Below are 115,343 nucleotides of genomic sequence, written 5' to 3'. Positions count from 1 at the left end.
TTGGCGGAGCTGGAGCGCGGGGACCCCCGGGAGATCGGCGGGTACCGCGTGCTGAAACGGCTCGGGGCCGGCGGCATGGGCGTCGTCAATCTCGGCCGCTCGCCCGCCGGGACGCTCGTCGCGGTCAAGGTCGTACGCCCCGGACTGGTCGGCGACGGCCGCTACCGCGCCCGCTTCCGCCGCGAGGTGGCCGCCGCCCGCTCGGTGACCGGCGCGTACACCGCGCCGCTGGTCGACGCCGACCCGGACGCGGAGCCGCCGTGGCTGGCGACCGCGTACCTGCCGGGACTCTCGCTCGACGAGGCCGTCGGTACGTTCGGCGCGCTGCCCGCCGCCGTGGTGCGGCTGCTGGCCGTGGCGCTGGCGGAGGCGCTGGCCGGGATCCACGGCGCCGAGGTGGTGCACCGCGACCTCAAGCCCGGCAACATCATGCTCACCCCCGGCGGCCCGCGCGTGATCGACTTCGGCATCGCCCGCCCCGAGGACTCCGCGACGCTCACCCAGGACGGCGCGCTGCTCGGCACGCCCGGGTTCATGTCGCCGGAACAGGCCGCCGGCGGGCGCGCCGGGCCGGCGGCCGACGTCTTCGCGCTCGGCTCGGTGCTCGCGTTCGCGACGGCGGGGCGGGGGCCGTTCGACGCGGGCAACCGGGTCGACACGCTCCAGCGCATCCAGCGCGGCCAGGCCGACCTCGCCGGGGTGACGGACCGCCGGCTGCGGACCGTCGTCGCGGCCTGCCTGCGCCCCGACCCGCGCCGCCGGCCCCCCGCCGTGGCGCTGCTGGATCTGCTGGGGGAGCCCACGGAGACGGGGCACGGCACGCGCTGGCTGCCCGCCGCGGTCGCGGAGGCGATCGACGCCCGCACCGCCCGGGTGCCGTGGCCGCTCGCCGGCGCCGCCGCGGCGGTACGGCCCGGGGAGCCCACCGCGGACCCGTTCGCCGAGACGGGCGCGACGGCCGAGACGGGGCCGGCCGGAGCGGCGGGCGCGGCCCACGGCGCGACGCATGGCGCGGTGCGGCCGTGGGAGCGGGCCCGGCCGGGCGAACGCCGTGGCGGCCCAGGCCCGGCGGCAACTCGCGGCGACCACGCGCCCCGTACCCGCCGCCGCGCGCTCCTCGCCGCCCTCACCGCCGCGACCGCCGCCGGCGCCGCGGCCCTCGCGCAGCCCCTGCTGGCCGCGTTCGACCGCGACGCGCCCCCCGGCGACCGCCGCCCGCACCCGGACCACGGGGCCGCGGACCCGCCGCCCCCCGAGGCCGAACGTGCCTGGCGGGTACGGGTCCGCGACCCGGATGCGGACCCGCCCGGCCTCTACGTCGCCGGCGGCACGGTGTTCGTCCACGGCGGCGGCACGGGCGGCGTGCGGGCCGTCGACCCGCGTACGGGCGACGAGGTGTGGCGCCGCCGCTGGGGCTCGGGCGCGGCCGGCGAGTTCGCCGCCGGCGACGGCACCGCGTTCCTGGTCGGCCCGGACGGGGCCGAGGCGCAGCGCGTACGGGCCCTCGACGCCGCCTCGGGCGGCGAACGCTGGACGTACGAGCGGGAGTTCGCCTTCATCGACGCGGTGGCCGCCGCCGACGGGCTCACCTGCATCGGGGACGGCGGCGTCGTCGCGTTGGACACCCGCGGCGGCGGCCGGCGCTGGTCCGCGGAGACGACGGCCTTCTCCCTCACCATCGGCTCCGGCATCGTCCTCGCCGACAACGGCGCGGAGGTCACCGCGCTCGACGCCGCCGGCGGCAAGCCGCGCTGGCGGCACCCGGCCGAGGACACCACCGCCATCCTCGTCTCCGACGGCCTCGCCTTCGTCTGCGACGCCTACCTGCGCCTCGTCGCGCGCCCTGTGGACGACCGCGTCATCGCCTGGGAGAAGCGGCTGACGTACCCCAGCACCGTCCACGCCGCCGGCGGCGGCATGCTCTACGTCAGCGAGCCGAACGGCCACCTCCGCGCCCTGCGCGCGAGCACCGGTGACGAAGAATGGTCGAGCCCGGGGACGGAGTTCCTCGGCCTCGCCGACGGCGCGGTCCACGTCTGGGGCAGCGCCCCGGGGGGCGGCACCGGCAACGGCACCACGGGCACCGGCCCGCGGCTGTACGCTCTGGATCCGGCCGACGGCGAGGTCCTGTGGGCGTACGACGACGCCGAGCCCGTCGGCGGCATCATCACAGATGCCGCCGGGCTGGTGTTCGCCGTCCTGGCGAACGGGTACGTAGAAGCCCTCAGCCCCCCACCGCACGCCGGCCGAACGGAGGCACGAGTGGAGCCGCTTGAGCCCGACGACCCCCGCTCCCTGGGCGGCCACCGCATCCTGGCGCGCCTCGGCAGCGGCGCCACGGCCGTCGTCTACCTCGGCCGCTCCCGCGGCGGACGGCTGCTGGCCGTGAAGGTCGTGCACGCCGAACGGGCGCGCCGGCCCCAGGCCCGGGACCACTTCGTACGCGAGGTCGCCGCCACCGCCGCCGCGGGCGGCGTGTACAGCCCGTCGGTCGTCGGCGCGGACCCCGGCGGCCGGGTGCCGTGGATGGCGACGGAGTTCGTGCCGTCCGTCTCGCTGCACGAGGCGGTGGAGCGGTTCGGGCCGCTGCCCGGCCACTCGGTACGCCGGCTGGCCGCCGGGCTCGCGGAGGCGCTCGTCGCGGTGCACCGCGCCGGGGTCGTACACCGCGACGTCAAGCCGGCCAACGTGCTGCTCACCGCCGACGGGCCCAAGCTCGTCGACTTCGGCATCGCCGCCGCTGCCCGGCCCGCCGAACTCGCGGGCACCCCCGGCTTCATGTCGCCGGAGCAGGTCGCCGGCGCCGAGGTCGGGCCGGCCACCGACGTGTACTCGCTCGGCTCCACGCTCGCGTACGCCTACGCCCGCGGCGAGAACGACGAAGCCGGGTCTCCCCGCCCCGACGACGACGCCCTGCGCTCGCTCATCGCCGACTGCCGCCGCCTCGACCCCGCCGAACGCCCCACGCCCGCCGCACTCGGCGACCGCCTCGCCCGCGACCCCGGCCCGGACGGTCCCGCCGGGACACAGCCTGCCGCCGCCTGGCTGCCCGCGCCGGTCCTCGCGGCGATCGACGCCCACGCCGGCGAGGCCGCCAACCCGCCGCTGGCGCCGGCCGGTTCACCCCGCCGCCGCCTGCTCCTCGGCGGCGCGGCGGCCGTCGCGGCCGGCGCCGGCGCCGTCGTTCTGCTCGCCCTGCGCGAGGACGAGCCGCGGCCCCGGACGGGGGACGACGCCCGCCCCGCGGCCCGGGACTCCGCCCCGCCGGCCACACAATCCGAGGCGGAGCCGGAGCCCGCGCCCGAGCCGATCGCGGTCGAGTTCGCCCTCACCGGCGACGGGCCCGTCGAGAAACTGACGTACGCCGTCAACCGCAGGCCGGAGACGCTCAAGGACGTCTCGCTGCCCTGGCGCAGACCGTCGAGGTCCCCAGGGAGAAGCGCTCCGCCGCCTGGAGCCTCGACCTCTCCCATCACGGCGAGATCACCTACGAGATCCACGTCGACGGCCGCCGGGTCATGTCCCAGCGCTCGCCCGCCCCCGGCATCCCCGCCGCCGTGCGCGGGCCGGGACCGTACACCGCGGAGGCCGGCGGCGAGATCGCGTTCGGCGCCCCGGCCGGGGACACCAGCGCGTAGTCTCCCGCGCCCGGGACCCCTCCTGGCCGGGGGTGGTTACCGTGAGGCGCAGTCACCCACGAGAAGAGGGGGTACCCGCCATGGCGAGCAAGATCACCCTGCTGTCCAAGGAAGTCGGCAGCCTCAGTCGCGGACTGCCTCCCGTCGAGATGCCGCCGCAGCCGGAGACGTTGTTCGTGCTGGGCGCGAACGGCGGGATGAGCGTGGCCCCGGACGCCGGTTTCACCCTGGTGTTCGGGCGCAACGAGCCGGAGGTGCACGTCTGCGTCGGCGGCGGCGACCGGCACGTCAGCCGCCGGCAGGGGCTGCTCACCCGGCAGTACGCGCGCTGGGTGCTGACCAACACCGGGAAGCGGCCGATCCGCTTCCCCGACTCCCGGCTGGTGCACGGCGGCGATCACGCGTTCCTGCCGGCCGGGTACACCCCGCTGTTCGTCGTCTCGCCCCGCCAGGACCACCTGCTGGAGGTACGGATCTCCGCGGCCAGACCCGGCGGAGCGGCCGGGGGCCCGACCGTGCAGGAGGAGTCGACCCTCGGCGAGGAGCGCGACCTTGAGGACGAGGAGCTGCTGGTGCTCGTCTGCCTCGCCCAGCGCTATCTGCAGGGCGACCCGCAGCCGCAGCCGCTGACCTGGGCCCAGGTCGCGTACGAGCTGAGGCAGCTGCAACCGGGGCGTAACTGGACCGAGAAGCGCGCCGCGCACATCGTCGCCGGCGTGCGGCAGAAGCTCAGTCGCGACGGGGTGCCGGGGCTGCTGGCGAAGGACGTGCCGCCGCCCGTCGGCAACGCGCTCAACCACAACCTCATCACCGACCTGCTGAACACCGTGACGATCGAGAAGAAGCACCTGCGGCTGCTGGGGGAGTGAGCGCCCCGGGCGCCGGGGTGCGTTACGGGGCGCCGGGGTCGAAGGGAACACCCGCGGGCAGGGCCTTCTCCAGGTGGGAGACGAAGGTCGCGTCCTTCAGGCCGAAGTTGGCGCTCCCGAAGTCCGCCGTGGCGAGCCGGTCGCGCACCCCCGCGGGATAGCCGTTCCACCCCACCAGGTCGGGGAACTGCCACCCGCCCTGGTGGTTCTCCGGCGGCTCGTCGCCGCCGGTGGCGGGGCGGAAGGCGTGGGTGCCGATGCCGTCCTTGTGGTAGACGACCTTGGGGTGGGTGCCGTCCCACTGGATCTGGTCGCGCGGGTAGGTGTCGAAGTCGCCGTGGGCGGAGGTCGAGACGTACTGCGCCTGCTGTGCCGCGTCGTCCTGCACCCACACCACGACGTGCTCCCAGTCGTGCCGGTGCCCGCCGAGGCTCGTGCCGGGCAGGGCCTGGTCCTTCTCGAAGTACAGGCCGTAGACCACGGCGCACCAGCCGTTGTTGCACTTCGCACGGGAGTAGCCGTTGGTGTTGTCGAGGTCGGCGGCGTCGCGGCAGTCGCCGTCGAGCGCGCCGCCCGGTTCGAGGCCGGGGTTGAGAGTGCCGTCGGGGCCGATGGCCGGGGTGGCGTAGCAGCCGTCGGTGTCGTAGTCGTAGGCGGGTTGGAACGTCTGCTCCAGGCCGTCCGCGTTCGCCGGCAGTGCCAGCGGCGGCGCGGCGGCCGCCGAGGCGGCGTGCGGTACGGCGACGACGAGCGCGAAGGCGCCGCCGAGGACGGCGGTCGCGCGACGGATCCGGCTGTTCGACCTCATGTGGCCTCCCCGGGCGGCTTCGTGGAGCCCCGACGACCGACCATCCTCCGGGCCCGACCGCCGGCTGGGCAACGGTGCAAAGCCACCCATGGGCGACATGCGAGGCGGCGGTCGGACGAAGAGCGGGTTGCCGCGTGGTGGAGTGGCGCCGTCGCCGGGGTGCGCGCAGGTCAGCCGGTCAGCGCGACGAGCCCGGCGGGCGTCGGCCGGAATCCGCAACCGTCGACGTAGAACGGGCCCAACTCCTCCTCGAAGTCGACGTGGAGCCACTCGCACCCGGCCGCCCGCGCCCGGGCCACCGCCTCCGCGACGAGCCCGGCGCCGACTCCCTCGCGCCGCCGTGCCGACGGCACCACCGTGTCCAGGAGGAACGCGTGCACGCCGCCGTCCCAGGCGACGTTCACGAAGCCGACGAGCGCGCCGCCGTCGCGGGCGCACACCCAGCCGAGGCTGTGCCGGTGCAGTTGCGCGTGCCAGTCGATGTCGCGGACCGGGTGGCTGAACCCCTCCGCGTGCAGGGCGTTGACGTCCGCGTTGTCGAACCCGCCCCGCCACTCGTACGTGATCGCCATGCGGCGAGCGTACGGTCACCGGCCGGCGCGGGGTGCCGCCCGGTGACCGTACGCCTGCGTGACGCGCCGCCCGTCAGCGCGCGCCGGTGTCGATCGCCTCGGCCATCGCCCGGCAGCCCGTGTCGCTCGGGTGCGGATGGTCGCCGCTGTCGTACCCGGGCAGCGGCCGGTCCGGGTCCGCGGGGTCGGCCAGCACCCGGTCGAGGTCGGCGACCTCGTCGTACGCCCCGGAGGTGAGCTGAGACGGCCGCCCGGGCGGGCCGCCGTGGCGCGGCCTGCGTGACGCCGGCGGGGGCCGGGCGGGGGCCGGGCGAGGGGGCCGGCGGGGCACGGTCGTAGGCTGCACGGGTGACTGGGAACCTGTGGCAGATCGAGCCGTCCGGACCGCTGCGCGGTGACGTCACCGTGCGCGGGGCGAAGAACGCGGTCAGCAAGCACATGGTGGCCGCGATGCTCGGCACCGAGCCGAGCACCATACGCAACGCGCCGGACGTCGGCGAGGTCGGCATCACCGCCCGGATGCTGGAGCACGTGGGCATGAAGGTCGAGCGCACCGACGGCGAGGTCACCGTCGTGCCGGGGCCGGTGGCGGACCCGAGCGTGGACAAGGCGTTCACCGGGCTCAACCGCATCCCGATCCTGCTGCTGGGCCCGCTGCTGCACCTGGCCGGCGAGGCGTTCGTGCCGATGGTCGGCGGCGACCCGATCGGCCGCCGGCCGGTGGACTTCCACCTGGAAGCGCTGCGCCGGTTCGGCGCCGAGGTGGAGCTGGCCGAGGACGGCATCCACGCCCGTGCCACCCGGCTGCGCGGCACCCGTGTCGACCTGCCGTACCCCAGCGTCGGCGCGACCGAGACGGTGCTGCTGACCGCCGTACGGGCCGAGGGCCGCACCGTCATCCGCAACGCCGCGACCGAGCCGGAGATCGTCGAGCTGGCGCTGTTCCTGCAGCGGATGGGCGCGCGGATCTCCCTCTACCCGGACCGCCGCATCGTCGTCGAGGGCGTCGACGCACTCGGCGGTGCCACCACCCGGCTCGGCGGCGACCGTATCGAGGCGTTCTCGTACCTGGTGGCGGGGCTGGTCACCGGGGGCGCGGTGCGGGTGCACGGCTGCCCGCAGGACCGGCTGGTCACGCCGATCACCACGCTGGCCCGGATGGGCGCCCGGTTCGAGATCACCGACGAGTGGATCACGGCGTCCGCGCCGCGGCCCCTGCGCGCCGCGGCCGTGCAGACCGACACCCACCCGGGGTTCGCCACCGACTGGCAGACGCCGCTCATGGTGCTGTTCACGCAGGCCGCGGGGATGTCGGTGCTGCATGAGACGGTGTACGAGAACCGGTTGGCGTACGTCTCCGCGCTGCAGGGCATGGGCGCCGAGATCGAGGTGTACGACACCTGCCTGGGCGGCCCCGCCTGCCGCTACTACGACACCGGCGCCCTGCACTCCGCCGTCGTGCGCGGCGTCAGCGACCTGCGCGGTGGGGACGTCACCATGCCCGACATCCGCGCCGGGTTCTCCGCCGTGCTGGCCGCGGCGGTCGCCACCGGCGGCTCGACGCTGCGCGGGGTGCACCACATCGAGCGTGGCTACCACCGGCCCGTCGAGCAGTTCCGCGCGCTCGGCCTGGAGCTGTACAGCCGCGAGGAGTAGCGCGCTTGAGGGTGCGCGGGGACGGCGTTCGGCACCGGGACCGGAGGGGACCGACATGGAGTGGTGGTGGGTGGTGGCAGCCGTGCTGCTGGGCGGCGCGGGGGTGGTGGCCGCGGGCTTCCGGCAGGCCGACGACTCGCCGCGGAGGCTGTCGGGGCGCTCGCGGCGCACGGCACGCGGGCTGTCGGTGGTGCTGATCGGCGTCGCGGTGTTCTTCGGGCTGCTGGTGGCGGTGGCCAAGTTCCTGCTCACGACGGGGAACGGCGGGCTCTGAAGCTCTCCAGCATCCGGCGCTGGTGCCGGTGGCCGACGGTCTCGTAGCCGACGACGGTCACGAACGGCGCGAGCATCACGACCAGCAGGCACACCGCGACCGGCGTCCCGGCCGCGGCCAGCAGCACCGCCGCGCCCAGCACCGCCAGCGTCAGGGAGATCAGCAGCAGGTGGAAGCGGTCGCCGGACAGCAGCAGGGTGTGCAGCAGGTAGACGACGAGCAGGTAGAGGCCGACGGGCAGCGCCAGGGACAGCACCACGGCGACCTTGCCCACCTCGGCGTGGTGCTCCAGGTACAGCCCTGCCACGTGCAGCCCGGCGCCGGCGCCCGCGATGCCGGCGAACACGAGGATGTGGCCGTAGCCGAAGAGGTACCCGCGGGCCCGCCGGTGCACCAGGATGTCGCCGAAGGGCGTCGAGAAGTACACCCACCACATGCCGAAGGTCAGCCCGACGCCTGCGACGACGACGGCCACGGCGTTCGCCGTCCAGGCCGTGCCGTGCGGGCCGCCGAGGAGGTCGCCCGAGGAGGCGACGGTGCCGACCACGCCCTCGCCGAGGGTGATGATCGCGAAGAGGCCGTACCGCTCGGCGACATGGTGCGGGTGCCACGGCGTCCCGCCCGCGCCGCCCTGGGTGAGCACCGGCAGCAGCAGCTCCAGCGCCGCGAACACCGCGAAGGCGATGATCACCGGCCCGAACGACAGCTTCGTGAACGCCACCACGAGCCAGCCCACCTGCGCGATCACGGTCCAGCGGATGTTCGCCATGCTCACGGCGTGGAACGCGGGGGACTCCCGGGCGGCGCGCCACCACTGCGCCACCATGGCGATCCGCATGATCACGTACCCGATCGCGATCGCGCGGATCTCCAGGTGGTCGCCCTCCTCGACCGAGTGGAACATCGCCGGCAGGCCGAGGGCGAACACGACGACGCCGATCATCTGCAGCATCGTCAGCGACCGGTAGAGCCAGTCGTCGGTGCCGAACGCGGACGCGAACCAGCTGTAGTTGATCCACGCGTTGGTGATCGCGAACATCGCCAGCGCGAACGCCACCACCGCCCGCCCGGCGTGGTCCGCGGCGACCATCTCGGCGAAGAACGACGCGGCGATGCCGACGGCGACCACGAACGTCAGGTCGAACAGCAGCTCCAGCGGCGTGGCGGACCGGCCGCGCTCCTTGGGGTCGCGGCCCGTCATCGGCACCCGGCTGTGCGCGATCCGCCCGGGGCCGGCGTCGGCGGCGCGTTCGGAGTCGGTCATAGCGAGAGATGATGCCGCATCGGACGGGGTGGGTCAGCGGGCTCGCGCGGGGTTTCCGCACGGCCCGTACGCCCGCCGCCGTACGGACCGCGCGGCGAACCGGGTGGGTGCGGCGGAGCCGACTGCCGCGGGAGACGGCCCGGTCACCCGGGGTCCGCGGCGGCCGAGCCGCTCGCCGGCCCGGCCGGCCGGCACCACCCCGCGCCGCGACTCCTCGACGACGGGTGGCCGAACGCCCCGAAGGCCCCGACGGTTCCATGGCACCCCGCGAGCACCGTTGACACCGCCCGGAGCGCGGCTAGCCTCATGTCACGACCGTAGCCGACAACGATGTCAGGCGCGTCGGGGGGCGCGCCACACCGCGAAGGGGCACCATCGATGGGCACCGCCGCACACCACCGCACCCCGCTCTCCCGGCGCCGGCTGCTGGCCGCCGCAGCCGCGACGTCCGCCGCCGGAGCCGGCGCCCTGGCGCAGGCCGCGCCCGCGCGGGCCCTGTCCGGCCCGGCCGTCCACCCCGCGTCCGCCGCGCGCATGCCCGCCGGGCGGGAGGCGGCACGCGAGATCCGCGCCGAGTTCCTGCACGCCTGGAACGGCTACCGCGCCGCCGCGTGGGGCCACGACGAGGTACGGCCCGCCTCCGGCACCTCGCAGGAGTTCTTCGCCGAGGGCCACCCCGTGGGCCTGTCCATCATCGAGGCCCTCGACACGCTGTACGTCATGGAGCTGGACGACGACCTGACGGAGTCCGCCGACTGGCTGGAGCAGAACCTCGACTTCGACATCGACGCCGACTTCCACGTCTTCGAGGCGATCATCCGCGTCGTCGGCGGACTGCTCGCCGGCCACCTCGTCACCGGCCGGCAGTCGCTGCTCGACCTGTGCGTCGACTTCACCGACCGGCTGCTGCCCGCGTTCACCAAGTCGCCCACCGGCATCCCGTACACCCGCGCCAACCTGCGCACCGGCGAGGTGCACGGCACCACCCCGCCGCTCGCCGAGATCGGCTCGAACATCCTGGAGTTCGGGATGCTGTCGAAGCTCACCGGCGACGGCAAGTACTACGAGGCGGCCAAGCGGGCCTACCGCGCGGTGATCGACCGGCGTTCCGCGCTCGACCTCCTCGGCACCCGGCTCGACGTCGAGACCGGCCGCTGGACCGACCCGACGGACCAGGGCCCCAACCCGCCCGTCGACTCCTTCTACGAGTATCTGTGGGGCGCCTGGGAGCTCTTCGGCGACCGGGACTGCCTGCGCTGGTGGCGGCTCCTCAACAGGGCGATGACCGAGCACCTGGTGGAGGAGTGGGACGGCCATGTCTGGTACCGCCAGGTCGACTTCGCCACCGGCGAGACCACCGGCCGCCGTCAGTCCGAGCTGGCGTCGTTCTGGGGCGGCCTGGTCGCCAAGGGCGGCGACCGCCGGCTCGGTGAGGCGTACCACCGCTCGTGGGAATCGGTCCTGCAGCGCTGGCCCGTGCTGCCCGAGGAGATCGACTACGGCACGATGACCCCGACCTCGGTCGGCAACCAGTTCCGGCCCGAGTACGTCAACGGCGCCTTCGACCTGTACTGGCTGACGAAGGACGACTTCTACCGCCGCACCGCGTGGCAGTACTTCGAGGGCATGAGGGCCCACGCCCGCGTCCCCGGCGGGTACACGATCCTGGAGGACGTGACGACCTCGCCGATGCGTCAGGGCGACCTTTTCCCCGCGTACGCCTTCGCGGAGAACTTCAAGTACCTGTACCTGATGTTCGCGCGCACACCCCGCTTCGACGGCGGTGACTACGTCCTGTCGACCGAGGGCAAGATCCTGCGCGGCTTCCCCCGCCGCGGGTGAGCTGAGCCGGGCCCGCCCGTGTCGGGCGGGCCTCGGCGCGCTCGGCGGGCCGTCAGGCCCGTGCCCGGCTGAGGTCCGGGTGCTCAACCGGAGGCGGGCCGGTCGTCGACGAAGTGGAAGCCGGGGCGCGGGTGCATCAGGAAGTCGTGGTGCGAGATGTTCCAGGCGTAGGCGCCCGCCAGTGAGAACACCACCAGGTCCCCGGCTCGCAGCCCCGCCGCCGCGACTCCGCGCGCGAGCACGTCCTTCGGCGTGCACAGCTGTCCGGCGACCGTGACCTCGGCCCCGCGGGCCGCCGGCCGCGGCCAGGGGTGCGGCCACGGGCGGGGCGCGGAGTGAACCGTGCAGGGCTGGTCGTGGCCCTTCGTCGCGGGGGTACGCAGATGGTGGGTGCCGCCGCGGACCACGGCGAACTCCTCGCCGTGGCTGCGCTTGACGTCCAGCACCTCCGTGGCGTACCAGCCGCAGTACGCGGTCAGCGCCCGGCCCGGCTCGACGCGCAGCGTCAGCCCGGGGTGCTCCGCGGTCAGCCGGCCCAGCCCCGCGCCGTAGCCGCGCCAGTCGAACCGGCTCTCGGGGGCGGCGTAGTCCACGGCCATGCCGCCGCCGACGTCGACCTCCAGGCCGCGGGTGTCGAGCCCCGCCCGCCCGGCGAGCCGCAGCGCCCCGGCCACCACCGAGCGCGCCACGCCGAGCAGCCGTGGTGCGTCGAGCCCGCTGGCGAGGTGCGCGTGCACGCCGCGCAGCCGCAGCCGCGGGTACGTGCCCCCGGCGAGCAGCCGCGCGGCCTCCTCGGCGTCGGCGGGGTCGAGGCCGAAGGGGGAGGGGCGGCCGCCCATGGCCAGGGCGCTGCCGGCCAGCGAGCCGTCGGCGACGGGCAGGTTGACGCGCAGCAGCACGTCCACCCCCGGATCCGCGCCCGCGCCCCGGGCGTCGCCCGCGGTCAGCCCGCCGAGCATGCGCAGCTCGTGCAGGCTCTCGACGTGGACGCGGTGCACCCCCGCCGCGCGGGCCGCGGCCAGCTCCGCGGGCGTCTTCCCGGGCGCGCCGAAGGCGAGGCGGCTGCCGGGCACGGCCGCGGCGACGTGGGCGAGTTCGCCGCCGGAGGAGACCTCGTAGCCGTCGGTGTACGGCGCGAGGGCGGCCAGGACGGCCGGTTCGGGGTTGGCCTTGGCGGCGTAGTACAGCTCGACGGGCGCGGGCAGGGCGGCCCGTACCGCCGCCGCGTGGGTGCGCAGGGCGGCCAGGTCGTAGACGTACGCGGGCAGCTGACCGGGCGCGAGGGAGCGGAGGCGGTCCAGCACGGCGGGCGTCGGGGCGGTCAACGGGCGCTCCGGCGGGGTGAGTCGGGTGAGACGGATGAGTGGGCCGCCGGGTCGGTGCCGGGGGCGGCGAGCGGGTTCGGCAGGTGGACGTAGCCCGCCTCGCGGTCGGCGCGGCGGCCCCAGCGGGTCAGCAGGTTGGCCTTGGCGGGCAGCGGCGCCCCGCCGAGCAGGGCGCGCAGCCGGGGCGGGTCGCCGAGGTCGCGGGCGCAGTCGAGCAGCACGGCGCGTACCCGCGCCCACAGCGCCGCCTCGGCCCGCGGGTGCAGGTCGGCGAGCGCGGCGAGCATGTCGGCGACGTGGTTGACCAGCAGGCAGTACACCACCCGGCGCCAGCCGCGGGTCGCGTCGTACGTCATCGGCCCCGCCACCTCCGCCGGCAGCGCGGCGAGGGCGTCGGCGTGCCGCTCGGGCAGCAGCTTGGTGCCCTCCAGGTCGCGGAGGACCACCTGTGCCGGCATCCCGTCGGCGTCGACGCACAGCAGCACGTTCTGCAGGTGCGGTTCCAGCACCACGCCGTGGTCGAAGTAGGCGGCGAGCACGGGCGGGACGAGCAGTTCCAGATACGCCGACCACCAGTCGAGGGCCGTCTGCGGGCGGGCCGCGGCGGGCAGCCGGGAGACGTGCGCCGGGCCCGTCGGGTACTCGTCCGCGACCGCGCCGGCGAGCAGCGGGGTGGCGCCGGGGCGCAGCACGCCGGACAGCCCCTCGCGGACGATGACCCCGAAGCCCTCGAACAGCGCCGGGTCCGGCGCGCCGGCCGGGCCGGGCAGCGCCAGGGTGCGGTACGCCGGTTCGCGCAGCAGGGCGGCGGCGGGGTGGCGGGCGGCGAGGCCGGCGAGCACGGGGCCGAGCAGCCGGGTCAGGGCGACGGCGCCCGCCAGCTCGTAGCGGGAGTTCTTCCGCACGCAGTTGGTGATGCGCACGTTGAGGCTGAACTTCAGGAAACCGGCGCCGGTGTGCAGGGTGCGCACGGAGGCCGTCGGGGTGCACGGCGGCCCGCCGGCGCCGAGGTCGAGCACGTCGCCGCGGTCGAGGGCGGCGCGCAGCGCCGGGTGGCCGGCGAGGAGTTCGTGCTGCCAGGGGTGGACGGGCAGCAGCCGGTAGCCGTCGGGGACCGGGCGGAGCCGGTCGAGCGGGGCGGCGGCGCCGGGTTCGGCGGTCTCCTCGGCGGTCAGGTGGGCGCGTACGGCGAGCTGGCGCAGCGGGAACGCGACCCCGGCCTCGGGGGCGTAGGCGGACCAGGCGGCCGCGCCGCCGCCGCGCGCCTTGGGCGTGGGGTGGAAGCGGTGGCCGAGGGGCAGGGACTGCTCGGAGTCGAGGTACGCGGCGAGCGGCCCGGAGCCGTCCGGGGGAGCGGACCGCTCGCGTACGGCGGCCAGCGCGGCCCGGGTACCCCGGTGGCTGGAGACGACCTGCTCCAGGAACTCGTCGTTGCGCACCCCGGTACGCGCCGCCAGCTCGTCCTGCACATGCTCGGCGAGCCGCCGCCAGCCCACGTGCACCCAGTCGCCGTCGCGCCACTCGGCGACCGGCCCGCGGAAGCGGTGCGCGCCCAGCAGCGAGGTGCGGCGCAGCGCCACGCGCAGCAGCACGCCCCGGCGGGACAGCCGCAGCAGCAGCCGGCCGCCGTCGACGGTGGCCTGGTCCTCGGGTCCGCAGACCTCGCGCAGCAGGCAGTTGAGCAGGGTGTGCGCGACGGCTTCGTCGGCGGTGGGCGGCCGGGCGGGGGCCGCGGAGGTCGCGGGCAGGGCGGCGGGTGAGGCGGTGAGGGGCATCAATGGTTCCAGCCGGGGCGGGGGGAGGGGATGGACGGGCGGGGGGAGGCGTCGGGCGGAGGTGCGGGGGCGGCGCGGAGGTAGTTCGGGCCGGTGGTGTAGTGCTTGTTGACGTCGGCGGCGCCCGAGCGTTCCTTGGTCAGCAGCGTCCCGGCGGTGACCATCGCCTTCACCGGCAGCCGGCCGGCGTGCAGGACGTGCGCGCGCAGCACGGCGCCGGGCTCGCCGGGCGCGGTGCCGAGCCGTTCGACGGCCTCGGCGAGCCGGTCGCGTACGAGGGCGAGCCCGGCCGCGAGCGGCGCGCGGCCGTGCCGGGCGAGGCCGAACGCGTAGGCGCCGGCGCACAGATGGACGGTGATCGTGGCGAAGACGTCGGCCACGGGTCCGTCGTCGGCGCAGAGCGTACGGGCGTCGGCGAAGTCGCCGGGGCCGGGCGCGTCGGGGCCGAGGGCCGCGCGCAGCCGGGCGTGGTGGATGCGCGGCCCGTCGTCGTCCTTCAGCAGCAGCCGGACGCGCGGGCGGCTGGGCGCACCGCGGACGGCCGTGCCGTCGGGCGGGTCGAGGACGAGTGAGACGTTCTGCTGGTGCGACTCCAGCGCGATGCCGTAGCCGAAGAGGGTGGTCTGGAAGTCGAAGAGGAGGGTGAGGACGTCGTCGAGGAGGGCGAGGGGGTCGCCGCCGTGGCAGCGGTCGGCGAGGTGGTCGACGACCAGCCGGCCGTCGGGGGCGGGGGCCAGCAGTGCCGCCAGGGGGACGACGAGGGCGCCGTCGAGCCCGGCGGGCTGGCGGCGGCACAGCACCGCGAGCATGTCGTGGCCGGCGTGCGCGTAGGCGGTCTCGTCGGCGTGCAGCACGGTGTCACGGAACCGCGGCTCGCGTCCGGTGACGGTGTCCAGCAGCCGCTGGACCGTCGCGCCGTCGGCGAGGGTGGCGGGCTTGACGGTGCGCCGGTTGCGCAGCCCGAGGGTGGCGGTGGCCAGCGGCAGCTTCAGGTGCAGTCGCGGGTCGGCGACCGCGGCCACGGTACGCATCGACAGCGTCGGCACCGCGTCGAGGTACGGCAGCGGGGCGAGCGCCGCCCGGTCGGCGAGGCCGGTGGCGTGCAGCGCGCCGGCCAGCGGGGCGCCGAGGGTCAGCGGGTGGACGGGCAGGGCGAGATGGGTGCGGTCCAGCGCGGCCGGCAGGCCGAGGGCGGAGGGGGCGGGCCAGGCGGTCGGCAGAGTGGGCGCGGCGGCCGGGTCGAGCGCGCCGCTCAGGGTGAGGGCGCCGAGCGGCAGGGCGAGCCAGCGCAGGGCGAAGCGGGGGTGGAACTCCGGGGCGTAGGAGCGCAGTCCGGCGGCCGTGAGCCCGGCGCGTCCGCGGGAGGTCGGGTAGACCGGGTGGTCGAGGCGGGCGGCGAGCGTGTCGTACGCGAGCGTGCCGGCGTGACCGGTCCAGCGGGCCGGGTCCGGACCGTACCGCTCCGTCAGGGCCGCCGCCGTCCCGGCCCAGGTGGCGGTGTGCAGCCGCGTCGTGGCCAGCGTCTGGCGGCACTCCGCGGCGAAGTCGGCGAAGCCGCCGCGGTCTTCGGGCCCCGCGTGCCCGGCGAGGGCGGCGAGGACCGCGTCGAGCCCGGTGACCTCCGCGGTCCGGCCGCCGGTCTCCCGGAGCAGCAGCGGCAGGCGGGCGCCGTACGTGCCCTGGAAGCCGTCCGGCGCGACCGGCAGCAGCAGCGCCCCGGCCCCGGCGGGGTCCGCGAGCCGCAGCCACCGGCCGTCCGACCGGTCGTGCGTCGTCGTACGGCTGCGCAGCCCGACCGCGTCCTCGCGCAGCAGCGCGCTCAGCACGCGCAGCGTCAGCTCCGCCTCCTCGGCGCCCTCGGACTGCGCGGTGGCCCCGCTCACGGCGTGATCTCCCAGCGCTGCGCGGCCAGGAACTCCGCCACCACCCGGTCCACCCGCCGCTGGTCCGTGCCGACGGCGCGGGCGACGCCGAGGAAGTCGCGGTTGGTCCGGTGCAGTTCGTGCCGCTCGCCCACCTCGCGCAGCGGGCGGTACGTCAGCTCCACCCCGTCCACCACCAGGTCGGCCGGGCCCGGCGCGGCGGTGAGCGTCCCGGCGGCGCCGGCGCACGGGTAGGACAGCCGCGCCCGCCCGTCCGTACGCGCCCCCAGGTCCGCGGGCAGCGGCTCGCCGAGGTGCGTGCGCAGGATGTGCTCGAAGAGCGGGATGCCCAGCAGCCGGGCGAGCAGCAGATCGCACTGGTCCCCGATGGCCCGGTAGTTGACCTCGACGAGCCGCGCCCGGCCGGGCTGGACCACGAACTCGGTGTGGCAGGCGCCGAACCCGACGCCGAGGGCGTCGAGCTGCGCGAGCACCTGCGCCGTGACGGGCCCGGGGTGGGCGGGCACGTAGGCCATGCGCTCCTCGACGAAGTACGGCGGCGGTGACAGCTCGGTGTGGAAGCCGCCGAGCAGGTGTCGCACCCGCCCGTCGCCCAGCGTCTCCAGCGTGTACAACTCGCCGTCCAGGAACTCCTCGACCACCAGCGCCTCGCCCGGGCGCCGCGCCCGGATCTCGGCGCAGCGCCGCACCAGCTCCGCCGCGTCGGCGGCCAGCACCACGTCCTCGCTGGCGACGCCCTCGCGCGGCTTGACCACGCAGGGGAACGGCACGTCCGTCGCGGCGAGCTCCGCGGGATCCGCGTCGGCGGGCAGCTCCGCCGCCCGGACCGGGTCCACCCCGGCGGCTGCGAGCCGGCGGCGCATCTCCGCCTTGTCCTTGGTGGCGAGGGCGGCCCGCCAGCTCTTGGCGGGCAGGCCGAAGTAGGCGGCGGCGAGCGCGGCCTGGGTCTGCAGGTGGTCGCTGTTGGTGAAGACGGCGTCCGGCCGGTGGTGGGCCGAGATGCGGCCGATCACGGCGCGGAAGTCGTGAACGTCGCAGCCGAGGGTCTCCGGGTCCGGGGCGCGCCGCCGGTGGGCGTCGGGCTGGTCGGTGAGCACGGTGACGTCGAGGCCGAGGCGGCGCGCGGCGGGGAGGAAGCCGTCCGTGACCGAGTCGGTGGGGTTGCGCGCCAGCAGATAGAACCGCACGGAATCCTGACCTGACACCTTCCCGGAAGCACCCGACAGCCGCGGCAGAAGTAAGGCTTACCTTACTCTGTCGATCACCCGCCGGTGCCCGGGGTGCCGAAACGGGCCGGGCCGGCCCGTCCGCGTACCGCCCGGTCCGCGACGTCCGCCGGAGTCCACGTACCGAAACGGGTTTGAGCCCGCGGCGGGGTCGGAACGACACTGCGGGGGGAGCCTGCCGCGACGCGGTTCCACTGTGATGCCCGCACGGCCGTCGCCCAGGCGCTGACGAGTCACCGTTCCGAAAGAGAGCCTGTCGATGGCCACCGTCTTGCGCCGCCGGCGCCTGTCGCTGTCTCTGATGTTCCTCATACCCGGCCTGTCGCTCTCCTCCTGGGTGACCCGCACCCCGGACGTCCGCGACGAGCTGGGCGCGTCCACGGCCGAGATGGGCCTGATCCTCTTCGGCCTGTCCGTCGGCTCCACGATCGGCATCACCAGCTCGGGGCCGCTGGTGGCCCGGATGGGCACCCGGCCGGTGATCGGCGGCGGCACGGTGCTGATCGCGCTCGGGGTCGCGGGGGTCGGAACCGGGGCGCTCACCTCGACGGCGGCCCTCGTCACCGCCGGGCTGTTCGTCTTCGGGCTGGGCGGCGGGTCGGGCGAGGTCGCGCTGAACGTGGAGGGGGCGGAGGTCGAGCGCCTCCTCGGCCGGTCCGTGATGACGACGCTGCACGGGTTCTTCAGCCTCGGCACGGTGGTCGGCGCGAGCCTCGGCATGCTGGCCACGGCCGCCGGGTTCCCCGTGCAGTGGCATCTGCTCATCATGGCGGGCGTCGCACTGGCCGTCTTCCTCGCGTCCTTCGGCGACATCCCGGCCGGCGCCGGCAGACAGGCGTACGGGAACGGGGGCCGCGACGGAGACGGGGACCCGGACGCCGTGGCCGAGAACGCGGGCACCGGGCGTCCGCTGTGGAAGGACACCCGGCTGCTGCTGATCGGCGCGGTCGTCCTCGCCATGGCGCTCGCCGAGGGCGCGGCGACCGACTGGCTGCCGCTGCTGATGGTCGACGGCCACGGCCTGGACGCGGCGCTGGGGTCGCTGGTGTACGTGGGATTCGCCGCCGCCATGACCGCCGGCCGCTTCTGCGGCGCCTACTTCATCGACCGCTTCGGGCGCTTCCTCGTGATCCGGACCAGCGCGGTCTCCGCGGCGCTCGGGCTGGTCGTGGTGATCTTCGTCGACCACCCGGTGGCCGCCGGCGCCGCGGTCCTCTTCTGGGGCCTGGGCGCCTCGCTGGGGTTCCCGGTCGCGATCTCGGCCGCCGGCGACTCCGGCCCGAACGCCACGGCCCGGGTGAGCCTGGTGGCGATGATTGCGTACGGCGCCTTCCTGGTCGGCCCGCCGAGCCTCGGCTTCCTGGGCGACCACTACGGACTGCGCTCCGCGATGATCGCCGTCCTGGCGCTGGTCGCCTCGGCGATCTTCCTCGCCCCCGCGGTCGGCGAGCGCCGCCCCGCGGTGGCGGACGTCAAACACGACCCCACCGCGGCACGCGAGCCCGCGGGAGAGGAGGCACGCGCCGACCGCGACCGCTGAGACGCCCGCGGCCCGCCGGGGCGTTCGGCGCGGACCGAGCAGCGCCGCCAGCCGGCCGGCCGGTACGGCCCGGGCGTGCCCCGGCCGACGACGATGCCCGGGTAGCGGGCGCGGCGTCCGGGCGCGGGGGAGAGTGCGTCCACGGAGCCGCAGGCTACGCCCCCGCCGGCGGCGGCAGGTTCCAGATCTGCAGTACCCCGGTGTTGCGGGACGCGGTGACGAAGCGCCGGCCGTCCGGGGAGACCGTCACCGCGGACAGGAAGCGCGACTCCGTCCTGATCGTGCGGGCCGCGGCCGGCGGCGTGGCCGGGTCCCAGATGTGGGCGACGCCGCCGCTGCCGACGCTGACCACCCGGGAGTCGGGGGTGACGGCGACGTCCGCCACCGCCTCGCCGTGCGCGGTGACCTCCGCGCCGGTGGTCGTGCCGCTGCCGTCGAGTGCGGTGAGCTGCATCCGTCCGTCGACGCCGCCGCTGACCGCGCGGGTGCTGTCCGGGGTGACCGCCAGCCCGGTGACGAAGGACCGGTGCGCGACCACCGGGCCGCCGACCGCGGTGCCGTCGACCAGGTCCCAGATCCGGAGGACGCCGTCCTTGCCGCTCTCGTGCCCGGTGCTGACGATCTTCCGGCCGTCCGGGGTGACCGCCACCCCGGCGACCAGATCGTGCGCCCGGACCGACGGCCCGGTCGGCTCGCCGGACTCCAGGTCGAAGACGCGCACGGTGCCCTCGCCCCCGCCGGTGACGATCCTTTTGCCGTCGGGCGTGAGCGCGGCGTGCACGGACACCGGCACGCCCCACTCGCCGGTGTACCGGTGCGCGCCGAGCGGCCCGGTGACCGGCTCGCCGGTGCGCAGGCGCCACGCGCCGGCCATGCTGTGGCCGGCGGCGACCACGTGCTCGCCGTCGGGCGTCACCGCGACCGACCCGAGCGCGTCCCCGTACGTGTCGATCTCCCCGAGCAGCTTCCACGGCGCCAGGCGCCAGATCCGCAGCAGCCCGTCGTCGCCCCCGGAGATCACGTGGCGCCCGTCCGGCGTCATCGCCAGCGACTGGATCCCGCCGCGCTGCTGCGCGCGGGCTCCCGGCCTCGACAACAGCCGTTCCCGCCACCCTGTCACGCCGTACTCCCCTCCTCGGGCACCGCCGGATCACCGGAGGCGGCGCACGGGCCGCCGCGGTCCGGACACCGGCGCCACAGGCTGCCACGCGGTGCCGGGGACCCCTCCCGTGACCAAACGTGGACACGTGGCGAGCCCGGCGGCGCGTCAGCGTGCCAGCAGGGCGCAGTGGCGGCAGGCGCGGGCGGAGGCGGCCAGCCGGGTGTGCGCGACCAGGGTCAGCGCGCCGGCCAGCGCGCCGACCGGCCAGTCCTGCGCCAGCACCGCGCCGGCGCTCAGCGTGAGCGCGCTGACCGCGAGCGCCACGGCCGCGGTGGTGCCCGTCCAGGCCACCACGAGCGGCAGCCGCCGCGGGGTCGCCAGCCGGCGGGAGACGGCACCGGTGGCGGCCAGCGAACCGGCGGCGAGGAGGGCGGTCAGCGCGGCCAGGCCGCCGAGGTTGGCCGCGAGTACGAGCACGGCCGCGGGCAGCTGCCCGCCGGCGTCCTCGGCGGTGGCCCCGACCAGGTACCAGCAGGCCATCAGGAACGGGACGATGAGCGCGACGATCAGGGCGGTCTGCCGGGCCTGGGCGATGGTCAGCTCGCGCTGGAACGCGGGGCCGACCTCCTCGACGGTGCCGAAGTCGCGCACCGCGCGGGCCGCGGCGGCGGCGCGGGACGGGGCGCCGGCGTCGGCGTGCGCGGCGGCGGCGTCGGCGAGCCCGTCGCGTACCTCCGCGAGCATCCGGGACTTGGCGCGTACCGGGCCGGACAGCGCGGTGTCCAGGGCGGCGAGGTGGTCCTCGATCGCCGTACGTCCCGGGGTGCCGGACCCGCCCGGGGTGCTGCCGGCCGTACCACGTGGGGCCCGGGGGTCGCGGGCCGTCATGTCGCCGGCCTCGGCGCCCGGGCCGGGTCCAGGACCGAGCCGATCGCGCTGGTGAACTCCTGCCACGCGGTGCGCTCGTCGGCCAGCGCGCGCCGGCCCGCGTCGGTCAGCTCGTAGCAGCGCCGCCGCCGCTCGCCCACCGCCTCCCAGCTGCTGCGCAGCAGTCCCGTGCGCTCCAGCCGGTTGAGGGCCGGATAGACCGTGCCCGTACGCAGCTCCAGCGCACCCGCGCTGCGCCGCTGGACGGCGGTGATGATCGCGTAGCCGTGCAGCGGGCCGTCTTCGAGCGCGGCGAGCAGCAGTCCGTCCAGATGCCCGCGTACCGGATCGCCTCTCATGAGCACCCACCCTACCTCCCGTTGTTGGTGTGCTATGTATTGGTAGCCAATATATAGATGGCCTACTCTCGGGAGGGTGCGGTGACGAAGTTCCTGCTGTCCGTACACGTGCTGGCGGCGATCCTGGCCGTCGGACCGATCGCCGTGGCGGCGTCGGTGTTCCCCCGGATCGCGCGGGAGTCGGCCGCCGCCGACCCCGCGCACCGCGGCGGGACCGCCGCGTTCCTGCACCGCGTCTGCCGCGCGTACGCGGTCGTGGGCCTCGCCGTCCCCGCCTTCGGCCTGGCCACCGGCGCGCAGCTCGGGGTGCTGACCGACGCCTGGCTGCTCGCCTCGATCGTGCTGACGACCGGCGCCGCGGCGCTGCTCGCGCTCGCGATCCTGCCCGGTCAGCAGCGCCTCCTCGCCCGGGCGAGCGGCGACGCCCCCGCGGCGGAGGGCGACGGCCTGCGCCCGTCGGCGAGCCGGCTGGCCATGCTCACCGGGGTCTTCAACCTGCTGTGGGCGGTCGTCGTCGTGCTGATGATCGTCCGCCCCGGCTCCACCACGGGGGCGTGAACCGTGCGCGTGCTGCGGATCGCCGCCGCCGTCGAGCTGGTCACGCTCGCGGCCCTGCTGGTCAACCTGCTCACCGTGCACACCGGGGTCGTCACCTCCCTCGGCGGCCCCGTGCACGGCACCGCCTACCTCGCGGTCATCGCCCTCACCTGGGCGACGACCCCGGTGAACACCACCGGCGGCACCCGGACGCGGTCGGTCGTCCCCGGCGTCGGCGGCCTGCTGGTGCTGCGCCGGCTGCGCCGCCGGCGTCCGCCCGAGCCGCCGGTCACGTGACGGATCCGCCGCGGCGGGTGAGCCGGCGGCGCCGGTAGAGTGCCCGGAAGATCCGAAAGGCGTCCGGGAGCGGAGCGTCACCATGGCCGAGGTCGTGCTCTTCCACCACGCGCTGGGGCTCACCCCCGGCGTCGTCGCCTTCGCCGACAAACTGCGCCGCGCGGGGCACGCCGTGCACACCCCCGATCTCTTCGAGGGCCGCACCTTCGGCTCGTCGGCGCAGGGGATGGCATACGTCGCCGGGATGGGCTTCGGCGAGGTCGTCGCCCGCGGCGTGCGCGCGGCCGAAGCGCTGCCCGCCGAGGTCGTGTACGCGGGGTTCTCCCTCGGCGTGCTGCCCGCGCAGTGCCTCGCCCAGACCCGCGCCGGCGCGCGCGGCGCCCTGCTGTTGTACTCCTGCGTCCCGGTGGCCGAGTTCGGCCCCGCATGGCCGGAGGGGGTGCCGGTCCAGGTGCACGGCAAGGCCGACGACCCGGTGTTCGCCGGCGAGGGCGATCTCGACGCGGCGCGCGAACTGGTCGCCGGCTCCCCCACAGCGCTTCGCGCGTGGGCGGTACCCCCAGCGGACCGGGAGCTGTTCCTCTATCCCGGCGACGAGCACTACTTCGCCGACCCCACCCTCCCGTCGTACGACCCGGCCGCCGCCGCACTGCTCACCGAGAGGGTGCTCGCGTTCCTCGCCGGGGCGCGGCCGTGAACGCCGCGCTTCCGAGCGCGGCGTCCGGGGTCGTCCGGGGGCTGCAGGAGCGGGCCGCGCGGGCGCTGCCCGCGGAACTGGTCGAGTACGCGGACGGCTGGTGGCTGCGGCACGACTCCGGCAGCTCGTGGTGGGTGGGCTCGGTGCTTCCGCACGGGCCGGCCGGGTCTCCGGAGCCGGCCGGGCAGACCGGGACGGACGGGAGGGCCGGGAGGGCCGGGCCGGGGGAGCTGGCGCGCCGGGTGGCGCGCGCGGAGGAGTTCTACGCCGGGCACGGCACGGCGGCGCGGTTCCAGATCACCCCGCCCGCGTGCCCCGCCGGCCTCGACGACCTGCTCGCCGGGCGCGGCTACCGCCGCTCGGGCCCGGTGTCCCTGCAGACGGCGGCGGTGGCCGACGTGCCGGGCCGGCGGGAAGGAGACCGGCTGCGGGTACGGACCGAAGACCGTCCGGGCGCCCCGTGGTTCGGCGTCTGGCACGCCGTCCACGGCCGGGGCGCCGGCACCGCCGCCGAGTGGGGCCTGCTCGACCGGGTCGCGGGCCCGTCCGCGTACGCCCGCGTCCTGGACGGCGACGCGACGGTGGCGGTGGGCCGCGCGGTCGCCGACACCGGCTGGGCCGGTGTCTTCGCCATGGCCACGCTGCCCGCGGCGCGGGGGAGGGGTGCCGGCGGGCGGGTGCTCGGCGCGCTGGCCGGCTGGGCCGGCGCACACGGGGCGGCGCGCCTGTACCTCCAGGTCGAGCGCGACAACCCGGCGGCGCTGCGGCTGTACGCCCGCGCCGGCTTCCGCGAGCTGTGCACCTACCACTACCGCACCGCCGTGGCAAAGCCCTGATCCGGTCTCGTGGCGACTCGCCCGGCCGGCACCGCCTCACCTGACACCGGGCGCGGCGGCACTGGACAATGGGGCCGGTGGTCGGGCATGTCGACGAAGGAGCCGGCGATGAGCAGCGAGCGTGACGGAGCGGGGCAGGGCAACACGGAGTACGGCAGGAAGCGCTTCAAGCGCTCCCGCAGCCACTTCGCCGACCGGATCACCGCGGCCGGCGAGGACGGCTGGCCCGTCGAGGCCGGCCGCTACCGGCTCGTGGTCAGCCGCGCCTGCCCCTGGGCCAACCGCACGCTGATCTCCCGGCGGCTGCTCGGCCTCGAACCAGCGGTCTCCGTCGGCGTCACCGACCCGATCCAGGACGACCGCAGCTGGCGCTTCACACTCGACCCCGGCGACCGCGACCCCGTGCTGGACATCGGCTTCCTCAGCGAGGCGTACGACGCGCGCGAGACCGGCTACCCGGGCGGCGTCAGCGTGCCCGCAATCGTCGACGTGCCCAGCGGCAAGCTCGTCACCAACGACTTCCAGCAGATCACGCTCGACTTCGCCACCGAGTGGACCGCCCTGCACCGCGACGGCGCGCCGGACCTGTACCCCGAGGCGCTGCGCGACGAGATCGACGAGGTGATGGAGGGCGTGTACCGGGACGTCAACAACGGCGTCTACCGGGCCGGCTTCGCCACCGGCCAGGACGAGTACGAGGGCGCGTACCACGACGTGTTCCGGCGGCTGGACGAGCTGTCCGCGCGGCTGGCCGACCGCCGCTACCTGGTCGGCGACACCCTCACCGAGGCCGACATCCGCCTGTTCACCACCCTGGTCCGCTTCGACCCCGTCTACCAGGGCCACTTCAAGTGCAACCGCAACAAGATCGCGGAAGACCCCGTGCTGTGGGCGTACGCCCGCGACCTGTACCAGACGCCGGGCTTCGGCGACACGGTCGACTTCGACCACATCAAGCGCCATTACTACGAGGTCCACACGGGCATCAACCCGACCGGCATCGTCCCCGCCGGGCCCGACCTCTCCGGCTGGCTCACCCCGCACCACCGCGAGCAGCTGGGCGGCCGCCCGTTCGGCGACGGCACCCCGCCGGGCCCGCCGCCCGAGGCGGAGCGCATCCCCGCCACCGGCCGCCCCTGAGACGGCGCGCGGGCGCCCGCCCGGTGACGGGCAGCGCGTCATCTGCCCGCACGGGAAATGATGTTGGCGGTCCCGGGCCGCCTCCGCCATCCTGGTGCGGATGAGATTCCAGCTGGCAGAAGGCGTGGTGACCACGGGACACACGGCGTGGGTCGCCCGCTCCGGCGTGCCCGTGCGCCTCGCGGCCCAGGACGACGTCCCCGCGGGCGCACCCGTCGCGCTGGGCCCACCGGAGGCGGGGGAGGAGCGGGCCGGGGCCGCGCTCGCCGAGCTGGACCGGCTGGTCGCGGCCGGCGGCGCCGTTGCGGCCGGCGCGGACGTCGACCTCGGCGGCGGCTTCCGCTCCGCGCGGCTGGCCGGCGCCCGCGGCGAGAAGCGCGACGCGGTCCTCGCCGCGCTGCGCGCGCTGGGCCCCGCGGACGCCGGGCGGCTCGGGGACCGGGCCGCGGTCATGGTGGCGCTGTTCGGGCCCGCCGCCACCAAGCGCGTCGGCGCCGCCGCCGGGCGCGCCGTCACCGAGGAGCGCTGGGCCGCCGTACGGCTCGCGTCCGCCGCCAGCGACGTGCTGGGACCGGAGCAGATCGAGCAGATCCTCGACCTCAGTGCGCCCGACGGCGTCGACCCCGTCGACGGCGGCGCGCCCTCCGTGCTCGCCGGGCACCTCGGCCGCGTACTCGCGCCGCTGCCCCGGCCGCGCCGCCCGGCGCTGCTGACCGACCTGTGGGACCGGGTGCTTGAGAGCCACGCCCGGCGGGCGCGCCGCGAGCGGCTGCTCGCCACCCAGGCCCGCGACGACCGGGTGGCCCAGCTGCAGGCCCGGCGCGACCGGCTCGAAGAGGAACTGGTGCTGCAGCGGATGGCGCACGACGTGAAGGTCGGCGAGATGCCGCTGCTGGCGGCGGCCCGGTGGACGCCGCCCGACGGCTACTGGCACGGTGTGCTGACCCGGATCGTGCAGGACGCCCAGGCCGCCACCGTGCTGCTGCGCACCGCCGTCGCCGTCAGCGACCACGGCCCGGCCGTCGGACTCGCGTACATGGAGCCGCAGTTGGCCGCGGTCATCGCGGTCACCGGGGACGCCGCCGCGGCCCGCGCCGCCCGCCGCGTCCCGGGCCTGACCGGCCTGCCCGCCCGGCCCGCGAGTCACGCCCGGGAGCTGCACCGGCAGCTGCGCAAGCACGGCCCGGCGAAGGTCCCGTACGACACGCAGGTGCGCCCGCGCCTGGCGCGCGCCCGCGACTACGCGCTGGTGGTCGTCGGCGAGTTCGACCGGCTGCTGGACTGGGAGCTGCCCGTCCCCGGGGACGTGCTGCACGCGTGGGCGGCGGGCGGCCTGGCGGGATGGCGGCGCCGCACCGGCTACACCTCCGTCCGCCCGCCCGAGGAGTGGTCCGAGAACCCGCCGTGGGCACGCAGCCGCTTCGGCGTCGTCGACACCCTCGCCGACCGGCTGCGCGGCCTGCGCGAGAAGGGCGAGCCGGCGGTGCCCCGCGACGCCGAGGTGCTGGGCGACCTGCTCTGGTACGCCGACCTGATCGACGCGCTCGCGCAGCTGCACGGGCACGAGGCCGCGGCCCTCACCCCGCACGCCCCTCCGCTCGGCCACGACCACGACCCGCCGCCGGCCGCCGAGCCACTGACGCCGCGGCTGGACTCGGTGAGCCTCGCGGTCTCCGGCGCCGCGCAGCTCGTCGCCCTCGGCGGCACGCCGGGCAAGGGCGTGCGGACCTGGGCGGGGCTCGTCGACAGCCTGCGCGCGGACGTCGATGTGGCCGAGGCGCTGAGCGGCGAATTCCCCGTACCGCCGCCGCTGGCCGCGGTGGACGCCACCGTCGTCCCCGGCACCCGGGTCCGCTTCCGGCTCGCCCGCAGCGCCCGCACGCTCGCCGAGTGGGCGGACTACATGGGCAACTGCATCGCCACCCCGTACTACGTCGACGCCGCGCTGAAGGGCCGCAGTGCGCTGGCCGCGCTCCACGACGACAAGGGCCACATCCTCGTCAACGCCGAGCTGCGCCCGGCCCGCCCCGCCGAACGCGGCTGGCTGGTCGGCGAGATCGCCGGTCGTTTCAACGGCACCCCCGACCAGCGGCTGGAGGAGACCTTCCGCCGCTGGGTCGCCACCCTCCCCGGCACCGAGCGGCCGGCCACGGCGGCGGCCGACGAGGCGCCGGCCAGTCCCGTGCGCCGGCGGCGGGCGGCGCCGCGGCTCGTGCAGGCCGCCGGGCCGGAGCTGGCCCGGCTCGCGGAGCGCGCGTGGGCGGAGCAGGTGGACGACCGTACGGCCGCGGTCTACGCCGCACTGGCCGCCACGGTCCCGGACGCCCCGGCCGGCGCCGGTGCGGCCGGCGCCGCACGCGACACCGGACCCGCGTCATCCGCCGGCCCCGGCCCCGCCGGCGCCGCGCCCGCCCTGACCCGGCTGCGCCGCCTCGGCGCCGCGTCGCTGGCCCACGCCTGCCGCCGCGTCCTCACCGACGGCACCGCCGACCCGGCCGCCCTCTGGGCCGCCACCGGTGTCCGCCCGCTGGCCGCCGCGGTGGCGGAGCTGGACCCGGTGCTGCGCGACCGCTTCGAGCAGCTCGAACTCCTCGACGGCGCCGGGCCGCTGCCCAAGGCGCTGCGCGCACTGGCCCGGCGGCCCGCGGTGGCGCCCGCGTACGCGATGGGGCTCATGGGCCTGCGGCTGCGCGCGGCGCTCGGGCGGCTGGTGTACGAGGACGACGCCGCCGTCGCCCGCGCGGTCTCCCGCCGCCCGCCGGCCCCGCTGCTGTGCGCGGCGGCCGTCGCCGTCACCTGCCGCGCTCCGGAGATACCGCTGACCGCCGTGGCGGAGCCCCGTGCCGTGACCGTGCCGGGCTTCCCGGCGACCGGCCTCGACGACCCCGAGGGCCCCTGGCAGCGTGCCTTCCCCGCGGCCCGCGAACTGGGCGCGGACACCGCCGCGTTCTGGGACCGGGTCGCGGCCGAGGGCCTGCGGGTCCCCGCCTCCTGGCTCGGCTCCGCCGGCTGGCCCGCCCTGTGGGCCCGCGCCCACCGCTGACCGCCCGCCGACGCCCGGCGGACGGCTGACGCGGCGGCGTCCCGGACCGCTCGGGAGGCCCGGACCGCTCGGGAAGCCCGGGGCGCTCAGGAAGAGACGTACCCCACCTGCGCGAGCGCCTGCTTGAGCAAGTGCCCCTGGCCGCCGGGCATCTCCTGCTGCACGACCGGCGACGCCGCCTCCTGCGGCGTGAACCACATGAAGTCCAGCGCGTCCTGCCGCGGCCGGCAGTCGCCCGCCACCGGCACGACGTACGCCAGCGACACCGCGTGCTGCCGCGGGTCGTGGTACGGCGTGATGCCCTGCGTCGGGAAGTACTCGGCGATCGTGAACGGCTGCGGCGACGCCGGCACCCGCGGCAGCGCCACCGGCCCGAGGTCCTTCTCCAGATGCCGCAGCAGCGCGTCCCTGACCCGCTCGTGGTGCAGCACCCGGCCGGAGACGAGCGCCCGGCTCACCGCCCCGTCCGGGCCGATCCGCAGCAGCAGGCCGACGTGCGTGACCTCGCCCCGGTCGTCGACGCGGACGGGCACCGCGTCGACGTAGAGGACCGGCATCCGTGCGCGCGCCGACTCCAGCTCCTCGGGAGCCAGCCAGCCGGGTGTGGTTTCGGTCAAGTCAGCCATTGGCCGATCTTACGTCGAACCTCATCGGGCGTGGACGCTCACCTCGTAGAGCGAATAGCCGTGCTCCGTACCGCGCTGAACCCCGACGATGCGGACATATCTCGCATCGGTGGCGTCGAACGTCGCCGTGTCGAGCCCGCCGTCGCCGTCCTCCGCGGTCCACACCGTGCGCCAGTCGCCGCCGCCGGCGGAGACCTCGATGCGGTACGCCCTCGCGTACGCGCGCTCCCAGTCCAGCGTGACCCGGCCGATCCGGCGGCTCTCGCCGAGGTCGAGCCGCAGCCACTGGTCGTCGCTCCAGTCGCTGGCCCAGCGGGTGCCGCGGTCGCCGTCCACGGCGCGGCCGGGGGCGTAGCCGGTCAGCAGGCTGAACTCGGTGGAGCTGGCCGTCGCCGCGGCGCCGGCGGCGAGGTTCGCCGGCTTCTCGTGGCCCTCGGTGGCACCCCAGGTGGTCAGGTACGACTCGGCGCCCGCCATCAGGTCCTCGACCACGTCGGCGCCGCCGTGCAGCCGCATCTGCTCGATCCAGTCGGGTACGAGGCCCGCGTGCGCCCCGCCGTCGGTGTTGAAGTCCCAGGTGCGCTCGCCGGTGACCTGCCGGTCCAGGACCGAGCCGCCGTCGGCGCTGGTGAACGGGTACTCGACCTTGTCCGGGGCGTCCGCGCCGCGGGGCGCGGGCCAGCCGCCGACGCCGTTCATGTCGGTGCCGTAGCCGTATCCGGCCCCGTACTTGTCGCGCAGGCCGGCGCCCTGCCGCGCCTGCTCGACGAAGTCCTCGGCGGGGTTCATGTACTGGGCGGAGAAGCCGCCGAGGCGGTACAGCCGCTCAGTCCAGTCCGGGTCCATCCAGCTGTGGCTGGAGAGGACGCCCGGGTACGACTCCGACTCCAGGATGTCCAGCGCCCGGCCGGCGGCCTTGACGCTCATGTGGTCCAGCTCCAGCATCATGTTGCGTTCCATCATCCCGCGCACCGCGTACTCGCCGAGTCCGCTCAGCCCGCGGGTGTTGCACCGGGCGTCCTGGTTGTACGACGGGACGGACACCCCCGCGGGCAGCAGGTCGGTCGCCTCGGCGGGCGGGTCGGCCAGGCCGATGGGGTTGTCCTGCTGCCGGCCGGTGCACTTCTCAGTGGTCCAGAACGTGCCGGTGGACAGGAACTGGCCGATGTTCACCGCCGCGCCGATCGTGCCCGAGTCGAAGCGCACGCCGCACAGCGCGTTGTCGAACTTGTGGCACAGGAACATGCTGCGCACGCCCATGCCGTACAGCTCGTCCAGGCCGCGGTCGATGTCACCCTTGTCGCACTGCGCGATGCCGAGCACCTGCTTGCAGCCGAACGGCTCGGAGGTCTCCACGCCCAGCACCACGGCGAGCTTGCCCTCGGCGACCACCGCGCGCGCCTGCTCGGCGTCGGTGACGATGCGGAACCAGCCGCGGCCGGGGCCGCCGTACATGGCGTCGACGTAGTCCTGCATCTCGTAGGTCTTCGCGGCTTGCAGCCGGATGGAGTCCATCTCGTCGCAGCCGCGGTCCTTGGCCGGGTAGACGGAGCAGAGCAGCCCGTTGGTGACCAGGTCCTGCACCAGGATCCGCTGCCCGCCGCGCCAGGCGCGCTCCAGCCAGGCGTAGTAGTTCTGCTGGTGGCTGAGCGAGTCGTGGGCCGGCCAGTGCCCGAACGTCGGCCAGCCGACCGGGTCGTGGTGGCCGTCGGCGCCGCCGGTGAGGTTCTCGAACAGGGCGAGCGCGCCGTCCGGGTAGTGCTCGGGGCAGTCCTTGAGCGCCTCGGCGACGCCCTGCTGGGAGAACGGCTGCCCGCAGATGATCCGGCCGCCGAAGCCCTCGTTGGACATCACGTGGTTGTGCGCGTCGACGAAGCCGCGCACGTCGCCGTCGGCGTCGGTGCCGCGGAACGGCTCGCCGGTGACGTTCACCCCGGAGTCCGGGGCGGGCCGGGCGACGGGGTCCCACCAGTCGTTCGCCGCGGCGGCGGTGCCCGGCCCGGTGCCGAGCGCCGTCAGGGCGGCGAAGAGGACCGTGACGAGGGTGATCAGACCGGCCTTGCGCAGGTACGGCTGTCGGGTCATGGGGGTCCCGCCTCCGGTGGCGCGAAAAGGTGAGGCACTTTTCTACGTCTGAGTAACAAGAGGATCGCCGCGGATTGACACCTCGTCAAGACACGGGGGCAACGCTTTCCTGCCCCGTACGGAGAACGCGCGGAGCCGCGCCGCCAGGCTGTGCCGGGCTGGGAGCCGCCGAACGTGCCGGCGCTGTGGCAGGCCGTCTGACCTGAGGGCGGAACGGCACCACCGCGGCACCGCACGGACCGGCCGACGAGGCCATGACGACGCCGCGGCGGTATGCGGCCGGAGGTTCCCTGGGGTGTGTCCTCCGGCCGGGCCGGCGGCTGGGCCCGCGTGAACTCCGTTGCCCGGCCGGTGCGTTGAGCCTGGCCCGGGCAACGGGGGCCGCCGGTTGCGCCGCCGGGCGAGGCTCTACGATGGGGCCGCCGATCGGCGGGTTGCTGGCGACCGAGGATCCGGGGGGACACCGCGTGGCTGAGGAGTACGGGCAGAACGGGCAAGCGGGCGGCGGCTTCGGACCGCCGCCGCCGAACGGGCCCGGCGTGCCGCCCGGCGCGCCCGCCCCGCCGCCGGGCCCCGCGCCCGCGGGTCCACCGCCCGCCGCGCCGCCGCCCGGGATGGCGCAGCCGCAGGCCGGCGGACCGTACGTACCGCCGCAGCAGCCGATGGGCATGCCCGTGTACCCCGGCCAGGCGGGCCGTCCGCACCCGTACCCTCCGCCGCCCCCGCCCAGGTCCGGCGGCGGCGCCAAGGCCGTCGGCATCGTGCTCTCCGTGCTGCTCGTCCTCGCCGTGCTCGGCGGTGGCGCCGCGGTCGTCCTCCTCTCCGACGACGACGGCGGGAGCGGCGGCACGGCGCAGGACGAACCGCCATCGAACGCGCTGGAGCAGCTGTGGGCGACGCCGCTGGAAGGCACCCACGTCGGCGGCGGCGACGTGAGCAGCCTGCCCGGCCTGTGGCCGGCCGGTGACCACGTCGTCTACGGCGACGAGCGCGGCGGCATGCGCGCGTACGACGTGCGGTCGGGCAAGGAGACATGGCAGGTGAAGAAGCCGAAGCACGCCGGCGAGCTGTGCGCCATGTCCCGCACCATCAGCCCCGGCGGCATCGGCGCGGTGGCCTTCGACGCCGGCGGCGACGACTGCGCGTACCTCGCGGCGGTCGAGGTCGACACCGGCACGCTGCTGTGGGACGAGAACCTCGCCGAGGACATCGGCACCTCCAACCCCGTGCTCACCGTCAACGACGACACGATCAGCACCACCATCGGCACCTACGTCAACAACTGGACCGCGAAGGGCGGCGCCCCGGGGCTGGACTTCACCTCCCGCGGCCGGGACTGCGACTCCACCCTCGTCCTCGGTGACGACCATGCCGTCGGCAGCAGCGAGTGCACGGACGTCTCCCCGCGCCACCAGCTCACCGTCCTCGACACCCGCGACGGCGGCGAGCCGTGGCGCTTCCCCGGCGTCGACCTGCAGGTCCAGCGCATCCTGGGCGAGGACCCGCTGACCGTGCTGCTCCAGGACGACGAAGAGAACCGGTTCGTGCAGTCCTTCACCGACGAGGGCGAGCAGGGCAAGCTCATCCCGCTCACCGGCAAGCTCGGCGAGCTGCAGTTCGAGGTGGACCACACCTTCGTCACCGAGGACCGGGTGCTCGTCACCGAGTACCGGGACAACGTCCACTTCGCCGCCGTGGACCTGAAGTCGGGCGAGCCGCTGTGGACCACGCCGAAGAGCGCCTATCTCCAGATGATCGGCTACGACGCCACCGAAGACCGGCTGATCGCCGCCGCGAAGCCCGAGGAGGGCTTCCACCTGGAACTGACGGAGTACGACGTGCGCAGCGGGAAGAGCACGGTCATCGGCGCGCTGGCGGCCAAGGGCCAGTCGATGGGCTCGCCGTCCACGGCCACGTACGCCTGGGACGGCAGCACGGTCTACATGGTCGCCGACAATGCCGAGGGCCGGGCGGTGCTGCGCGCGTTCCGCGGCACCGCCTAATGGGACTTGCCGGGGCGCCCGGCCCGCCGCGGCTGCGGCGCCCCGCCGTCACCCCGGCCGCGGAGGGCGTCCCGGTTGGGCCGGGCGGGACGCCCTCCGGGGCGGGGGAGGGATGGTTCCTGCGGTCAGTGCTATCGGTCCCCGGCGGTGTTCTCCGGGGGGTTCGCCCCCGCGTACCACTCCGGTGCGGCCCTGCCGTTGAGGTCCCAGACGACCTCGCCGGCGCGCACGGTCGTCTCGGCGACCAGCTTCTGATCGCCGTCGATCCGCCAGCCGAAGCTGTCGACGAAGCCGAACGTGCCGCGCTCCAGGGCGAACACCGCGATGTCCGCGGGCGCGCCGACCGACAGGTTGCCCAGATCGGGGCGCTGGATGGTCTGGGCCGGCTGCCAGGTGGACGCCTCGACGACGTCTTCCAGCGGCATGCCGAGCGTCAGGAACTTCGACATGACGTTGGACAGGTCCTTCATGCCGCCGTTCATGCTGGAGATGTGCAGGTCGGTGGAGATGACGTCGGGCCTGAAGCCCTCCTTCATCGCCGGTACCGCCACGTCCCAGGAGAAGCTGCCGCCGCCGTGGCCGACCTCGAAGACGATGCCGCGGTCGCGGCCCTGCTGCATGGCCGGGTTGAGCTTGCCGTCCGCGCCCAGCTCACCGCGGAGCCCGGAGTACATGTGCGAGTAGATGTCGCCCGGGCGCAGCTTCTCGGTGAGCAGCTGCGACAGCGGGCGCTCCTCGCTGTTCGCGCCGAAGTCGATCAGGGCGGGGATGCCGGCTTCCTCGCCGGCCTGGACGGAGCGCTCGACCGGGTCCCACTCGGGGCCGTTGTAGTGCGCCGTCTTGATGCCGACGATGGTGTCCGGGTACTCCTTCGCCACCTTGGCCGCGACGTCGGCCTTCATGTCCTCCAGGTCCTGCTCGTACGGGTGGCCGGCCATGCCCTTGCCGACGATGTTCAGGAACGCCAGCACCCGGGTCTTGGACTTGTCGATGACCTCTTCCTTAAACTGCGCGAAGTTGCTCGCGCCCGACGAACCGGTGTCCACGGCCGTGGTCACGCCGGAGCGGAGCGTGAAGCCGTCGGGGGCCACGCCGTTCCAGCCGTTGGCGTAGTCCTGCTTCGGCCCCGGGAACATGTGCGCGTGCATGTCGACCAGGCCGGGCGTGACGTAGTCGCCGCGCGCGTCGACGGTCTTCTCCGCACCCGAGGCGTCGATGTTCTGCGCCACCTCGGCGATCTTGCCGTCCTTGACGGCGACGTCGCGGACGCCGTCGATGCCGTTCTTCGGGTCGATGACGTGGCCATGCCGGATGACGAGGTCGTACGCGGCACCCCCGTCGTCCTTCCCCTCGGCCCGGGCGTCCGCGGGCGCCGTGGCGCCGACGGTGGAGGCGGCCAGTACGAGGGTCAGCGCCGCGGGAAGTACCGTCCAGGAAACTCGCGATCTCGCGTGCATACCGACTCAATTCCCCATCTCTGTGTTAGGTGGTGGTGGCGCGTTCGATGCGGATCGCCACGGACCGTCAGATGACGGCGATGCAGTCGATCTCGACCAGGGAGTCGCCGGGGATGCCCGCGGCGGCGGCGATGGTGGTGCGCACGCCCGGCTCCTTGCCCCAGCGGCCGCGGAAGACCTCGTTCATCCCGTCGTAGTCGTCCAGGGTGTTGAGGTAGACGTTGACCTTGAGGACCTTCTCCATGGACGAGCCGACCGACTCCAGGTAGCGCTCGATCTCGTTGAGCACGTGGTCGGTGTGGGAGCGGATGTCGCCCTCGAAGTGCGCGCCGATGCCCGAGATGAAGACCATGTTCCCGTAGGTCACGATCGGGCTGAACAGCGGGTTCTCCGGCGGCTCGCCGCCGTCGGGGTAGTGGACCTCCTTGCGCGGCGGGCGGAGGTGGCCCTGGCTGCTCTCGTCGCTGGCGACCGCCTGGCCGCCGGCGACGACCGGCACGGCGGCGACGGCGGCCACCGGGGCGGCCTTGCGGATGAAGTCCCTGCGGTTGGAGGACATGCGTTTACTCCTTGGTGAATGTTCGGTGCATGACACGTGGGATACGGGGCGGCGCGCGCCGGCCGGGGCTGTCCGGCGCCGGCGCGCGCGCCTGCCGTTAGGACCGGGTCGCGGTCCAGGAGCCCTTCAGGTACTCGCCCATGTCGAGTTCGCCGCTGATCTCGTCCCCGTCGACGGTGCCGGTGAAGGTGTAGCTCAGCGAGTCGCCGTGCTCCTCGCCGTAGCTGCTGCGCACCCTCACCTGCGTGCCGCTCACGCTGCCGGAGGCCGGTCGGCTGACGAACTCGCCGGCGTGCGTGCCGGTGACCTCCGCGCCGTCCTGGGCCAGTTCCAGCGTGTGCGCGCTCGACGTGCCCGCCGCGTACTCGATCTCCACGGACCAGGTGCCGGCGACGTCCACGGCCGGCGGCTTCGGCGACTCCGGCGCGGGCGGCGGGTCGCGCAGCAGCCGGACGAGTTCGTCCGCGATGGTCCGCCAGTCGCTGGGCTCCATCATGTACGGCGTGATGGAGACGCCGGTCTGGTCCGGGTCGGAGCCGGAGGCGGCGTTGAGCGCGATGCGCGGCTCGCCGTCCCACATCGCGTCCATGATGGTGGTGCCGGTGACCTCCATGCGCTCGGCGCTCCACAGGATGCGCAGCGACGGCGTCCGGTTCGACAGCCCCTCGGGCTGGGTGATCTCGGTGGTCACCCCGCTCAGCGACGTCACAGAGCGGGAGATCTGCTTGAGCCAGTGCGTCCACTCGGCGTACTCGGCGTCGTGGTCGCGCTGAACCCACATCTCGACGGCCGCGAGCATGCCCATGGCCTCTTCCTTGCCGACCTTGAAGCCGCGCGCGTAGCCGTGGTGCGGGGCGCTGTGCACCCACGCGGCCCGTACGAGGTCCTCGCGGCCCAGGATCAGACCGGCCGACTGCGGACCCCGCATGCACTTGCCGCCGCTGTAGCCGACGAGGTCGGCGCCGCGCTCGATGTGCACGTTGGGGATGGTGAGGATCTCCGCGGCGGCGTCGACCAGGAACGGGACCCCGGCGGGCCTGGTCACCGACGCGATCGTCTCGGTGTCCAGCTCGCTCTCGTCCACGCGCGGCCCGGCCATGATGTAGACCAGCGCGGTCTGCGGGCCGATGGCCGCCTCCAGCTCCTCCTTCGTCTCGACCTGGACGACCTTGAGGCCCACCGCGCTGATCGCGGCCTCGTACACGTTCCGCGAGTGCCGCGGGATGATCGCCTCGGTCTTCTGAAACCCGGTCAGATCCGGGATGTTGACGTGCAGGTCGGGGTTGCCGCCGGCGGTACACGCCGCCGCCGCGTGCGTCAGGCCCGCCGCACAGCCGGCGCTGACCAGCCCGAACTCGGTCTCGGTGAGCTCGCCGAGACGGCGGCCGACGGCGTCGGCCAACTCGTCGAGCTGGACGTACTGCCGCGCCGCCGCATCGATCGCGTCGCGGACCTCGGGCAGCAACAGCGAGCCGCTGAGCACGGTGTACGTTCCCCGCGCGTTGATGAGCGGACGTACTCCGATGCGGCCGTAGCCGTCCTCGGGGCGGCCCTCGCCCTGGCTCGCGGCGGACGGCGCCCCGGACGTGGCCGCGAACGCTTCACCCGCCAGCAACGGACCCAGCGCGAGTGCTCCCCCGGCCGCCGCGCCTCTTCCGAGCATGGTGCGACGAGAAAGTGCCTCATCAGGCATACCGGCCCCCTGTCACCTCGTGTGTTGTGGTGCCGTAGACGTTAGAAAGATCGTGAGGCGGCGTTAAGGGCCTCTTTCCGATGCCGCTATTCGGAACCCGGATCCTGCCCCGTCAGCCCGCGGGCCTCGCCGCGCGCTACGGCGCGGGCTGAGCGCCCGGCCGCGGCGGAACGCGGATCACAGGTGTCCGCCCTCTTGACGGCCGCGTAACACGGGAGCAACATACGTAAACGTTTCCAGCGCCTGTAAACCTTTACAAGAACGCCCTGCCGGGGCGGCCTTGTACACGACGCGAAGGGGCGAGTGCGATGTCCTCCGGGGGCCCACCCACGATCGTGTCGATCGCCGAGCGCGCCGGGGTGTCCATCGCCTCCGTCTCCCGCGTCCTCAACGGCCTCGGCGCCCGGCCCGAGACCGAGGACCGGGTCCGCCGCGCCGCCACCGAACTCGGGTACGTGCCCAACGCCGTGGCCCGTTCGCTGAAGGGCGGCCACACCCGCCAGCTGACCTTCGCCGTCCCGGACATCGGCAACCCCGTCTACGTCGCCATGGTCCGCGAGATCCAGGCCGTCGCGAAGGCCGCCGGCTACCGCCTGCTGCTGCACTCCACCGACGCCGACGTCGCCGAGGAACTCGGCGTCGTGCGCAGCCTCGCCGACCGCACCAGCGACGGCCTCGTCCTCGTGCCCATCCGCATCACCCCGGCGCACGTCGAGGCGCTGACCGCCGCCCCCGGCCCCGTCGTCGTGATCGGCTCGCTGCCCGACGGCGTGCCGGTCGACGCCGTCCAGGCCGACTCCGTCACCGGTGCCGCGCTGGCCGTACGCCACCTCGTCGGCACCGGCCGCCGCCGCATCGCCTTCGTCAACGGCCCCGTCGACACCGTCCCCGGCCGCAACCGCGCCCGCGGCTACCGCGGGGCGCTCGCCGCGTGCGGCATCCCGTACGACCCGGACCTGGTCGCCGCCACCGACTTCGGCGTCCGCGCCGGTGCCCGCGCCGTCGCCCGGCTGCTCGACGCCCGCCCCGGCCTGGACGCCGTGTTCTGCGCCAACGACCAACTCGCCATCGGCGCCGCCCAGGCGCTGCACGCCCGCGGCTGGCGCATACCCGAGGACGCCGCCGTCGCCGGCATGGACGACAGCGACCTGGCCGTCGCCGCCTGGCCGCCGCTGACCAGCGTCGACCTCGGTGCCGGCGAACGCGGCCGGCGCGCCGCCCGGATGCTCCTCGAACGGCTCGGGCCCCGGGACGGCGAGCCCGTCCCCGCCCGCCGCACCACCGCCACGCCGCGGCTCGTCGTGCGCGGCTCCACCTCCCCGGGCGCCGCGCCCGCGGGCTCCGACGAGCAGGAAGGCGCGAGGTCCGCATGAGCGTTGCCGCCCCACCACCGAAGGCCGCCGACCGCGGCACACCACCACCCCGCACGCCCCGCGCCCGCAAGGCCGCCCTCGGCCTCGACGGCGGCACGTGGTTCCTGCTGCTGCCCGCGCTCATACCCATCCTGATTCTGAGTGTCGGCCCGCTGCTGTACGGCGCGTCGCTGGCGTTCACCGACGCGCAGGCCGGCCGCACCGAACCCACCGAGTTCATAGGCCTGCAGAACCTCGCCGACCTGCGGCACGACACCCTCTTCTGGGACTCGTTCCGCATCGGCCTCATCTGGGCCGTCTGCGTCACCGCGCTGCAGTTCGTACTCGCCCTGGGCCTGGCCCTGCTGCTCAACCAGAACCTCCGCTTCCGCTGGTTCGCGCGCACCCTCGCGCTCGTCCCGTGGGCGATGCCCGAGGTCGTGGTCGGCATCATGTGGCGGCTGGTCTACCACCAGGACGCCGGCATCCTCAACGAGACGCTGACCCAGCTCCACCTCATCGACGACAACGTCGACTGGCTCACCAGCCTCTCCCTGGCCCTGCCCGCCGTCATCGCCGTCGGCGTCTGGGCGGGCCTGCCGCAGACCACGGTGGTGCTGCTCGCCGGGCTGCAGAACGTCCCGTACGAGCTGAAGGAGGCCGCGGCCCTCGACGGCGCCGGCGTCTGGCGCCGCTTCACCACCGTCACCTGGCCCGCCATCAAGCCGGTGGTCATCGCCATCACCGCGCTGAACTTCATCTGGAACTTCAACTCCTTCAGCCTGGTCTTCGTGCTCACCGGGGGCGGCCCGGGCGGCGAGACCCGGCTGCCGATGCTCTTCGCGTACGAAGAGGCCTTCGCCTACGGGCAGTACGGCTACGCCGCCGCCATGGGGCTGGCGATGATCGCGGTCATCGCGGTGTTCCTGACCCTGTTCCTGCGCAAGCGACTGAAGGAGGAGAGCCGGTGAGCGACGCACGCGCGGCCGCTCGGCCGCACCCGACAGCGCGCCGTGACGCTCTCCCCCAGAGCTTCGCCTGGGCGCTGCCCTCCGCGGGCGGCGAAGTGAACGAAAGGAAGCACGGCTGATGAGCAGCGTGACGGGCCCGCGCACCAAGCGCGCCGCCGGCCGCACCGGACAGTACCTCGCCCTGCTGGCCTACCTGGTCTTCCTCGCCTTCCCGCTGGTGTGGCTGGTCTCCACGGCCTTCAAGTCACCGCAGGAACTGGGGAAGATCGACCCCACCTGGATCCCCCAGGACCCCACCCTGGAGAACTTCCGCGCCGCCTTCGACGCCCAGCCGGTGCTGCGGTCCGGCGTCAACAGCCTTCTCGTGGCCGGCAGCGCCGCGCTCATCGCCGTCGCCATTGCGGTGCCCGCCGCGTACGCCATGGTGCGGAAGCGCTCGAAGGTCACCACGGCGGCCACCGGCTGGATCCTGGTCAGCCAGATGTTCCCGTTCGTGCTCATCATCATCCCGCTCTTCATGCTGCTGAAGGAAGCGCGGATGATCGACTCGCTGCCCGGCCTCATCCTCGTCTACGTCGTGTGGAACCTGCCCTTCTCGCTCTGGATGCTCCAGGGCTACGTCAAGGCGGTGCCCGTCTCGCTGGAGGAGGCCGCGGCCGTGGACGGCGCCGGCCGGCTGCGCACCCTCGTCAGCGTGGTGCTTCCGCTGCTCACCCCCGGCCTGGTGGCGACGCTGATGTTCTCCTTCGTCACCGCCTGGAACGAGTTCTTCTTCGCCCTCGTGCTGCTCAAGTCCCCGGAGAATCAGACGATGTCGGTCATCCTCACCCAGTTCCTCGGGGCGGAGGGCGTCGTGGACCTCGGCCCGCTCGCCGCGGCCGCCACCCTCGCCACCATCCCCAGCCTGCTGTTCTTCGCGCTGCTCCAGCGCCGGCTGGTCAGCGGGATGCTCGCCGGGGCGGTGAAGGGATGAGGCCCGTACCGCGCTTCCGCCGCGCCGCCGCTCGGGCCGGCGCCGCCGCCCTGAGCCTCGCCCTGCTCGCCGGCTGCAGCGGCGACGGCGGCTCCGAAGACGGCACGGTGACCCTCGAGTACCTGAGCCTCGCCTGGCAGAAGGAGTCCATCGAGGCCAACAAGCGGCTCGTCGAGCAGTGGAACGAGGAGCACCCGAAGGTCCAGGTCCGCTACGTCCAGGGCATCTGGGACACCGTGCACGACCAGCTGCTCACCTCCTTCGAGGGCGGCGAGGCGCCCGACATCATCCACGATGCCGCCGACGACCTCACCGACTTCGCCTACGGCGGCTACCTCGCCGACCTCACCGGCCTGCTGCCCGAGTCGCTGCGCGCCGACATCCCGCGGCAGTCCTGGCAGACCACCACCATGAACGGCGGTGTCTACGGCGTCCCCTTCCTCCAGGAGCCGCGGATGATGTTCGCCAACACCGCCCTGCTGAAGGAGTCGGGGGTACGGGTGCCGACCCCGGAAGACCCGTGGAGCTGGGAGGAGTTCGAGGACGCGGCGAAGGAGCTGACCGCCGACACCGACGGCGACGGCGAGACCGACCAATACGGCGTCGCCTGGGGCATGAAGGAGCCCGTCAGCCTGTCGGTGAACCTCTCGCTCTCCACCGGCGGCGGCCTGTTCTCCCGGGAGCAGACCGACGACGGCCCGAAGAACCGCGTCAGCTACGGCCGCCGCGACTCGGCCGTCGCCGAGACCATCGACCGCCAGGTCAACGAGGACCACACCGCCCCGCGCAGCAGCCTCGGCATGTCCGGCTCCGACACGCTGCCCGGCTTCTTCGCCGGGCGGTACGCGATGGTGCCGCTGAACTTCTCGTACCGCCAGCTCGTCACCCAGCAGGCACCGGACGACTTCGGCTGGTCTGTGCTGCCGATGCCCGCGGGCGACGGCCTGGCCGACGGGCTCGCGCAGGGTGTCAGCCCGCAGACGCTGTCGGTGGCCGAGGACAGCGACCACCAGCAGGCGGCGGCCGACTTCATCTCCTTCATGACCCGGCCGGAGCACATGGCCGAGCTGGCCGCGGGCGACTGGATGCTGCCCACCGGCGCCGAGGCGCTCAAGGATCCGGCGCTGAACACCGAGAAGTACGGGTGGCGGACGGGCGTGGAGGTGGCCCGCTCGCTCCGGCCCGCGCCGGTGCTCGGGGTGCGGGGGTACCGCGAGTGGTCGGACAAGATCGCCACCCCGGCGTTCCAGCGGTACTTCAACGGCGACACGGACCTGGACGAGCTGCGCGAGTCACTGGTCGAGGACGGCAACCTCGTACTCGACCGGTACCAGCGGTGAGGGCGGCGGCCGGGGAGAACGCACGAGCAGGAACCACACGGACACGAGCAGGCGCACGAGGAGAGAGCACGAACAGCACGATGAGCACCGCACGATGAGCGCCGGAGCCGGCATCGAACCGCCCGTCCACACCGCCCCCGTCCACCCAGCCCCCGTCCGTCCCGCCCCCGTCAGGTTGCGCCCCGTCAGCCGTACCGCCGGGCGGGCCGCCCCGACGGCTCGCGACCGGGCCCGCGGCGCCATGCTCGGTCTCGCCGTCGGCGACGCACTCGGCGCGCCCGTCGAGAACATGAAGCCCTCGCAGATCCGCGAGCGCTGGGGGCGTATCGAGGACTTCGTGTCCGCCGCCCCGGCGGGCACCGACGACACCGAGTACGCGATCTTCTCCGGGCTGCTGCTCGCCGAGCACGGCGCCCGGCTGAGCCTCGCGCACGTGGAGTCCGCGTGGCACGAGCGGATCGCCGACCTCGACGAAGGCCCGTTCCGCGGCGCCGGGTTCAGCGAGCGCGGCACCCTGGAGAACCTGCGCCGCGGCCTCGCCGCGCCGATCACCGCGCAGCACCGGCACGCCTGGAGCGACGGACTCGCCATGCGCGCCGCGCCGTTCGGCGTCTTCGCCGCCGGCCGGCCGGCGGAGGCGGCGCGGCTCGTCGCCATCGACGGCACCGTCAGCCACGAGGGCGAGGGCATCTACGGCGGCCAGGCCGTCGCCGCCGGGGTGGCCGCCGCGATGGCCGGCGACTCCCCGGACGTCGTCGTCCAGGCCGCCCTGTCCGTCATTCCCGAGGACTCCTGGACCTCGCGCTCCCTGCAGCGCGCGGTCTCCGCGGGCCGCCGGGCGCGCCGCGCCCACGGCGCCACGCCGCTGAGCGTCGAACGTGCGGTCCGCTCCTCGGTCGTCATCGGCGGCTACCCGTGGTCCGACCTGGCGCCGGAGGCCGTCGGCCTCGCGCTCGGCGCGTTCGCCGCCGCCCGCGGCGACTTCGCCGACTCCGTCCTGACCGCCGTCAACATGGGCCGCGACGCCGACACCACCGCCGCGGTAGCCGGCGCGCTGGCGGGCGCGCTGCGCGGCGAGTCCGCGATCCCCGCCGGCTGGGCCGCGGCCATCCAGCCCGTACGCGGCACCTGCCTGCCGTCCATGGCCGGTCACCACGTGCTGGACATCGCGGACCGGCTCGCGCCGGCAGACGAGGAGGTCGCCTCATGAGCGCACCGACGCCGGGGACGCCCGGAAGCCGCAGCGTCCCGGAGCCCGGGGCGGCGCACGACGCGTCGCGGGCGCCGGACGTCGAAGCCCGTGGCGCGGCTCGTACGGCGGCACACGCCGGCGCGGCCACAGGTCCCGCCGGTGGCGCTGCACCGGAGCGCCCCGTCGTGGCCGCGCCGCGCGCGGAACAGCCCGTACCGGCCCCCGAGCCGCCGGGCGCCGGCCGCGCCGTCGGCGCCGCCAGCCTCGCCGAGGCGGGCGGCGACCTGCGGCGCGTGGAGGGGCTGCTCCTCGGCATCGCCGCCGGCGACGCCGCCGGGTGGCCCGCCGGCCGGCACCGCGCCGCCCGGATGCCCGAGTGGACCCGCCGGCTCACCCGCGAGCTGGACACCTTCGCCGAGCAGAACGCCACCACCACCCTGCCGGTGCCCATCGCGCTCAACCAGCCACCCGAGCCGCTGCGCCTGGGCCCGTCCGACGACGCGGAGTGGGCCGCCTTCACCGCGTACGCCGTGCTCTCCGCCGGCAGCGGGCTGCACACCGACCTCACCTCCGGCCGGCGCGTCCGCTCCGCGCTCACGCTCGCCTGGAGCGCGCTCGCCGACGAGGTCGCCGTCGCCGCTGAGCGCGCGGACGAGATCGAGTCGGCGGACATCCCGCTGCGCGCCCGTATCTCCGTACGGGCCGGGCTCGGCAACCTCGCCGCCGGCCTGCGCCCGCCCGCCACCGGCCACGACAACCCGCACTACTTCGACGACGCCGCCTGCGTCCGCGCCGCCGTGCTCGCCGCCGTCCACCCCGGCGACCCGGAACGGGCCGCCGACCTCGCCGAGTTCGACGCCCGCTACACCCAGGACGGCGACGGCGTGCACGGCGCCCGCGCCACGGCCGCCGCCGTCGCCGCGGCGCTCGGCGGCCGGCCCGTCGACGCCTGCGTGGACGCCGCGCTCGCCAAGCTCCCGCAGGGCACCGAGATCCTGCGCAACGCCGAGCGCGCCGTGCAGCTCGGCCGCACCGCCGTCGCCACCCGCCCGGGGCTGCCCGGCAACGCCTTCGCCCTCGTGCCCGTCCTGGAGCACGAGATCGTCGACCACGTCTACAGCTACGGCATCGCCGCCGCCGAGACGGTGCCCGTCGCGCTCGCCGTCGCCACCGCCGCGGCCGGCGCGATCTCCGAGGCCGTACCCGCCGCCGCCTGCCTGGCGCGCGTCGCCGACTCCGCGCCAGCGCTGGCCGGTGCGCTCACCGGGGCGCTCGGCGGCGCCGCCGGACTCCCCGCCACGTGGCGGGACGCCTGCCGGTTCCTCTCCGGCTGCGCCCTGCCCCAGCTCGCCGGCGCCGACCTCGTCGACCTCGCCCGGCAGCTGGCCGACAAGCAGTTCAGCACCCCCGCGGAAGGACCCCTCGTCTCATGACCCCCACGACCGCTTCCGCCACGCCCAGCGACCCCAGTGACTCGGCCGACCTCGTCAGCCCGGCCAGCTCCAGCCTCGCCGACCGCACCGCCGGCTGCCTCGTCGGCGCCGCCGTCGGCGACGCGCTGGGCGGGCCCGTCGAGGGCTGGACGCCCGAGGCCATCGCCGAGCGCTACGGCGGCCGGGTGCGCGGCATCGTCGAGCCGTTCCACCGCGACGAGTGGCGCACCGCCCGGCCCATCGCCCCGTACCACAAGGGCGACGGGCACGTCACCGACGACACCCTCATGACCCACGCCCTGGTGCGGGTCTACGACAAGGTCCGCGACCACCTCGACGCCTACGCCGTAGCCGCCCACCTCGTGCCCGACCTCATGGGCACGCCGCGCTGGATCCCCGAGCTGGAGGCCGAGGCGCTGCCGCTGCAGCGGATCTTCCTCGCCGAGAAGTGGATCGTCGCCCGGCTGCACTACGGCCACGTCGACCCGCGCGAAGCGGGCGTCGGCAACATCGTCAACTGCGGCGCCGCGATGTACATGGCGCCCGTCGGCGCCGTCAACGCCGGCAACCCCGCGGCGGCGTACGCCGAGGCGCTGGACGTCGCCGGCGCGCACCAGTCGTCGTACGGGCGCGAGGCCGCCGGCGTCTTCGCCGCCTGCGTCGCGGCGGCCTTCGCTCCCGGCGCCACGCCGGAGTCGGTGGTCGAGACGGCGCTGTCGCTGGCGAAGGACGGCACCCGCGCGGCCATCGAGGCCGTCTGCGAAACCGCCGCCGGCCGCGACGGCTTCGAGGAGGCGCTGGCGCCGCTGCGCGCGGCGGTCGAGCCATACGACACGGTCGGACCCGAATACCGCAACCCCTCGCTCGGCGCCCGGCGGCCGTCCCGGCTGCACGCCATCGAGGAGCTGCCGGTGGCGCTGGGCATGCTGCTCGTCGGCCGCGGCGACTACCGGCACACGGTCCTCGGCGCCGTCAACTACGGCCGTGACTGCGACTCGATCGCCACCATGGGCGGCGCGATCGCCGGCGCCCTGGGCGGCGCCGCGGCGGTGCCGGGGGAGTGGGCCGAAGAGGTCGCCCGCGCCAGCCGCCTGGACCTGCTCGCCCCCGCCGCCACGCTCACGGAGGTCGCGCGCGAGGTGTTCGTACGGGACGTGGCGCGCCGCCGCGCCCACGAGGCCGCGTTCGGCGCGCTCGCGGAGGCGTCGTGACGGCGCCGCCGGCCGACGGGCACGGGGCGCCGCTCCGGCTGACCTGGGTGCAGCCGGAGGACCTCGTCGGCCACGAGCTCCGCCAGGCGGCCGAGGACGGCCGCGCCGCCGGACCGCTGCGCCGTCGCTGGCTCGGCGCCGGCGGCCATCCGGCGCCGGACCGCGCGGGGGCCTCGCCGGGCCCGCCGAAGCCGCGGCTGCGGGCGCTGGCGCTGGAGCTGCTGGACGAGCTGGCCACGTTGGAGACGCCGCTGGCGGCGATCGAGCCGACGGACCTGGACGAGATCAAAGCCGCCTGTCCGCGCTGGCCCGCGGCGCCAGCCGCCCCTTCCCCGGCCCCGCCGTCCGCGGCGGGCGGGGACGGCGAAGCCGGCGGCGCTGACCTGCGCACCCGGCTGCACGCCGGGTGGCTGGGGCGGGCCGCCGGGTGCGTACTCGGCAAGCCCGTCGAGAAGGTGACCCTGGCGGGCATCCGGGCCATCGCCCGCTCCACCGGCAACTGGCCGGTGCACACCTGGTTCACCGCCGCCGGTCTCGACCCCGCGATCGCCGCCGCACACCCCTGGAACAGCCGCAGCGCCGCCACCTCCCTGGCCGAGACCCTCGACGGCGCACCGGAGGACGACGACCTCAACTACCCCCTGATCGGCCTGCTCCTCCTCGACCGCCACGGCCACGACTTCACCACCGCCGACGTCGGCCGGCTCTGGCTCGACGAACTGCCCGCGGGCCGTACGTTCACCGCCGAGCGGGTCGCGTACCGCAACCTGCTCGATGGCGTCGAACCGCCGCACACCGGCGCGTACCGCAACCCGTTCCGGGAGTGGATCGGCGCCCAGATCCGCGCCGACGTGCACGGCTGGACGCACCCCGGCGACCCGGCCGGCGCCGCCGTCGCCGCACACCGCGACGCCGTGCTCACCCACACCGCGAACGGCGTCTACGGCGCGATGTTCGCCGCCGCCGTCATCTCCGCGGCGGCAGGTGGAACCGGGGCGGGCGGAACCGCGGCCGGCGGCACCCCCGACGTGGACGAGGCGCTGCGCGCCGGGCTCGCCGTCGTGCCGCCGCGTTCCCGGCTGGCCCGCGCCGTGCGGCACGGCATCGAGCTGGCCCACAGCGAACCGACCGGGACGCCGGAGGGCTTCGCGGCCGTCGTCGACGAGCTGCACGCCGTCCACGAGGAGCGCCACTGGGTGCACGTCGTCCCCAACGCCGCGCTGCTCGCCGCCGCGCTCACGCACGCGGCCGGCGACTTCACCGGAGCGATCTGCCGCGTCGTCTCCGGCGGTTGGGATACCGACTCCAACGGCGCCACCGCCGGATCCGTCGCCGGGCTGCTCGCCGGGGCGCCGGAGGCGCTGCCGGAGCGGTGGACGGCGCCGCTGCGCAACCGGCTGGCGACCACCGTCGCCGGCATGGACGGCATCGGCTTCGACGAACTCGCCGCCCGCACCGCCGCCCACGCGCTCCCCGCCCCCGCCCGCCCGCACGCCGGCGCCGCACCCCCGCACGAACCACGGAGGCCCTCCCCATGACCACCCCCCGGGCGCCGATCGCCGTGTTCGGCAGCGTCAACATGGACCTCGTGGCGTACGTGGCCACCGCCCCGCGCCGCGGCGAGACCGTCTCCGGCCGCGAGTTCCGCACCGTGCCCGGCGGCAAGGGCGCCAACCAGGCCGTGGCCGCGGCCCGCGCGGGCGGCGCGGTGACGATGATCGGTGCGGTCGGCGCCGACGGATTCGGCGGCGAACTGCGCGCCGCGCTCGGCGACGCCGGCGTGGACACCGCCGGGCTGCGCACGGCCGCCGGCGCCAGCGGCACCGCGCACATCGTCGTCGACGACGACGGCGGCAACTCCATCGTCGTCGTCCCCGGCGCCAACGCCACCGTCACCGCCCTCGCCGCCGGCGACGAGGACCGCATCGCCGCCGCCGGCACGCTCCTGCTGCAGCTGGAGCTGCCGATGGACGGCGTCGTGGCCGCCGCCGAGTCGGCCCGCGGGCACGGCGTACGCACCGTGCTCACCCCCGCGCCCGCCCGCCCGCTGCCCGACCGGCTGCTCGCCGCCACCGACCTGCTCGTCCCCAACGAGCACGAGGCCGCCGCGCTCACCGGCAGGTCCGACCCGTACGAAGCCGCGGCGGCGCTGCTGGAGCGGGTGCCGGAGGTCGTGGTCACCCTCGGCGGCGCGGGCAGCCTGTACGCGGCGCGCGACCGGGAGCCGGTCGCCGTGCCGGCGTACGCGGTCCGGGCCGTCGACACCACGGCCGCCGGCGACACCTTCGTCGGCGCGCTGTGCGTGGCGTACGCCGAGGGCCGGCCGATGCCGGCGGCGATGGCGTGGGCGGCGGCCGCCGCCGCGCTCGCCGTGCAGCGACCGGGCGCGTCGTCCTCCATGCCGGCGCGCGCGGAGACCGACCGGCTCGCGGCCGAGGGCCCATGACCCGCGTACCGCCACAGACCCCAGCAAGGCCCCGGGCGCACGGCCCGCGCACGGCACCGCAACGCACCACCGAGGAAGGCGCGACACCATGACCGACACCCCCGCCTCCGCTTCCGCCGCCGCACGCGACGACGCCGTATCCGACGCCGCCGCCGTACCCGCCGCGTCCGCCGCCGCCTCCGCCGCCGCCTCCGCCGACGCCTCCGCCGACGCCTCCGCCGACGCCTCCGCCCCGCCCGGGGCCCCGCTCGCCGGACTGCGCGTCCTGGACCTCGCGACCCTCTTCGCCGGCCCGCTGGCCGCGACCATGCTCGGCGACTTCGGCGCCGAGGTCGTCAAGGTCGAGCACCCCGCGAAGCCCGACCCCTCCCGCGGCCACGGGCCCGCCAAGAACGGCGTCGGCCTGTGGTGGAAGCTGCTCGGCCGCAACAAGAAGACCGTCACCCTCGACCTGTCCACCGCCGGCGGGCGGGACGTGCTGCTGCGGCTGGCCGCCGGGGCCGACGTGGTCATAGAGAACTTCCGCCCCGGCACGCTGGAGAAGTGGGGCCTCGGCTGGGCTGAGCTGTCGGCCGCCAACCCCCGGCTTGTGCTCGCCCGGGTCACCGGCTTCGGCCAGTTCGGCCCGTACTCCCGCCGCCCCGGATTCGGCACCCTCGCCGAGGCGATGAGCGGCTTCGCCGCGGTCACCGGCGAGCCCGACGGACCGCCGACGCTGCCGCCGTTCGGCCTCGCGGACTCCGTCGCCGCGCTCTCCACCGCGTACGCGGTGATGACCGCGCTCGCCGGGCGGGAGCGCACCGGCCGCGGACAGGTGGTCGACATGGCGATCATCGAGCCGATGCTGACCGTGCTCGGCCCGCAGCCCGTCTGGTACGACCAGCTCGGCTACGTCCAGCCGCGCACCGGCAACCGCTCCACCAACAACGCGCCGCGCAACACCTACCGCACCGCCGACGGCCGCTGGCTGGCCGTCTCCACCTCCGCGCAGTCCGTCGCGGAGCGGGTGATGCGGCTGGTGGGGCGGCCCGAGCTGATCGACGAGCCGTGGTTCGGCACCGGCGCGGGCCGGGCGCGGCACGTTGACGAGCTGGACGAGGCGGTGGGCGGCTGGATCGCGCGGCACGACGCCGCGACGGTCGTCGCCGCGTTCGACAAGGCGCAGGCGGCGGTGGCGCCGGTGTACGACGTACGGGACGTGATGGCCGACGAGCAGTACCGGGCGCTGGGCTCGATTACCGAGGTCGAGGACGCGGAGCTGGGCACCGTGAAGATGCAGAACGTGCTCTTCCGGCTCTCCGAGACCCCGGGCGCGATCCGCTGGGCGGGCCGGCCGCACGGCGCGGACACCGACGCGGTGCTGGCCGAACTGGGGCTGACCGGCGCAGAGATAGCCGGGCTGCGGGACGAGGGGGCGGTGTGAGCGCCCCGCGCCCGTCCGCGGTCGCGGCGCACCCGGCGGCCGGGGGCGCCGCGGCCGGACCCGGGGCCGGGCAGGACACGTATCTGACCTGGCTGTACGTGCCCGGGGACCGGCCCGCGGTGGTGGCGAAGGCGCTGCGCAGTGGCGCGGACGTGGTGCTGGTCGACCTGGAGGACGCGGTGGCGCCGGAGCGCAAGGCGTACGCGCTGGCCGCCACCGCGGAGCTGCTGAGCGAGCCGCACCCCGGCCCGGTGCCGGTGCACGTGCGCGTCAACGCGCTCGCCGGGCCGCTGGCGGACGGCGAACTGCGCACGCTGGCCCCGCTGCCCGGCCTGGCCGGGCTCCGGCTGCCGAAGGCCGGCGGCCGGGAGGAGGTGCTTCGGGTGGCGGCCACCGCCCTCGAAGCCTGCGCCGCGGCCCCCGCGCCCGCGCCCGTACCCGCACCCGCGCCCGTCCCGGCTCCCGGCGGCCGTACGGAGCGCGATGCCGCGGACGGCGCGCCCGGGCCGGGCGCCGCGGCACCCCTCGGGCACGACACGACCGGCGGCGTCCCGCCGCTCTACCCGCTCCTCGAATCCGCCCTCGGCATCGAGCGCGCCTACGAGATCGCCACCGCGCACCCCGCCGTGCGCGGTATCGCGCTCGGCGAGGCCGACCTCCGCGCCGAGCTGGGCGTCGCCGACGACGCCGGGCTGGCCTGGCCGCGCAGCCGGGCCGTCGTCGCCGCCCGCGCCGCGGGGCTGCCTCCGCCCGCACAGTCGGTGTACCCGGACGTCGCCGACCTCGACGGGCTCGCCCGCTCCTGCGCCGCGGGCCGGGCGCTGGGCTTCCTGGGTCGTACGGCGATCCACCCCCGGCAACTGCCCGTGATCGAGCGGGCGTTCCTGCCCGCGCCCGCCGAGGTCGAGCGGGCCGAGGAGGTCGTCGCCGCGGCGGCGGCGGACGCGGGCGCGCTCGCGCTGCCCGACGGCCGCTTCGTCGACGCCGCCGTGGTCGCCGACGCCCGCCGTACGCTCCGGCTGGCCGGCCGGCTCGGCCGCTGAGCCCGCCGGTGGGGCGGCGGCCCCGCTCGTACGGCGGTGTCCCCGGCTCGTACGGCCGCGGGGGCGGCACCCGCACCCGGCGGTCCGGCGCCCGGCCGGACCCCGCGGGGACCGGGCGGGCGCCGCGCCGCTCAGCCCAGCGTCTGCAGCGCCCGGTTGAGGGTCTGCGACGGCCGCATGACCGCGGCGGCCTTCTCCGGGTCGGGCTGGTAGTAGCCGCCGATGTCGGCGGGGTTGCCCTGCACCGCCAGCAGCTCCTCGACGATCGTCGGCTCCTGCTCGGCCAGCGTCTGCGCCAGCGTCGCGAACGCCTCCGCGAGCCGCGCGTCGGCCGTCTGCGCGGCCAGCTCCTGCGCCCAGTAGAGCGCCAGGTAGAAGTGGCTGCCGCGGTTGTCGATGCCGCCGACGCGGCGGGTGGGCGACTTGTTCTCACCCAGGAACGTCGCCGTCGCCCGGTCCAGGGTGTCGGCGAGCACCTGGGCGCGGGCGTTGCCCGTCTTCTGCGCCAGGTGCTCGAAGGAGACGGCCAGCGCCAGGAACTCGCCGAGGCTGTCCCAGCGCAGGTAGTCCTCCTTGACCAGCTGCTGCACGTGCTTGGGCGCGGAGCCGCCGGCGCCGGTCTCGAACAGGCCGCCCCCGTTCATCAGCGGGACGACGGAGAGCATCTTGGCGCTGGTGCCCAGCTCCAGGATGGGGAAGAGGTCGGTGAGGTAGTCGCGCAGCACGTTGCCGGTGACCGAGATGGTGTTCTCGCCGCGGCGGATCCGCACCAGCGACAGGGCCATCGCGTCGGCCGGGGCGAGGATGCGGATGTCCAGGCTCTCGGTGTCGTGCTCCGGCAGGTACCGCCGCACCTTCGCGATCAGGTTGGCGTCGTGCGCCCGGCCCTCGTCCAGCCAGAAGACCGCCGGGTCGCCGGTGGCGCGGGCGCGGGTGACGGCGAGCTTCACCCAGTCCCGGATCGGTGCGTCCTTGGTCTGGCACATGCGGAAGATGTCACCAGCGGCGACCGGCTGCTCCAGCAGGACCTCGCCCGCGTCGTCGACGACGCGCACGGTGCCGGGAGCGCCGATCTCGAAGGTCTTGTCGTGGCTGCCGTACTCCTCCGCCTTCTGCGCCATGAGGCCGACGTTGGGGACCGAGCCCATCGTCGCCGGGTCGAAGGCGCCGTGGGCGCGGCAGTCGTCGATGACGACCTGGTAGATGCCGGCGTAGCTGCTGTCCGGGATGACGGCGAGGGTGTCGGCCTCCGCACCGTCCGGGCCCCACATGTGGCCGGAGGTACGGATCATCGCCGGCATGGAGGCGTCGACGATGACGTCGCTGGGGACGTGCAGGTTGGTGATGCCGCGGTCGGAGTCGACCATCGCCAGCTCCGGCCCCTCGGCCAGCTCGGCCTCGAACGACGCCTTGATCTCGGCCCCTTCGGGGAGCGCGTCGAGGCCGGCGAGGATGCCGCCGAGCCCGTCGTTCGGGGTCAGGCCAGCGGCGGCGAGCGTCTCGCCGTGGCGCGCGAACGTGCGGGGGAAGAAGGCCCGTACCGCGTGGCCGAAGACGATCGGGTCGGAGACCTTCATCATCGTGGCCTTCAGGTGCAGCGAGAACAGCACGTCCTCGGTCTTCGCCCGGGCGACCTGCTCGCCGAGGAACGCGCGCAGCGCCTCGACGTGCATCACGGCGGCGTCGACCACCTCGCCGGCGAGCACCGGCACCGACTCGCGCAGCACGGTGGTGGAGCCGTCCGCGCCGGCCAGCTCGATGCGCAGGCTGCCGTCCCGCTCGACGACCGCGGACTTCTCGGTGGAGCGGAAGTCGTCGGCGATCATGTGGGCGACGTTGGTCTTCGCATCGGCGGACCAGGTGCCCATGCGGTGCGGGTGGTTGCGGGCGTAGTTCTTCACCGAGGCGGGGGCGCGGCGGTCGGAGTTGCCCTCGCGCAGCACGGGGTTGACCGCGCTGCCCTTGACCTTGTCGTAGCGGGCGCGGATGTCACGCTCTTCGTCGGTCTTGGGCTCGTCCGGGTAGTCCGGCAGGTCGTAGCCGTGCGCGCGCAGCTCGGCGATGGCGGCCTTGAGCTGCGGGATGGACGCCGAGATGTTCGGCAGCTTGATGATGTTCGCCTGCCGGGTACGCGCCAGCTCGCCCAGCTCGGCGAGCGCGTCGGCCACCTGCCGGCCGGCCGGCAGCCGCTCGGGGAAGCCGGCGAGGATCCGCCCGGACAGGGAGATGTCCCGGGTCTCCACGTCGACCCCGGCGGTCGCGGCGTACGCCTGGACGACCGGCAGGAACGAATACGTCGCCAGGGCCGGGGCCTCGTCGGTGTGGGTGTAGATGATCGTCGAAGCTGATTCAGTCACCGGGTGCTCCAGTCCGCGTCGCTGCTCTGCCGGATTGCTTGATATCAAGATATCCAATGGGCCGCCCGCGCCGGACAGTACCCTTCGCCACCGCGACGGGGACTGTGTCACACCTGCTCGACGGCGCCGGAAGGGCCGTACCGGACGGGATAAGCTCCCGGCACCGAAGCTCCCGGGGGGACCTGTCTCATGCGTGGACTGCGGATCGTGTTCGTGGTGTGTGTCGTGCTCGGTGTGCTCTTCGTCGCCGCCGACCGGCTGACCGTGTACGTGGCGGAGGGGAAGGTGGCGGAGAAGATCCAGGCCAGGCAGGGGCTGGAGGGCAGCACGGAGGTGTCGATCAACGGCTTCCCGTTCCTCACCCAGATCGCCGGCAAGCACCTCGACGACGTCGACGTCACGATGACCGACATCCGCGCGGACGCCGCCTCCGGCACCGGTGAGCGGCTGATGATCTCCGAGTTCAGCGTGGAGCTGAGCGGCGTCGAGCTGGACGAGGACTACGGTGGTGCGACCGCGGAGAGCGCCGAGGGCTCCGCCCTCATCGCGTACGAGGCGCTGACGGCCGTGGCCGGGCATGAGGGCGTCGCCTTCGGTTACGGCGGCGACGGCAAGGTGAAGGTCACCGCCAGCGCCGCGGCGCTGGACGCACCGGAGCCGGTCGAGGTGCTCTCCACGGTCGAGTCCGAGGGCGGCGACACCATCCGGCTGCACGCCGAGGAGATCCCGGCCTCGGGTGTTCCCGGGGCCGAGGAGTCGGTGCGCGGCGCCGTCGACGTCGACCGGCAGGTCGGTGGGCTGCCCGACGGGGTACGGATCGACATGGTCACGGCGACCGGGGACGGCATCGTGGTCGACGTGGCCGGTCAGGGGATCCGGGTCGCCGGCTGAGCCCGCCCGCCGACGGAGCGGCCCCGGGGTCAGGCGAGGTTCACGAGGAAGTCGCGGCACGCCCGCTCGCAGCGGCGGCACGCCTCGGCCCGCTCCGCCGCCCCCGGCGCGGTGGCCGCCAGCCGCTCGTAGTCCTCCGCGCAGGCCGCGCAGGTCGCGGCGCACAGCTCGACCTGGGCCCGCAGGCCCGGCCCGTCGTACCGGCCGTGCTGCGTGAGCATCCGGGAGGTGTGCTCGCAGACGTCCGCGCACCGCAGGTCCAGCCGCTGGGCCGCGCTCGGCTCCGCCGGCCCGGCGGGCTGCAGGCACGCCGTCGCGCACTCCGCGCACGCCTGCGCGCAGACGAACCCGTCCTCGATGTACCGGACCAGGGCTTCACGGTCGAGTTCGTCGGCCGAAACGGCCACCTGAGATCGCCTCCTTCACCAGCGCCGTCATCTGCTCGCCCGCTCCGTGCTCCCGGGACACCGGTCGCCCCGGGACGCCGGAGGTCAGCTCACCGGACCCGGCTGCGGATCGGGGTCCGGCACCGGGTCGGGCCCGGGCGGCCTGGGGATCGGATCCGGCGCGGGCGGCGGCTCCGGTACGGGCCCGGGGCGCGGCCCCGGTCCGGGGCCCGGGTCGGGGCCGGGCCGCGGCGGCGTGGGCGGGGCCGGGGGCATCGGCGGCACCGGGTCGGGCTCCCGGTCCGCCGCCGAGGGCGGGCGGGTTCCGGTGTCAGCTGTCGGCACCTGAGTCGGCTGCGTCGACATGGCGTCCTCCCGTGGGACGGGGTTTCACGTCGTGCGTGACGGTCATGGGGGCGCGTGCCCGCCCGCGCCCGACTTCACGCCCCCGGGTCGCGAGATCCGCCCGATTGCCCCCGCCCCGGCCCGCGGCGGGCCCCGGCCGGCGGGCCGGCCGGGTGCCGGAGCTGCCGTGGTCCCTCAGCTCGTGCGGGGATTCCGCGGCCGCATGGGACACTGAAGCACGTGCGTTTCCTGAATGACTCCTCCGCGCCGTACGACCTGACGTACGACGACGTGTTCATGGTCCCCCGCCGCTCCGCCGTGGGCTCCCGCCAGGCCGTGGACCTGTCCTCCGCCGACGGCACCGGGACCACCATCCCGATCGTCGTCGCCAACATGACGGCCATCGCGGGCCGCCGGATGGCGGAGACCGTGGCCCGCCGCGGCGGGCTCGTCGTCATCCCGCAGGACATCCCCATCGACGTCGTCGCCGATGTCGTCTCCTGGGTCAAGCAGCGCGACCTGGTGCTCGACACCCCCATCGTGCTGGGGCCGCACTCCACCGTCGCCGACGCGCTGGCGCTGCTGCCCAAGCGGGCGCACGGCGCCGCCGTCGTGGTCGAGGACGGCCGCCCCGTGGGCGTCGTCACCGAGTCGGACCTGAGCGGGGTGGACCGATTCACCCAGCTGTCCGAGGTCATGTCCCGCGAGCTGCTGCTGCTCGACGCGGACATCGACCCGCGCGAGTCGTTCAACCGCCTGGACGCCGCCCACCGCCGGCTCGCCCCCGCCGTCGGCGCCGACGGGCGGCTCGTCGGCCTGCTCACCCGCAAGGGCGCCCTGCGGGCCACGCTCTACACCCCCGCCACCGACGCCCGCGGCCGGCTGCGCGTCGCCGCCGCGGTGGGCATCAACGGCGACGTGGCCGGGCGCGCCAAGGAGCTCCTCGACGCCGGCGTCGACACCCTCGTGGTGGACACCGCGCACGGCCACCAGGAGCAGATGCTCCACGCGCTGCGCGCCGTCCGCGCCCTCGACCCCGGGGTGCCGGTGGTCGCCGGCAACATCGTCGCCGCCGACGGCGTACGCGACCTCGTCGAGGCGGGCGCCGACATCGTCAAGGTCGGCGTCGGCCCCGGCGCAATGTGCACCACCCGCATGATGACCGGCGTCGGCCGGCCGCAGTTCTCCGCCGTGCTGGAGTGCGCCGCCGAGGCGCGCCGGCTCGGCAGGCACGTGTGGGCCGACGGCGGCGTGCGGCACCCCCGCGACGTCGCGATGGCGCTGGCCGCCGGTGCCTCCAACGTCATGATCGGCTCCTGGTTCGCCGGCACCTACGAGTCCCCGGGCGACCTGCAGCAGGACGCGGACGGACGGCTGTACAAGGAGAGCTTCGGCATGGCCTCGGCGCGCGCCGTCCGCGGCCGGACCGCCGAGGAGTCCGCGTACGACCGGGCCCGTAAGGGGCTCTTCGAGGAGGGCATCTCCACCTCGCGGATGTTCCTGGACCCGCAGCGGCCGGGCGTCGAGGACGTCATCGACGCCGTCGTCGCGGGCGTGCGCAGCGCGTGTACGTACGCCGGGGCGGCGACCCTGGAGGAGTTCCACGAGCGGGCCGTGGTCGGCGTGCAGAGCGCCGCGGGCTACGCCGAGGGTCAGCCGCTGCACGCCAGCTGGCAGTAGCGGCCCGTCCCCGCGCGGCCGGCCGGCCCGCCGGGAGCGGGCCTGCCGGGCGTGGTGTACTGCGGACATGCGCCTCGACGAGCTGGACGAGCGGATCGTGCGCGCCCTCGCCGAGGACGCCCGCCGCACCTACGCCGATGTCGGCGCCGAGGTCGGGCTCTCCGCCCCCGCGGTCAAGCGGCGCGTGGACCGGCTGCGCGCGGCCGGCGCCATCACCGGCTTCACCGTACGCGTCGACCCCGCCGCGCTCGGCTGGGCCACCGAGGGCTACGTCGAGCTGTACTGCCGCTCCCACACCGGCCCCGCCGACATCCGCCGCGCCCTGTCGCGCTATGCGGAAGTGGCCGCCGCCTCCACGGTCACCGGCGACGCCGACGCCCTCGTGCAGATCTTCGCCACCGACATCCGCCACTTCGAAGAAGTGCTGGAACGGATCGCCGGAGAACCCTTCGTCGAGCGCACCAGATCGGTCCTCGTCCTCTCCCCGCTCGTGCGCCGCTACGCCCCCGACCCACCCCTCTGAGGGGGCCCGGAGCGCGCGCAACGGATCGCCGCCGAGGCCCGGACCCGCGCAACGAATCGCCTGGATGGACGCAATCGACCGGCCTTGTTCCGGGCCCCGCGCGGGACGTACCGTCGGGTGGAACGGACCGCACCACCCGCCTGCGAGGTTGCACATGGCGCCGCTGCGCATCGCCCTGCTCCAGGGGCCGGCCGGGGTGCCCCCGAGCAGACAGGAGGGGCTCGCCGCGCTGGAGACCGCGGCCCGGAGCGCCGCCGCCGGCGGTGCCCGGCTGCTGGTCGCCTCCGAGCTGTTCCTCAGCGGGTACGCCACCGACCCCGCCGGCCGCGCCGAGCCGGCCGACGGTCCGGGCGCCCGTGCCGTCGCCGGCATCGCCGCCGACCACGGCCTGTCCATCGCCTACGGCTACCCGGAGCGGGACGGCACCGACGTGTACAACGCCGTCCAGCTCATCACCCCGTACGGCTACCCGTCGGCCAACTACCGCAAGACCCACCTCTTCGGCGACTTCGAGCGGAAGTTCTTCACCGCCGGCGACGCCCCGGTGGTCCAGGCCGACGTCGACGGCGTCCGCGTCGGGCTGCTGATCTGCTACGACGTGGAGTTCCCCGAGCCGGTGCGGGCGCACGCCCTGGCCGGCACCGAGCTGCTGCTCGTGCCCACCGCGCTGACGCGCCCGTACGAGTTCGTGGCCCGCACGCTCGTCCCCGCGCGCGCCTACGAGAGCCAGCTGTACGTGGCGTACGCCAACCGCGTCGGCCCCGAGGGCGAGCACCACTTCGCCGGGCTGAGCTGCCTGGCCGCCCCCGACGGCACCGTGCGCGCCCGCGCCGGGCACACCGGCGAGGACCTCGTCCTCGCCGACGCCGACCCGGTCCGGATCGCCTCCGCCCGCCGCGACAACACCTACCTCGCGGACCTGAGGCCCGAGCTGTACGCCTGACACCGCCCGGCACCGCCCGGGCGGCGCACCGCCCGTCGCGAACCGCCCCGGGGCCGTGCCGTGCGGAGGTGAGCCAGCCCACAGCGTTCGGCGGGTTGACCGGTCTCCGGGCGTGGCAGACTGAAGGCGTACCAGTGACGTACGCGCACTCCGGGGTCGGTGAAAGTCCGAACCGGCGGTTAAAGTCCGCGACCCGGCCGCTGCCAGCGGCCGGTTGACCAGGTGAAATTCCTGGACCGACGGTGAAAGTCCGGATGGGAGGCAGTGCGCGGCGGGATGCCACAGGTGCGCCGCCGGCGGCGGCCCGCCCCTTTCCGGGTGGTCCACCCGTCTTCCGGCCGGCGCCCCGGTGATCGCGTTCCGTGACTGTCGTGAAGACAGGCCCCGGAGTCCGTGCCCGACGAGGCAGGAGGACCCGGGTGGCCACCGCAGCCGAAGCCCAGGCGATGCGCCGCGCCATCGCGCTCGCCGCCCGCGCGCTCGGCGACACCAGCCCCAACCCCGTCGTCGGCTGCGTGATCCTCGACGCCGCCGGGCGCCCCGCCGGCGAGGGCCACCACGCCCGCGCCGGCGGCCCGCACGCCGAGATCGCCGCCCTCGCCGACGCGGGGGAGCGGGCCCGCGGCGGCACCGCCGTCGTCACCCTCGAACCGTGCAGCCACACCGGCCGCACCGGGCCCTGCGTGCGCGCCCTCGCCGAGGCCGGCGTCGCCCGCGTCGTCTACGCCGTCGCCGACCCCACCCCGGCGGCCGGCGGCGGGGCCGCCGCGCTCGCCGCCGCCGGCATCGAGGCCGAGGGCGGCCTGCTCGCCGACGAGGCCGCCGCCGGGAACGAGCCGTGGCTGACCGCCGTGCTCCGCCGCCGGCCCTACGTGCTGTGGAAGTACGCCGCCACCCTCGACGGGCGGGGCGCCGCCGCCGACGGCTCCAGCCGCTGGATCACCTCGCCCGCCGCCCGCGCCGACGTCCACCGGCTGCGCGCCGAGGCCGACGCCGTCGTCGTCGGCTCCGGCACCGTACGCGCCGACGACCCGCAGCTCGCCGTCCGCGGGCCCCGCGCCGAGGCCGGCGTCACCCAGCCGCTGCGCGTCGTCGCCGACACCGAGGGCACCTCCCTCGCCCCCGGCGTCCGCCTCCTCGACGGCAGCGCCCCCACCCTCGTCGCCGTGGCCGCCGACGCCTCCGGCGACGCCACGGACCGCCTGGCCGCCGCCCTCGACGCCGTCGCGGCCGGCGGCGGGCACCCGGCCGGCCTGGTGCGCCTGCCGCGCGCCGCCGCCGGCCGCGGCCTCGACATCGCCGCGCTGCTCGCCGCGCTGTACGGGCGGGACGTCCGCTCCGTGCTGCTGGAGGGCGGCCCGACGCTGGCCGGCGCGTTCCTCGCCGCCGGCGTCGTCGACAAGGTCGTCTGCTACCTCGCCCCCGTCCTGCTGGGCGCCGGTCCCGCCGCGCTCACCGACGCCGGAATCGGAACGATCGGCGAAGCGTTGCGCCTCGATGTGACCGCCGTCGATCACCTCGGCCCCGACCTGCGGCTGACCGCCGTGCCCGGCCCCGCCCCCGAGCCGCCCGCCACCAAGGAGAGCTGACGTTGTTCACCGGAATCGTTGAAGAACTCGGCGAGGTCGTCGCCGTCGAAGAGCTGCCCGACGCCGCCCGCTTCCGGCTGCGCGGCCCCGTCGTCACCGAGGGCGCGCGGCACGGCGACTCCGTCGCCGTCAACGGCGTCTGCCTGACGGTCGTCGACCTCGACGGGCCGGAGTTCACCGCCGACGTGATGGCCGAGACGCTGAACCGCTCCAGCCTCGGCGGCCTCGGCCCCGGCGACCGGGTCAACCTGGAGCGCCCCACCGCGGTCGGCGGGCGCCTCGGCGGGCACCTGGTGCAGGGTCACGTCGACGGCACCGGCGAGATCATGGAACGCAAGACCTCCGAGAACTGGGAGGTCGTCACCGTCTCGCTGCCCGTCGACCTCACCCGCTACGTCGTGGAGAAGGGCTCCGTCACCGTCGACGGCATCAGCCTCACCGTCGTGGACGCCGGCCCCGACTTCTTCACCGTCAGCCTCATCCCCACGACCCTCGCGCTGACCACTCTCGGCCGCAAACAGCCGGGTGACCCGGTCAACCTGGAGGTCGACGTCGTCGCCAAGTACGTCGAGCGGATGCTCGCCCCGCACCTCAACAGGGCCGCGGGAGCGCGGGAGTGAGCGCCCTGGACTCCCTCAACGGGGTGGCCTTCTCGGTGTTCGGCGAGGACATCAAGTGGGCCGACATGACCGGCAACCTCCTGGGGCTGGCGGCCCTCGCGCTCGGCTGGCGCCGCTCGGTGGCCGTCTGGCCGGCCCAGCTGCTCTCCGGCGTGGTGCTCGTCGCCGCGTACGCCTCCGCCGGCCTCACCGGCGGCGTCGGCAAGCAGCTGCTGGTCGTCGGCGTCTCGGTGTGGGGCTGGACGCAGTGGACGCGCGGCCGGCGCGAGAGCGGGGCGATACGGGTGCGCTTCGCCACCTGGGCCGAGCGCGCCCGGCTCGCCGCCGCCACCGCGGCCGGCACCACCGCCGTGGCCCTGCTCTTCCTCGCCTTCCCCTCGCTGTCCTGGAACCCCTGGCCGGACGCCTATCTGTTCACCGGCTCCGTCGCCGCCATGGTCGCCATGGCCCGCGGCTGGGTCGAGTTCTGGTTCGCCTGGCTCGCCGTCGACGCCGTCGGCGTCCCCCTCGCGTACTCCAGCGACCTGAAGTTCTCCGCCCTCGTGTACGTCGTCTACGGCGTCGTCGTCCTCCTCGGCCTGCGCGCCTGGTGGACCGCGAGCCGCCGCACCGCCCCGCCCGCCGCCGGGCGGGCCGAGGCACTGGAAGGAGCCACCGCATGACCGCCCTGACGACCTGGCAGGCCGCCGGGGACGTGGAGGACCTCGCCCTCGACCCCGTCGAGCGCGCGATAGAGGAGATCGCCGCCGGCCGGCCCGTGGTCGTCGTGGACGACGAGGACCGCGAGAACGAGGGCGACCTCGTCGTCGCCGCCGAGCTGATCACGCCCGCCACCGTGGCGTTCATGATGCGCGAGTGCAGCGGCCTGATCTGCATGCCGATGGAGGGCACGGAACTGGACCGGCTCGGCATTCCGCAGATGGCCGAGCGGAACACCGAGTCCATGCGCACCGCCTTCACCGTGACCGTGGACGCCTCCCCGGCACACGGCGTCGGCACCGGCGTCTCCGCCTCGGACCGGGCCAGGACGATCCGGCTGCTCGCCGACCCCGCCGCCGCCCCCGCGGACTTCGTCCGCCCCGGGCACATCTTCCCGCTGCGCGCCCGCGAGGGCGGCGTGCTCGCACGCGACGGGCACACCGAGGCCGGCGTGGACCTGGCCCGGCTCGCCGGGCTGCGGCCCGCCGCCGCGATCGTGGAGATCGCCGGCGAGGACGGCGAGATGCTGCGGCTGCCGCAGCTCGTGCCGTTCGCCCGCAGACACGGCTTCGCGATCATCTCCATCGCCGACCTCATCGCCTACCGCCGCGCCACCGAGCCCGCCCCGCCGGCGCCGGCGCCCGCGTCCGCGGACTCCGCCGCCCCCGCCGTACGCCGCGAGGCCGAGACCCGGCTGCCCACCGCGTACGGCGACTTCACCGCCTACGGCTACCGCTCCGCCGCCGACGGCGCCGAACACATCGCCCTGGTCTTGGGCGACGTCACCGGCGACGACCTCGACGAGGGCGTGCTCGTACGCATCCACTCCGAATGCCTCACCGGCGACGTCTTCGGCTCCCAGCGATGCGACTGCGGCCCCCAGCTGCAGGCATCCCTGCGCCGCGTGGCCGCCGAGGGCCGCGGCGTCGTGATCTACCTGCGCGGCCACGAGGGCCGCGGCATCGGCCTGCTGTCGAAGCTGCGCGCGTACGAGCTGCAGGAGCGGGGGCGCGATACCCTCGACGCCAACCTGGAGCTGGGCCTGCCCGCCGACGCCCGCGACTACGCCGCCGGCGCCCGCATGCTGGCCGACCTCGGCGTCGCCTCGGTGCGGCTGATGACCAACAACCCGGAGAAGGTCGACGCCCTGCTGCGGCACGGCCTGACCGTCACCGGCCGCGAGCCCACCCCCGTCGAGGCCGGCGAGCACAACCTGCGCTACCTGCGCACCAAGCGCGACCGCATGGGCCACCACCTGCCGTGGCTGGACGGCGCGCCCGTCGCGGTGTGCAGCAACCAGTGACCCGTAGCGACACATCCCTGCACACCCCGCACACCCCGCACATCCGCACAGCGAACGAGGAGAGCCGTGAGCGGCAAGGGCGCACCCGAACTGACCGTGAAGAACAGCGCGGACCTGCGGGTCGCCGTCGTCGCCGCGCTCTGGCACGAGCAGGTGATGGACGGGCTCGTCGACGGCGCCCTGCGCGCCCTCGGCGAACTGGGCATCGCCGAGCCCGCCCTGCTGCGCGTGCCCGGCAGCTTCGAGCTGCCGGTGGCGGCCAAGGCGATGGCCGACCGCGGCTACGACGCCGTCGTCGCCCTCGGCGTCGTCATCCGCGGCGGCACGCCGCACTTCGACTACGTGTGCCAGGGCGTCACCGAGGGCCTGACCCGGATCGGCGTGGAGACCGGTGTACCCGTCGGCTTCGGCGTGCTCACCTGTGACACCGAGGAGCAGGCGCTCGCCCGCGCCGGGCTGCCGGACTCGGTCGAGGACAAGGGCCACGAGGCGGTCACCGCCGCCGTGGCCACCGCCGCGGCGCTGCGCACCGTGGCCGAGCCCCGGCGCTGCGCGCCCCCGCGGACCCCGTAGACTTGGGCCCACCATGGCCAGCAAGACATTCGAGGAGCTCTTCGCCGAGCTCCGGCAGAAGGCCGCCACCGGCGACCCCGCCACCTCCCGCACCGCCCAGCTCGTGGAGCAGGGGGTGCACGCCATCGGCAAGAAGGTCGTCGAGGAGGCCGCGGAGGTCTGGATGGCCGCCGAGCACGAGGGCGAGGGGCGCACCGCGGAGGAGATCTCCCAACTCCTCTACCACCTGCAGGTGATGATGGTCGCCCGGGGGATCTCCCTCGACGACGTCTACGCCCACCTCTGACGCCCGTACGCCACCGCTACCGCCGGCCGACCGGCACGACAGGAAGACACGCCACCATGCTGCGCATCGCCGTCCCCAACAAGGGTTCTCTCGCCGAGCCTGCGTCGGCGATGCTCCATGAGGCCGGCTACCGACAGCGTACGCAGCGCCACGAACTGGTGCTCACCGACGCCGACAACGACGTCGAGTTCTTCTTCCTGCGCCCCCGCGACATCGCCGTCTACGTCGGCTCGGGGCGCCTCGACATCGGCATCACCGGTCGCGACCTGCTGCTCGACTCCGGCGCCTCCGCCGAGGAGATCATGCAGCTCGGCTTCGGCGCCTCCACCTTCCGCTACGCCACCCGCCCCGGCACCGCCGCCGGCGTCGCCGACTTCGGTGGCATGACCGTGGCCACGTCCTTCTCCGGGCTGGTCGCCAAGCACCTCGCGGACAACGGCGTCGACGCCGACGTCGTGCACCTCGACGGCGCCGTCGAGACCGCGATCCAGCTCGGCGTCGCCGAGATCATCGCCGACGTCGTCGAGACCGGCACCACGCTGCGGCAGGCCGGGCTGGAGATCATCGACGAGCCGATCCTCACCTCCGAGGCGATCGTCGTCCGCGGCGCCGGCTCGCCGCGCGAGGAGCCGGACGTACGAAAGTTCCTCCGCCGGATGCAGGGCGTCCTCGTCGCCCGGCGCTACGTGATGATGGACTACGACGTCCGCGCCGAGCACCTGGAGCAGGCCGTCGCCCTCACCCCGGGCCTGGAGTCGCCCACCGTCTCCCCGCTGCACCACGAGGGCTGGGTCGCCGTCCGCTCGATGGTCCCCACCGCCGACGCCCAGCGGATCATGGACGAGCTGTACGAGCTGGGGGCCCGCGCCATCCTCACCACCACGATCCACGCCTGCCGCCTGTGACCGCCGCCGGGCCGCCGGTCACCTTCCGGCCACACCGCACCCGAGTGGTGCTCGTCACCGCCGGCGTCGTCCTCTTCGCCGTGCTCACCGCGATCGGCTTGACGCTGAGCATGGGCGTGGGGGAGCGGATCAGCTTCGTCGTCGTCGGGCTGTTCTTCCTCGGCGGACTGCTGCTGCTCAGCCGGCCCAAGGTGGTCGCGGACGACGACGGCGTCACCGTCACCAACCTGACCCACCGCCGGCGCCTCGCCTGGGCCGAGATCCTCCGCGTCAACCTGCGGCCCGGCGACCCCTGGGTCTCCCTGGACCTCGCCGACGGCACCAGCCTGCCGGCGATGGGCATCCAGCCGGGCATCGCCCGGGAGCAGGCCGAGCGGGACGCGCGGGCGCTGGCCGGGATGGCGGCGGAGCGCGGCACGGGCGCGTCCGGCGCCTGAGGCTGCCGTACGCCCCGGGGCGTGTCTACTCTGGTGCGCAAGGCTCCCGAGGGGCCTTCCCGGAGCGTCCGGCACCGGGGCACCCGGCGACCCGAGGAGTGAGCCCCCCAGGGCGATGGACGGATCCTCCGGTAGTACCCGCGCCGCCGTCCCCGGCAAGGCGGCGACATGATCACCTCACTGGCCCTGCTCGGCACGGCGTTCCTGCTGATCCTGGCCAACGGCTTCTTCGTCGCGGCCGAGTTCGGGCTGGTCGCCGTGGAGCGCCCGCAGGCGGAGCGGGCCGCGGCGGCCGGTGACCGGCGCGCCGCCCGCGTCGTGGCCGCGCTGCGGCAGCTGTCGTTCCAGCTCTCCGGCACCCAGCTGGGCATCACCCTCACCTCGCTCGTCGTCGGCATGCTCGCCGAGCCCGCGCTCGGCCGGCTGCTGCGCGGCCCGCTGACCGCGGCCGGGCTGCCCGCCGGCGCGGTGCCGGGCACGGCGCTGGCCGCGGGGGTGCTGCTCGCCTCCGCGGCGCAGCTGGTCCTCGGCGAGCTGGTGCCGAAGAACTGGGCGGTCTCCCGCCCGCTGGCCGTCGCCCGCTTCGTCGCCGGGCCGCAGACCGCGTTCTCGCGCTTCTTCCGCCCGCTCATCGCGCTGCTCAACGCCGCCGCCAACCGGCTGGTGCGGCTGCTGGGCGTCGAGCCGGCCGACGAGCTGGCCTCGGCCCGTACGCCGACGGAGCTGGGGTCGCTGGCGCGCAGCTCGGCGCGCGCCGGGATGATCGAGCCGGACGCCGCGGACCTGTTCGTGCGTACCCTCTCGCTCGGCGAGCTGACCGCGCAGCACGTGATGACTCCGCGGGTGCGGGTGGTCGCGCTGCAGTCCTCCGCCACGGCCGCGGACGTCCTCAACCTCACCCGCGCCACCGGCCTGTCCCGCTTCCCCGTCTACGCCGACCGGCTGGACGAGGTGACGGGCATGGTCCACCTCAAGGACGCCCTCGCCGTGCCCGCCAGCCGCCGGCTGCGCACCCCCGTCGCACGGATCGCGGTGCCGCCGCTGCTGGTGCCGGGGACGCTGCCGGCGCAGCCGCTGCTGGAGCGGCTGCGCGGCGGGCAGCCGATAGCGGTGGTCGTCGACGAGTACGGCGGCACCGCGGGCGTCGTGACGCTGGAGGACATCGTCGAGGAGCTGGTCGGCGAGGTCCGCGACGAGCACGACCGGGACGTCGACGGTGTCCCCGAGCTGCGCTGCGCCCCGGCCGCCGGCGACGGGCGCCCGGGGTGGGACGCCGACGGCGGCTGCCGCGTCGACGCGCTGCGCCGGATCGGGCTGGCGGCGCCGGACGGTCCGTACGAGACGGTGGCGGGGCTCGTCGCGGCGCTGCTCGGCCGGATCCCGGCGGCGGGCGACACCGCCGCGCTGCCGGGCTGGCGGCTGGCCGTACGGCACGTCGACCATCACCGGGCGGCGCTGGTGCGGCTGGTGCGTACCGCGGACGGCGCACCCCCGGCGCCGACCGTGCCCGCCGCGGCGTCCGGGGACGGGGCGCGGGGGAGGGGGGCGTGAGCGCGCTCCACCTGGTCTTCGCCGCACTGCTGGTGCTGGCCAACGGGTTCTTCGTCGGCGCCGAGTTCGCGCTCGTCTCCGTACGGCGCAGCCAGGTCGAGCCGTACGCCGCCGCCGGCGCCGCCCGCGCCCGCCGGGTGCTGCACGGGCTGGAGCACCTGCCGCAGATGATGGCCGCCGCGCAGTTCGGCATCACGGTCTGCTCGCTGACCCTCGGTGCGCTCGCCGAGCCCGCCATCGCCTCGCTGCTGGAGCCCGCCTTCCACGCCGCGCACGTGCCCCACGGCCTCATCCACCCGCTGGGCTACGCCGTCTCGCTGGCCGTCGTCGTCTGCCTCCACCTGGTCGTCGGCGAGATGGTGCCCAAGAATCTGGCGCTGGCCGCCCCGACCGCCGCGGCGCTGTGGCTCGCGCCCGCGCTGGTCGCCTTCGCCCGGCTGTGCCGGCCCGCCACCGCGCTGCTCGGCGCCCTGGCCCGGCTCCTCCTGCGGCTCGTCGGAGTGGCGCCGCGCTCCGCGCTCACCAGCGTCTACACCACCGAGCAGCTGACCGACCTGGTCGCCGACTCCCGCGAGGCCGGGCTGCTCGGCGACGGCGAGCAGCGGCGGCTGAACGACGCGCTCGGCCTCGGCTCGCGGCCCGTCACCGACGTGCTGCTGGCCCCGGAGTCGATGGTCGCGGTCGCCGCCTCCGCCACCCCGCGGCAGGTCGAGGAGCTGACCGTCGCCACCGGCTACTCGCGCTTCCCGGTGCGCGGCGCCGGTGCCGCCGGCCCTACGTACCTCGGCTATCTGCACGTGAAGGACGTTCTCGACCTCGACGAGCGCGAACGGGCCGTGCCCGCACACCTGTTCCGGCCGATGACCGTGCTGCGCCCGGAGCTGCCGCTGGACGACGCGCTGGCCGCGATGCGACGCGGCGCCTCGCATCTGGCGGCGGTGGCGGACCCGGCCGCCCCGGGGCGGGTGCTGGGGCTGGTGGCGCTGGAGGACGTGCTGGAGCTTCTGGTCGGCGAAGTACGCGATCCGGCACACCGGCTGGCGGTACGTCAGCGCACGGCGGACGGGACCGCCGCGGAGTCCGTGCCCACCTCGGTCGCGTGAGCGGGGCCCGTGGGGATGCACGGCCTCAGCCGGGCTCCGGCTCCTCGCCCGGTTCGCGGCCGGAGAGGATCTCGCCGTACGCCTGCATCAGGTCGGGCAGCCGCAGCGTCGCCAGGTCCTCGCGGCCCGGCGGTCCCGGGTAGGCCGACAGCCGCAGATCGCGGTAGGCGCAGCTCTTCTCGTACAGCGTGCGCAGGAAGCGGCCGTTGCCCAGCTCGTCGATCCAGCCCTGGTCGACGACGTGCCCGCAGATCGAGCGCAGCTCCTCGACCGCCTCCTCGTCCCACCTGTCGCCGTTCTGCGCGGCCAGCACCTCGCCGATGGCGGTCAGCTCCAGCGGGCGGTAGCTGGGGAAGTCGACGCGCGTCGTGAAGCGGGACGTCAGGCCCGGGTTGCTGGAGAGCAGCCGGTCCATGCCCTTGGGATAGCCGGCGAGGATGACGACGAGCCGGTCGCGGTTGTCCTCGGCGCGCTTCAGCAGCACCTGCAGGGCCTCGTCGCCGTACGCGTCGCCGCGGGAGTAGCCGACGCCGGCGAGGCTGTACGCCTCGTCGATGAAGAGCACGCCGCCGAGGGCGGAGTCGATGAGGTCGTTGGCCTTGACGGCGGTCTGGCCCAGGAACTCGCCGACGAGGTCGGCCCGTCCGGCCTCCACCAGCCTGTCGCTGGCCAGCAGCCCCAGCGCGTAGAAGACGCGACCCAGGATGCGGGCCACGGTGGTCTTGCCCGTACCGGAGGGGCCGGAGAAGACGAAGTGCCGCTTGGGCGGCTGCACCGGCAGGCCCTCGCCGGCCCGCAGCCGCGCCATGTTCAGCTGCGCCGACAGCGCCCGCACCTGCCGCTTGACGGGGTCGAGGCCCACCATCCGGTCGAGGTCGGCCAGCGCTTCGGCGAGCATCGCGGGGTCGGCGGCCACCGGCGGGGGCGCGGCGTCCGCGTGCAGCGAGGCGCGCTCGCGCAGCACGCCGGCGCCTCCGGCGGGGGCGGGCGGGCGCAGCACCTCGTCGGCGGGCACCAGCTCCCGGCCGTCCGGCGCCGGGGGCGCGGGGTCGCCCGGCGCGGTCTCCTGCTCGGCGCCGCCCAGGGACACCGACGCCAGCCCCGGCACCGGGTCGAGGCCGTCGAAGTCGTCGAGGCCGTCGATGGCGGCGATCCGGGCGGCGGTGTCCATGAAGGACGGGTCGATACGGTGCACCGCCCGGTAGAGCGGCAGCGCGGCGGCGCTGCGGCCGGAGCCCTCCTGCGCGCGGGCCAGCCAGTAGCGCAGCTCCTTGCGCTGCGGCTGTTCGCTGCGGCAGCGCAACAGCGCGGCGGAGAGGATCGGCACCGCCTGCCCGTACATCTCCAGCCGCACCCGCGCCATGCCGGCGAACAGCCCCGCCTCGATGCCCAGCAGCGGGTCCTCCGTCAGCGGCACGGTCAGCCGGACGAGCTGCTCCCAGTCCTTGACCAGATACGCACGGCAGGCGTGCAGGAAGCGCACCTGCGGGTCGGCCTCGGCCGGGGGACAGGCGGCGAGCGCCTGCTCCAGCTCGGCGACGTGCCGGCCGTCCAGCCAGTGCGAGGCGTGCGCCAGCAGCAGGTCGCGGCCGGAGTCGAGGACGGGCTGCACCCACCAGCCCAGCCAGTACCACGAGTTGAGGGGGCGGCGGTGCCGGGCGCGCTGCTCGCCGAAGCGGTCGCGGTGCCGGTACATCTCCAGCAGCGCCGTGGCCGTGTCCGCGCGCAGCGCGTGCAGCCCCAGCCAGCCGTCGGCCATCTGCGGATCCAGCCGCACGGCGGACCTGAACTCCTCCTCGGCCCGGGTGTAGGCGCCCATGGTGTAGGCGTCGACGCCCCGCAGCCAGGCGAGCTCCGCCGGGGCCTCGGGCCCGCGCGCGCCGTTGTCCGTCACGTAGCCACCAACCGTTCCCCCGTGGATATCCTCGGGTCGCTGGTCGGCCGTCTCTCGCGAACTGCCCTGCGGAACAGGGGCGTTGCGGCAGGGACGGCCTGTTCGCATGGTACCCGCGGCGGCGATGCGGGCCGACGGCACGTATCGGACGCGCACGCGGGGGGCCCGGCCGCCCGACGTGGTGACCGTGGGTGAGGGGCGCCCGGTCCGTAAGTCATCCCATTGTTCCCTCTTTGGACAGAACGAAGCCCCCGATCACGGGGGAACAATCGGGGGCTTCGCGCGTGAAGCGGTGCCGGTGGGGCCCGCTCACTGAGAACGTAAGTGCTGTACTGCCCCTGGGTCAAGCGGAGTTGGGGCTGGGAGGGGCATATTCCAGCCGGTCCGGAGGGCGGCTACGCACGGTGTGCGCCCGGCCTGGTCACCGGGCGTGCGCAGGTCCCGGGACCAGCGTGTACGCGTCCCCGTCGGGCAGCACCAGAAGGCCGGCGTACGGCCGGGAAGGGTCGGCCGAGAAGTGCGCCCGCTCCGCCCGCTCCCAGCCGTCCCAGAACCCCGCGAGCGCCGGCCCGTCGCGCCGCCGTCCGCGTGCCCACGCCGCCGCGGCCGGTACCTCCATCCACAGCAGCCGGGCGAGGTGCGGGCGCAGCAGCCGGCAGCCCGCGCCGACGCCCTCGACGAGCACCACGGGCGCCGGCGGCAGCGTGCGCCGCCCGGTGAAGGCGCGGGCCTCCCAGTCGTACGTGTCGTAGACCGCCGGGCGCCCCGCGGCCAGGGGGTCGAGCACCTGGGCCCGCAGCCGCCCGGTCCAGCCGAACATCTCCCGGTGCGTCGCGATGTCGTCCAGGGGGAGTACGGGCGCACCGGCCAGCGCCCCGGCGAGCCGCCCCGCGAACGTCGTCTTGCCGGACCCGGCGTGCCCGTCGACGGCCACCAGCCGCACGGGGCCGCAGGACGGCGCGAGCCCGCGCAACTCGCGGGCCAGGGCGGCCAGCGCCGGGTCGGCGGCGGGGGAGTGGGTGGCGCTCATCGCCGCAAGGCTACGGCGAGCGCCCCGCGGCGCCGTCCTCCACCCCAGGTCACACCAGTGGTATGAACCAATATTCACCCATCCCGTAGCACGGATTGACTTCCTAACGGCAGAGCGAGGGTGAATAGTTGAGGCCTGCCCCCAAGCACGTGTCGCAATCATCTGGAGAGCTGGAGAGTTCGCCATGTCCCGAAGTGCGTCACGGCGCACCGTGCTGGCTGCCGCACTGGCAGCCGCAGCGGCCGGTGCCGCGCCGACCACGTCCGCCTCCGCGCTCACGGCCCCCACCACCGCCGGCGGCGCGGCCGGCCGTCCGCCGCTCGGCAGCTCCCTCGTCGACTACCAGGGCTGGTCCTCCGCCGCCGCGTGGAGCCGCGGCAGCGCCCGCGGGACGAAGGTCGTCTCCGGCCCCCGGCCCGGGATCGTGATCGGCCGCCCCGTGGGCCGCACCGAGTACGCCGACCCGCACACCGGGACCACCGCCGCCTGGGAGTACGCCACGTGGACCTCGCCGGTCCACCGGCTCGGCCCGCCCGCCACCGAGGTCATCGCCTCCTGGAACGCCGCCACCCCGGCCGGCACCTGGCTGATGGTCGAGCTGCGCGGCACGTACAACGACGGCGGCCGCACGCCCTGGTACGTCGTGGGCCGCTGGGCCGCGGGCGACGCGGACATCCGCCGCACCTCGGTCGACGACCAGTCGGACGGCAAGAGCAGCGTCTGGACCGACACCTTCTCGGTCGACGACGCGGCGAGCGGGCTGCGGCTGGTCGACTACCAGCTGCGCGTGACTCTCTATCGCAAGCCCGGCAGCGACGCGACGCCGCAGGTGTGGCGGCTCGGCGCGATGGGCTCCGACGTGCCGGACCGCTTCGAGGTGCCGGCGAGCGAGCCCCGGCTGTCCCGCGAGCTGGTCGTCCCGCGCTATTCGCAGAACATCCACGCCGGCCGGTATCCGGAGTACGACAACGGCGGCGAGGCGTGGTGCAGCCCCACCTCCGCACAGATGATCATCGAGTACTGGGGCCGCAAGCCCACCGCGGGGGACCTGGAGTGGGTCAACCCCGACTTCGACGACCCGCAGGTCTGCCACGCCGCCCGCTTCACGTACGACTACCAGTACGAGGGCTGCGGCAACTGGCCGTTCAACACCGCCTACGCGAGCACGTACCGCGACATGCACGGCGTCGTCACCCGGCTCGGCTCCCTCGCCGACGCCGAGCTGCTGATCGGCGCGGGCATCCCGCTGGTAACGTCCCAGTCCTTCATCGAGTCGGAGCTGGACGGCGCCGGCTACGGCACGTCGGGCCACCTGATGACCGTCGTCGGCTTCACCAAGGACGGCGACATCGTCGCCAACGACCCCGCCTCGCCCGACAACCCGGCGGTGCGGCACGTCTACAAGCGCCGCCAGTGGGAGAACATCTGGCTGCGGACCAAGCGCTACGACGCCTCCGGCGCCGTCCGCTCCGGCACCGGCGGCGTCTGCTACGTGCTGTGGGGCAGCGAGATTTCCCCAGCTCAGAAGGATGCGCTGGCTGCTGTGGGGATCCGGTAGAGATAAGTCCGCGCCCCTCTCTGACGATGGGGGAGGAGCGCGGAGGCGGTCTCAAAACAGGGCCCAGGGAGAATCTGGGGAGATCCACTGGATTGATCTTCGATCCAGACCCGCATCGCGACCCTGCCGCGGGCGTCAGCCGCGGAACAGCGCGGCGCCGGCCGGCCAGACGTAGCGCAGGCACGCCGGGGAGCCGGCGAGCCGGGCCGGGTCGCCGCCCGGCGGCGGGACCGGGGCACGCTCCGTACGGGAGCCGCCGAGAGCGGCGTAGAAGCTCTGCGCCCGATCGTTCTGCTCCAGCACCCACAGGTGCAGCCCCGACTCCGGCGTGTGCTCCGCGACGCCCCGGGCGGCCAGCCGCATCAGCCGGGTGCCGACGCCGCGCCGCTGACTGCCGTACGCGACGTGCAGGTTGTCCACCAGCGCGCCCCAGCGGGGGTGCTCGCCCAGGACCGCGTGGACGAAGCCCACGACGGCGCCGCCGGCCTCGCAGACGTACGTCAGCCGCCCGCCCGCGCCGCTCTCCCCGCCCGCGCCGTGCGCGTCCGCGAGGCGCGCGGTCCAGACGGTCTCGCGGTCGGCGACGACGTCGCCGTCGAGGAAGGCGTCGGCGTACGCGCCCCGGTAGTGGCGGCGCCAACTGGCCGCGTGCAGGGCGGCGACGGCGGGTGCGTCGGCGGCTCCGGCGGTGCGGAAGCGCGGCTCGCCGCCCGCGGTGCGGGCGGCGGCGGGTTCGGGCGCGGACGGGGTCACGGTCAGAACGTAGACGACCGCGCCCGCCGGACGCACGCCGGTTTCCCGCGCCCGGTGCCCGCCCCGCGGCGGCCCGGGCAGCTCACGGGCCGGGCCGGCGCCGGAAGCGGAACCGCCGGCGCACCGCGCCCCGCCTCCGCCGCTGCCCTGGCGGGGCGGCCCCCGCCCGCCGCGGCCCGCCGGCACCGGCGCCGGGCAGCAATGGATCACCGGGGCCGCCGACGTCCGCGCGCCGGTCCGCCGCCACCCGGACCTCGTGATGCGAGTCGTACGAGGTGACGCGCATCGCCTCCTCGTACGCGGCCAGCGCGCCCCGCATCGCCGAGCCGGCCGCCCCGCGGCGGCGCACGACGCCCTTGAGCCAGGTGAAGAAGCCCATCACCGCGACGAGGCAGCCGAACACGGCCAGATACGGCACGACGTCACCCATGCCCGGCCAACTCCCCGCGCGTCCGCGGGGTTCCGCCGTCTCCCGGCCGGCCGCGGTGCGGCGTTCAGCCCTCGACGAACTTCAGGCCGATGACGCCCGCGAGGATCAGCCCCAGGCACGCCAGCCGGGCCGGCGACGCGCTCTCGCCCATCGCGAGGATGCCCACGGCCGCGACGCCCAGCGAGCCGAGCCCGACCCAGACGGCGTATGCGGTGCCCACGGGCAGGTTGCGCAGCGCCATCGTCAGTACGACCACGCTCACCATGGCCGTCACCAGCCCGGCGGTCGTGGGCCAGGGCCGGGTGAGGCCGTCGGAGTGCTTCAGCGCGGTGGCCCAGACGAGTTCGAGGCCGGCGGCGATCAGCAGGAAAATCCAGGGCACGGTGCCTCCCGGGGGCTGTGGTTCGGGTGCTGCGGGGTGCGCGCGGGTGCCTTCGGCCCGCTACGCGGCGAAGCCGCCGTCGACGGCGATCGCCGTACCGGTGATCTGCGCGCCGCCGGGACCGGCGAGATGGGCCACGGTGGCGGCGACGTCCTCGGGGCGGCCGTAGCGGCCCAGCGCGCTGATGGCGCGGGCGGCGTCGGAGTCGGGGGAGTCGGCGGGGTTCATCTCGGTGTCGGTGTCGCCGGGGTGCACGACGGTGACGGAGATACCCTGCGGGCCCAGGTCGCGGGCCAGCCCGCGGGTGAGCCCCACCAGCGCGGACTTGCTGGCGGCGTAGAGCGTCCAGCCCGGAATCGGCACCCGCTCGACGAAGCTGCTGCCGATGCTGATGATCCGGCCGCCGGGACCGAGGTGCCGGGCGGCGGCCTGGGCGGCGAGGAAGACCGCGCGCACGTGGATGGCGAGCACCGCGTCCACGTCCTCCCGGCGCACCTCGGCCAGCGGCCCGTACAGCGCGATGCCCGCGTTGTTCACCAGGATGTCCAGCCGGCCCAGCTCGGCGGCGACGCGGTCCACCGCGCCGACGACGGCGTCCGGGTCCGCCGCGTCGGCGGGGATGGCCAGCGCGCGCCGGCCGGCCTTCTCCACCGCCCGGACGACCTCTGCCGCCCGTTCGGGCGAGCGGTGGTACGTCAGCGCGACGTCCGCGCCCTCCTCGGCGAGCCGCCGCGCGATCGCGGCACCGATGCCGCGGCTGCCGCCGGTGACCAGGGCCGTTCGGCCCGCAAGCTGCGTCATGAGCGTTCCCTTCGCTATTCGGAGAGTTCTCCGCTTACCTGACTGAAGCGTAACCGGAGAGTTCTCCGGATGTCAGCGAGAACCGGAGAACTCTCCCCTTCGGTATCCTCCGGACGGGAAGGAGCCCAGGTGACCTACGACGACGCGACCGCGGCCCGGCGCCCGCCCGGCACCGAGCTGCCCGTGGTCGGCGGCCCTCCGGCGGAGCGCGCGGACGCCGCGCAGAACCGCCGCAAGATCCTCACCGCCGCCGCCGCGATCGTCGCCGAGCGCGGCCCCGACGCGCTGTCCATGGACGAGGTGGCCAGGGCCGCGGGCGTCGGCGTCGGCACCGTCTACCGCCGCTTCGGCGACCGCGCGGGACTCGCGTACGCGGTCATCGACGACCGCGAGGTGCAGTTCCAGGCCGCGTTCCTCAAGGGCCCGCCGCCGCTCGGCCCCGGCGCCGGCGCGCTGGAGCGCGTCCGCGCCTTCCTGTACGCCCTCGTCGACCGCACCGAGGACCAGCTCGGGCTGCTGCTCGTGGCCGAGATGGACTCCGCCGACGCTCGCTTCACCGAGGGTTCGTACGAGCTGTACCAGCAGCACCTCGCCCTGCTCATCGGCCGGATCCGGCCCGAGGCCGACGTGCGCTGGCTCGCCGACGCGCTGCTCGCGCCGCTCGCCGCCAACCTCTACGGCTACCAGCGCCGGACCGGCGGCATGAGCGTCGCCCGCGTCAAGGCGGGCTACGACGACCTGCTCGCCGGCCTGACGGCCCACGGCGGCACCGACGCCCCCTGACACCCCGCGGAACCCGCCCCGCGCCCGGGCCGGTTCGGCGCTCCGGGCGTGGCGGGATGGCTCGTACCCTGCCTGTCTCGGCGTACCGCCGATCGGGCATACTCCCCTTCACCGCAGCCGCACGTGCCGGCTCGCCGTAATCCGGCGGGGCAGCATCGGGCTGCAGCAACACAACGGGCGGAGCCGTCACATCCCGGCCGGCGCCGCCGTCGACAGCGCCGTACGCGCGCCCGGCAAAGAGGAGTGCACCGCATGGCCGTACGTGGTCCGCTGCCCGTGGAACGCGAGCTGCCCACCGAGGAGTCGCGCGACCTGCTGGCCCTCGTCCGCGAACTGGTCCGGCGCGAGATCGCCCCCCGGGCGGCCGAAGAAGAGGAATCGGGCCGCTTCCCCCGCGAGTTGTTCACCACTCTGTCCGAGTCGGGACTGCTCGCGCTGCCCTATGCGGCGGAGTACGGCGGCGGGGGGCAGCCGTACGGGGTCTATCTGCAGATGCTGGAGGAGTTCGCCGGCGCCCGGCTGACCGTCGGCCTCGGCACCTCCGTGCACACCCTCGCCGCCCACGCGGTCGCCGCCTACGGCACCGAGGAGCAGCGCAAGGAGTTCCTTCCGGCCATCCTCGGCGGCGGCCTGCTCGGCGCGTACTGCCTCTCCGAGCCCGCCTCCGGCTCCGACGCCGCCGCCCTGACCACCCGCGCCGTACGCGACGGCGACGGGTGGATCCTGAACGGCACCAAGGCGTGGATCACCCACGCCGGCCTCGCCGACTTCTACACCGTCTTCGCCCGCACCGGCGGCCCCGGCGCCCGCGGCATCACCGCCTTCCTCGTGCCCGGCGACGCCCCGGGCGTGAGCGCCGCGCCGCCGGAGAAGAAGATGGGCATGAAGGGCTCGCCCACCGGACTGGTGCACTTCGACGGGGTGCGGATCCCCGACGCGCGCCGCATCGGTGAGGCGGGGCAGGGCTTCGCGATCGCGCTCGACGCCCTCGACTCCGGCCGGCTCGGCATCGCGGCGTGCGCGGTCGGGGTGGCGCAGGCGGCGCTGGACACGGCGCACGGATACGCGCTGGAGCGGCAGCAGTTCGGCCGGCCGGTCGCCGACTTCCAGGGGCTGCGCTTCATGCTGGCCGACATGGCGACGCAGATCGCGGCCGGGCGCGCGCTGTACCTCGCCGCCGCGCGGCGGCGCGACGCGGGCCTGCCCTTCGCCCAGGACGCCGCGATGGCGAAGCTGTTCTGTACGGACACGGCGATGCGGGTGACGACCGACGCGGTGCAGGTCCTCGGCGGCTACGGCTACACGGCGGACTTCCCCGCGGAGCGCTACATGCGCGAGGCGAAGGTGCTGCAGATCGTGGAGGGCGCCAACCAGATCCAGCGCGTGGTGATCGCGCGGCACCTGCTGGGCGCCGAGACGGACCCGGGGTAGGGGCCGTCGCGTACGGCGCCGGTGGCCCAGCCCGGCACAGCACCGCACAGCCCGGCACAACACGGGATCGGGGCGCGGCGGGCGCCGTGGGGCCGGACGCGGGCGCTACTTCCGCCGGCGCATCCCCGGCAGCCGGCGCCGGACCGGCTCGGTGCCGGGGCCGCTTACGTGCGAGAAGGGCTGACGGCGCCAGTCGAGGCCCTCGGGCAGCGTGAGCAGCGCCGCCGGGTCCTCCGCACGCGCGTCGAGGTGCGCGTCCTCGGGCGCGGCGGCCGACAGCGGGCTGCCGGAGCCGGTGCACACGGTCAGCCCGAACGGGTTCGCCGGAGTGACGCGGGCGTGCTCGGGCAGGACGTCCTCGCCCTCCAGCAGGGCGATGGGCTGGACGCAGTCCGGGCAGAGCACCCGGAAGATCAGCGAGGTCTCGGCGTAGCCGCCGCCTTCGTCGTCGTCGATGACGGCATCGGGATCGACGAGCTCGACATGCTCGGAACGGCGCATGCTGCTCCCCCTCAGGTTGGGCCACCTGGACGGTCACGTGGTGGTCTCGACCACAGCAAGGATTTCCCTCGCTGTCATCCGAATAATCGTCCGCAGGGTCCCCCTGGCTCCCGGTTGGGCTGTGGCCTTCATCACACGCCGCCCCCGCGCGCCCCGTGCGCCCCCGCGACGCCCCCTCCCGGCCGCCCCAGCGGCCCCGGATGTACCTGACCGCCGCAAACGCAGTAGGTTGATGCGTTGTGGAGGAGTTGGACAGGCACATCGTGGAGCTGCTCGTCAGAGACGGGCGCATGAGCTATACGGACCTGGGCAAGGCCACCGGCCTGTCCACCTCGGCCGTGCACCAGCGGGTGCGGCGGTTGGAGCAGCGCGGCGTGATCCGCGGCTACGGCGCCATCGTCGACCCGGAGGCGATCGGCCTGCCGATGACCGCGTTCATCTCGGTCAAGCCGTTCGATCCCAGTGCCCCCGACGACATCGCGGACCGGCTCGCCGAAGTCCCCGAGATCGAGGCGTGCCACAGCGTGGCGGGGGAGGAGAACTACATCCTCAAGGTGCGCGTCGCCGCCCCGGCGGAGCTGGAGGACCTGCTGGCCCGTATCCGCTCCCTCGCCGGCGTCTCCACCCGCACCACGGTCGTGCTCTCCACGCCGTACGAAGCCAGGCCGCCGCGCATCTGACGGCGCGGCGCACCCGATCCGAATCCGAGGCACCGCTGCCGTGACCGCCGAGAGCCCCGCCGCCCGCACCTCCGACCGCCCCGCCGACGCCGCGGCCAGGCCCGCGAACTCCGCCCGCGACGGCGCGGGTTCCGCCCGCCGCACCGTGCTGCTGCGCGGCGGCAGCGTCCACAGCCCGGCCGACCCGTTCGCCACCGCCATGGTCGTCGAGGGCGACCGTGTCGCCTGGGTCGGCTCCGAGGGTGCGGCCGACGGCTTCGCCGACGCCGGCGCCGTCGACGAGATCGTGCACCTCGAAGGCGCCCTCGTCACGCCCGCGTTCACCGACGCGCACGTACACCTGACCGCCACCGGACTGGCGCTGACCGGCCTGGACCTGTCCGGTGCCACCGGGCTGGCCGACGCCCTCGCCCGCATCCGCGCACACGCCGCCGCCCGCCCCGCGGACCGGGTGCTGATCGGCCAGGGGTACGACGAGACCGGCTGGCCCGAGGGGCGCCCGCTGGCCCGCGCCGAGCTGGACGAGGCCGCCGGCGGCCGGCCGCTCTACCTCACCCGCGTGGACGGGCACTCCGCAGCCGTCAGCACCGCCCTGCTCGACCTGGTGCCCGGCATCGCCGGCCGCGACGGCTTCGCCGCCGACGAGCCGCTGACCCGCGACGCCCACCACGCCGCACGCCGCGCGGCGTACGCCGCCATGTCGCCCGCGCAGCGCGCCGCCGCGCAGGGCGCCGCCCTCGACCGGGCGGCGGCGGTCGGCATCGGCTCCGTACACGAGTGCGCGGGGCCCGACGTCAGCGGCGCGGACGACTTCGCGGCGCTGCTCGCGCTGGCCGCCGAGCGGCCGGGGCCGCGGGTGACCGGCTACTGGGGCGAGGCCGTCACGGGCCCCGAGGACGCCCGGCGCGTCCGCGCCCTCGGCGCCTTCGGCGCGGCCGGCGACCTCTGCGCCGACGGCTCCCTCGGCTCGCGCACCGCCCACCTGACGCGGCCGTACGCCGACCGCCCCGGGCACCGCGGCAACGGCTACCTCGACGCCGACGCGGTCGCCGCCCACGTCGCCGCGTGCACCGAGGCAGGGCTGCAGGCGGGCTTCCACGCCATCGGGGACGCCGCCGTCGCCGCCGTGGTCGCCGGTGTGCGGGCGGCGGCCGAGCGGGTCGGCCGGGACCGCGTACGGGCGCTGAGGCACCGCGTGGAGCACGCGGAGATGCTCACCCCCGAGACCGTCGCCGCCTTCGCGGAGCTGGCGCTGACCGCGTCCGTACAGCCAGCGTTCGACGCGGCCTGGGGCGGCGCGGACGGCATGTATGCGCGCCGGCTGGGGACGGAGCGGGCGCGGACCCTCAACCCGTACGCGGCCCTCCTGCGCGCCGGCGTGCCGCTGGCCCTCGGCTCCGACGCCCCGGTGACCCCGCTCGACCCCTGGCGCACGGTCCAGGCCGCCGCCTTCCACCGCACGCCGGAGCACCGCGTCTCCGCCCGCGCCGCGTTCACCGCCCACACCCGCGGCGGCTGGCGGGCAGTCGGCCGCGACGACGCCGGCGTGCTCGTGCCCGGCGCGCCCGCGGACTACGCCGTCTGGGCGGCCGGGGACCTCGTCGTACAGGTGCCCGACGAGCGGGTCGCGAACTGGTCGACCGACCCGCGCTCCGGCACCCCGGGCCTGCCCGACCTCACGCCCGGCGCCGACCTGCCCGTGTGCCTGCGCACGGTCGTGGCCGGAAACACCGTCCACGCGGGGCCGATCGGGTGAGTTAACGATCTTCGATAGGCCGAACGAAGGCCGTCCGGGGCGCGGGACCGCGGCCTGATTTCGGGATTGACCAGCCGCTTCGGCAAAACGCCACAGGTGACACGGCTGTTGACACGACGCGGGCAACGGCGGGTAGTTTCGGCCGAGTCCACCACAGGACGTCCGGCCGGATCACCTCCGCGCAGTCGTGGAACGCTCTGGGCCACGGATGGTGTGCCGCACCGGCGCACCATCGCAGGCAGCCAGGTCCAGGACTCCGGCACGGGGGCGAGGGAGGATGGCATCCGTCGGGCTGGTGTGACCCCGGGTGGGGCCCGGACGCTCAGTAGACAACGGCCCTCGGTCGATCCGCAGCCAGCGGGTCCCAGGTCGGACCGAAGGGCGCCGGGCCCGACCCGCAGCGACCACGGCCGCGGGCGGGCACGGGATCGCGTCCCGCGGCGTGGTGTAGGGGGTTGGGCGCCACGACTCCGCAGGTCACGGCCCCGGCATGCGGCCACCGCCCGCTCGTAGCCGGCACCTCCTCCGCAGGCAGCGGCTTCTTCGCCGCGCTGACCACGAAGGCGGCGCCCTGACCTGAGACAGCCACACCGCGGGGTGCGCGCCGCCTCCACCACGCCGTGGGACATGACCGGGCACGGCCGCACGGCCGCCCTCATCCCGTCGGCACCCCTTTCCCTTCTTCCTCCTCTTCCTCCTCCACTTCCTCTCCCTCCCGCGGCACCTCTGCCCGCGTCCGGGGTACCGTTGCGGACCGCCTCGGTGCCGGACCGCGAAGGACTCTGGCTATCGTGGGCGTCCTGTCCCGCGCGGGCGTGAGCGCGCGGGGACGGGCCAAGCGGGAATTGCGGAAGGGACGGCAGTGACAGACGGGGTTCAGGGGCGCTACGGCCCGCTGGGCGGGATCCTGGTGATCATCCCGACGTACAACGAGGCCCTGAACCTCGAGTCGATCGTCTCCAGGGTGCGGACCGCGGTGCCGGCCGCCGACATCCTGGTCGTGGACGACAACAGCCCGGACGGCACCGGGAAGCTCGCCGACGAGCTGAGCACCGAGGACGAGCACGTGCACGTGCTGCACCGGGCGGGCAAGGAGGGCCTGGGCGCCGCCTACCTCGCCGGCTTCGGCTGGGGCCTGGAGCGGGGCTACGGCGTGCTGGTCGAGATGGACGCCGACGGCTCGCACCGGCCGGAGGAACTGCCCCGGCTGCTCACCGCGCTCAAGGGCGCCGACCTGGTGCTCGGCTCCCGGTGGGTGCCCGGCGGCCGGGTGGTCAACTGGCCCAGGTCGCGCGAGTTCATCTCCCGCGGCGGCAGCGCGTACTCGCGGATCTGGCTCGGGCTGCACATCCGGGACGTCACCGGCGGCTACCGCGCGTTCCGTCGGGAGACGCTGGAGGGCATCGGGCTGGGGAACATCGCCTCGCAGGGGTACTGCTTCCAGGTGGATCTGGCCCGGCGGGTGGTGGACGCCGGCTATCACGTCGTCGAGGTACCGATCACCTTCGTCGAGCGGGAGCGCGGCGACTCGAAGATGAGCAAGGACATCTTCGCCGAGGCGGCATGGCGGGTGCCGGCGTGGGGCGTACGGTCCCGGATGGGACGGATTCTCGGCCGCAGGCACACTTGAGTCATGAGCGATCGCATTCCGCAGCCGTACGAGGACCCGTCAGGCTCCGACGACCGGGGCGCAGGCCCCGGCGGCCCGGGCGGCTCCGGCCGCCCCGCCGGCGGCGGTGACGGCCGCGGGCGCCCCGCACGCCGGCGCCGCTCGCTCGCGCGCACCCTGGCGCCCCTGGGGGTCGCCGCCTGGGCGCTGCTGGAGCTGTGGCTGCTGATCATGCTCGGTTCCGAGATCGGCGTCCTGGGCGTCTTCGCGGTCCTTCTCGGCGGTCTGGTCCTCGGCACGGTCGTCATCAAGCGGGCCGGCCGGCGGGCCTGGCGGTCGCTCGCCGAGCAGCTCCAGCGGCAGCAGAGCGGTGCCGCGCCGCCCCCGGAGGACGGCCGCGGGCAGGGCAACGGGCTGACGATGCTCGCCGGGCTGCTGCTGATGGTGCCCGGTCTGGTCACGGACGCCGCGGGGCTCCTCCTGCTGCTCCCGCCGGTACGGGCCCTGGTGCGCCGCCGCGCCACCCGGATGATCGAGCGGTCGGCCGCCGGCCGGGACCTGGGGCACGTGTACACGCAGGCGCGCATCCGCCGTCCGGACGGCAAGGTCGTCCAGGGCGAGGTGATACGCGAGGAGGACGACCCCGGGGACCGGCCGTCGGGGCGCTGAGCCCGCAGCCCTCGGTCACTCACCCCGGGCCGGCGCCGTCCCGCCGACGGGCGCGGGCCGGGAGGTGCACGCCGGGGGCCGGCTCACCTACCGCCGTCCCGTTTCCGGGCATCCGTAAGGGCCCGTTCCACACCACGGGCGGGTGCGGTACGGGCCCTTACGGATGTCGCTCGTCCCCGAAGCGGTGCCGCGTCTCAGGCCGACTTGCGGCTGTCGCGTGGATGCACGGCGATGTTCATCGCGCCGGAGCGCAGCACCGCGAGCCGCTCGGCCAGGACCTCTTCAAGCTCGTCGCGGGTACGCCGCTCCATGAGCATGTCCCAGTGCGTGCGGGCGGGCTTGACCTTCTTCTCCTCCGGTCCCTCGCCGTCGACGAGCAACGCCTGGGCGCCGCACGTCTTGCACTCCCACTCCGGCGGGATCTCCGCCTCGACCGAGAACGGCATCTCGAACCGATGGCCGTTCTGGCATGCGTACTCCACCGCCTGGCGCGGGGCCAGGTCGATGCCGCGGTCCGTCTCGTAGCTGGTCACCACGAGTCGCGTGCCGCGTAGAGCTCGCTCACTCATGAATCGTTGCCTCCCGGGCTTGTCGCCCACAGGACAGGTGTCGCTGTCGTCGTCATCCGGTCAACGTCCGGTCGGCGATGAAGATTCCCGTTCCGGGACATGCGTCGCCTGTCGTGCCGCCCCATTGCTTCTACCCACAGGCGTCCGCTTTGTCACGTGTGACGGGGATGTCACCGGCTGATTTCATCTCACTGCATGCTGTAACGGTCCGCCTGCCGAGCCGGAGGCGTACACTACCGCTCCGCACCAGGCCACACATAATTCACCTCGTGGGTGTCGCGTCACACTCCGCTCCGGAAACGGGCTCGCGGACGGCCGGCGCCGGCTCGGGGATCGCGAAGACGCGCATGAAGAACTGGGCCAACGGGCCTATCGCCAGGGCGTAGACGACCGTGCCGGCGCCGACCGCCCCGCCCAGTGCCCAGCCGGACGCCAGCACGGCGATCTCGATCAGGGTCCGGACCAGCCGGACGGACAGGCCGGTGCGCCGGTGCAGCCCGGTCATGAGGCCGTCGCGGGGGCCGGGGCCGTAGCGGGCGGACAGGTACAGGCCGGTGGCCACGCCGTTGAGGGCGACGCCGGCGAGCATCTGCGGGATCTGCAGGACGAGGCCGTGCACGTCCGGCAGCACCGCCAGCGAGACGTCCATGGCGAGGCCGATCACCACCACGTTGGAGACGGTGCCGAGCCCCGGGCGCTGCCGGATCGGGATCCACAGCAGCAGCACGGCGGCGCCGACCACGATCGTCGCCACCCCCATCGACCACCCGGTCTGCTCGCCGAGCCCCTGATGGAAGGTGTCCCACGGGTCGAGACCGACCCCGGCGCGTACCATCAGCGCGCAGCTGAGCCCGTACAGCGCCAGGCCGACGTACAGGTGCGCGAGCCTGCGGCCCGTACGAGATCCCCTCGAACGCGACAAAACTGGCTCCCCTCTGGTCCTGTTGGATGGCTGCGTGCCACTATGTGGACTGGACTTGTACAGGTGATATGGCCAATCGGGGAAAGGTGGCCTGGTTGTCATGGCGGAGTGGACGGCGGCTGTCGGTGCGGTTCAGCTGGCGCGGCTGCTGCGGTCGCAGGAGAGTGCGGGCGCCGTGGCCTCCGGCCCGGCCGGTCGTCGCCTGCCCGCGTACCGTTCGCTGGCCGACGGCGTGCGGCTGCTGGTGCTCGAAGGGCGCGTCGCGGTGGCCACGAGGCTGCCCGCCGAGCGTGAGCTGGCCGCCGCTCTCGGTGTCAGCCGTACCACCATCGCCGCGGCGTACGAGCATCTGCGCGCGGCCGGTTTCCTGGAGTCCCGCCGCGGTGCCGGGAGCTGGACCTCGGTGCCGGCCGGGCATCCGCTGCCCACCCGTGGGCTGGAGCCGCTGCCGCCGGACGCCACCGGCTCGGTGATCGACCTCGGCTGCGCGGCGCTGCCCGCCCCGGAACCGTGGCTTACCCGCGCGATGCACGGGGCGCTGGAGCAACTCCCGCTGTACGCCCACACCCACGGTGACTATCCCGCGGGGCTGCCGGGTCTGCGTGCGGCCATCGCCGAGCGGTACACCGCCCGCGGGGTGGCGACCATGCCCGAGCAGATCATGATCACGACCGGGGCGATGGGCGCGATGACGGCCATCTGCCGGCTGTTCGCCGGGCGCGGCGAGCGCATCGCGGTGGACTCGCCGAGCTACGCCAACATCCTGCAGCTCATGCGGGAGGACGGCGCCCGGCTCGTTCCGGTGGCGATGGGCGAGGGGCTGACCGGCTGGGACGTCGAGACCTGGCGGCAGACGCTGCGCGACGCCGCCCCGCGGCTGGCGTATGTCATCGCGGACTACCACAACCCCACCGGGGCGCTGGCCGGCGACGACCAGCGCCGCGCACTCGTCGACGCCGCCCGGCGCGCCGGCACCGTCGTCGTCGCCGACGAGACGATGGCCGAACTACGCCTCGACGACACCGACGAGCGCCCCCGCCCCGTCGCCTCGTACGACCCGGCGGGCTCGACCGTCGTCACCGTCGGCTCGGCCAGCAAGGCGTTCTGGGCCGGCCTGCGTATCGGCTGGGTGCGCGCCGCCCCCGAGGTGATCCGCAGCCTCGTCTCCGCCCGCGCCTACGCCGACCTCGGCTCCCCGGTGGTGGAGCAACTCGCCACCACCTGGCTGCTGGCGGGCGGCGGCTGGGCCGCGGCCACCGACCTGCGCCGCTCCCAGGCCCGCGCCAACCGCGACGCGATCGTCGGCGCCCTGCGGCGCCACCTCCCGGACTGGGAGTACGCGGTGCCGCACGGCGGGCTGACGCTGTGGGTGCGCACGGGCGGGCTGTCCGGCTCGCGGATCGCCGAGGCGGGCGAGCGGGTGGGGGTACGGATTCCCTCCGGCCCGCGGTTCGGCGTCGGCGGGGCCTTCGAGGGGTACGTGCGGCTGCCGTTCACCGTCACCGGCGCGGTCGCCGAGGAGGCCGTCGGCCGGCTCGCCGCGGCGGCCCGCGCCGTGGCCGAGGGCGGCGGGCCCGCGGCGGCGGAGCCGGCGGGGGCGTTCATCGCCTGACGCGCTGGTCGCCACCCGCGGCCACGGGGGCGGGTGCCGACCAGCGCGTCAGGCGGAGCGACGACGGGCGGGCCCGGAGGCCGGCGCCCGGCCGGGCCGACCGGGCTGGCCGTCCGAGTGGAACTCCCCGCGCCGGCCACCGGTCGGGCAGCCGGCGACGGCCGTGCGCCGCGCGCCGCGTTGCCCCGCGGCCCGCCCCCAGCCGTCCGCCCCCAGCCGTCCGTCCTCAACCGTCCGTCCTCAACCGTCCGTCCTCAGCCGCCGGTCCGCGTCGCCGCCGCGCCCGCCGCCGGGTCGCCGGCCGGCGGCTGCGGCAGCAGCTCCAGCACCGCCCGCCGCAGCGCCTCCGGGGTCTCGCGGTGGCCCGGGTCCGGCGTCGCGGGCACCTGCAGCCGGTGCACCGGGCCCTGGCCGAGCCGGACGTAGCCGCGCCCCGGCGGCACGTCGTACACCGGCGTGGTGTGCGGCGGAGCGCCGAGCACGGACTCGACCTGCCCCGCCGAGGCCGGTCCCAGCACGACGCGGGCGCGGGTGTGCTCCCGTACGGCCGCCCCGAGGGAGCCGGCGCAGTCGAAGTGGTCCGCCACCACGACGGTGACGTTCGCCGCCCGGCCGTGCCGCAGCGGCACCTCCAGCAGCCCCTGCGGATCATCCCGCCCGTCCGCGGCGGCCAGGTGGCTCAGCGTCGCGGGCCGGTCCACCACGACCCACAGCGGCCGCGGCCCCGCCGCCCGGCCGCCGCCGCTGCCGGCACCGCCGGCGCCCCCGCCCGTGTGGCCGCCGGCCGGAGGGCGCAGCAGCCGGCGCTCCGTCTCCCGCGCCGCCCAGCGCAGCAGCGCCAGCGCGCCGCCCACCGTGGACTCCACCGCCAGCACCCCGGGCCGACCCGTCAGGAAGCCGAACTCGCCCGCCGCGCCCCCGTCGACCACCAGCACCTCGCCGTGCTGCAGCGCCTGCAGGGCCAGCGACCGCAGCAGCGTCGTCGTGCCCGTGCCGGGCTGGCCGAGGGCGAGCAGGTGCGGCTCCGTGGAGCGCGGTCCGGTGCGCCAGAGCACCGGCGGCTCGTCCCGGTCGCCGGTCGCGGCGCGTACGGGGAGCGTCCGCCGCACGCCCGCCGCGTCCGTGAAGCCGAGCACGGACTCGCCCTGCGCCGTGACGTAGGGCTGCGCCCCGATGTCGGTGGGCAGCGGGCCGAGTACGGCGAGGTCGAGGCGGTTGTCGTCCTCGTGCCACTCGAAGAGGTACTCCCGGCCGCGTCCGCACTTGGCGTACAGCAGCTGCTCGACGCGCGCCCGGGCCTCCGGCTCGCCGTCGCGGAAGTACGGCGGGTAGCGCAGCCGCAGCCCGGTCAGCCGTCCGTCGCCGTCGAACTCCGCATCGCCGAAGACCTGCTCGGTGTCGCCCTCGTGGGCGTAGAGCGGGTGCGGGTCGTCGGGGTCGGAGAAGTACGGCACGAGCGCCTCGTACAGCGCCGCGAGCCGCTCCTGCCGCCGCGCCGCCGCGTCCTCGTCCGGGCCCGGCCCGGGCCGGTCGCGGCCGGCCCACACCACCGCCGCCAGCAGCGCCGCGCCGGCGGCGGGCGGGCCGTACGGCATCAGGTACACCAGCAGCAGGAGGGCGGCGGCGAGGAACGCCGTCGGCCCCCGCCGCTCCCGCGGGGTGGCGCTCCAGCGGCGGCGGGCGGCGACCGCCAGCCGGCCGGCGCCGCGGGCGAGGACCACCGCCGGCCGCAGCACGTCCGCGGTGCCGTCCGCCGCCGTCCTGGCCAGCTCGCGTCCCCGGGTCACCGGAGGTGTGGCGCGGCCGGTGATCCGGGCGAACGGTCGTCGCATGCGTCGGGTCTCCGAGTCCTGGGTGCGGGACGCCGGGGGGCCCGGGGCGTCCTAGATCTTGATGCCGCCGAGCAGGCTCGCCAGGCTCTGCCCGCCGGCCTTGATGCTGGGTGCGATCGCGGTGCCCGCCAAGTAGAACCCGAAGAGTGCGCAGACGATGGCATGGGACGGCTTCAGCCCGTCCTTGCGGAAGAAAAGGAAGGCGATGACACCCAGGAGGACAACGCCTGAGATCGATAGAATCACGGAAATCTCCAGGGGCGACGGAGCCGTCAGAGGTCGTTTGCCAGCCTGGCAGTGAGATTTACCGAGGAAAAGCGGCAATTGGGTGTTTTGGGGGTGGCTCACCCGAGTGGCCGGAGAGGAGTCGCCGTGGCGCGGCGGCCGCTGCTCCGGCGCGCGGAGCAGCGGCGGGCCGCGGGCGGCGTCACTCGTCGAGCCGGGGCTGGTGCGCGGGCGCGGGGCAGACGCGGCGGCCCTGCTGGTCGAAGACGAAGAGGTGCTCCAGGTCGATCAGCAGCGGCACGTGCGTGCCGGGCCGGGCCTGGACGTCAGGGCCGGTCCGTACGACGAGGTCGCCGCCGGCGATCGCGGCGCGCTCGGCGCTCTGCGGCGGCGCGGTCGGCATCGGGGGCGCCTCCAGTACCCTCACGGTCCCCGGCTCGCCCTGGCCGCCCTGGCCGAAGCCCTGCAGATGGGCCACCGCCCGGTCGCGCAGCCGCCCGAGAACGGTGCCCTCCTTGTTCTTGCGGTGGCCGGGCGCGGTGTCCGTGCGGGGCCCTTCCAGCGCCGGTACGACGGCCGCGCGCGAGCCGGTGTTCAGGTGCAGCAGCGCCTCGTGGCCCAGGTACTCCACGTGCTCGACGATCCCGCTCATCGCGCACTCGCCCGCGCGGGCCAGCGACGGCCGGGCGATGCGGATTGCCTCCGAGCGCAGCCCGACGATCACCGGCCGGCCCTGCTGGATGCGGAGCATCTGGAGGTCGGGGGAGAGGGGTTCTGGCAGCACCATGCTCTGCCGGCCGAGTTCGATGGTCATCCGGCCGGGCAGCGGGGCGTGGACGACGGCTTCGAGGAGATTGATCCGCGGGGTGCCGATGAACGCGGCGACGAAGATGTTCTTCGGCAGCGCGTACGCCTCGCGCGGCGAACCCACCTGCTGCAGCACGCCGTCGCGCATCACGGCGACGCGGTCGCCGAGCGACATCGCCTCGGCCTGGTCGTGCGTGACGTAGACCGTGGTGACCGCCAGCTCCCGGTTGAGCCGGGCCACTTCCGCGCGCAGGTGGTTGCGCAGCTTGGCGTCGATGTTGGACAGCGGCTCGTCCATGAGGAACGCGGTGGGCTCCCGGGAGATCGCCCGGCCTATCGCGACCCGCTGCCGCTCGCCGCCGGAGAGCTGCGCGGGATAGCGGTCGAGCAGGTCCTCGATCCCCAGCAGCCGGGCGGTGGCGTCCACCCGCGGGCCGACGTCGCCGCGCGCCTCCAGCTTCAGCGGGAAGCCGATGTTGTCGCGGTTCGTCATCCGCGGGTAGAGGGCGAAGTTCTGGAACACCATGGCCATCCCGCGCTGCCCGGGCGCCAGCTCGGCGGCGTCCTCGCCGTCGAGCAGCAACTGCCCCTCGGTGACCGACTCCAGTCCGGCGATCATGCGCAGCACGGTCGACTTGCCGCACCCGGAGGGGCCGAGCAGGACCACGAACTCGCCGGGTTCGATGTCGAGCGAGAAGCGGTCGACCGCCCGGATACCACGCTCGTAGACCTTGGTGACGCCGTCCAGGGATATCGCACGTGACATGGTGTTCTGTTCCGTATTCCGGTGACAAGGATGCGGTAGACGTGCAGAGTTGGACTACGGGCACCGAAAGATAGCGAAGTTCACCCGGACTGGGAACGCCTCGCGCACCCCGTCGCGCAGGTCGGGCCGGATACGTACCGCAGCGGGGCCAGGGCCGTGCCCGCGGCGGGAGTTACAGCAGCTCCCGCTCGTCCGTCCGGACGAGCCGGGCGCCGCCGGCGCCTTCCTCGCGGGCCTGCTCCAGGCGCAGCCGGGCGCTGTCCCGGCCGTGCAGGGTGAGCGTCATCAACTGGTTGCCGAACCACGGCCCGCCGGTCTTGCGCCAGCTGATCGGCGGGGCGGCGAGCCGGCCGTGCCGGGCGAGGGCCCGGCCGATGAGCCGGCCGGCGCGGCTCCAGCCGAAGCGGAATCCGGCCCGGATCGGGGCGGGGACGCTGTTGTGCATCGGCGAGCAGGTCAGCTGCGCGACCGCGGGCCGCGGGGGCTCCGGCGGGGCATCCTCCGCCCCCGCCGTCCGGTGGCCCGCCGGCCACCGCGGCTCGGCGACGTAGGCGTGGTGCACGTCGCCGGAGAGCACGAGCACCGAGGCCGGCGCCTGCTCGGCGCGGCCGACCTCGGCGATGAGGTCCGTCAGGTCGTCGAACGACCGCGGGAACGCCGCCCAGTGCTCCAGGTCCGCGCGCTGGCGCAGCTTCTCGCCCAGCCGCGCCCAGCGGGTGCCGCGCTCGCCGGCGCACAGCGCGGCGTTCCACCCCTCGGCGGAGTGCACCGCGGGCGGCAGCAGCCACGGCAGCGACGTGCCGATGAGGAGGTGGTCGTACGCGCCGGGGTCGTCCAGCGCCTGCCGGCGTACCCACTCCATCTCGTCCGGGTCGACCAGCGCGCGGTTCTTCTCCTCCAGCACCCGTGCGGCGCGCGAGTCGACCATCAGCAGCCGGGTGCGGCCGAGGTCGCGGCGGTAGCTCCAGCGCACGGCGGCCGGGTCGGCGTCGGCGCGCTCGGCGAACTCGCGCAGCGCTTCCGTGCCGTCGCCGGCCTCGCGGACGGCCGCGTAGAGCGGGTCGGCCGCCAATTCGTCGGGGGAGAGGTTGCCGAGGTGCTGGTAGACCCAGTACGACATCAACCCGCCGAGGATCCGCTCGCGCCACCAGGGCTCGGCGCGGATCGAGGCCAGCCAGGCGGCGGAGGTGTTCCAGTCGTCGATCACGTCGTGGTCGTCGAAGATCATGCAGCTGGGCACGGAGGCCAGCAGCCGGCGCACCTCGGGGTCGAGCCAGGACTCGTCGTACAGGTGGGTGTATTCCTCGTAGTCCGCGATCTGGTCGCCCGGCGGCACGTCGAGGTCGCGGCGGCCGGCGAGCCAGCGGCGGGTGGCGTCGGAGGTCTCGTCCGCGTACACCTGGTCGCCGAGGAGGAGCAGGACGTCGGGGCGCTCGGCGCCGGGGTCGCCGTCCAGCCGGCGGGAGAGGGTGTCGAGGGCGTCGGGTCCGACGGGGTCGTGGCCGCCGCCGGGCTTCGCCGCCCAGCGGCAGGAGCCGAAGGCGACGCGCAGGGCGGCGCCGGGGCGGGGGGTGCGGATGGTGCTCGCGAGGGTGCCGGGCAGCGGCCAGACCTCGTGGCCGTCGAGGAATACGCGGTACGCGGTGGCGGTGCCCGGGGTCAGGCCCAGGACGGGGACCAGCGCGTAGTGGTGGCCGCCGACCTGCCAGGTGCGGGCGGTGCCACCGGCGCCGTCCGCGCAGCGGACCTGCGCCTCGCACGGGCCGGAGGTCTCGACCCAGACCGTGGCACGGGTGTCGTCGACGTATCGCAGCAGCGGCCCGAGCCGCAGCTCCGCCGTCGCCGTCTCCTCGACCTGCCGGGTACGCGCCACTGCGGGGGAACGTGCGGACCCGCCGGGAGGTTCCGCGGAACGCGGGCCGCCGCCCGCCGGCCGGGTCAGGCGACTGCCGGGGCGGGGACGGCGAGGCGCCCGGGCACGAGCGACTCGAGCAGAGCCAGGCAGCGGGCGAAGGACTGCCACTCGCTGTCCCGGTCGCCGTCCCCGTCGGCGTCCACGTCCGCCGGGCCGCCGGTCCCGGCGGGCGCGGTGAACCGGGACCACACGGCCTTGCCGACCGGCCCCGGGGCACTCCAGCCCCACGCGTCGCTGAGTGTCGCCACTATCTGCAGGCCGCGCCCGGACTCGGCGACGTCCTCGGCCTCGCACGGCGCCGGCACGCCCGCACCCGGGTCGAAGACCGCGCAGACGACCTCGCCGCCGCGGCGTACGAGGGTGAGCGTGACCGGCTGCGGCTCCGGCACGGGCAGCGGGGCGGCGCCGGGCACTCCGTGGCGTACGGCGTTGGTCACCAGCTCGGAGACGACGCACTCGACGCTGTCGGACAGCTCGGCGAGGTCCCACTCACGCAACGTGGTGCGCACCGTGCGACGCGCTTCGGCTATCGAGCGCGGGTGGGCATCGAGGACGCAGGCGGCGAAGGCCGAGGCCACGGCCCGCTCCCCGGAGGCTGCCGCCATGCCAATACCCCGATCATGATGCCGTCGTGGAACGCGCTTGTCGTCTCATGGTGAGTGATATAGACCTCTCGATGCAAGTACAGATGCACTTTCATCCGCAAGCGCATGTGCACGTCCCGCGGCAAGTGCGCGATTCGGGTACATGCAGCAGCAGTTCAGTTACGCAGCGCGTCCGCCGCGGTCGTCGCGACCGACTCGACGAGGTCGATGCCGGCCGCGTGGGAGGCGTGGCCGTCGGAGACGACGGCGACGAGCAGGGTGTGGCCGCGGTGCTCGACGCGGCCGATGCTGTTGACGTCCCAGAGCCCGGTGGCCGAGCGCGGCAGCCAGCCGTTCTTCAGCGCCGCCGAGCCGGCGTCGTCCGCCGCCGCGGACACGCCCCAGCGCTGGCCCTCGACCACGGTGGTCATCAGCTCTTCGACGTAGCGGCGCGAGTCGGAGCTGAGCGGCGAAGTGCCGTCGCCGTACACGGCGTCGAGCAGCGTCAGCTGGTCGGACGCGGTGGTCTGGGTGAGCCCCCAGGTGCCGCCGGGGCCGGGCTCGGTCCCGGACAGGCCGAGCCGGCGGTTGGCCTCCGCGAGACCGGGGCCGCCGCCGATGTCCCACCAGAGGGTGTCGGTGGCGGCGTTGTCGCTGCTGCGGATCATCGCCGCGGCCAACTGCTCCTGCGCGGCGGTCAGCGTGCTGCCGGCGTCCTGGGCCTGGAGCAGCAGGGCGACGAGTATGTCGACCTTGACGATGCTCGCGGTGTCGAACGTGCCCTCGCCCGACGCGTACGCGGCCTCGGCGCCGGTGTCGAGGTCGGCCACGGCCACGTCGTACCGCCCCGCCGTCTCCGGCAGCGCCGTGAGCGCCTCGGTCACGGCCTCGTCCGGGTCGGGAGCGGGGTCGGGGGCGGAGGCGGAGTCGGGCGGGGGGCCGGCGTGGTAGACGTACAGCAGGCGGTGGGGGCCCGTGGTCTCCGCGGCGTCCCGCACCGGGGGCGCGGAGGACGAGGCGGTGGCGGCGAGGACGAGGAGCGTGGCCAGGGAGACCGCCGCGGAGGGCGGCGTGCGGAGGATGCGCGACACCCGCCGGACGCTAGGAGCCGCAGGTCAGAATCGGCTGGGAGCCGTGTAAACACCTGATGAAGAACCGGGCGGACGGCGGCGGCGCCGGGTGACCGGCGCCGTCAGCCGTCCGTCACCGGGCGGAAGGCCAGCCGGGCGCGCTTCGGCGGCAGGTACACCTCCGGCAGGTCCACCTCCGGAAGCGTGACCTCCGGACCCAGGGCGAAGCCCTCGCGGCGCATCCGGGCGATCGCCGGCCCGTTGTCCGCGTCCGGCTCGACCACCAGGCGGCGTGCGCCGCCCGCCGCGGCGAAGCCGGTGACGACCCGCATCAGCGCGGCGGTGAAGCCGGGCCGCACGGCACCGGCCGCCGGGCCGATCAGCAGATGGATGCCGAGGTCCCCGGGCTCGACGGCGTAGCACTCCGCGACCCGGTCGGCGGCCGGGTCGTACGTCTGCAGCAGCGCGACCGGCTCGCCGTCCAGCAGCATCAGGTGGGCGTGGTGGGTGGTGAGCGTGTCCATGTGCGCGTAGACGTCGCGCACGTGCTCGCGCTCCAGCCCGGTCATGCCCCAGAAGCGGGCGCGCTCCCCGGCGACCCAGCCGTGCAGCAGACCGGCGTCCACGTCCGGGACGACGGGCACGACGCGGACGGCGCCGAAGCCCTCGACCTTCCGCTCGTAGCGTGGAGCCCGGTCGTGGGGCGCGGGGTCAGCGGTCGCCATGGGACTCCTTCAGGGCCTGCCAGTCGGTGAGTACGGGAACCAGCTCGCCGCGCAGCCACGGCGCGAGCTGGTCGCGGTGGTGCGGGGAGCCGGGGACGCCGTCGGCGCCGAACGGGACCACCCAGCGGCTCTCCTCGCGGCGGGCGACGTCCCAGACGTAGCGTGCGGCGGGGCCGCGGGCGCACAGGTCGGTGACGCCGGGGACGGCGGCGGTGGCCAGCACGCAGTCGTGGTCGCCGGCCAGGCCCGGCCACGGCTCGCCGTCGGCGTCCGCGCTGCCGCCCAGGTCGCCGCCCCGGTCGCCGGGCAGCGCCTGCCAGGGCGCCAGCCGGTGCGCCTCGCCCCAGGTCGCCGGCTCGCCCGGCGCCGACCCGGCGAGCTGTGCGGCGGCCTCCTCGGCTGCGGCCCGTACCAGCGCGGGCCGGTCGATCTCCGGCAGCCGGTCGGTGGTGAGCAGGGTGCCCAGTGCGTACCCGATCCGGGTGGGCAGGTCGAGCCAGGGCAGGAACAGTCCGGGGTACGCGGGCGGCGCGGCCAGCGGCGCCAGCGCGGGGTGGGCGGCCAGGGCGCGGACGACGGCGGAGCGCAGCCTTGCGTACGCCAGCGCGTCGGCGCTGCCGGCGTCCATCCGCAGATCCCAGCGCAGCAGCCGGTCCCGCAGGCCGGCGGCGGCGGGGCCGAGGCCGTCGAGCCCGGCGAGCAGGTCCAGCAGCGGGCGGGCGGCGGCGGTGAAGGTGTCGGTGTGGACGGCGGCCATGTCCCCGGCACGCCATCGCTCCCCGCCGGCCAGCAGCTCGCGGATGCGCTCCGCACGGTACGGCGGGGCGAACTCGGCGCCGAACGGGGCGGCCGGGCCGCGCTCGTTGGCCATCACCGCGAGCCCGTCGGCCACCGGCACGGCCGGCATCGGCGCGTGCCGCCCGCGCCACGCGTGCGCGGACTCCCACGCCGGTACGACGCCGAGCAGGTTGGCCCGGTCGCGTACCGGCACCGTCCCGGCGACGCGGTGCAGCACCCCGCCCCCGGTGTCGGCGGCGAGCACCACGTTGACGGGCTCCGCCCAGCCGTCCAGCGCCGCGTCCACGTCGGCGACGCGGTGCGCCGCGAGCAGCGCGGGCAGCGCCGAGAAGCCCAGGTCCCCGTAGACCCGCGGCGGATAGCGCAGGCTCAGCGCCTCCCACTCGCCGCCGGCCGCGTCCTGCGGGAACTCGGCGATGACCGGGCCGCGGCCGGTCTCGACGACCTCGACCAGGACCGGCTCCGCGCCGGCCACCTCGACGGTCTCGGTGTGCGCGGCGGCCGGACGCCAGCCGTCGGGGCCCAGCGCCTCGACGTGGCCCGCGCGGCGGCGCAGCCGTTCGCGGTAGAGGTCCTGGTAGTCGGCCATGGCGTTGGTGATGGCCCAGGCGACGCCGCCGGTGTGGCCGAAGTGCGGCAGCCCGGGGACGCCCGGGACGGCGAAGCCGACGACGTCGTACTCCGGGCAGGCCAGGTGGATCTGCTGGTAGACCCCGGGGTTCTCGATGAACCGGTGCGGGTCCCCGGCGATCAGCGCGCCGCCGCCGGCGGTCCGCTCGCCGGTCACCAGCCAGCCGTTGCTGCCCGCGGTCCCCGGCCCGTCGGTGGCGAACAGCTCCACCGCCGCCGCGCCCAGCCGCTCGGCGACCAGCCGGCGCCACAGCTTGGCGGGGAAGCCGGCGAAGAGAATGTGGGTGGAGAGCCACACGGCCAGCGGCGTCCACGGCGACCAGCGGCCGGGCGTGAGCCGCACGGCCGCGAACTCCGGCGCCCGCGCGGCGCCTTCGGCGAGCCCGGCGTTGACCCCGTCGACGTACGACGAGAGCCAGCCGGCGGTCTCGGTGTCTTCCTCGGCCAGCCGGCGGAAGCAGCGGCGCGCGGTGTCGTCCAGTCGGGCGCGGCGGGCGAAGAGGTCCCAGCCGAGGGCGGCTTCGCCGAGGAAGGCGGCGGTGGCGCCGGCGGCGCGGTGCCGCTCGGTCTCCAGCTGCCAGGCGCGGTCGACGGCGGCGTTGTGCCCCTGGGCGTGGGCGAGTTCGCGGGGGTCGGTGGCGCGGATGTGGGGGATGCCCCACGAGTCCCGGTACACCTCGATGCCCAACGCCGTCGCCACCCCTCGCTCGATGCAACTTAGGGTAGCCTAACCAAAAAGTTGGGTGGGGCGCGGTCGGGGGTCCGCGCCCCACCCAGTCGGGGGCCTGCCTCAGTACGGGATGAGGGCCGTCGGGGGGCCGTACCTCATCCGGACGAGTGGCCGCCCGGGCTCTCTTCCGCGGGTTCGAGTTCGCGGGATCCGCCGCCGACGGGCAGCTCCGCGTGCTCGTGGTCGTGTGCGACCGCGCGGTATTCCTCGATGGTCGGCTTCGGGATCTGCGTGCCCGGCCCGAACATGCTGTGCGCCAGCCTGGCGCGCACCCGGTTGGCGATGCCCACGGGTGGCCGGCGGACGCCGTTGGCGTCGGTCTCCGGGCCGAGTTCGTAGGGCTGCGGCTGGTCGTGGGAGGTGAGCTTGTGCAGCTCCTCCGGCGACAGCGGCTCGTGCACCTCGACGTACTCGCCGTGCGGCAGCCGCTTGATCATGCCGGTCTCGCGGCCGTGCAGCACCTTGTCGCGGTCACGCCGCTGCAGCGCCAGGCAGATGCGCTTGGTGACGATGAACGTGAGCACCGGCACCACGAAGACCGCGACCCGAAGGCCCCAGGTGACGTGGTTGACCGCGATGTGGAAGTGCGTGGCGAAGATGTCGTTGCCGCCGCCGATCAGGAACAGGATGTACAGCGCCAGCCAGGAGGTGCCGAGCGCCGTCCGCACCGGCACGTTGCGCGGCCGCTGCAGCAGATGGTGCTCGCGTTTGTCGCCGGTGATCCACGCCTCGATGAACGGGTACGCGGCGATGGCGACCAGCATGAGCGGGAAGAGGGCGATGGGTATGAACACCCCGAGTGCGAGGGTGTGGCCCCAGGCGTTGATCTCCCAGCCGGGCATGATGCGCACCATGCCTTCGGCGAAGCCCAGATACCAGTCCGGTTGAGCGCCCGTCGACACTTGGTCTGGTCGGTAGGGGCCGACGTTCCAGATCGGGTTGATGCTCGCGATCGCCGCGACGAAGGTGATGACGCCGAAGACCAGGAAGAAGAACCCGCCGGCCTTGGCCACGTACACCGGCATGAACGGCGCGCCGACGACGTTCTTCTCGGTCTTGCCCGGGCCGCCCCACTGCGTGTGCTTGTGGTAGAAGACCAGGATCAGGTGCGCCACCAGCAGGGCGAGCATGATCCCCGGCAGCACCAGGATATGCAGGGCGTAGAAGCGTGGAATGATCTCGTGCCCGGGGAACTCGTCCCCGAAGAGGAACAGCGTCAGGTACGTCCCGACCACCGGTGTGGAGATCGTCGCGCCCTCCACGAAGCGCAGCCCCGTGCCGGAGAGCAGGTCGTCCGGGAGCGAGTAGCCGAGGAGGCCCTCGAAGAGGCCGATGAAGAGCAGCAGCCAGCCGAACAGCCAGTTGATCTCGCGCGGCTTGCGGAACGAGCCGGTGAAGAAGTGCCGCATCATGTGCACGACCATGCCGGCGACGAAGATGAGCGCGGCCCAGTGGTGGATCTGACGCACCAGCAGACCGCCGCGCACGTCGAACGAGATGTCCAGGGTGGAGGCGTACGCCTCGGACATCCGCACGCCGTTCATCGGCGCGTACGAACCGTGGTAAACGACCTCGTTCATCGAGGGGTTGAAGAACAGCGTCAGGTAGACGCCGGTGAGCATGATGACGATGAAGCTGTAGAGGCAGATCTCGCCCAACAGGAATGACCAGTGGTCCGGAAAGACCTTCCTGGCGTACCTCTTCCCGGCGCCGTGCAGTCCGAGCCGGCCGTCGGCCCAGTCGGCGAAGCGCTCGCCGGACGACGTCCGGGTGGGCGGACGGGTGCCCATCGCGCCACGCGACGAGTCTTCCGCCTGTGTTACGGACATGCGGTTGCTCCTGCCTCCTTGGTGCACTCACCCCTAAGGACAGGAACAGGAGGCCGAATGTGACACAGAGAGGAGGTGGTGTGAGCCACGTCACAAATTGCTCAACTGTCCGGGATTTCCTGCTCGGTCCAGACGACCTTGCCGCGGGGGCTGTAGCGGACCCCCCAGCGGTGTGCCAACTGGGCGACCAGGAACAGCCCGCGACCGCCCTCGTCGTTGCTCGTGGCGTGCCGCAGATGCGGCGCGGCGTGGCTGGTGTCGGAGACCTCGCAGGTCAGGACCGACTGGCGGATGAGCTTGAGCCCGATGGGGCCCGGGGCGTGCCGGACCGCGTTGGCGAGCAGCTCGCTGACGATCAGCTCGGTCGGCAGCGTCAACTCCCGCAGCCCCCACTCCGTGAGCCGCCGACGCACGAGGTCGCGGGCGTCGGAGAGCGCCGAGGTCTCCACCGGCAGCCGTACGGAGACCACGTGGTCCGGCGGCAGCGTCCGCAGCCGGGCCGCGAGCAGCACCGCGTCGTCGTTCGGGCGGGCGGGCAGCAGGTCCCGTACGGCGGCGTCGCACAGGTCCTGTACCGGGCGGTCCGGGTGGGCCAGCACGCGGCGCAGGCGGGGGAGCGAATCCTCGGGCCGGTCGGGCAGCAGGCCGTTGGTGTAGAGCGCGAGGAGGCTGCCCTCGGGCAGGTCCAGCTCGGTGCTCTGGAACGTGCCGGAGCCGCTGCCCAGCGGCGGCCCGGTCGCCGCGTCCACGACCTGCGTACCGCCGTCGGGCCGGACGACGACCGGCTTCGGATGCCCCGCCAGCGCCAGCGTCACCCGCATGGCGATGGGGTCGTGGACGGCGTAGACGCAGGTCGCGGCGGGCGCCGACCGGTCCGGTGCCGGATCCGCGAACGGGTCGGGCGGATCCTCCATGAGCCGGGACACCAGGGCGTCCAGATGGGTCAGCAACTCGTCGGGCGGCAGGTCGAGGCCGGCCATGGTGCCGATCCCCGAACGCAGCCGGCCCATGGTGGCCGCGGCGTGCAGCCCCGTGCCGGTCACGTCGCCCACCACCAGCGCCACGCGGGCGCCGGACAGCCCGATGACGTCGAACCAGTCGCCGCCCGCGCCCCCGGTGCCGGGGAAAGTGCCGGGGACGTACGCGAGGCCGGCCTCGATCGCGCTGTTCTCCGGCAGCTGCGCGGGCAGCAGGCTGCGCTGCAGGGCGGAGGCGGTGGTGCGGGTGCGGGTCTGCCGACGGGCGTTGTCGAGGCTCACCGCCGCCACCTCGGCGACCTCGGTGGCCAGCCGCAGGTCGGCGTCGTCGAAACGGGTGGGGCGCTCGGAGCGGTAGAGGCTGACGAGGCCGAGGAGCGTGCCGCGGGCGGTGAGCGGGACGAGGATCAGGGAGTGGGCGCCGGCCGCGGCTCCGGGCAGGTCCGCGTCGGCGATCGCGGGGCGCTCGACGCCGTTCGCGCCGTCGGGCCCGGGTACGGGTCCCTCTGTGCCCGGTTCCGTACCGTCCGCGGAGCCGGGGTACGGCGGGTCCTGGATGAGCCGCGGGCGCAGGTCCGTCAGCGCGCTGGACTGCGGTGAGGCGTACGGGTAGTGCACCAGGGCGCCAACCCCGCGCCCCGCGCCGGGCGCCGGAGGCGCCACCCCCGCCCGCCGCAGGGCCAGCTCCTCCGCCCCCGGCCCGGGGGCCGACCGCTCGCCACGCCACACCGCGTCGGCGATGTCGACCACCACCGCGTCGGCCAGCGCCGGCACGACGACCGCCGCCAGCTCCCGCGCCACCCGGCCGACGTCGAGCAGCGCCCCGATGCGCGCCTCCGCGGTGTACAGCAGCTCCAGCCGGGAGCGGGAGCGCTTGCGGTCGGTGATGTCGCGGATATGGGCGAGCGCGCCCACGGGGGCGGCGCCGTCGTCCGCCAGCGGGTACGCGGAGACCGACAGCTCCCGGGCACCGCCGTCGCCGCCGGGCATCCGCACGTTCCGTACCGGGGCACCGGTCGTGAGCACGTGCCGCAGCAGCCGCTCCAGCTCGGCCCCGTCCGCGACCGCTCCCACGTCCCGGGCGGCCGGGGCGCCGGCGGGCGCCACCGGCGCCGCGGGCTCCCCGGGCTCCGTACGGCCGCCGTCCGCGCCGGGCTCCTCGTCCGGGACTCCCGGGAGCCGTCGCGCGGAGGCGTTGGCGCGCAGCAGGCGCAGCTCGGCGTCGAAGACCAGCAGGGCGGAACGCGCCTGGGAGAAGAGCACGCCGAGCAGCAGCGCGTCGAGCCGGCCGTCGAGGGGCGCGCCGGAGTGGGCACTGGCCATGCCCCCAATCTCGCCCTCGCCGGCCCGTCGCGCATCTGCGCGGGCGCGGCGGGCCGGCGGGAGCGGCGACGGCCCGTGCCCCTGCCGGCATCGCCCGTGCGAGCGAGGCGTACGGGCGTTACCTGCCCGCGCGCTCCGTGGGCGTGTGGGGCGTGCGCTCCGGCTCGCCCTCCTCGCTCGTGCTGTCGGTGGGCGTCGGGGTGGGCGATTCCGCGGGGGAGGAGGACTGCGAGGCGGAGGGCGTGCCGCTCGGCGCCGACACCGTCGCCCGCGACGAGGCGGTCGATGACGGGCTGCTCGGCTCCGCGGAGCTGCGGCTCGGGCTGGGCGCCGGCGTCGTCGGGTCCGCCGTCCGAGTGGTCGGCGGCGCCGTGGAGGGCCGGGAGCGCTGCGCGCGGTCCGGTGCCTCCGCCCGTTGCTCCACCGGCGGGCTGGTCGCCGGCGACGAGTCGTGGGTGCCGGGGGCGTTCGACGGCAGCGGCCCGAGCGGGGCGTCGGGACGCTCGTCGGCGCGGGTGCCGTCGGGTGTCCCGTTCCCGCCGAGCACGTTCGCCGCGAGCAGCCCGCCGGAGAGCGCCGCCACCCCGGCCGCCGCGAGGGCCGCGAGCCGTGCGCGGGGCGGGCGCCGACGCCGTCCCCGGCCGTGCCGGGCCCGGCCGGGGACGACGGTGTGCGCCACCGTGTCGCCGTCCGGGGCGGCGAGTGCGTACGGGGCCGGGTCCGCGTACGCCGCCCGGCCCTCGGCGAACAGCTCCACGTCCCGCGGGTCCGGCCCCGGCACCGCCGGTCCGGGCTCCTGCGGCGGGACCGAGCCGCCGGTCACCGCGGGACCGGGGGCGGCGCCGCCGCCCGCGCACCGGGGGGCGCCGGCGGCGTCGTGCCACCGACCGCAAGCCGTGCGGTCAATCATGGCCACCTTTCCTCGCCGTCCTTCCGTGGCGTGGCGGGGTCTGCTGACAACGGCTCAGTCTGCCAGCGGGCAACCGGGGGCGTAGCGTACTGAATCGGCATTTATGAGCGCCGCCTGAGACCCGTCTCACACCCGGCGCCCACGCCCGCCCGGGAGTTACGGCACCACCACGATCTTCCGGCCCTTCCCGGCCGCGAACTGCTCCAGCGCGCGCGGGTACTGCTCCAGCGGCAGCCGGTCGCTGATGAGCAGCTCGGGGTCGAGCACGTCGGCGGCGAACAGCTCCGCGGCCCGCTCGTAGCTGTGCAGTACGGCCATCGAGCCGGTGATGGTGATCTCCTGGTTGTAGATGCGGTACGGCTCGATGGTGGCCGTCGTCGCGTAGTCCGCGACACCGAACTGCAGGTAGGTACCCGCCTTCGCGACCCGGCCCAGGCCGTCCTGGATGGCCGCCGCGTTGCCGGTGGCGTCGATGACGACGTCCCAGCCCTGCGGCTGCCCGAACTCCTCCGGCGAGGCCGCCGCGCGGCTGCAGCCCACCTTCTGCGCGGTGGCCAGCCGCTCGGGGTTGACGTCGACGACGTCAACCGACGCCGCGCCGGTCCGCTTGGCCAGCTCCAGCATCATCAGTCCCATCGTGCCCGTGCCGTAGATCAGCACGTGCGCGGCGAGCCTGCTGTGGAGCACGTCGTAGCCGCGCACCGCGCACGACAGCGGCTCGATCAGCGCCGCGTCCTGGGTGCGTACGTGGTCCGGCAGCCGCACGCAGTTGGCGACCGGCGCGAGCGCGTACTCAGCCGCCCCGCCGGCGACGGTGACGCCGATGGCGCCCCACCGGTCGCACAGGTTCCCGTGGCCCGTACGGCAGTGGCGGCACTCGTGGCAGTACAGCGACGGGTCGACGGCGACCCGGTCGCCCACCGCCAGCTCGGTGACGTCGCGGCCGGTGCCGACGACCTCGCCCGCGAACTCGTGGCCCGGCACCACCGGCAGCGTGGGCGCGAACTCGCCCTGCAGGATGTGCAGGTCGGTCCCGCACAGCCCGCACGCCGCGACGTCCACCACGACCTCGCGGGGGCCGGGGACGGGATCGGGAACGTCGGTCACGGTGACCGTGCCGGGGGCTTCGATGACGGCGGCCCTCATTTGACTGCTCCTAGGGACAGGCCCTGGACCAGCTTGTCCTGGGCGGCGAACCCGGCGGCCAGCACCGGGAGGGAGATGACGACGGAGGCGGCGCAGACCTGGGCGAGGAAGAGCCCCTGACTGGTGATGAAGCGGGTGAGGAAGACGGGGGCGGTCTCCGCCGTCACCCCCGTGAGCACCCGGGCGAACAGCATCTCGTTCCAGCTGAAGATGAAGCAGATCAGCGAGGTGGCGGCGATGCCGGGCCCGGCGACCGGGGCGATCACCCGGGTCAGCACGGTGGTCAGCCGGGCGCCGTCGATCTGGGCGGCCTCGACGATCGAGACGGGGATGTCGGCGAGGAACGACTGCAGCATCCACACCGCGATCGGCAGGTTCATCGACGTGTACAGCAGGACGAGCAGCCAGATGTTGTCGAGCATCCCGGTGTTCTTGGCGAACAGGTAGATCGGGAGGAGCCCGGCGACGACCGGCAGCATCTTGGTGGACAGGAAGAAGAACAGCACGTCGGTCCAGCGTTTGACGCGCCGGATGGACAGCGCGTACGCGGCCGGCAGCGCCAGCGCGAGCACCAGCACGGTCGAGAACACGCTCGCCATCGCCGAGTTGATCAGCGCGGGCCACGGGCTGGGGCCGCCGCCGGAGCCGAAGAACGTGCGGTAGCCGTCGAGCGTGAGCGACGCGGCGACCGCGGGCGGGTTGGCGGCGGCGTCCGACTCCGCGTGCAGCGACGTCAGCACCATCCACGCCACGGGCAGGAAGAACGCCAGTCCGACGAGCCAGGCCAGCAGCCCGAGTCCGGCGCTGCGGCGCCGGGCACTGCGCAGCGCGGGCGGCTGCGCGGCGCGGGTGGTGCGGCCGGTGCGGCCCGGCTTCGGGGCCGTGGCCGTCACGGTCGTGCTCATGCGCGGGACACCTCCTCCCGGAACAGGGACGACACGACGCGCAGCGCGAAGGTCGCGATGACGATGGAGCCGATGACGACGAGCACGCCGGCGGCCGAGGCCAGCCCGTACTCGTGCGCCTGGTAGAAGGTCTGGTAGATCGTGTACGGCAGGTTGGCGGTGCCCAGCCCGCCCGAGGTGATGGTGAACACCGCGTCGAAGTTCTGCACGATGTACACCGAGCCGAGCAGCACGCCCAGCTCCAGGTAGCGGCGCAGGTGCGGCAGCGTGAGGTAGCGGAAGATCTGGAAGCCCGAGGCGCCGTCCAGCTTGGCGGCCTCGACCATCTCCGTCGGCCGGCTCTGCAGCCCGGCCAGCAGGATCAGCATCATGAACGGCGTCCACTGCCAGATCAGCGCGGCCTCGACGGCCATCAGCGGCATGTCCGACACCCAGTCCGGCTGCGGCGGCGTGTCGTCGCCGAACAGCTCCGCGACCCAGGTGAGGGCGCCGTTGAACAGGCCGTACTCGGGGTTGTAGAGCGCGTGCTTCCACAGCAGCGCGGCCGCCACCGGCACCAGCAGGAACGGCGCGATGAGCAGGGTGCGCACCAGGCCCCGGCCGGGGAACGTCCGGTCCAGCAGCAGCGCGATGAGCAGCCCGAGCACGACGCTGACGAGGACGACCGCGGCGGTCAGCACCGCCGTGGTGACCACCGACTCGCGCAGGCTCTCGTCGCTCGCCACCTTGCTGTAGTTGTCCAGCCCGGTGAAGCTGCGGTCGTCCGGGCGCAGGGAGTTCCAGTCGAAGAGGGAGATCACCAGCGTCGCCACGAACGGCAGCTGGGTGACCGCGATCAGGAACACCAGGGCCGGCAGCAGCGGCGCGCGGGTGGCCCAGGCCCGGGCCCGGCGGCCCGGCCGGCGGGGTGCCGGCCGGCCCGCGCGGGGGGCGGTGCGTACGGTGCGTACGGCGGTCGGGGCACTCATCGGTCCTGGTACTCCCCGCCTACCTCCTCGGCCAGTTCCTGGGAGTTCGCCAGCGCGTCATCGACGGACTGCTTACCCGCGATGGCCGAGCTGATCTCCTGGGAGACCTTGGTGCCCAGGTCGGAGAACTCGGGGATGCCGACGAACTGGATGCCGGGCGCGGGCCGCGGCTGGGTGCCCGGGTTGCGCGGGTCGGCGCCCTCGATCGCCGCACGGGTGATGTCGGCGAAGGAGTCGGCGGCCTTGAGGTAGTCCGGGTTGGAGTACGTCGACGCACGCTTGCCGGCGGGCGCGTTGGCCCAGCCCAGCTCCTTGCCGACCAGCTCCTCGTACTCCTTGCTCGACGCCCACGAGATGAACTTCCAGGCGCTCTCGGGCCGTTCCGAGGCCTTCTGCACGCCCCACGCCCAGGTGTACAGCCACCCGGAGTTCTCCGTCTTGTCCACCGGCGCCGGCGCGTAGCCGATCTTGCCGCGGACGGGGGAGTCCTCCGCCTCCAGCGAGCCGGTGGCCGCGGTGGCGTCGTACCACATGGCGGTCTTGCCCTGGGTGAGGTTGTTCAGGCACTCGGCGTACCCCGACTGGGCCGCGCCGGCCTCGCCGTGCTCACGTACCAGGTCGACGTAGAACTTCACCGCCTCGGTGAACTCCGGCGAGTCCAGCCGTGCCTCCCAGTTCTCGTCGAACCAGGTGCCGCCCATGGTGTTGACCACCGTCGTGAGCGGCGCGATGACCTCGCCCCAGCCGGGCAGGCCGCGCAGGCAGATGCCCTTCATGCCGGGCTCCGCGCCGTCGGCCTCGGCGGCGAGGTCGGCGACCTCCTGCCAGGTGGGCTTGGCGGGCATCTTCAGGCCGTGCTCGGCGAAGACGTCCTTGCGGTACATGAGGAACGACGACTCGCCGTAGAACGGCTCGGCGTACAGCTTGCCGTCCTCGGCCGTCAGCGACTCGCGCATCGGGGCGAGGACGTCCTCCTGGTCGAACTTCGCGTCGTCCGCGGCGTATTCGTCCAGCGGCAGCAGCCAGTCGTTCTCGGCGTAGAAGGGGACCTCGAAGTTGCTGATGGTGGCGACGTCGTACTGGCCCGCCTGGTTGGCGAAGTCCTGGCTGATCTTGTCGCGGACCTCGTTCTCCGGCAGCACGGTGAAGTTCACCTCGATGCCGGTCTTCTTCGTGAAGTGCTTGGCCGTGAGCTTCTGGAGTTCCACCATCTGCGGGTTGTTGACCATGACGACGTTGACGGAGTCGTCGCCCCCGGAGCTGCCGCCGCCCCCCGCGCCGCTGCAGGCGGCGAGCAGGGCCGCGGCGGTGGCCACGGGTACGAGGGCGCGGATGGTGCGCTTGCTGCGGGTTGGAGTGAGCATCGCAAGCTCCCAAGGAGGGTCGGGGGAGGGATTCGAGGCGTACGGAGCCGGGCCACCCGGGTTGCTTCTCGTCCGGGGGGCGTGACCTGCGCGGATATGGGGTGTGGGTGGTGGGAGGGGTTACGGGATGCCGGCTACGGGCCGGTGCCGGGCGGGTCAGGTCCGGATGACCTGCGGGCCCAGTAGCGAGTAGCGGTGGGCTTCGGCGGCCGGCAGCCCGGTGTCGGTGACGATCACGTCGAACTCCGAGACCTCCGCGAAGCGGCAGAAGCTCACCGCGCCGAACTTCGTGTGGATCCCGGCGAAGACCTTCCGCCGGGCGACGCGCATCGCCTGCGCCTTCACCTCGCTGACCGCCGGGTCCGGCGTGGTCAGCCCGTACGCGCGGGAGATGCCGTTCGCGCCGACGTACGCCAGGTCGATGACGAAGCCGGCGAGCATCCTCGTCGTCCAGTGGTCCACGGTGGCCAGGGTGCCGCCGCGCACCCGGCCGCCGAGCAGGAGCACCGTGACCCGGTCGTCCCCGGCCAGGGCGCTCGCGGTGGCGAGCGAGGCCGTGACGACGGTCAGCGGGTGGGGACGCGGCAGCGCCTCGGCGATGAGCTGGGGGTTGAAGCCCTCGTCGATGAAGACCGTCTCCGCGTCACCGAGAAGCTCCGCCGCCGCGGTGGCGATCCGGGACTTCTCCGGTACGTGCATGGTCGTGCGGTACGCGAGCGTGGTCTCGAACCCCGCGCTCTCCACGGGGTAGGCCCCGCCGTGCGTGCGCCGGACCAGTCCGTGGTCCTCCAGGTGCGTCAGGTCGCGCCGCACGGTCTCGCGCGACACGCCCAGGTCGGCGGCCAGCTTGGCGACGTCCACCTTTCCGGCGCGCCGGGCGGTCTCCAGGATGACCCGCCGGCGTTCTTCTCCGTCCACGATGACCACCTGCCTTCGCGGTTTGGCTGTGGGGGGTGTTGTTCGGAGGGCGAAGCCATGCCCGTTCGGGCTTGACAAAGGCATTTCTACCCGCGGCCCACCCCACCGGCCAGGCTTGATGCAGAACACGTCATGACCGAATGTGCCCGTTCTCCCCACCCCATCGCCGCTGGGAGGCGGGCATTGCCCGCCCCGGGCGCCCACCGCGCGTGCCCGCCCCGGCCGGGACTCGTGCCCGTTCGGTGCCCGCTTGGGCATCGGGCGTGGTTTCGGGCCCCGAGCGCCGAGGGTTGGCTTCGAGAACTGAACGCGGCGGGATCCGCGGGATCCATTGACTGCGCCCGCGCAAAGGAGTTCACTTTCGCACCGAACCAGGTCTGGACCAAGCTCGATACCCGGCTGCTGACCAGTCGGGACGTCCCGGCACCCGAGGCGTTCCCGCGGTCGGCAACCCCCACCAGAGGATCGAGGCGCACATTCATGACATCACACGGCAAACGGCGTCGCCGTACGCCCGCCGTCCTGCTACTCGCGGCGGTCTGCGCCGGGCTGAGCTGGACGCCCGGCTCCGCGGGCGCCGCGCCGGACGGCATCGAGGCGGTGACCTTCGAAGACAACTTCGACGGACCCGCAGGTTCCGCCGTCGACGACGGCAAGTGGCTGATCGAGACGGGCGACAACGTCAACAACCACGAGCGGCAGTACTACACGCCGGGCAGCGCCAACGCCGCGCTGGACGGCGAGGGCAACCTCGTCATCACCGCGCGCAAGGAGAACCCCGGCGACTACCAGTGCTGGTACGGCCGGTGCGAGTACACCTCCGCCCGGCTCAACACCTCCGGCAGGTTCACCACCACGTACGGCCACGTCGAGGCGCGGATGAAGGTGCCGCGTGGGCAGGGGATGTGGCCGGCGTTCTGGATGCTCGGCGACGACATCGGCCAGGTCGGCTGGCCGGCCAGCGGCGAGATCGACGTGATGGAGAACGTCGGCTTCGAGCCGAGCACCGTGCACGGCACGATCCACGGGCCCGACTACTCCGGCTCCGGAGGCATCGGCGCCGGCTACTCGCTGCCGGGCGGCGAGGCGTTCGCCGACGGCTTCCACACCTTCGCCATCGACTGGTCGCCCAACGAGATCACCTGGTCGGTCGACGGCACCGTCTACCAGACGCGCACGCCCGCGGACCTCGGCGGCAAGCAGTGGGTCTTCGACAAGCCGTTCTTCCTCATCCTGAACCTCGCGGTCGGCGGCTACTGGCCGGGCGACCCCGACGGCAGCACCGTCTTCCCGCAGCAGCTCATCGTCGACTACGTGCGCGTCACCACGCCCGACGCCGCGGAGTAGACCGGGAGGCCGTGAGCCCGCCGGCCCGCGGGCCGGGCGCCGGCGGGCTCACGTGTCGTAGCTCTGGATGCGGCGGCCGTGGCCGCGCTCGGTCAGCGCCGCGAGGCGCGGGGCGAGTTCGGCCGCGACCTCCGCCACGTCGACCGTCAGCAGCCGCCGGTCGCGCATGAGGACCCGGCCGTCGACGACGGTCGTGCGCACGTCGCCGGCGCGGGCGCTGTGTACCAGGGTGGCGGCGAGGTCGTGCACGGGCTGGGTGTGCGGGCCGGTGAGGTCCACCAGGATCAGGTCGGCCCGCCGGCCGGGCGCCAGCGAGCCCACCCGGTCGCCGAGGCCGACGACTTGCGCGCTCTGGATCGTCGCGTGGTGCAGCACCTGGCGGGCGGTGGCCCAGGTGGCGTCCCGCTCCGCGGACTTCTGCACCAGCGCGGTGAGCGCCATGCTCTCCCAGACGTCGAGGGTGTTGTTGGACGCGGCCCCGTCGGTCGCCAGGCCCACCGGGACACCGGCCGCACGCAGCGCGCGCACCGGCGTGGGATCCCAGCCGAACTTCAGATAGCCGCGTGGCGCGGTCGCCACCCCGGCGCCCGGCGCCCGGCCCAGCAGGGCGATGTCGGCCTCCGTCAGCCCGGTGCCGTGCGCGATCAGCACGTCGGTGTCGAGCAGACCGCAGCGCTGCAGCACCTCGACGGGCGTACGGCCGTGCCGGGCGACGCTGGTCTCGGTCTGCTCCCGGTTCTCCGCGGCGTGCAGATGGACGAGCAGTCCGTGCTCCCGCGCGAGCCGGGCCGTGGCCTCCAGGTCGGCGTCCGTCACGGTGTACGGCGCGTGCGGCGCCAGGCACGTCGTGATCCGTCCGCCCGCGTCCCCGGCCCGGCGCAGCGCGAACTCCAGCGACGCCTCGCGGCCTTCCGCGCCCTGGGAGGAGAAGTACGCCAGGCCGAGCACGGCGCGCAGCCCGGCGGATTCGGCCGCGTCGGCCACCCGGTCCATGGCGAAGTAGTGGTCGGCGAACGTGGTCACCCCGCCGCGGATCATCTCGGCGCAGGCCAGCAGCGCGCCCAACTCGACGTCCCGGTCGGTGAGGTTGCTCTCCACCGGCCAGATCCAGTCGTTGAACCACTCCTCGACCGGCACGTCCTCGGCGAAACCGCGCAGGAAGACCATCGGCGCGTGCGTGTGGCAGTTGACCAGGCCCGGCATCGCGACCTGGCCACGGGCGTCGATACGCTCCGCCGCCGGCACCCGCGCCGCCTCGGCGGCGGAGGTCACCGCCGCGATCGTGCCGGCCCGGATGACGATCCCGGCGTCCTCGGCGAACGCGACCTCGCCGGCGGCGTCGTGGACCAGCGCGGTGCAGCCCTCGACCACCAGGTCGGCGGGCCCGGCGCCCGGCCCGCCGGGCCCGTCGTCCGCGGTGTGCTCCGGCGGCTGCGGCATGAGTCGGCTCCTCCATCGCCCCGGTGGTTCCGGTCGGGAACGCTACCGGCTGCCACCGACGGCGCGGGGCCCGTTCGGTGCGTACGGGCAACGCCGCGGCAACGGCCCGTGCCGCGGGGCTTGACGCGTCTGTGTCAGGAGTGGATACATGGGAGCGCTCCCATTTTCCGTCTCGACCGACTCGCGAGGAGCCGCACATGAGCGCACCGAGAACGACACCCCCCACCGCCCCCGGACGCCGCCGGCGCGGCGGGCGGACCCGGACCGTAGGCATGCTGCTCGCCGCCCTGCTCGGCCTGGCCGCCGCCGTCGCCGGGTTCGGGCCCGGCGCCCAGGCCGAGCCCGCCGCCGAGCCCGCCGCCGCGGCCGTCGGGCTGCACACCGAGGGCGGGCGGCTGCTGGAGGGCAACGGCAATGACTTCGTCCTGCGCGGCGTGAACCATGCGCACACCTGGTATGCCAGCGAGCTGGACTCGCTGCGCGAGATCAAGCAATTGGGCGCGAACAGCGTGCGCGTGGTCCTGTCCTCCGGCGACCGCTGGACGCGCAATGACGTTGCGGACGTTGACAACGTTGTCAGCCAGTGCAAGGCCAACCGCCTGATCTGCGTGCTGGAGGTCCACGACACCACCGGCTACGGCGAGGAGGGCGCCGCCGTCTCCCTCGACCGCGCCGCCGACTACTGGATCAGCGTCCGCGACGCCCTCGTCGGCCAGGAGGACTACGTCATCGTCAACATCGGCAACGAGCCGCACGGCAACCAGGGCTACGAGCGCTGGACCGCCGACACCCAGGGCGCCATCGGCAAGCTGCGCGCCGCCGGGTTCCAGCACACCCTGATGGTGGACGCCCCCAACTGGGGCCAGGACTGGACGAACACGATGCGCAGCAACGCCAGCGCGGTCGCCGACTCCGACCCGCAGGACGACACGCTGTTCTCGATCCACATGTACGGCGTCTACGACACCGCGGCGGAGATCGAGGACTACCTGACGTCCTTCACCGAGGCCGGACTGCCCATCGCCGTCGGCGAGTTCGGGCACAACCACTCCGACGGCAACCCCGACGAGGACGCCATCATGCGCCTCACCCAGGAGCTGGGCCTCGGCTACCTGGGCTGGTCGTACAGCGGCAACAGCGGCGGCGTCGAGTACCTCGACATGGTCACGGGCTTCGACCCGGCGGCGCTGACGGACTGGGGCCAGCGCCTCTTCAACGGCGAGAACGGCATCGTGGCCACCGCGAAGGAGGCCACCGTCTACGGCGGCGGGGGCGGCGACACCTGAGGCGCCCACCGCCCCGGCACTCCGTCCCTCACCGGCGCGACCCACGACTCGGCGACGCCGAGCTGGTCAGCGGCCGCTGACAACGTTGCCGTCTCCGGCTACGACGGCTACGCCGTCTCCGGCACCACGGCGGACCGGGTCGCCGGCACCACCGGCAACTCGGTCACCGTGGGGATGACGGGCACGGGCAGCTCGACGCTGTCGGCGCCCGCCGACCTGGTCTGCGCCACGGACTGATCGCGGCACACCTACCCGGCGGTACGGGACCGGCCCCCGTGCCGCCGGGCGGGCAGCCGGTGCGGGGCCCTTCCCGCCCTCCGCCGCCCGCGCCGCCCGTACCGCCGCCGTCCGGCCCGCCGCTCAGTCGCCCGTGCCGCCCGTGCCGCCGGCGTCGCCGGCGCCGCCCGTGCCGTCCGCCCCGCCGAAGCTCGTGTACACCGCGCCCAGGTCCTCGCCCCCGTGCCCCGCCCGGGACGCCTGCGCGTACAGCGCCCGCAGCGCGCCCAGCAGCGCGGTGTCGACGCCCGCGCCCCGGGCCGCGCCGCTGATGAGGTCGATGTCCTTCAGCGCGGCGTCGAGCGCGAACTGCGGCTCATACACCCCCGCGAGCATCCCCTCGCCCTTCACGTGCGCGTACCGGCAGTCCGCGGCGGAGCCGTCGATGGCCGCGAGGAACAGCTTCGGATCCAGGCCGAGCGCCCCGGCCAGGGCCAGCGACTGCGCCGACGCCGCCGTGATCGAGGCGATCCAGGCGTTGCACGCCAGCTTCAGCGCCGTGCCCGTGCCGAGCTCCGGGCCGGCCCACACCGACTTCACCGAGATGGCCGCGGTCAGCGGCTCGATCCGGGCGAAGACGGCCGGGTCGCCCGCCGTCAGCAGCGTCAGCCGGCCGGTCTCGGCGGGCTGCTTCGTGCCCAGCAGCATGGCCTCCACCAGCGTGCGCCCCGCCGCGGCGGCGAGTTCGCCGGCCCGGCGGGTCGCGTCCGGGCCGATCGTCGCCGACTGCACCCACACGGCGTCCTCCGGCGACGCCGGCAGCGCGTCGCCCAGGACGCCGAGCACCGAGGCCGCGTCGTACAGCGCGACGAGCACCGCGTCGGCGTCGCGCACCGCGTCCGCCGCGCTCGCCGCGACCCGCGCGCCGTCGTCGGCGAGCGGTGCGGCCCGCTCCGGGGTGCGGTTCCAGACGGTCACCTCGACGCCGCCGCGGAGCAGCGAGCGTGCCATGCCGGCGCCCATCACGCCCGTTCCCAGAACTGCCGCTCTCACCTTCGGGAATCCTCCGCGCGCTACGGTGCGGCGTCGCCGCTCGTACGAACCGCCGCGATCCGTCGATACGGACCGCGGGTCAGAACTCCTCGTGGTCGTCCGGATCGCCGCCCACGCGGTGCTGCGGCCGGCCGGCCACCGCGGCCATCTCGGCGGCCGACAGCTCGAAGCCGAAGACGTCGAGGTTCTCGCGCTGCCGCACGGGATCCGCGGACTTCGGTACGGGAACGGCGTCGAGCTGCGCGTGCCAGCGCAGCACGGCCTGGGCGGGCGTCACGCCGTGCGCCTCGGCCACCCGGGCGATCCCCGGGTCGGCCAGCACGTCGGTGCCGCGGCCGAGCGGGCTCCAGCTCTGGGTGACGATGCCCTTGGCGGCGTGGTGCGCGCGCAGCTCCTCCTGCGGGAAGTGCGGGTGCAGCTCGACCTGGTTGACCGTCGGCAGCACGCCGGTCTCGTGCTCCAGCCGGTCCAGCTGGGCGACGGTGAAGTTGGAGACGCCGATGGAGCGGACGAGGTCCTCCTCGCGGAGCTTGATCATCGCGCGCCAGGAGTCGACGTACAGGTCCACGCGCGGCAGCGGCCAGTGGATCAGGTACAGGTCGACGTATCCCACGCCGAGCCGCTTGCGGGACTCCTCGAAGGAGGCGAGCGTCTGCTCGTAGCCGTGGTGGCGGCCGGGGAGCTTGGTGGTGACGACGACGTCCTGGCGCGGGACGCCGCTGCGGGCGATGCCGCGGCCGGTGCCGGTCTCGTTGCCGTAGTTGAGCGCGGTGTCGACGAGCCGGTAGCCGGACTCCAGGGCGGTCGCGACCGCCCGCTCGGCCTGCGCGTCGTCCATCGGATACGTGCCGAGGCCCAGCGCGGGGAGCTTCGTACCGTCGTTGAGCCTGCGGACCGGGACGCTGGTCACACGTGCTCCTTCCCTTTATCGTACGGTGCGTTCAGTATAAGGCGGACGCCGGAGGCGGGCATGGGCGAAACGGGTGGGCCCCGCGCGCCGCGGGGCCGGCCGCGCAGCGAGCGGGCCAGGTCCGCGGTGCTCGCCGCCGCCGCCGAACTGCTGGTCTCCGGCGGGGTGCGGGCGGTCACGATGGAGGCGATCGCCGCCCGGGCGCGGGTCAGCAAGTCGACGGTCTACAAGTGGTGGCCCACGCGCGGGCACGTGATGCTCGACAGCCTGGCCGGCGTCACGGACGCCGCCGCCCCGCCCGAACCGGCCGGCGGCGGCGCGCCGCTCGCCGACGCCCTCACCGCCCAGGTCGGCGCGCTCGTCCGGGCCGTCCGCGACACCCCCGCCGGCCGCCTGGTCGCCGATCTCGTCGCCGCCGCGCAGGCCGACCCCGGCATCCGTACGGCGCTGGAGGACCGGTGGGTACGCCCCCGCCGCGCGGCCTGCGCCCGGCTGCTGCACGAGGCCGTGGCCCGCGGCGAACTGCACCCCGGCACCGACGTGGCCGCCGCCCTCGACCAGCTCTTCGCGCCCGTCTACCACCGCCTGCTCTTCGGCCACCGCCCGCTCGCCGACGACCTCGCGGCCACCCTCGTGCGCCAGCTCCTCGACGGCCTCCGGGAGCGCCCCGGGCGGCCGGCCGAAGATCGGTGACCATCCGGGCGGCGGCCCCGCACACGCCCCGTGCGGTGCGACAACTCCCGTATGTCCCCCGGGAGTGTGGCCTCGTGCGCGCGGACTGGACGGGATCCTGCGGCGGGCCGTAGCGTGCTCTTCCGCGCGGGCGGACAGCGAAGGGCGTGGTCGGCCCCCCGAAACCGGCACCTGGGGGGTGCATTCCGAATGGATCCGTTTTGTGCCCGCCGAAGCAGAGCGCCACGGGCGGGCTGACCCGGCATGACGGAGGCTGACGGCCCGCTCACGGAGGCGATACGCGCCGCTCAGGCCGGCGACGAGACCGCGTTTGTGAATCTGTACAGAACGGTGCACCCCTGGCTGCTGCGCTACGTCGGCACACTCGTCGGCGACGCCGACGGCGACGGCGACGCGGAGGAGGTCACCGCGGGCGTGTGGCAGGAGATCGCCCGCGACCTCGACGCGTTCGGCGGCGACGACATGAGCTTTCGCGCCTGGTGCGCCCGGATCGCCCGTACCCGGGCGCTGACGCGTCTGCGCCGCCGCCGCGGCCGGCCTGACCGCGGTCCGCGGCGGCCCGACGCCCCGGACCCAGGGCGGCATCCGGACGGGGCCCCGGCGCGACCGGACGGGAGGCGTAGCCTTGCCCTGATCGCCTGGCTGCCGCGCGAGGAGGCCGACGCCGTCGCGCTGCGGGCGATCGTGGGGCTGGACGCCGAGAGAGCCGCGTACGTGCTCGGTACGAACCCCGCGGCGGCCCGCTCCGCCGCCCACCGCGGCGTGCGCAGGCTCGCGGACCAGCTCGGCGAGGCCGCGGCCGGTGCCCGCCTGACCGGCGAACCGGCGGGCGACGCCACCTGCACGGACACGTGGATGCTCAGGGGTATGTGATGGGCGACGACGACCGGAACGACTGGCTCGACCTCCGCGCCGCCGAGCGGCTGCTCGACGGCGAGCCGCTGGACGCCGGCCCGGCGCTGCCGCCCGCCGACCGGGACGCCGCCGAGCGGCTGGCCGCGCTGCTGGACACCGCCGCCCGCGCCGGCCGCCCGGTGCCCGGCACCGAACTCCCCGGAGAGCAGGCGGCGCTGGCCGCGTTCCGCGCCGCACGGGCCGCGGAGTCCGCCGGCGCCGGCGGTGCCGCCCGCAACGGCCCCCCGGTGAACGGCCGGTCGCCGAACGACCACGCGCGGAACGGCACCCGGCCCCGCGGCGAGAGCCGGGTGCCGCCGCGGCAGGGGGCGGCCGAGCCCGTCGTGCGGCTCGCGCCCGGCCCGTCGGCCACCGCCCCCGTACGCCCCGCGCCGCGGCGGCTGCGACGCCTGCGTACCGCCGCCGCGGTGACCGCGGCCGGCTGCGTCCTCGGCGGCGTCGCCCTCGCGGCCGGAACGGCCCTGCGCGGCGCCCCCGCCGCGCCGGAGACGACCCCCGGCCCCGCCACCTCGCCGACGGCCACCGCCGGCCCCGACCGCACCGGCGGCGACGACGCCGACGAGGGCGCCGCGTCCGCGGGCGGCAGCCGGACGGAGGACAGACCCGAAGGCAGGCGCGACGCGCGCGGCACGGCAGGCGGGACGGGCGCGGAGCCCGGCGGCGGTGCCGACGGCGCCGGAGAGCCGGACGGGCGGCCGGGCGACGGCGCCGCGCCGGGCGGCTCCGGGCACGGCGACGGGCCGGGCGCGAAGGCCACGTCCGTGGAGCGGCTGTGCAAGAAGTTCCACGCGGTGCACGACGGCGAGTCGAAGGCGGGCGACAAGAAGTCCTGGAACCGCCTCGTCCGGTCGGCCGGCGGCGAGGATGCCCTCGCCGACTACTGCGAGAAGCGCGGCGGCGCCGGCGCCGGCAACCGCCATCCCGGCGGCCACGGCCCCGGCGGCGGCGACCGCGCCGGCCGCGACCAGGGAGAGGACGACGAACGCGACGAGGACGACTGAGCCCCCCCGTGCTCGCCCGGCCCTCACTCGAACTGCGTCAGCACCAGCGTCACCACCCACAGCACGATGGCGCCCGCGACCACGATCGCGGGCCAGCTCCGCGCCGTCTCACCCAGCGGATGCGGGCGACGGCCCGAAGTCCACACGACCCAGAACGCCTCCGCCTCAGCGGGCTCCACGCGCTCGCCGTCCAGCAGCCACAGCGCCGGCCCGTCGATCCGCGGCCCCGGCAAACCGGACGGGACGCGGTCGTCGCGCATCTGCTCGACCTCCTTCACCAGCCGGCCGCCGCAGTAACTCTCGCGTCGGATCAAGGGCGTTCCTCTCGGTCGCGGATGCCGGATAACCGGAAAAACCGTGCTGCCCCCGTCGCGAAACCGATCATAGGGTGGGCCGGTGACAGAGACCGAACGCGAACGACTGCGCAGGACCTTCACCGAGGCGCCGGAGCTGTACGACCGCGCCCGCCCCCGCTACCCGCGGGCGATGTACGACGACCTCGCCACCGCCGCCCCCGACGGCCTCGGGCCCGGGTGCCGGGTGCTGGAGATCGGCTGCGGCACCGGACAGGCGACCGTGCCGCTGGCCGAGCGCGGGTGCCGGGTGACCGCGGTGGAAATGGGCGCGGAGATGTCCCGGGTGGCGCGCCGCAACCTCGCCGGGTTCCCGCACGTGGCCGTCGTGAACGCCGGGTTCGAGGAGTGGCCGCTGCCGCCGGAGCCGTACGACGTCGTGCTCGCCGCCACCGCGTTCGCCTGGGTCGACCCCGCGGTCCGGGTGCCGAAATCGGCGGACGCGCTGCGCCCGGGCGGCGTGCTGGCCACCGTCCGGACCCACCATGTGGCAGGCGGCAGCGAGGACTTCTTCGCCGAAGTCCAGGAGTGCTACGAGCGCTTCGACCCCGCGACGCCGCCCGGCCTGCGCCTGCGGCCCGCGTCCGCCATCCCCGAGGACCGTGACGACCTCGGCGGCGAGGAGCGCTTCGAGCCGCCGGTCTTCCACCGCCACGAGTGGGAACTGCCGTACTCCACCGCGGAGTACCTCGACCTGCTCCGCACGTACTCCGGTCACCGGGCGCTGCCCCGGCCGGCCCGCGACGGGCTGCTGGAGTGCATCGGCGGCCTGATCGACGGGCGGCACGACGGCGGCATCGTCAAGCGCTACCTCACCGAGCTGCGCCTCGCCCGTCGCACGGCGTGAGGCCGCGTCACCCGCCGCGGTAGCGCAGCAGCAGCATCGCCGCGTCGTCGTGCAGCGGCGCCCGTACGTGCTCGATCACGTCCTGGCGCAGCGCGGTCAGCGCCCCCTCCGGATCGGGGTCCTTCAACAGCCCGGCCCGCTCCTCCAGCGGGTAGAAGGCCCCCGTGCGGTCGCGGGCCTCGGTGACGCCGTCGGTGTAGAAGAGCAGTTGGTCTCCGGGGGCGAACCATGCCGTGTGCGGCTCCGGCCGGGCGACGCCGTGCTCCCCGAGACCCAGCGGTAAGGCCCGCTGCGGCGGCGCGAGATAGCGCACGTCGCCGTCCTGGCGCACCGCCAGCGGCGCGGGGTGGCCGAAGTTGAGCAGCGTCACCTCCGGGCCGGGGCCCACCTCGGCGAGGATGGCGGTGACGAACTTCTCGCCGTCGAGCTGGCGGTCCAGCGCCCGTTCCAGCCGCTCTCCGACGCCCGTCAGGTCCGCCTCGTCATACGCCGCCTCGCGGAACGCGCTCAGCACCACCGCCGCGGTCTCCACCGCCTCCAACCCCTTGCCCTGGACGTCCCCGACGATCAGCCGGACGCCCACCGGCGAGATCACCACCTCGTACAGGTCGCCGCCGATCCGCGCCTCCGCCACGGCCGAGGTGTACGAGACCGCCGCGCGCAGCCGGCCCACGCTGCGCGGCACCGGCCGGAGCAGCACGCGCTGCGCCACCTCGGCGATCGACCGCACGCTGGCCAGCTCCTCCTCGCGGCGGTGCCGCATCCGCACCGCGAGCAGCGCGGCGACCGTGACGCCGACGACGGACAGCAGGGCGACGTAGCCGCGCCGGGACTCGAACATCACGTCGGAGATGCCGAGCAGGACGCACAGCACCAGCGCGATCCCGCCCACGAACACCGTGCGCCGCCAGCCCCCGACCAGGCCGGCGAACGCCGGCCCCAGCGAGACCAGGGGCAGGAACCCGACCCCGGGTCCGGCGGTGACGTCGACGACGGCGACACAGCCCATGACCAGGTACGGCAGCGCGTACAGCGTTCGGTGATGCGGCAACTTCCGGTCGGTCATGCGCTACTCGCCACTCCAGCCGCTGTTCGGCCCGGCACCTCGGACGGCGCGGAGATACGGCCCCCGCCGGGGCCGGCCCCACCCCGTGAGGCTAGGCAAGGATCGGCCCATCCGGGACCGATGCGGCCGAATCGTTGCCTGTCCGGCACCGGGCTCCGCGCCCCGGGTCTCGTACGATCCGGGCGAAACGCCAGCAACCGGACGACACGCGGCGACGCATCTCACCGGCCGTGGCCGGATCCGAACGGTCACCGTCGAGGTCCGGCCGCGGATGCGAGGGAGCCGCCATCGTCCCGCACGTACGACGTCGCCGCGCGCCATCCCGTCGCCCCGTTCGCCGCTCTGCGCTGAGGCATCTCTTCCGCTACAACGGCAGGTTGTTCAGGATAGCGTGCCCGTTGTTTGAAACAGGCATCGACGTGGGGATTTGATGGCGCTCCTGACAACGTCCCGTTGTGTGAGGAGCCGTCGTGGCCAAGCCGCCTTTTACGCATCTGCATGTGCACACGCAGTATTCGCTGCTGGATGGGGCGGCGCGGTTGAAGGATATGTTCGCGGCGTGTCGTGAGATGGGGATGTCGCATATTGCGATGACGGATCACGGGAATCTGCACGGGGCGTATGACTTCTTTGCGCAGGCGTCGGCGGCGGGGGTGACGCCGATTATCGGGATCGAGGCGTATGTGGCGCCGGAGTCGCGGCGGAACAAGCGGAAGGTGCAGTGGGGGCAGCCGCATCAGAAGCGTGATGACGTGTCTGGTTCGGGTGGGTATACGCATAAGACGATCTGGGCGTCGTCTCGTACGGGTTTGCATAATTTGTTCCGGTTGTCGTCGGATGCGTATAAGGAGGGGTGGTTGCAGAAG

Annotated in this window: 101 protein-coding genes, 1 pseudogene and 1 riboswitch; of the genes and pseudogenes, 53 read left to right on the top strand and 49 right to left on the bottom strand. The window is 74.9% G+C overall.

What is annotated here, in order from left to right:
• Both T328_RS06990 and T328_RS06985 read left to right on the top strand, forming a co-directional pair.
• Entirely contained in the window at positions 1–4,194 is a 4,194-nt protein-coding gene (locus T328_RS06990; protein WP_496495010.1) for a protein kinase domain-containing protein, read from the top strand.
• Positions 4,154–4,507: a hypothetical protein gene (locus T328_RS06985; RefSeq protein WP_496495009.1), complete on the top strand. Its 354-nt coding sequence runs from the start codon at positions 4,154–4,156 to the stop codon at positions 4,505–4,507. The genes T328_RS06990 and T328_RS06985 overlap by 41 nt, the downstream gene beginning before the upstream one ends.
• A gap of 22 nt (positions 4,508–4,529) precedes the next feature.
• Here the strand turns inward: T328_RS06985 and T328_RS06980 are convergent, their stop codons facing one another.
• The 3 genes from T328_RS06980 to T328_RS06970 form a co-directional block, all read right to left on the bottom strand.
• Positions 4,530–5,315 carry an NPP1 family protein gene (locus T328_RS06980; protein WP_496495008.1) on the bottom strand — a complete coding sequence of 262 codons (786 nt, stop codon included), beginning with the start codon at positions 5,313–5,315 and terminating at the stop codon, positions 4,530–4,532.
• Positions 5,316–5,485: 170 nt separating this feature from the next.
• Complete coding sequence (locus T328_RS06975; protein WP_496495007.1) at positions 5,486–5,887, bottom strand: GNAT family N-acetyltransferase; 402 nt, start codon at positions 5,885–5,887, stop codon at positions 5,486–5,488.
• Between the two features lie 73 nt (positions 5,888–5,960).
• The gene (locus T328_RS06970) at positions 5,961–6,218 is read right to left on the bottom strand and encodes a hypothetical protein (RefSeq protein ID WP_496495006.1); all 258 of its coding nucleotides are present in this window, start codon (positions 6,216–6,218) and stop codon (positions 5,961–5,963) included.
• A gap of 17 nt (positions 6,219–6,235) precedes the next feature.
• On the opposite strand from T328_RS06970, the gene murA reads away from it, so the two are divergent.
• Positions 6,236–7,543: a UDP-N-acetylglucosamine 1-carboxyvinyltransferase gene (murA, locus tag T328_RS06965; protein WP_496495005.1), complete on the top strand. Its 1,308-nt coding sequence runs from the start codon at positions 6,236–6,238 to the stop codon at positions 7,541–7,543.
• A 55-nt stretch (positions 7,544–7,598) separates the two neighbouring features.
• Positions 7,599–7,817, top strand: coding sequence for a hypothetical protein (locus T328_RS06960; protein WP_496495004.1), 219 nt, complete (start codon positions 7,599–7,601; stop codon positions 7,815–7,817).
• Here the strand turns inward: T328_RS06960 and T328_RS06955 are convergent.
• Positions 7,792–9,081: a low temperature requirement protein A gene (locus tag T328_RS06955; protein WP_496495003.1), complete on the bottom strand. Its 1,290-nt coding sequence runs from the start codon at positions 9,079–9,081 to the stop codon at positions 7,792–7,794. The genes T328_RS06960 and T328_RS06955 overlap by 26 nt on opposite strands.
• 378 nt (positions 9,082–9,459) lie before the next feature.
• On the opposite strand from T328_RS06955, the gene T328_RS06950 reads away from it, so the two are divergent.
• A complete protein-coding gene (locus T328_RS06950) occupies positions 9,460–10,923 on the top strand; it encodes a glycoside hydrolase family 47 protein (RefSeq protein ID WP_496495002.1) in 1,464 nt (487 codons plus the stop codon).
• 83 nt (positions 10,924–11,006) lie between these two features.
• Here the strand turns inward: T328_RS06950 and T328_RS06945 are convergent, their stop codons facing one another.
• From T328_RS06945 to T328_RS06930, 4 genes are read right to left on the bottom strand one after another with little or no spacing between them, the layout of a single operon-like run.
• Complete coding sequence (locus T328_RS06945) at positions 11,007–12,248, bottom strand: type III PLP-dependent enzyme domain-containing protein (RefSeq protein WP_496495001.1); 1,242 nt, start codon at positions 12,246–12,248, stop codon at positions 11,007–11,009.
• Positions 12,245–14,023, bottom strand: a complete 1,779-nt coding sequence (locus T328_RS06940) for an IucA/IucC family protein (protein WP_496495000.1) — start codon at positions 14,021–14,023, stop codon at positions 12,245–12,247. The genes T328_RS06945 and T328_RS06940 overlap by 4 nt, the downstream gene beginning before the upstream one ends.
• Positions 14,023–15,906, bottom strand: a complete 1,884-nt coding sequence (locus tag T328_RS06935; RefSeq protein ID WP_496494999.1) for an IucA/IucC family protein — start codon at positions 15,904–15,906, stop codon at positions 14,023–14,025. Before T328_RS06935 ends, T328_RS06940 begins: the two co-directional genes overlap by 1 nt.
• Positions 15,903–17,093, bottom strand: coding sequence for an ATP-grasp domain-containing protein (locus T328_RS06930; RefSeq protein WP_496494998.1), 1,191 nt, complete (start codon positions 17,091–17,093; stop codon positions 15,903–15,905). The genes T328_RS06935 and T328_RS06930 overlap by 4 nt, the downstream gene beginning before the upstream one ends.
• Before the next feature lie 298 nt (positions 17,094–17,391).
• Between T328_RS06930 and T328_RS06925 the strand changes: the two genes are divergently transcribed.
• Complete coding sequence (locus T328_RS06925) at positions 17,392–18,672, top strand: MFS transporter (RefSeq protein ID WP_496494997.1); 1,281 nt, start codon at positions 17,392–17,394, stop codon at positions 18,670–18,672.
• A 154-nt stretch (positions 18,673–18,826) separates the two neighbouring features.
• Here T328_RS06925 and T328_RS06920 read toward each other — a convergent pair whose 3' ends face one another.
• The 3 genes from T328_RS06920 to T328_RS06910 all read right to left on the bottom strand — a co-directional run bounded on the left by T328_RS06920 (position 18,827) and on the right by T328_RS06910 (position 21,000).
• Positions 18,827–19,792, bottom strand: coding sequence for a WD40 repeat domain-containing protein (locus T328_RS06920; protein WP_496494996.1), 966 nt, complete (start codon positions 19,790–19,792; stop codon positions 18,827–18,829).
• Between the two features lie 147 nt (positions 19,793–19,939).
• Positions 19,940–20,662 carry a permease prefix domain 1-containing protein gene (locus T328_RS06915; RefSeq protein ID WP_496494995.1) on the bottom strand — a complete coding sequence of 241 codons (723 nt, stop codon included), beginning with the start codon at positions 20,660–20,662 and terminating at the stop codon, positions 19,940–19,942.
• A complete protein-coding gene (locus tag T328_RS06910; RefSeq protein WP_496494994.1) occupies positions 20,659–21,000 on the bottom strand; it encodes a PadR family transcriptional regulator in 342 nt (113 codons plus the stop codon). Before T328_RS06910 ends, T328_RS06915 begins: the two co-directional genes overlap by 4 nt.
• Positions 21,001–21,081: 81 nt before the next feature.
• Between T328_RS06910 and T328_RS06905 the strand changes: the two genes are divergently transcribed.
• The 6 genes from T328_RS06905 to T328_RS06880 all read left to right on the top strand — a co-directional run bounded on the left by T328_RS06905 (position 21,082) and on the right by T328_RS06880 (position 27,550).
• Positions 21,082–21,558 (top strand): DUF2269 family protein, encoded by a 477-nt coding sequence (locus T328_RS06905; RefSeq protein ID WP_496495365.1) that lies wholly within the window; start codon positions 21,082–21,084, stop codon positions 21,556–21,558.
• A gap of 3 nt (positions 21,559–21,561) precedes the next feature.
• Entirely contained in the window at positions 21,562–21,834 is a 273-nt protein-coding gene (locus tag T328_RS06900) for a hypothetical protein (RefSeq protein ID WP_496494993.1), read from the top strand.
• An 82-nt stretch (positions 21,835–21,916) separates the two neighbouring features.
• Positions 21,917–22,531, top strand: a complete 615-nt coding sequence (locus tag T328_RS06895) for a dienelactone hydrolase family protein (RefSeq protein WP_496494992.1) — start codon at positions 21,917–21,919, stop codon at positions 22,529–22,531.
• Positions 22,528–23,367: a GNAT family N-acetyltransferase gene (locus T328_RS06890; protein WP_496494991.1), complete on the top strand. Its 840-nt coding sequence runs from the start codon at positions 22,528–22,530 to the stop codon at positions 23,365–23,367. The genes T328_RS06895 and T328_RS06890 overlap by 4 nt, the downstream gene beginning before the upstream one ends.
• Before the next feature lie 108 nt (positions 23,368–23,475).
• Positions 23,476–24,507: a glutathione S-transferase family protein gene (locus T328_RS06885; protein ID WP_496494990.1), complete on the top strand. Its 1,032-nt coding sequence runs from the start codon at positions 23,476–23,478 to the stop codon at positions 24,505–24,507.
• A gap of 100 nt (positions 24,508–24,607) precedes the next feature.
• Positions 24,608–27,550: a hypothetical protein gene (locus T328_RS06880; RefSeq protein WP_496494989.1), complete on the top strand. Its 2,943-nt coding sequence runs from the start codon at positions 24,608–24,610 to the stop codon at positions 27,548–27,550.
• Positions 27,551–27,636: 86 nt separating this feature from the next.
• Here T328_RS06880 and T328_RS06875 read toward each other — a convergent pair whose 3' ends face one another.
• Both T328_RS06875 and T328_RS06870 read right to left on the bottom strand, forming a co-directional pair.
• On the bottom strand, positions 27,637–28,167 hold the full coding sequence (locus T328_RS06875; protein WP_496495364.1) for an NUDIX hydrolase family protein: 531 nt from the start codon (positions 28,165–28,167) through the stop codon (positions 27,637–27,639).
• 30 nt (positions 28,168–28,197) lie between these two features.
• On the bottom strand, positions 28,198–30,261 hold the full coding sequence (locus T328_RS06870) for a galactose-binding domain-containing protein (RefSeq protein WP_496494988.1): 2,064 nt from the start codon (positions 30,259–30,261) through the stop codon (positions 28,198–28,200).
• Between the two features lie 467 nt (positions 30,262–30,728).
• Here T328_RS06870 and T328_RS06865 point away from each other — a divergent pair, with 467 nt between their 5' ends.
• Complete coding sequence (locus T328_RS06865; protein WP_496494987.1) at positions 30,729–32,264, top strand: outer membrane protein assembly factor BamB family protein; 1,536 nt, start codon at positions 30,729–30,731, stop codon at positions 32,262–32,264.
• 131 nt (positions 32,265–32,395) lie between these two features.
• On the opposite strand, the gene T328_RS06860 is transcribed toward T328_RS06865, so the two are convergent.
• The 3 genes from T328_RS06860 to T328_RS06850 all read right to left on the bottom strand — a co-directional run bounded on the left by T328_RS06860 (position 32,396) and on the right by T328_RS06850 (position 35,943).
• Entirely contained in the window at positions 32,396–33,721 is a 1,326-nt protein-coding gene (locus tag T328_RS06860; protein ID WP_496494986.1) for an amidohydrolase/deacetylase family metallohydrolase, read from the bottom strand.
• 67 nt (positions 33,722–33,788) lie between these two features.
• Positions 33,789–34,280 carry a RidA family protein gene (locus tag T328_RS06855; RefSeq protein ID WP_496494985.1) on the bottom strand — a complete coding sequence of 164 codons (492 nt, stop codon included), beginning with the start codon at positions 34,278–34,280 and terminating at the stop codon, positions 33,789–33,791.
• Between the two features lie 97 nt (positions 34,281–34,377).
• Positions 34,378–35,943, bottom strand: coding sequence for an aminotransferase class V-fold PLP-dependent enzyme (locus T328_RS06850; RefSeq protein WP_496494984.1), 1,566 nt, complete (start codon positions 35,941–35,943; stop codon positions 34,378–34,380).
• A gap of 338 nt (positions 35,944–36,281) precedes the next feature.
• On the opposite strand from T328_RS06850, the gene T328_RS06845 reads away from it, so the two are divergent.
• The 11 genes from T328_RS06845 (at position 36,282) to T328_RS06795 (ending at position 49,357) form a co-directional block, all read left to right on the top strand.
• Positions 36,282–37,346 carry a LacI family DNA-binding transcriptional regulator gene (locus T328_RS06845; RefSeq protein ID WP_496494983.1) on the top strand — a complete coding sequence of 355 codons (1,065 nt, stop codon included), beginning with the start codon at positions 36,282–36,284 and terminating at the stop codon, positions 37,344–37,346.
• Positions 37,343–38,296 carry a carbohydrate ABC transporter permease gene (locus T328_RS06840; RefSeq protein WP_496494982.1) on the top strand — a complete coding sequence of 318 codons (954 nt, stop codon included), beginning with the start codon at positions 37,343–37,345 and terminating at the stop codon, positions 38,294–38,296. The genes T328_RS06845 and T328_RS06840 overlap by 4 nt, the downstream gene beginning before the upstream one ends.
• Positions 38,297–38,414: 118 nt before the next feature.
• Complete coding sequence (locus T328_RS06835) at positions 38,415–39,269, top strand: carbohydrate ABC transporter permease (protein ID WP_496494981.1); 855 nt, start codon at positions 38,415–38,417, stop codon at positions 39,267–39,269.
• A complete protein-coding gene (locus T328_RS06830; RefSeq protein ID WP_496494980.1) occupies positions 39,266–40,609 on the top strand; it encodes an ABC transporter substrate-binding protein in 1,344 nt (447 codons plus the stop codon). The genes T328_RS06835 and T328_RS06830 overlap by 4 nt, the downstream gene beginning before the upstream one ends.
• Positions 40,610–40,703: 94 nt before the next feature.
• Positions 40,704–41,819, top strand: coding sequence for an ADP-ribosylglycohydrolase family protein (locus tag T328_RS06825; RefSeq protein WP_496494979.1), 1,116 nt, complete (start codon positions 40,704–40,706; stop codon positions 41,817–41,819).
• Complete coding sequence (locus T328_RS06820; protein ID WP_496494978.1) at positions 41,816–43,234, top strand: ADP-ribosylglycohydrolase family protein; 1,419 nt, start codon at positions 41,816–41,818, stop codon at positions 43,232–43,234. The genes T328_RS06825 and T328_RS06820 overlap by 4 nt, the downstream gene beginning before the upstream one ends.
• Positions 43,231–44,445, top strand: a complete 1,215-nt coding sequence (locus tag T328_RS06815) for an ADP-ribosylglycohydrolase family protein (protein WP_496494977.1) — start codon at positions 43,231–43,233, stop codon at positions 44,443–44,445. The genes T328_RS06820 and T328_RS06815 overlap by 4 nt, the downstream gene beginning before the upstream one ends.
• Positions 44,442–45,983: an ADP-ribosylglycohydrolase family protein gene (locus T328_RS06810; protein WP_496494976.1), complete on the top strand. Its 1,542-nt coding sequence runs from the start codon at positions 44,442–44,444 to the stop codon at positions 45,981–45,983. Before T328_RS06815 ends, T328_RS06810 begins: the two co-directional genes overlap by 4 nt.
• Positions 45,980–46,891 (top strand): ribokinase, encoded by a 912-nt coding sequence (gene rbsK / locus T328_RS06805; RefSeq protein ID WP_496494975.1) that lies wholly within the window; start codon positions 45,980–45,982, stop codon positions 46,889–46,891. Before T328_RS06810 ends, rbsK begins: the two co-directional genes overlap by 4 nt.
• A gap of 88 nt (positions 46,892–46,979) precedes the next feature.
• Positions 46,980–48,314 carry a CaiB/BaiF CoA transferase family protein gene (locus T328_RS06800; protein WP_496494974.1) on the top strand — a complete coding sequence of 445 codons (1,335 nt, stop codon included), beginning with the start codon at positions 46,980–46,982 and terminating at the stop codon, positions 48,312–48,314.
• Entirely contained in the window at positions 48,311–49,357 is a 1,047-nt protein-coding gene (locus tag T328_RS06795; RefSeq protein ID WP_496494973.1) for an HpcH/HpaI aldolase/citrate lyase family protein, read from the top strand. The genes T328_RS06800 and T328_RS06795 overlap by 4 nt, the downstream gene beginning before the upstream one ends.
• Positions 49,358–49,488: 131 nt before the next feature.
• On the opposite strand, the gene T328_RS06790 is transcribed toward T328_RS06795, so the two are convergent.
• A complete protein-coding gene (locus T328_RS06790; RefSeq protein ID WP_496494972.1) occupies positions 49,489–51,714 on the bottom strand; it encodes an NADP-dependent isocitrate dehydrogenase in 2,226 nt (741 codons plus the stop codon).
• Positions 51,715–51,903: 189 nt separating this feature from the next.
• Between T328_RS06790 and T328_RS06785 the strand changes: the two genes are divergently transcribed.
• Positions 51,904–52,605 (top strand): LmeA family phospholipid-binding protein, encoded by a 702-nt coding sequence (locus tag T328_RS06785; protein WP_496494971.1) that lies wholly within the window; start codon positions 51,904–51,906, stop codon positions 52,603–52,605.
• Between the two features lie 29 nt (positions 52,606–52,634).
• On the opposite strand, the gene T328_RS06780 is transcribed toward T328_RS06785, so the two are convergent.
• Positions 52,635–53,012, bottom strand: a complete 378-nt coding sequence (locus T328_RS06780) for a four-helix bundle copper-binding protein (RefSeq protein WP_496494970.1) — start codon at positions 53,010–53,012, stop codon at positions 52,635–52,637.
• A 564-nt stretch (positions 53,013–53,576) separates the two neighbouring features.
• On the opposite strand from T328_RS06780, the gene T328_RS06775 reads away from it, so the two are divergent.
• From T328_RS06775 to T328_RS06715, 13 genes are all read left to right on the top strand, one after another.
• Complete coding sequence (locus T328_RS06775) at positions 53,577–55,016, top strand: GuaB1 family IMP dehydrogenase-related protein (protein WP_496494969.1); 1,440 nt, start codon at positions 53,577–53,579, stop codon at positions 55,014–55,016.
• Positions 55,017–55,083: 67 nt separating this feature from the next.
• Positions 55,084–55,539 (top strand): Lrp/AsnC family transcriptional regulator, encoded by a 456-nt coding sequence (locus tag T328_RS06770; protein WP_496494968.1) that lies wholly within the window; start codon positions 55,084–55,086, stop codon positions 55,537–55,539.
• Positions 55,540–55,693: 154 nt separating this feature from the next.
• Positions 55,694–56,482, top strand: a complete 789-nt coding sequence (locus T328_RS06765; protein ID WP_496494967.1) for a carbon-nitrogen hydrolase family protein — start codon at positions 55,694–55,696, stop codon at positions 56,480–56,482.
• Between the two features lie 141 nt (positions 56,483–56,623).
• A riboswitch (FMN riboswitch) is annotated at positions 56,624–56,754 on the top strand.
• A 174-nt stretch (positions 56,755–56,928) separates the two neighbouring features.
• Complete coding sequence (ribD, locus tag T328_RS06760; RefSeq protein WP_496495363.1) at positions 56,929–58,071, top strand: bifunctional diaminohydroxyphosphoribosylaminopyrimidine deaminase/5-amino-6-(5-phosphoribosylamino)uracil reductase RibD; 1,143 nt, start codon at positions 56,929–56,931, stop codon at positions 58,069–58,071.
• 2 nt (positions 58,072–58,073) lie between these two features.
• Positions 58,074–58,691 (top strand): riboflavin synthase, encoded by a 618-nt coding sequence (locus T328_RS06755; protein ID WP_496494966.1) that lies wholly within the window; start codon positions 58,074–58,076, stop codon positions 58,689–58,691.
• Complete coding sequence (locus T328_RS06750; protein ID WP_496494965.1) at positions 58,688–59,353, top strand: nicotinamide mononucleotide transporter family protein; 666 nt, start codon at positions 58,688–58,690, stop codon at positions 59,351–59,353. The genes T328_RS06755 and T328_RS06750 overlap by 4 nt, the downstream gene beginning before the upstream one ends.
• Positions 59,350–60,693 (top strand): bifunctional 3,4-dihydroxy-2-butanone-4-phosphate synthase/GTP cyclohydrolase II, encoded by a 1,344-nt coding sequence (locus tag T328_RS06745; RefSeq protein WP_496494964.1) that lies wholly within the window; start codon positions 59,350–59,352, stop codon positions 60,691–60,693. The genes T328_RS06750 and T328_RS06745 overlap by 4 nt, the downstream gene beginning before the upstream one ends.
• A gap of 66 nt (positions 60,694–60,759) precedes the next feature.
• Positions 60,760–61,266 carry a 6,7-dimethyl-8-ribityllumazine synthase gene (ribH, locus tag T328_RS06740; protein ID WP_496494963.1) on the top strand — a complete coding sequence of 169 codons (507 nt, stop codon included), beginning with the start codon at positions 60,760–60,762 and terminating at the stop codon, positions 61,264–61,266.
• A gap of 13 nt (positions 61,267–61,279) precedes the next feature.
• Positions 61,280–61,552: a phosphoribosyl-ATP diphosphatase gene (locus T328_RS06735; protein WP_496494962.1), complete on the top strand. Its 273-nt coding sequence runs from the start codon at positions 61,280–61,282 to the stop codon at positions 61,550–61,552.
• A 56-nt stretch (positions 61,553–61,608) separates the two neighbouring features.
• Entirely contained in the window at positions 61,609–62,457 is an 849-nt protein-coding gene (gene hisG / locus T328_RS06730; RefSeq protein ID WP_496494961.1) for an ATP phosphoribosyltransferase, read from the top strand.
• Positions 62,445–62,894 (top strand): PH domain-containing protein, encoded by a 450-nt coding sequence (locus tag T328_RS06725; RefSeq protein ID WP_496495362.1) that lies wholly within the window; start codon positions 62,445–62,447, stop codon positions 62,892–62,894. Before hisG ends, T328_RS06725 begins: the two co-directional genes overlap by 13 nt.
• 168 nt (positions 62,895–63,062) lie before the next feature.
• The gene (locus T328_RS06720; RefSeq protein WP_496494960.1) at positions 63,063–64,445 is read left to right on the top strand and encodes a hemolysin family protein; all 1,383 of its coding nucleotides are present in this window, start codon (positions 63,063–63,065) and stop codon (positions 64,443–64,445) included.
• A complete protein-coding gene (locus tag T328_RS06715) occupies positions 64,442–65,548 on the top strand; it encodes a CNNM domain-containing protein (RefSeq protein ID WP_496494959.1) in 1,107 nt (368 codons plus the stop codon). Before T328_RS06720 ends, T328_RS06715 begins: the two co-directional genes overlap by 4 nt.
• 25 nt (positions 65,549–65,573) lie before the next feature.
• Here T328_RS06715 and T328_RS06710 read toward each other — a convergent pair whose 3' ends face one another.
• Together T328_RS06710 and T328_RS06705 are read right to left on the bottom strand one after the other, a co-directional pair.
• The gene (locus T328_RS06710; protein WP_496494958.1) at positions 65,574–67,442 is read right to left on the bottom strand and encodes an AAA family ATPase; all 1,869 of its coding nucleotides are present in this window, start codon (positions 67,440–67,442) and stop codon (positions 65,574–65,576) included.
• Positions 67,443–67,863: 421 nt separating this feature from the next.
• On the bottom strand, positions 67,864–68,472 hold the full coding sequence (locus tag T328_RS06705; protein WP_496494957.1) for a uridine kinase family protein: 609 nt from the start codon (positions 68,470–68,472) through the stop codon (positions 67,864–67,866).
• Positions 68,473–68,656: 184 nt separating this feature from the next.
• Here T328_RS06705 and T328_RS06700 point away from each other — a divergent pair, with 184 nt between their 5' ends.
• Positions 68,657–70,030: a C39 family peptidase gene (locus T328_RS06700; RefSeq protein WP_496494956.1), complete on the top strand. Its 1,374-nt coding sequence runs from the start codon at positions 68,657–68,659 to the stop codon at positions 70,028–70,030.
• Positions 70,031–70,165: 135 nt separating this feature from the next.
• On the opposite strand, the gene T328_RS06695 is transcribed toward T328_RS06700, so the two are convergent.
• The 4 genes from T328_RS06695 to T328_RS06680 all read right to left on the bottom strand — a co-directional run bounded on the left by T328_RS06695 (position 70,166) and on the right by T328_RS06680 (position 72,396).
• Positions 70,166–70,783, bottom strand: a complete 618-nt coding sequence (locus T328_RS06695; RefSeq protein WP_496494955.1) for a GNAT family N-acetyltransferase — start codon at positions 70,781–70,783, stop codon at positions 70,166–70,168.
• An 82-nt stretch (positions 70,784–70,865) separates the two neighbouring features.
• Entirely contained in the window at positions 70,866–71,213 is a 348-nt protein-coding gene (locus tag T328_RS06690) for a hypothetical protein (protein WP_496494954.1), read from the bottom strand.
• 64 nt (positions 71,214–71,277) lie between these two features.
• Positions 71,278–71,595 carry a DMT family transporter gene (locus T328_RS06685; RefSeq protein ID WP_496494953.1) on the bottom strand — a complete coding sequence of 106 codons (318 nt, stop codon included), beginning with the start codon at positions 71,593–71,595 and terminating at the stop codon, positions 71,278–71,280.
• A gap of 60 nt (positions 71,596–71,655) precedes the next feature.
• Positions 71,656–72,396 carry an SDR family NAD(P)-dependent oxidoreductase gene (locus tag T328_RS06680; RefSeq protein ID WP_496494952.1) on the bottom strand — a complete coding sequence of 247 codons (741 nt, stop codon included), beginning with the start codon at positions 72,394–72,396 and terminating at the stop codon, positions 71,656–71,658.
• 129 nt (positions 72,397–72,525) lie between these two features.
• Here T328_RS06680 and T328_RS06675 point away from each other — a divergent pair, with 129 nt between their 5' ends.
• On the top strand, positions 72,526–73,179 hold the full coding sequence (locus tag T328_RS06675; RefSeq protein ID WP_496494951.1) for a TetR/AcrR family transcriptional regulator: 654 nt from the start codon (positions 72,526–72,528) through the stop codon (positions 73,177–73,179).
• Between the two features lie 252 nt (positions 73,180–73,431).
• On the top strand, positions 73,432–74,610 hold the full coding sequence (locus T328_RS06670) for an acyl-CoA dehydrogenase family protein (protein ID WP_496494950.1): 1,179 nt from the start codon (positions 73,432–73,434) through the stop codon (positions 74,608–74,610).
• Between the two features lie 105 nt (positions 74,611–74,715).
• Here T328_RS06670 and T328_RS06665 read toward each other — a convergent pair whose 3' ends face one another.
• Positions 74,716–75,111: a hypothetical protein gene (locus T328_RS06665; protein WP_496494949.1), complete on the bottom strand. Its 396-nt coding sequence runs from the start codon at positions 75,109–75,111 to the stop codon at positions 74,716–74,718.
• A 239-nt stretch (positions 75,112–75,350) separates the two neighbouring features.
• Between T328_RS06665 and T328_RS06660 the strand changes: the two genes are divergently transcribed.
• The 4 genes from T328_RS06660 to fxsA all read left to right on the top strand — a co-directional run bounded on the left by T328_RS06660 (position 75,351) and on the right by fxsA (position 79,825).
• Positions 75,351–75,791, top strand: coding sequence for an Lrp/AsnC family transcriptional regulator (locus tag T328_RS06660; RefSeq protein ID WP_018835479.1), 441 nt, complete (start codon positions 75,351–75,353; stop codon positions 75,789–75,791).
• A 199-nt stretch (positions 75,792–75,990) separates the two neighbouring features.
• The gene (locus tag T328_RS06655) at positions 75,991–77,547 is read left to right on the top strand and encodes an amidohydrolase (protein ID WP_496495361.1); all 1,557 of its coding nucleotides are present in this window, start codon (positions 75,991–75,993) and stop codon (positions 77,545–77,547) included.
• Positions 77,548–78,409: 862 nt separating this feature from the next.
• Entirely contained in the window at positions 78,410–79,177 is a 768-nt protein-coding gene (locus T328_RS06650; protein ID WP_496494948.1) for a polyprenol monophosphomannose synthase, read from the top strand.
• A gap of 3 nt (positions 79,178–79,180) precedes the next feature.
• Positions 79,181–79,825 (top strand): FxsA family membrane protein, encoded by a 645-nt coding sequence (gene fxsA, locus T328_RS06645; protein WP_496494947.1) that lies wholly within the window; start codon positions 79,181–79,183, stop codon positions 79,823–79,825.
• A 194-nt stretch (positions 79,826–80,019) separates the two neighbouring features.
• Here the strand turns inward: fxsA and T328_RS06640 are convergent, their stop codons facing one another.
• The gene (locus T328_RS06640; RefSeq protein ID WP_026276152.1) at positions 80,020–80,394 is read right to left on the bottom strand and encodes an RNA polymerase-binding protein RbpA; all 375 of its coding nucleotides are present in this window, start codon (positions 80,392–80,394) and stop codon (positions 80,020–80,022) included.
• Positions 80,395–80,656: 262 nt separating this feature from the next.
• Positions 80,657–81,316 (bottom strand): membrane protein YczE, encoded by a 660-nt coding sequence (gene yczE / locus T328_RS06635; protein WP_496494946.1) that lies wholly within the window; start codon positions 81,314–81,316, stop codon positions 80,657–80,659.
• Between the two features lie 100 nt (positions 81,317–81,416).
• Between yczE and T328_RS06630 the strand changes: the two genes are divergently transcribed.
• On the top strand, positions 81,417–82,928 hold the full coding sequence (locus tag T328_RS06630; protein WP_496494945.1) for an SCO1417 family PLP biosynthesis transcription factor: 1,512 nt from the start codon (positions 81,417–81,419) through the stop codon (positions 82,926–82,928).
• A 254-nt stretch (positions 82,929–83,182) separates the two neighbouring features.
• On the opposite strand, the gene T328_RS06625 is transcribed toward T328_RS06630, so the two are convergent.
• The 16 genes and pseudogenes from T328_RS06625 to T328_RS06550 form a co-directional block, all read right to left on the bottom strand.
• Positions 83,183–84,760 carry a P-loop NTPase family protein gene (locus tag T328_RS06625; RefSeq protein WP_496494944.1) on the bottom strand — a complete coding sequence of 526 codons (1,578 nt, stop codon included), beginning with the start codon at positions 84,758–84,760 and terminating at the stop codon, positions 83,183–83,185.
• Between the two features lie 51 nt (positions 84,761–84,811).
• Positions 84,812–85,006, bottom strand: coding sequence for a hypothetical protein (locus tag T328_RS06620; protein WP_496494943.1), 195 nt, complete (start codon positions 85,004–85,006; stop codon positions 84,812–84,814).
• Positions 85,007–85,187: 181 nt separating this feature from the next.
• Positions 85,188–86,558: an ABC transporter ATP-binding protein gene (locus T328_RS06615; RefSeq protein ID WP_496494942.1), complete on the bottom strand. Its 1,371-nt coding sequence runs from the start codon at positions 86,556–86,558 to the stop codon at positions 85,188–85,190.
• A 172-nt stretch (positions 86,559–86,730) separates the two neighbouring features.
• Complete coding sequence (locus T328_RS06610; RefSeq protein ID WP_496494941.1) at positions 86,731–88,431, bottom strand: alkaline phosphatase D family protein; 1,701 nt, start codon at positions 88,429–88,431, stop codon at positions 86,731–86,733.
• 65 nt (positions 88,432–88,496) lie between these two features.
• Positions 88,497–89,078: an ATP-binding protein gene (locus T328_RS06605; RefSeq protein ID WP_496494940.1), complete on the bottom strand. Its 582-nt coding sequence runs from the start codon at positions 89,076–89,078 to the stop codon at positions 88,497–88,499.
• A gap of 155 nt (positions 89,079–89,233) precedes the next feature.
• Positions 89,234–90,148, bottom strand: coding sequence for a serine hydrolase (locus T328_RS06600; RefSeq protein ID WP_496494939.1), 915 nt, complete (start codon positions 90,146–90,148; stop codon positions 89,234–89,236).
• A gap of 101 nt (positions 90,149–90,249) precedes the next feature.
• Complete coding sequence (locus T328_RS06595) at positions 90,250–90,852, bottom strand: GNAT family N-acetyltransferase (RefSeq protein WP_496494938.1); 603 nt, start codon at positions 90,850–90,852, stop codon at positions 90,250–90,252.
• Positions 90,839–92,968, bottom strand: a complete 2,130-nt coding sequence (locus T328_RS06590; protein WP_496495360.1) for a penicillin acylase family protein — start codon at positions 92,966–92,968, stop codon at positions 90,839–90,841. The genes T328_RS06595 and T328_RS06590 overlap by 14 nt, the downstream gene beginning before the upstream one ends.
• Positions 92,969–93,183: 215 nt before the next feature.
• A pseudogene (gene qcrB, locus T328_RS06585) lies at positions 93,184–94,839 on the bottom strand (cytochrome bc1 complex cytochrome b subunit); the annotation flags it as partial.
• 101 nt (positions 94,840–94,940) lie between these two features.
• The gene (locus T328_RS06580; protein ID WP_496494937.1) at positions 94,941–97,139 is read right to left on the bottom strand and encodes a SpoIIE family protein phosphatase; all 2,199 of its coding nucleotides are present in this window, start codon (positions 97,137–97,139) and stop codon (positions 94,941–94,943) included.
• 118 nt (positions 97,140–97,257) lie between these two features.
• The gene (locus T328_RS06575) at positions 97,258–98,049 is read right to left on the bottom strand and encodes a hypothetical protein (protein ID WP_496494936.1); all 792 of its coding nucleotides are present in this window, start codon (positions 98,047–98,049) and stop codon (positions 97,258–97,260) included.
• 156 nt (positions 98,050–98,205) lie between these two features.
• On the bottom strand, positions 98,206–99,195 hold the full coding sequence (locus T328_RS06570; protein WP_496494935.1) for a zinc-dependent alcohol dehydrogenase family protein: 990 nt from the start codon (positions 99,193–99,195) through the stop codon (positions 98,206–98,208).
• A complete protein-coding gene (locus T328_RS06565) occupies positions 99,192–100,100 on the bottom strand; it encodes a carbohydrate ABC transporter permease (protein WP_496494934.1) in 909 nt (302 codons plus the stop codon). The genes T328_RS06570 and T328_RS06565 overlap by 4 nt, the downstream gene beginning before the upstream one ends.
• Positions 100,097–101,068: a carbohydrate ABC transporter permease gene (locus T328_RS06560; RefSeq protein ID WP_496494933.1), complete on the bottom strand. Its 972-nt coding sequence runs from the start codon at positions 101,066–101,068 to the stop codon at positions 100,097–100,099. Before T328_RS06560 ends, T328_RS06565 begins: the two co-directional genes overlap by 4 nt.
• A complete protein-coding gene (locus tag T328_RS06555; protein ID WP_496494932.1) occupies positions 101,065–102,432 on the bottom strand; it encodes an ABC transporter substrate-binding protein in 1,368 nt (455 codons plus the stop codon). The genes T328_RS06560 and T328_RS06555 overlap by 4 nt, the downstream gene beginning before the upstream one ends.
• Before the next feature lie 156 nt (positions 102,433–102,588).
• Positions 102,589–103,350, bottom strand: coding sequence for a DeoR/GlpR family DNA-binding transcription regulator (locus tag T328_RS06550; protein ID WP_496494931.1), 762 nt, complete (start codon positions 103,348–103,350; stop codon positions 102,589–102,591).
• A 480-nt stretch (positions 103,351–103,830) separates the two neighbouring features.
• On the opposite strand from T328_RS06550, the gene T328_RS06545 reads away from it, so the two are divergent.
• A complete protein-coding gene (locus T328_RS06545; RefSeq protein WP_496494930.1) occupies positions 103,831–104,697 on the top strand; it encodes a glycoside hydrolase family 16 protein in 867 nt (288 codons plus the stop codon).
• Positions 104,698–104,745: 48 nt separating this feature from the next.
• Here T328_RS06545 and T328_RS06540 read toward each other — a convergent pair whose 3' ends face one another.
• On the bottom strand, positions 104,746–106,137 hold the full coding sequence (locus T328_RS06540) for an amidohydrolase (RefSeq protein WP_496494929.1): 1,392 nt from the start codon (positions 106,135–106,137) through the stop codon (positions 104,746–104,748).
• A gap of 197 nt (positions 106,138–106,334) precedes the next feature.
• Here T328_RS06540 and T328_RS06535 point away from each other — a divergent pair, with 197 nt between their 5' ends.
• Positions 106,335–107,423 carry a glycoside hydrolase family 5 protein gene (locus T328_RS06535; RefSeq protein WP_496494928.1) on the top strand — a complete coding sequence of 363 codons (1,089 nt, stop codon included), beginning with the start codon at positions 106,335–106,337 and terminating at the stop codon, positions 107,421–107,423.
• Between the two features lie 107 nt (positions 107,424–107,530).
• Here the strand turns inward: T328_RS06535 and T328_RS06530 are convergent, their stop codons facing one another.
• From T328_RS06530 to T328_RS06520, 3 genes are all read right to left on the bottom strand, one after another.
• Complete coding sequence (locus T328_RS06530) at positions 107,531–107,653, bottom strand: hypothetical protein (RefSeq protein ID WP_496494927.1); 123 nt, start codon at positions 107,651–107,653, stop codon at positions 107,531–107,533.
• Between the two features lie 130 nt (positions 107,654–107,783).
• Positions 107,784–108,692 (bottom strand): NAD(P)-dependent oxidoreductase, encoded by a 909-nt coding sequence (locus tag T328_RS06525; RefSeq protein ID WP_496494926.1) that lies wholly within the window; start codon positions 108,690–108,692, stop codon positions 107,784–107,786.
• A 79-nt stretch (positions 108,693–108,771) separates the two neighbouring features.
• A complete protein-coding gene (locus T328_RS06520; protein WP_496494925.1) occupies positions 108,772–109,602 on the bottom strand; it encodes an aldo/keto reductase in 831 nt (276 codons plus the stop codon).
• A 60-nt stretch (positions 109,603–109,662) separates the two neighbouring features.
• Between T328_RS06520 and T328_RS06515 the strand changes: the two genes are divergently transcribed.
• The 3 genes from T328_RS06515 to T328_RS06505 all read left to right on the top strand — a co-directional run bounded on the left by T328_RS06515 (position 109,663) and on the right by T328_RS06505 (position 112,211).
• Positions 109,663–110,295, top strand: coding sequence for a TetR/AcrR family transcriptional regulator (locus T328_RS06515; protein WP_496494924.1), 633 nt, complete (start codon positions 109,663–109,665; stop codon positions 110,293–110,295).
• 243 nt (positions 110,296–110,538) lie between these two features.
• The gene (locus T328_RS06510) at positions 110,539–111,168 is read left to right on the top strand and encodes an RNA polymerase sigma factor (RefSeq protein WP_496494923.1); all 630 of its coding nucleotides are present in this window, start codon (positions 110,539–110,541) and stop codon (positions 111,166–111,168) included.
• Positions 111,168–112,211, top strand: coding sequence for a hypothetical protein (locus tag T328_RS06505; RefSeq protein WP_496494922.1), 1,044 nt, complete (start codon positions 111,168–111,170; stop codon positions 112,209–112,211). Before T328_RS06510 ends, T328_RS06505 begins: the two co-directional genes overlap by 1 nt.
• Positions 112,212–112,234: 23 nt before the next feature.
• Here the strand turns inward: T328_RS06505 and T328_RS06500 are convergent, their stop codons facing one another.
• Positions 112,235–112,525: a hypothetical protein gene (locus T328_RS06500; protein WP_496494921.1), complete on the bottom strand. Its 291-nt coding sequence runs from the start codon at positions 112,523–112,525 to the stop codon at positions 112,235–112,237.
• Positions 112,526–112,607: 82 nt separating this feature from the next.
• On the opposite strand from T328_RS06500, the gene T328_RS06495 reads away from it, so the two are divergent.
• Positions 112,608–113,411 (top strand): class I SAM-dependent methyltransferase, encoded by an 804-nt coding sequence (locus T328_RS06495; RefSeq protein WP_496494920.1) that lies wholly within the window; start codon positions 112,608–112,610, stop codon positions 113,409–113,411.
• A 7-nt stretch (positions 113,412–113,418) separates the two neighbouring features.
• On the opposite strand, the gene T328_RS06490 is transcribed toward T328_RS06495, so the two are convergent.
• Positions 113,419–114,477, bottom strand: coding sequence for a PP2C family protein-serine/threonine phosphatase (locus T328_RS06490; RefSeq protein ID WP_496494919.1), 1,059 nt, complete (start codon positions 114,475–114,477; stop codon positions 113,419–113,421).
• A gap of 470 nt (positions 114,478–114,947) precedes the next feature.
• Here T328_RS06490 and T328_RS06485 point away from each other — a divergent pair.
• A partial coding sequence (locus tag T328_RS06485; RefSeq protein WP_496494918.1) for a PHP domain-containing protein occupies positions 114,948–115,343 on the top strand: 396 nt, incomplete at its 3' end.

The sequence above is a fragment of the Streptomyces sp. CNX435 genome (genome assembly GCF_059570575.1).
The sequence above is the reverse complement of the archived record's forward strand: the minus strand, read 5'-3'. Positions and strand labels throughout refer to the sequence as shown.

Bases quoted from the DNA above. Each gene is read 5' to 3' on its own strand.
- T328_RS06595 (WP_496494938.1), bottom strand. From the start codon at position 90,852: ATGGCGACCGCTGACCCCGCGCCCCACGACCGGGCTCCACGCTACGAG.
- T328_RS06800 (WP_496494974.1), top strand. From the start codon at position 46,980: ATGACCGACACCCCCGCCTCCGCTTCCGCCGCCGCACGCGACGACGCC.
- T328_RS06785 (WP_496494971.1), top strand. From the start codon at position 51,904: ATGCGTGGACTGCGGATCGTGTTCGTGGTGTGTGTCGTGCTCGGTGTG.
- fxsA (WP_496494947.1), top strand. From the start codon at position 79,181: ATGAGCGATCGCATTCCGCAGCCGTACGAGGACCCGTCAGGCTCCGAC.
- T328_RS06950 (WP_496495002.1), top strand. From the start codon at position 9,460: ATGGGCACCGCCGCACACCACCGCACCCCGCTCTCCCGGCGCCGGCTG.
- T328_RS06885 (WP_496494990.1), top strand. From the start codon at position 23,476: ATGAGCAGCGAGCGTGACGGAGCGGGGCAGGGCAACACGGAGTACGGC.
- T328_RS06700 (WP_496494956.1), top strand. From the start codon at position 68,657: ATGTCCCGAAGTGCGTCACGGCGCACCGTGCTGGCTGCCGCACTGGCA.
- T328_RS06975 (WP_496495007.1), bottom strand. From the start codon at position 5,887: ATGGCGATCACGTACGAGTGGCGGGGCGGGTTCGACAACGCGGACGTC.
- T328_RS06880 (WP_496494989.1), top strand. From the start codon at position 24,608: ATGAGATTCCAGCTGGCAGAAGGCGTGGTGACCACGGGACACACGGCG.
- T328_RS06915 (WP_496494995.1), bottom strand. From the start codon at position 20,662: ATGACGGCCCGCGACCCCCGGGCCCCACGTGGTACGGCCGGCAGCACC.
- T328_RS06855 (WP_496494985.1), bottom strand. From the start codon at position 34,280: ATGTCCTCCAACCGCAGGGACTTCATCCGCAAGGCCGCCCCGGTGGCC.
- T328_RS06680 (WP_496494952.1), bottom strand. From the start codon at position 72,396: ATGACGCAGCTTGCGGGCCGAACGGCCCTGGTCACCGGCGGCAGCCGC.
- T328_RS06580 (WP_496494937.1), bottom strand. From the start codon at position 97,139: ATGGCCAGTGCCCACTCCGGCGCGCCCCTCGACGGCCGGCTCGACGCG.
- T328_RS06825 (WP_496494979.1), top strand. From the start codon at position 40,704: ATGAGCGCCGGAGCCGGCATCGAACCGCCCGTCCACACCGCCCCCGTC.
- T328_RS06540 (WP_496494929.1), bottom strand. From the start codon at position 106,137: ATGCCGCAGCCGCCGGAGCACACCGCGGACGACGGGCCCGGCGGGCCG.
- rbsK (WP_496494975.1), top strand. From the start codon at position 45,980: ATGACCACCCCCCGGGCGCCGATCGCCGTGTTCGGCAGCGTCAACATG.
- T328_RS06545 (WP_496494930.1), top strand. From the start codon at position 103,831: ATGACATCACACGGCAAACGGCGTCGCCGTACGCCCGCCGTCCTGCTA.
- T328_RS06845 (WP_496494983.1), top strand. From the start codon at position 36,282: ATGTCCTCCGGGGGCCCACCCACGATCGTGTCGATCGCCGAGCGCGCC.
- T328_RS06850 (WP_496494984.1), bottom strand. From the start codon at position 35,943: ATGCTCGGAAGAGGCGCGGCGGCCGGGGGAGCACTCGCGCTGGGTCCG.
- T328_RS06870 (WP_496494988.1), bottom strand. From the start codon at position 30,261: ATGACCCGACAGCCGTACCTGCGCAAGGCCGGTCTGATCACCCTCGTC.
- T328_RS06895 (WP_496494992.1), top strand. From the start codon at position 21,917: ATGGCCGAGGTCGTGCTCTTCCACCACGCGCTGGGGCTCACCCCCGGC.
- T328_RS06505 (WP_496494922.1), top strand. From the start codon at position 111,168: ATGGGCGACGACGACCGGAACGACTGGCTCGACCTCCGCGCCGCCGAG.
- T328_RS06940 (WP_496495000.1), bottom strand. From the start codon at position 14,023: ATGCCCCTCACCGCCTCACCCGCCGCCCTGCCCGCGACCTCCGCGGCC.
- T328_RS06735 (WP_496494962.1), top strand. From the start codon at position 61,280: ATGGCCAGCAAGACATTCGAGGAGCTCTTCGCCGAGCTCCGGCAGAAG.
- T328_RS06555 (WP_496494932.1), bottom strand. From the start codon at position 102,432: ATGCTCACTCCAACCCGCAGCAAGCGCACCATCCGCGCCCTCGTACCC.
- T328_RS06925 (WP_496494997.1), top strand. From the start codon at position 17,392: ATGGCCACCGTCTTGCGCCGCCGGCGCCTGTCGCTGTCTCTGATGTTC.
- T328_RS06765 (WP_496494967.1), top strand. From the start codon at position 55,694: ATGGCGCCGCTGCGCATCGCCCTGCTCCAGGGGCCGGCCGGGGTGCCC.
- hisG (WP_496494961.1), top strand. From the start codon at position 61,609: ATGCTGCGCATCGCCGTCCCCAACAAGGGTTCTCTCGCCGAGCCTGCG.
- T328_RS06535 (WP_496494928.1), top strand. From the start codon at position 106,335: ATGAGCGCACCGAGAACGACACCCCCCACCGCCCCCGGACGCCGCCGG.
- T328_RS06745 (WP_496494964.1), top strand. From the start codon at position 59,350: ATGACCGCCCTGACGACCTGGCAGGCCGCCGGGGACGTGGAGGACCTC.
- T328_RS06705 (WP_496494957.1), bottom strand. From the start codon at position 68,472: ATGAGCGCCACCCACTCCCCCGCCGCCGACCCGGCGCTGGCCGCCCTG.
- T328_RS06770 (WP_496494968.1), top strand. From the start codon at position 55,084: ATGCGCCTCGACGAGCTGGACGAGCGGATCGTGCGCGCCCTCGCCGAG.
- T328_RS06860 (WP_496494986.1), bottom strand. From the start codon at position 33,721: ATGCACGCGAGATCGCGAGTTTCCTGGACGGTACTTCCCGCGGCGCTG.
- T328_RS06630 (WP_496494945.1), top strand. From the start codon at position 81,417: ATGGCGGAGTGGACGGCGGCTGTCGGTGCGGTTCAGCTGGCGCGGCTG.
- T328_RS06510 (WP_496494923.1), top strand. From the start codon at position 110,539: ATGACGGAGGCTGACGGCCCGCTCACGGAGGCGATACGCGCCGCTCAG.
- T328_RS06670 (WP_496494950.1), top strand. From the start codon at position 73,432: ATGGCCGTACGTGGTCCGCTGCCCGTGGAACGCGAGCTGCCCACCGAG.
- T328_RS06665 (WP_496494949.1), bottom strand. From the start codon at position 75,111: ATGCGCCGTTCCGAGCATGTCGAGCTCGTCGATCCCGATGCCGTCATC.
- T328_RS06575 (WP_496494936.1), bottom strand. From the start codon at position 98,049: ATGATTGACCGCACGGCTTGCGGTCGGTGGCACGACGCCGCCGGCGCC.
- T328_RS06955 (WP_496495003.1), bottom strand. From the start codon at position 9,081: ATGACCGACTCCGAACGCGCCGCCGACGCCGGCCCCGGGCGGATCGCG.
- T328_RS06560 (WP_496494933.1), bottom strand. From the start codon at position 101,068: ATGAGTGCCCCGACCGCCGTACGCACCGTACGCACCGCCCCCCGCGCG.
- T328_RS06640 (WP_026276152.1), bottom strand. From the start codon at position 80,394: ATGAGTGAGCGAGCTCTACGCGGCACGCGACTCGTGGTGACCAGCTAC.
- T328_RS06910 (WP_496494994.1), bottom strand. From the start codon at position 21,000: ATGAGAGGCGATCCGGTACGCGGGCATCTGGACGGACTGCTGCTCGCC.
- T328_RS06565 (WP_496494934.1), bottom strand. From the start codon at position 100,100: ATGAGCACGACCGTGACGGCCACGGCCCCGAAGCCGGGCCGCACCGGC.
- T328_RS06570 (WP_496494935.1), bottom strand. From the start codon at position 99,195: ATGAGGGCCGCCGTCATCGAAGCCCCCGGCACGGTCACCGTGACCGAC.
- T328_RS06625 (WP_496494944.1), bottom strand. From the start codon at position 84,760: ATGCGACGACCGTTCGCCCGGATCACCGGCCGCGCCACACCTCCGGTG.
- T328_RS06830 (WP_496494980.1), top strand. From the start codon at position 39,266: ATGAGGCCCGTACCGCGCTTCCGCCGCGCCGCCGCTCGGGCCGGCGCC.
- T328_RS06615 (WP_496494942.1), bottom strand. From the start codon at position 86,558: ATGTCACGTGCGATATCCCTGGACGGCGTCACCAAGGTCTACGAGCGT.
- ribD (WP_496495363.1), top strand. From the start codon at position 56,929: ATGCGCCGCGCCATCGCGCTCGCCGCCCGCGCGCTCGGCGACACCAGC.
- T328_RS06980 (WP_496495008.1), bottom strand. From the start codon at position 5,315: ATGAGGTCGAACAGCCGGATCCGTCGCGCGACCGCCGTCCTCGGCGGC.
- T328_RS06515 (WP_496494924.1), top strand. From the start codon at position 109,663: ATGGGCGAAACGGGTGGGCCCCGCGCGCCGCGGGGCCGGCCGCGCAGC.
- T328_RS06815 (WP_496494977.1), top strand. From the start codon at position 43,231: ATGACCCCCACGACCGCTTCCGCCACGCCCAGCGACCCCAGTGACTCG.
- T328_RS06490 (WP_496494919.1), bottom strand. From the start codon at position 114,477: ATGACCGACCGGAAGTTGCCGCATCACCGAACGCTGTACGCGCTGCCG.
- T328_RS06960 (WP_496495004.1), top strand. From the start codon at position 7,599: ATGGAGTGGTGGTGGGTGGTGGCAGCCGTGCTGCTGGGCGGCGCGGGG.
- T328_RS06605 (WP_496494940.1), bottom strand. From the start codon at position 89,078: ATGGCGGCAGCCTCCGGGGAGCGGGCCGTGGCCTCGGCCTTCGCCGCC.
- T328_RS06840 (WP_496494982.1), top strand. From the start codon at position 37,343: ATGAGCGTTGCCGCCCCACCACCGAAGGCCGCCGACCGCGGCACACCA.
- T328_RS06690 (WP_496494954.1), bottom strand. From the start codon at position 71,213: ATGGGTGACGTCGTGCCGTATCTGGCCGTGTTCGGCTGCCTCGTCGCG.
- T328_RS06835 (WP_496494981.1), top strand. From the start codon at position 38,415: ATGAGCAGCGTGACGGGCCCGCGCACCAAGCGCGCCGCCGGCCGCACC.
- T328_RS06655 (WP_496495361.1), top strand. From the start codon at position 75,991: ATGGTCGTCGAGGGCGACCGTGTCGCCTGGGTCGGCTCCGAGGGTGCG.
- T328_RS06720 (WP_496494960.1), top strand. From the start codon at position 63,063: ATGATCACCTCACTGGCCCTGCTCGGCACGGCGTTCCTGCTGATCCTG.
- T328_RS06820 (WP_496494978.1), top strand. From the start codon at position 41,816: ATGAGCGCACCGACGCCGGGGACGCCCGGAAGCCGCAGCGTCCCGGAG.